The sequence below is a fragment of the Algibacter amylolyticus genome (genome assembly GCF_014202225.1).
GTDB classification, from domain to species: domain Bacteria; phylum Bacteroidota; class Bacteroidia; order Flavobacteriales; family Flavobacteriaceae; genus Algibacter_B; species Algibacter_B amylolyticus.
On the sequence record NZ_JACHGE010000005.1, the window covers coordinates 1 to 115,343 of the forward strand.

The 115,343-nt window shown below is 34.7% G+C and carries 62 protein-coding genes (1 of these 62 running past the window's edge); all 62 read right to left on the reverse strand.

The genetic code is table 11. From position 1 onward, the window contains the following. The coding region (locus HNQ90_RS11045) for an FGGY family carbohydrate kinase (protein ID WP_244962221.1) at window positions 1-673 on the reverse strand (673 nt) is incomplete at its 3' end. A 142-nt stretch (window positions 674-815) separates the two neighbouring features. Further along, window positions 816-1,679 carry an AraC family transcriptional regulator gene (locus HNQ90_RS11050; protein WP_144116254.1) on the reverse strand — a complete coding sequence of 288 codons (864 nt, stop codon included), beginning with the start codon at window positions 1,677-1,679 and terminating at the stop codon, window positions 816-818. A 39-nt stretch (window positions 1,680-1,718) separates the two neighbouring features. Further along, the gene (locus HNQ90_RS11055) at window positions 1,719-4,145 is read right to left on the reverse strand and encodes a glycoside hydrolase family 3 N-terminal domain-containing protein (RefSeq protein ID WP_144116253.1); all 2,427 of its coding nucleotides are present in this window, start codon (window positions 4,143-4,145) and stop codon (window positions 1,719-1,721) included. A gap of 32 nt (window positions 4,146-4,177) precedes the next feature. Further along, window positions 4,178-4,924, reverse strand: coding sequence for a DUF6250 domain-containing protein (locus HNQ90_RS11060; RefSeq protein WP_144116252.1), 747 nt, complete (start codon window positions 4,922-4,924; stop codon window positions 4,178-4,180). Window positions 4,925-4,935: 11 nt separating this feature from the next. Next, window positions 4,936-6,570 carry a GH39 family glycosyl hydrolase gene (locus HNQ90_RS11065; RefSeq protein ID WP_144116251.1) on the reverse strand — a complete coding sequence of 545 codons (1,635 nt, stop codon included), beginning with the start codon at window positions 6,568-6,570 and terminating at the stop codon, window positions 4,936-4,938. Between the two features lie 31 nt (window positions 6,571-6,601). Further along, on the reverse strand, window positions 6,602-8,206 hold the full coding sequence (locus tag HNQ90_RS11070; protein WP_144116250.1) for a sialate O-acetylesterase: 1,605 nt from the start codon (window positions 8,204-8,206) through the stop codon (window positions 6,602-6,604). Window positions 8,207-8,558: 352 nt separating this feature from the next. Next, window positions 8,559-9,389, reverse strand: a complete 831-nt coding sequence (locus HNQ90_RS11075; protein WP_172625858.1) for a 3-keto-disaccharide hydrolase — start codon at window positions 9,387-9,389, stop codon at window positions 8,559-8,561. A 106-nt stretch (window positions 9,390-9,495) separates the two neighbouring features. Beyond that, the gene (locus HNQ90_RS11080; protein WP_144116248.1) at window positions 9,496-10,620 is read right to left on the reverse strand and encodes a T9SS type A sorting domain-containing protein; all 1,125 of its coding nucleotides are present in this window, start codon (window positions 10,618-10,620) and stop codon (window positions 9,496-9,498) included. 311 nt (window positions 10,621-10,931) lie between these two features. Continuing rightward, a complete protein-coding gene (locus tag HNQ90_RS11085) occupies window positions 10,932-12,017 on the reverse strand; it encodes a leucine-rich repeat protein (RefSeq protein WP_144116247.1) in 1,086 nt (361 codons plus the stop codon). 304 nt (window positions 12,018-12,321) lie between these two features. Then, a complete protein-coding gene (locus HNQ90_RS11090; RefSeq protein WP_144116246.1) occupies window positions 12,322-14,757 on the reverse strand; it encodes a leucine-rich repeat domain-containing protein in 2,436 nt (811 codons plus the stop codon). A 283-nt stretch (window positions 14,758-15,040) separates the two neighbouring features. Further along, complete coding sequence (locus HNQ90_RS11095; RefSeq protein ID WP_144116245.1) at window positions 15,041-15,778, reverse strand: carbohydrate-binding protein; 738 nt, start codon at window positions 15,776-15,778, stop codon at window positions 15,041-15,043. A 254-nt stretch (window positions 15,779-16,032) separates the two neighbouring features. After that, window positions 16,033-18,336, reverse strand: coding sequence for a carbohydrate-binding protein (locus HNQ90_RS11100; protein WP_144116244.1), 2,304 nt, complete (start codon window positions 18,334-18,336; stop codon window positions 16,033-16,035). Between the two features lie 22 nt (window positions 18,337-18,358). Then, window positions 18,359-21,079, reverse strand: a complete 2,721-nt coding sequence (locus HNQ90_RS11105; protein ID WP_144116243.1) for a carbohydrate-binding protein — start codon at window positions 21,077-21,079, stop codon at window positions 18,359-18,361. Next, entirely contained in the window at window positions 21,079-22,851 is a 1,773-nt protein-coding gene (locus tag HNQ90_RS11110) for a T9SS type A sorting domain-containing protein (RefSeq protein WP_144116242.1), read from the reverse strand. The genes HNQ90_RS11105 and HNQ90_RS11110 overlap by 1 nt, the downstream gene beginning before the upstream one ends. 179 nt (window positions 22,852-23,030) lie before the next feature. Beyond that, window positions 23,031-24,527, reverse strand: a complete 1,497-nt coding sequence (locus HNQ90_RS11115) for a sulfatase family protein (protein WP_144116241.1) — start codon at window positions 24,525-24,527, stop codon at window positions 23,031-23,033. A gap of 23 nt (window positions 24,528-24,550) precedes the next feature. Beyond that, window positions 24,551-26,404, reverse strand: coding sequence for an arylsulfatase (locus HNQ90_RS11120; RefSeq protein WP_206669646.1), 1,854 nt, complete (start codon window positions 26,402-26,404; stop codon window positions 24,551-24,553). Between the two features lie 125 nt (window positions 26,405-26,529). Beyond that, complete coding sequence (locus HNQ90_RS11125) at window positions 26,530-29,487, reverse strand: CBM96 family carbohydrate-binding protein (protein WP_144116239.1); 2,958 nt, start codon at window positions 29,485-29,487, stop codon at window positions 26,530-26,532. A 261-nt stretch (window positions 29,488-29,748) separates the two neighbouring features. Further along, on the reverse strand, window positions 29,749-31,797 hold the full coding sequence (locus tag HNQ90_RS11130; RefSeq protein ID WP_144116238.1) for a carbohydrate-binding protein: 2,049 nt from the start codon (window positions 31,795-31,797) through the stop codon (window positions 29,749-29,751). A 199-nt stretch (window positions 31,798-31,996) separates the two neighbouring features. Continuing rightward, a complete protein-coding gene (locus HNQ90_RS11135; RefSeq protein WP_144116237.1) occupies window positions 31,997-33,349 on the reverse strand; it encodes a sulfatase family protein in 1,353 nt (450 codons plus the stop codon). 29 nt (window positions 33,350-33,378) lie between these two features. Beyond that, window positions 33,379-34,833, reverse strand: coding sequence for a protein-transmembrane prediction (locus HNQ90_RS11140; RefSeq protein ID WP_183822340.1), 1,455 nt, complete (start codon window positions 34,831-34,833; stop codon window positions 33,379-33,381). 19 nt (window positions 34,834-34,852) lie between these two features. Next, on the reverse strand, window positions 34,853-35,767 hold the full coding sequence (locus HNQ90_RS11145) for a hypothetical protein (protein ID WP_144116236.1): 915 nt from the start codon (window positions 35,765-35,767) through the stop codon (window positions 34,853-34,855). Window positions 35,768-35,769: 2 nt separating this feature from the next. After that, window positions 35,770-37,203 (reverse strand): hypothetical protein, encoded by a 1,434-nt coding sequence (locus tag HNQ90_RS11150; protein ID WP_144116235.1) that lies wholly within the window; start codon window positions 37,201-37,203, stop codon window positions 35,770-35,772. A 31-nt stretch (window positions 37,204-37,234) separates the two neighbouring features. Beyond that, on the reverse strand, window positions 37,235-38,608 hold the full coding sequence (locus tag HNQ90_RS11155; RefSeq protein ID WP_144116234.1) for a 3-keto-disaccharide hydrolase: 1,374 nt from the start codon (window positions 38,606-38,608) through the stop codon (window positions 37,235-37,237). Window positions 38,609-38,610: 2 nt separating this feature from the next. Beyond that, window positions 38,611-40,140: a sulfatase-like hydrolase/transferase gene (locus tag HNQ90_RS11160; RefSeq protein WP_206669645.1), complete on the reverse strand. Its 1,530-nt coding sequence runs from the start codon at window positions 40,138-40,140 to the stop codon at window positions 38,611-38,613. Window positions 40,141-40,143: 3 nt separating this feature from the next. Continuing rightward, window positions 40,144-42,783 carry a glycoside hydrolase family 31 protein gene (locus HNQ90_RS11165; RefSeq protein ID WP_144116233.1) on the reverse strand — a complete coding sequence of 880 codons (2,640 nt, stop codon included), beginning with the start codon at window positions 42,781-42,783 and terminating at the stop codon, window positions 40,144-40,146. 32 nt (window positions 42,784-42,815) lie between these two features. Further along, window positions 42,816-44,471, reverse strand: coding sequence for a glycoside hydrolase family 172 protein (locus tag HNQ90_RS11170; RefSeq protein WP_206669644.1), 1,656 nt, complete (start codon window positions 44,469-44,471; stop codon window positions 42,816-42,818). A 130-nt stretch (window positions 44,472-44,601) separates the two neighbouring features. Then, complete coding sequence (locus tag HNQ90_RS11175) at window positions 44,602-47,145, reverse strand: glycoside hydrolase family 95 protein (protein WP_144116232.1); 2,544 nt, start codon at window positions 47,143-47,145, stop codon at window positions 44,602-44,604. A 203-nt stretch (window positions 47,146-47,348) separates the two neighbouring features. Continuing rightward, a complete protein-coding gene (locus tag HNQ90_RS11180; RefSeq protein WP_144116231.1) occupies window positions 47,349-48,275 on the reverse strand; it encodes a prolyl oligopeptidase family serine peptidase in 927 nt (308 codons plus the stop codon). A gap of 60 nt (window positions 48,276-48,335) precedes the next feature. Continuing rightward, window positions 48,336-51,080, reverse strand: coding sequence for an endo-acting ulvan lysase-like protein (locus tag HNQ90_RS11185; RefSeq protein ID WP_144116230.1), 2,745 nt, complete (start codon window positions 51,078-51,080; stop codon window positions 48,336-48,338). Window positions 51,081-51,128: 48 nt separating this feature from the next. Continuing rightward, window positions 51,129-53,480: a GH92 family glycosyl hydrolase gene (locus HNQ90_RS11190; protein WP_144116229.1), complete on the reverse strand. Its 2,352-nt coding sequence runs from the start codon at window positions 53,478-53,480 to the stop codon at window positions 51,129-51,131. 52 nt (window positions 53,481-53,532) lie between these two features. Continuing rightward, window positions 53,533-54,930, reverse strand: a complete 1,398-nt coding sequence (locus HNQ90_RS11195; protein ID WP_206669643.1) for a sulfatase — start codon at window positions 54,928-54,930, stop codon at window positions 53,533-53,535. Between the two features lie 297 nt (window positions 54,931-55,227). After that, window positions 55,228-57,321: a T9SS type A sorting domain-containing protein gene (locus HNQ90_RS11200; protein ID WP_144116228.1), complete on the reverse strand. Its 2,094-nt coding sequence runs from the start codon at window positions 57,319-57,321 to the stop codon at window positions 55,228-55,230. A 129-nt stretch (window positions 57,322-57,450) separates the two neighbouring features. Next, a complete protein-coding gene (locus tag HNQ90_RS11205; RefSeq protein WP_144116227.1) occupies window positions 57,451-59,394 on the reverse strand; it encodes a heparinase II/III family protein in 1,944 nt (647 codons plus the stop codon). Window positions 59,395-59,497: 103 nt separating this feature from the next. Further along, window positions 59,498-60,910 carry a hypothetical protein gene (locus tag HNQ90_RS11210; protein ID WP_144116226.1) on the reverse strand — a complete coding sequence of 471 codons (1,413 nt, stop codon included), beginning with the start codon at window positions 60,908-60,910 and terminating at the stop codon, window positions 59,498-59,500. Window positions 60,911-61,108: 198 nt separating this feature from the next. Further along, window positions 61,109-63,115, reverse strand: coding sequence for an SGNH/GDSL hydrolase family protein (locus tag HNQ90_RS11215; RefSeq protein ID WP_144116225.1), 2,007 nt, complete (start codon window positions 63,113-63,115; stop codon window positions 61,109-61,111). A gap of 19 nt (window positions 63,116-63,134) precedes the next feature. Further along, entirely contained in the window at window positions 63,135-65,630 is a 2,496-nt protein-coding gene (locus HNQ90_RS11220; protein ID WP_144116224.1) for a hypothetical protein, read from the reverse strand. A 30-nt stretch (window positions 65,631-65,660) separates the two neighbouring features. Beyond that, the gene (locus tag HNQ90_RS11225; protein WP_144116223.1) at window positions 65,661-67,043 is read right to left on the reverse strand and encodes an FAD-dependent oxidoreductase; all 1,383 of its coding nucleotides are present in this window, start codon (window positions 67,041-67,043) and stop codon (window positions 65,661-65,663) included. A 22-nt stretch (window positions 67,044-67,065) separates the two neighbouring features. Further along, on the reverse strand, window positions 67,066-68,613 hold the full coding sequence (locus HNQ90_RS11230; RefSeq protein WP_144116222.1) for a sodium:solute symporter family transporter: 1,548 nt from the start codon (window positions 68,611-68,613) through the stop codon (window positions 67,066-67,068). A 42-nt stretch (window positions 68,614-68,655) separates the two neighbouring features. Further along, window positions 68,656-69,846, reverse strand: coding sequence for a glycoside hydrolase family 88 protein (locus tag HNQ90_RS11235; RefSeq protein ID WP_144116221.1), 1,191 nt, complete (start codon window positions 69,844-69,846; stop codon window positions 68,656-68,658). A gap of 93 nt (window positions 69,847-69,939) precedes the next feature. Then, window positions 69,940-71,379 (reverse strand): sulfatase, encoded by a 1,440-nt coding sequence (locus HNQ90_RS11240; RefSeq protein ID WP_144116220.1) that lies wholly within the window; start codon window positions 71,377-71,379, stop codon window positions 69,940-69,942. Between the two features lie 30 nt (window positions 71,380-71,409). Next, window positions 71,410-72,441, reverse strand: a complete 1,032-nt coding sequence (locus HNQ90_RS18000; RefSeq protein ID WP_241678350.1) for an SGNH/GDSL hydrolase family protein — start codon at window positions 72,439-72,441, stop codon at window positions 71,410-71,412. Window positions 72,442-72,556: 115 nt separating this feature from the next. Continuing rightward, a complete protein-coding gene (locus tag HNQ90_RS11250; RefSeq protein WP_144116219.1) occupies window positions 72,557-73,921 on the reverse strand; it encodes an alpha-L-fucosidase in 1,365 nt (454 codons plus the stop codon). 248 nt (window positions 73,922-74,169) lie between these two features. Beyond that, entirely contained in the window at window positions 74,170-76,530 is a 2,361-nt protein-coding gene (locus HNQ90_RS11255; RefSeq protein WP_144116218.1) for a PDZ domain-containing protein, read from the reverse strand. Window positions 76,531-76,551: 21 nt separating this feature from the next. Continuing rightward, window positions 76,552-77,418, reverse strand: coding sequence for an alpha/beta hydrolase (locus HNQ90_RS11260; protein WP_144116217.1), 867 nt, complete (start codon window positions 77,416-77,418; stop codon window positions 76,552-76,554). 13 nt (window positions 77,419-77,431) lie between these two features. Continuing rightward, window positions 77,432-80,182: a heparinase II/III domain-containing protein gene (locus HNQ90_RS11265; RefSeq protein WP_144116216.1), complete on the reverse strand. Its 2,751-nt coding sequence runs from the start codon at window positions 80,180-80,182 to the stop codon at window positions 77,432-77,434. Window positions 80,183-80,230: 48 nt separating this feature from the next. Beyond that, the gene (locus tag HNQ90_RS11270; protein ID WP_144116215.1) at window positions 80,231-82,903 is read right to left on the reverse strand and encodes an endo-acting ulvan lysase-like protein; all 2,673 of its coding nucleotides are present in this window, start codon (window positions 82,901-82,903) and stop codon (window positions 80,231-80,233) included. Between the two features lie 17 nt (window positions 82,904-82,920). Further along, entirely contained in the window at window positions 82,921-84,597 is a 1,677-nt protein-coding gene (locus tag HNQ90_RS11275) for a sulfatase family protein (RefSeq protein WP_206669642.1), read from the reverse strand. An 11-nt stretch (window positions 84,598-84,608) separates the two neighbouring features. Next, complete coding sequence (locus HNQ90_RS11280; protein WP_144116214.1) at window positions 84,609-86,594, reverse strand: glycoside hydrolase family 97 protein; 1,986 nt, start codon at window positions 86,592-86,594, stop codon at window positions 84,609-84,611. Window positions 86,595-86,609: 15 nt separating this feature from the next. Further along, window positions 86,610-88,100 carry a sulfatase-like hydrolase/transferase gene (locus HNQ90_RS11285; RefSeq protein ID WP_144116213.1) on the reverse strand — a complete coding sequence of 497 codons (1,491 nt, stop codon included), beginning with the start codon at window positions 88,098-88,100 and terminating at the stop codon, window positions 86,610-86,612. A 14-nt stretch (window positions 88,101-88,114) separates the two neighbouring features. Further along, the gene (locus tag HNQ90_RS11290; RefSeq protein ID WP_241678349.1) at window positions 88,115-88,930 is read right to left on the reverse strand and encodes an alpha/beta hydrolase; all 816 of its coding nucleotides are present in this window, start codon (window positions 88,928-88,930) and stop codon (window positions 88,115-88,117) included. Window positions 88,931-88,943: 13 nt separating this feature from the next. Continuing rightward, window positions 88,944-90,263, reverse strand: a complete 1,320-nt coding sequence (locus HNQ90_RS11295; protein ID WP_144116212.1) for a sugar porter family MFS transporter — start codon at window positions 90,261-90,263, stop codon at window positions 88,944-88,946. A 44-nt stretch (window positions 90,264-90,307) separates the two neighbouring features. Beyond that, window positions 90,308-91,393 carry a glycoside hydrolase family protein gene (locus HNQ90_RS11300; RefSeq protein ID WP_144116211.1) on the reverse strand — a complete coding sequence of 362 codons (1,086 nt, stop codon included), beginning with the start codon at window positions 91,391-91,393 and terminating at the stop codon, window positions 90,308-90,310. Between the two features lie 14 nt (window positions 91,394-91,407). Continuing rightward, window positions 91,408-93,180 (reverse strand): alpha-L-fucosidase, encoded by a 1,773-nt coding sequence (locus tag HNQ90_RS11305; RefSeq protein WP_206669641.1) that lies wholly within the window; start codon window positions 93,178-93,180, stop codon window positions 91,408-91,410. A gap of 445 nt (window positions 93,181-93,625) precedes the next feature. Further along, window positions 93,626-94,852 (reverse strand): glycoside hydrolase family 88 protein, encoded by a 1,227-nt coding sequence (locus HNQ90_RS11310; RefSeq protein WP_144116210.1) that lies wholly within the window; start codon window positions 94,850-94,852, stop codon window positions 93,626-93,628. A gap of 866 nt (window positions 94,853-95,718) precedes the next feature. Next, window positions 95,719-97,335: a RagB/SusD family nutrient uptake outer membrane protein gene (locus HNQ90_RS11315; RefSeq protein ID WP_144116209.1), complete on the reverse strand. Its 1,617-nt coding sequence runs from the start codon at window positions 97,333-97,335 to the stop codon at window positions 95,719-95,721. Window positions 97,336-97,362: 27 nt separating this feature from the next. Further along, complete coding sequence (locus HNQ90_RS11320; protein ID WP_172625857.1) at window positions 97,363-100,473, reverse strand: SusC/RagA family TonB-linked outer membrane protein; 3,111 nt, start codon at window positions 100,471-100,473, stop codon at window positions 97,363-97,365. A 37-nt stretch (window positions 100,474-100,510) separates the two neighbouring features. Beyond that, window positions 100,511-102,052, reverse strand: a complete 1,542-nt coding sequence (locus tag HNQ90_RS11325) for a fasciclin domain-containing protein (RefSeq protein WP_172625856.1) — start codon at window positions 102,050-102,052, stop codon at window positions 100,511-100,513. 31 nt (window positions 102,053-102,083) lie between these two features. Continuing rightward, window positions 102,084-103,760, reverse strand: coding sequence for a fasciclin domain-containing protein (locus HNQ90_RS11330; protein WP_144116206.1), 1,677 nt, complete (start codon window positions 103,758-103,760; stop codon window positions 102,084-102,086). Between the two features lie 12 nt (window positions 103,761-103,772). Further along, window positions 103,773-105,233, reverse strand: coding sequence for a RagB/SusD family nutrient uptake outer membrane protein (locus HNQ90_RS11335; RefSeq protein ID WP_144116205.1), 1,461 nt, complete (start codon window positions 105,231-105,233; stop codon window positions 103,773-103,775). Between the two features lie 22 nt (window positions 105,234-105,255). After that, entirely contained in the window at window positions 105,256-108,507 is a 3,252-nt protein-coding gene (locus HNQ90_RS11340; RefSeq protein ID WP_144116204.1) for a SusC/RagA family TonB-linked outer membrane protein, read from the reverse strand. Window positions 108,508-108,529: 22 nt separating this feature from the next. Then, window positions 108,530-110,854: a fasciclin domain-containing protein gene (locus HNQ90_RS11345; protein WP_144116203.1), complete on the reverse strand. Its 2,325-nt coding sequence runs from the start codon at window positions 110,852-110,854 to the stop codon at window positions 108,530-108,532. A gap of 494 nt (window positions 110,855-111,348) precedes the next feature. After that, window positions 111,349-115,343, reverse strand: partial view of a hybrid sensor histidine kinase/response regulator transcription factor gene (locus tag HNQ90_RS11350; protein WP_144116202.1) — the 3' portion only. Its footprint extends 214 nt past the window's final position; only the last 3,995 of its 4,209 coding nucleotides appear in the window; its start codon lies off the right edge, out of view — the gene reads right to left on this strand; its stop codon occupies window positions 111,349-111,351.

The following is a 115,343-nucleotide window of genomic DNA, read 5'->3' on the forward strand; positions in this document are numbered from 1 at the left end:
CTTTTTTATCGACTATAGATTGGATACCAAAAGTTGGCACAATATCTGGCACTAAGGCCTCATTAATACCGTAATGCTCTAACAAAAAATTAGCGGCAGTATCGTTTTTGAAATCCCAAAACATCCCTTCGGATAATCCTGAAATGGTAGTATTTATGGTATCTGAAAATTTATAGGCGATATAATCGCCTGGGAGCATGAATTTATGAATCTTGCTATAAACATCGGGCTCATTATCCTTTACCCATTTTAATTTTGATGCTGTAAAATTTGCTGGAGAATTTAGAAGGTGGGCAGCACATTTATCTTCGCCAATAGCCTTAAAGGCATCGTTACCAATATTAACCGCTCTACTGTCGCACCAAATGATGCTATTACGTAATGGATTTCCGCCTTTATCGACCACTACCAATCCGTGCATTTGATACGAAATACCAATACCATCTATTTGAGTACTAGTTATATTAAATTGCTTTTTTAATGCCTGAATAGCATTGCATATATGCAGCCACCAATCGTTTGGATCTTGTTCTGCCCATCCGTTTTTTACGGCTTGCATACTCATTTCCGTTTTAGGCTCTTGTACAACTCCTAAACTTTTTCCTGTTTCCGAATCGACTAAAGCCGCTTTAATGGAAGAACTTCCTATATCTATTCCTAAATGATAACTCATTTTTTAGTCTCTATAATTAGTTTGGTTGTTTGTTTTTTTTAATTTGTATACAATAATAAAAAAAATAATAGCACTTTTACACCTAAACAAAGCTTAAATTGATATTAATTTAATTATAAATGTAAAAAAAACATTTATTAAATTAATTCTTGTACTCCTTTAAATATGCCGATGGCGTTTTTTTCATGATTAACTTAAACTGTCTATTAAAGTTAGAAATATTATGAAACCCAGATTCGTAGCACACGGCCGCTATATTATACTTATTTTCTAGTAATAGCTTGCAGGCATAGCCTATTCTAATTTCGGCCAAATATCTTGAAAATGTTTTTCGGTTTACGCGTTTAAAAAAACGACTAAAAGCCGAGGTATTCATGTTGGCTACTTTAGCAACATCCTCTAAAGAAATAGACTTATTAAAATTATTAAAAATATAAGCGTGAATAGTATCTAAGGTTTTGTTTTCGCCATTTCGAAGCGTATTAACATAGCCTTGACTTGCCAATAGCTTATACTTTTTATGTTTAGCTAGCTTATTTAAAATATTTAGGAACGCCATGGTTTTATCGAACCCAAAACTTTCTGCCATAGCCTGAATATCTTGAATAAGTTTTTTATCGACGTTTAAAAACTTAATACCAAACCTTGCTCTATCAAAAAGTTCTGAAAGATGAATCATTTCTGGTGTTTCAAAAAAGGTAGCCCCTAAACATTTTCTATCAAAGTGAATTGCAATTGCTTTAGCTACTAGGTTGGCATTTTCTTGAAAATAAGCATCGTCATTTAACCACATATGTGGCAAATTTTTACCTATCAAAACAATTTCGTTTTCTTCAAATTTTTCGACACCATCGCCAACAAAACACGTTCCTTGACTTTTTAGTACTACAACAAGCTCTATTTCTGGATGGTAATGCCAAACCTTTAAAAAGTTAGGATACTCGTTAACTTTAGTACTAAAAGAACTATTATTTAAATTACTTCTATCTAAAAAATGCAGTTTCATAAAAAGGTATCCAAAGCCCGTTTACAGTCTGCAAAAGCTTTAGTTGTAAACGTTTTCTATTTTAAATTGATCGCTAAGTTTAATATCTACTGAAGAACTGCCAACCAAAACTTTAAAATCGCCTGGTTCGACCGTCCAATTCATATTTTTGTCTAAAATAGCTAAATCATCTGGATGTAAGGTAAAATTAACAGTTTTGGTTTCGTTAGGTTTTAAGTGAACACGCTCGAACCCACGTAAAACCGACTCGTATGTGGTTACACTACTCACCATATCTTTTAAATACATTTGCACCACCTCATCGCCAGCTCTTTTACCAGTATTTTTAATTTTAAAAGACACATGAATATCGGCTTGTGGTTTTAAACTTTTTGGAGTTACAACCAAATCACTATACTCAAAAGTTGTATAACTTAACCCATAACCAAATGGATATAAAGGCCCTAAAACCCTTGTATTGCCATAACCATTTGGTCCTGCCCCTGGTTGTCCTGCTTGCGATCCTGGTTTAAACGGAAAGTTTAATGGTATCTGCCCCACTGTTTTAGGAAATGTCACTGATAATTTCCCTCCAGGGTTATAGTCGCCAAATAACGTTTCAGCAATAACCTCGCCTGCTGCCGTACTAGGAAACCAAGCCTCTAGAATTGCAGGTAAAAATTTATTTTCCCAATTTATGGTTAAAGGCTGACCGTTAATAAGTACTAAAACTACAGGTTTCCCTGTTTTATATAAAGCTTGAACCAATTGAAATTGACGTCCCGGAAGCCCTAAACTCGTTCTTGATTTTGTTTCACCAACACGTTTTTCATCTTCGCCTACAACGGCAATAATAATATCGGATTGTTTAGCTTTTTCGACTGCTGCATCAATATCTGCTTGCTCTTTTGCTGATAAATCTGTTGGAATAATTTCGCTCCCTGGCCAATCTGGATCTACAATATCACATCCTTTTACAAAACTAACATTAGCGTTATTACCTGCGTATTTTTTAACACCTTCGAATACAGAAACCGAAGGATTAAAAGCAGGACCATATCGACTATAAGTAAAACTAACCTCGTTAGCCAACGGACCTGTAACCAAGATATTATCTAGGTCTTTAAGATCTAGTGGTAAAAGGTTATTTTCATTTTTAAGAAGCACTAAAGACTCTCTATTTATTTGTTTTGAAAATGCTTCATCTTCTGGAGTATGTACTAATTTATCGGCTTCTTCTGGATGTTCTACATAAGGATTATCAAATAAACCCAACCTGAATTTAACGCGTAACACATCGGCAACTCTAGAATCGATTGTTTTCATTGAAATTTCACCATCACGTATTAATTCTCGTAACGGCTCGATAAAAGATTCTGGTGTTCTAAAGGTTGTACGCACATTCAATCCTGCTTCAATTACTTGCCTTACAGCTTCTTTATAATCTTTAGCAACATGGTGTTTTTCTGAAACATATTCTACAGCCTCACTATCTGATACTACATAGCCATTGAAACCAAATTTTTCGCGAAGTAAATCGGTTAAAAAATAACGACTTGCGGTAATAGGAACCCCATCATAATCATTATAACTACTCATAATTCCCATTGGAGCAGCCTCTTGTATAACCCGCTTAAAAGGGTATAAATGCAGTTGAAACATTTCGCGTGGTGCCACATGGGAATCTGTTCTGGCATCGCCATCGCGTGCGCCTTTAGGAATACTGTATACCGCAAAATGTTTTAAAGTTGAAGCCACACCTTGCGATTGAATACCTAAGGTCATTTGCTTTCCCATTTCGGCAATATGAAATGGTTCTTCGCCATAACACTCTAAAACACGTCCCCAACGTTGGTCGCGTGCTACATCTAAAATTGGCGCATACACGTTGGTGTAGCCTAATGCTTTGGCTTCTCGCCCTACAATTTCTCCAGCTTTTCTAACCAAATCTTTATTCCATGTACTACCAATACCAATGGGCGCTGGTAATGGTGTTGCTTTTTCGTGGCACAAACCATGAACGCCTTCGTTAGTAAAATCTACCGGAATACCTAGTCTTGTTTCTTCAACAAACCATTTTTGAACTATATTAATGGTTTCGGCATGTGTGCTATACGGATAAGCATATTTAGTATGCGTTTTCTCTTGATTCCAAATGGTATTTAAATGCTCGTCGATATTAGCAATACCATCTTTCCAGACTTTATCTTTCCATGCTTTAGTGGGTAACTCATCGGCTAAAACCCTAGAATAACCATACAAAGTAGTAAGCTGGCAGGTTTTTTCATTAACATTCATTAATGACACTAAGTTTTTAACGCGGTCTTCTAGAAGCGCCGTTGGATCTTCAAAAACATCCTTAACATCGTTTTTATTAAAATCAATCCAATCTTTCTTATAAATATCTTTTTTATTTGAATTAAACCCTAACATTAATAGCGGTAAAATACCTAAAACAGATATTCGAATTATTTTATGAAATTTCATTTTCATTAATTTAAGTATGTAAATTGGTTGATTTATTTTTCAATACTATAAACTTTAAAATTATCGACCGTCATATGATTTTTAACCGTTCTTAAACCAAAATACCCAGACGTATAAGGGTCTTTATCTACAAAATCTGCAAACAACACATTGTCTCTGTAATACTGAATTACGCCATTATTAGCTACAATTTTAATTTTATAGGTTTTATTGGCTTCAAGCATAAATTTAGGATCGCTTAAATCGTGATGCGGTAGCAACGGACGTTCTCCATTACCCACGTAACGACGAAAACGTGTTGTTTTATTAAAATTACCACCCACACCCATATAGTATAATTGTAAATCGTCGTAGTTTGAAAATTTACCACCTCGTTTTTCTGAATTAGCAAATAAATTATCTGGATTTTTAGGATCGGTAGCCATCCAAAAGCAGTTTAAATCGGATACTCTATCATTTGCACCACCATCTTGAATAATAAAAACATCGTATTTTATAACAATAGGGCCTTCAAATTTTTCTTTTAACCACACAGTACAGCCTTTTACATCGTCAATTTCAAGTTTACCTTTATTTATTTCGACAGTGCCACCTTCCATTTGCTCGACCTGCCAATTATCTAATCCGTTATCAAAATTCTCTTCAAAAATTAATTTACAATTAACAGATTGTCCTTTAATTTCGATAGCTCGAGCTTTATTGCATGACGTGCATACGAAAAGTGAAAAACAGGTAAATAAAACAAGAGATAAACTGAGGTAATGGTTACGATTTTTCATAGTTATATGTTTTAATTTACTTGTTTGATTAAGACTAAACTCCATGGTGTAATTTCATGCTTAATGGTTAAACTTCCATTTACATCAGCTTTAACATGTTCCGTTTTCATGGTGTTTGCATAGGTTTTCATCACTTTTATTTCTTCTCTTGTTGGTGGTTCTGGTTTCCCCATAGATTCCCAAAAATTATGAATGTTTCCGTGATCTTTATCTAATATTTCTATTTCAAATAAAGTTCCTGCTTTTAATCCTGTGACGGTAAAATCTAAATTCTTAGAAGTACCATTTTCACGCTTATCACTACCAAATGGCACTGCATTTTCGTATTCTTCAGGGTAATTATAAGCTAAAGCCGAAATTTTTCCGGTAGTTTCTTCTTTACTAACAAAAAGGTAATCGTCTTTATATAATTTTTGATTTCCTAATTCATGTAACATTCTATAGGCGTGATATGAAGGCTTTACCAAACCTTGATAATTTATCATACCAAAACCACCATGAAATATGCTTGAAGCACCACCTTTTTCTTCAAAAATATCTGTAAATGTCCAAAAGGCTAAAGAGTTTGTTAAACCAATACAATCTAAATTTGACTTAACTATATAAGCCGCTGCGGGTAAACGATCATGCATAGCATCTCTACTACTTGGGCTTGTATTCCACTCGGTTAAATGGATTTCTACATCTGGAAATGCACTTTTTGCAATGGTTTTATTTAGCCATTCTAAATCTAATTTTAAAGATTTAGCAAAACGTGTTAACCCCTTGCCTTTTCCCGTTTCTGGGTTAAAAGCATAATCTGTAGGATATGGGTGCGTGCTAATAAAATCTACCGGTAATTTTTCTTTTTTACAGTATTTTAGAAAATCTTCAATCCATACGCCATGCCATTCCAATGCATTGATATCCTCGGTATTAAAAACAGCATCAGACGCTTTATCGTTTGTAGTTTCTCCATCAAAACGGGTATCTGGCACAAAGTTACTTGTTGAAGGACCTCCAATTTTTAAACGGCTATCCACAGACTTAACTGCTAAGGCTGATTGTTTATACAGCTCGAAATATTGAGATTTTGTACCATCCCAAAATAAAGGATACAGATTAGGTTCGTTCCAAACCTCAAAATACCAGGTTAGCACTTCTTCCATTCCGTAACGATCAACACAATGTTGTGTAAACGCTTTCACTAAATCGTGCCATTTTTCAAAAGTATCATCGGCTGGAGTAATATTGGCTTTCCACCAAAACACGGTTTTAGAATTTTCGGCAGCCATACTTGTTGGTAAAAAGGCTAATTCTATAAACGGCTTAACATTTAAGTCTAATAATCTATCAAAAACATCGTCGATATATTGCCAATTATAAACGGTTTTTCCGCGTTCTATAATAACCGGAAACATATCATCATGAAACAAACCATGGAACCGCACATACTCAAACCCACAATTTTCTTGTACTTGTTGCATTTGTTCTAACCATCCGGCACGTAAAGCCTCGTTAGCACGACCAGCTCCTACCATTTTACTCCAATAATGATCAAAATTTTCTCCTTTTTGAGTGGCATCAATTTTAATGTTTTTTTGCGCTGAAAGGCCTAATGCACTTCCAAAAATGATTAAGACTATTATTTTTTTTATGATTTTCATTAATTGAAGAATTACTTATATTAAGAATTAATTAATTTTCTGTTGTAAAAACGGCTGCAGGCAATCCTGCCTTATTATAAAGATTTGCATTTACCGGTGTCCCTGTCCAAGCGTAACGTACGTTAACAGGCTTACTAACAGTATCGCTCCAAACCTCTATAGAATTTCCGTTGGTAATTTTAGCTGTTGCAGGTTTCCAGTCTCCGTTTATATCTTGAATTTCGAAAGCACCTATAGGTTGGTTAACCATTACCGCATCGTCTAACAAGTGTTTATTTGCTACCATTAATCCTGACTCTGCTTCAGAAAACGTTACTATTATTTTATTTCCGTTTATGGAATACGCTTTATATAATGGACCGCTAACAGCATCGATATTAATATTATAATCGTTTTTTAATGCCCAAAATGCTAAACGTTTTCCGGCATCCATTTTATTATGCGGATGAATGTCTTTAGCCTCACCAATATCATGTAGTACCGCCATTCCCGTATTTGGTACTTTTAATGTACGACGTAGGTGATCGTTAACCACTGCCCAACCTGCATCAGCCTCCTCGTTAGCTCTCTTGCAAGACGCTAATTGTGCATAATAAAAAGGGAAATTACCTTGTTGCCAATCGGCTCTCCAATTATTTATCATGGCCGTTAAATAGTATTCGTATTCTTCTGGATTAAAAACGGCATTACTTTCGCCTTGATACCAAATAGCACCTTTAATTCTATAAGGCAAAATACTTGAAATCATTCCGTTATGAAGCGTTGCTGGTAACTGCATATCTTGAGTTGGGTGTTTTTCCGGTTTTGGTTTTTTCCCCTTTTGTCCTTTTTTGTTCCATTTAGCTAAGGCTTTTTCATAAGCTTTATCTACATAGCCTTCGGCATCCATTATATCTATTTTAGCCTTGGTTTCTGAACGACTAGCCTCAAAATAATCCTTTAAGTTCTTATCAACTAAATAAGCCTCTTCCGAAATCCATGGCTGCACGCGCGTTCCTCCCCAAGAACACTCCAACAAACCAATTGGCACATTTACATGTTTACGCAATTCTTTAGCAAAAAAGTAACCTGTTGCTGTTATTTTTCCAATATCTTCTGGATTAACGGAACGCCAAGTGTCTTCAAAATTTAGTTGTTTTTTAAAAAGCGATGTAGTTTGTGGTACTTCTATATGGCGAATCCAATCATCTTTTGCTGTAGCTACTTCATTTCGAATATATTCTACTAATGGCTGATATTGTGCTTCTCTGGCATTATTTACAAACTTAGACATGGCAAAATCCATATTAGACTGTCCTGTACATAACCAAACATCGCCAGATAACACATTATTTATTACAATTTTGTTTTTTGAACGCACCGTGATTTGATGCGGACCACCAGCTTCCGGTGTTTTAATATCGGCGCGCCAATTCCCTTCTAGGTTAGTAATTACTTTTGCCGATGCACCCCAACTTGTTTCTATAGTAATTATCTCGTTAGAATCTGCCCAACCCCAAATAGGTACTACAGCATCTCGCTGAATAACCATACCATCTGTAAATAATGCATTTACTGATACGTTAGCAAAAATTAGTAATGGTAAAATAGCTGTTATTAAAAACGCTAAAATTGTTTTTACTTTGATTGATTTCATAAATACCTGAAATATGTTATGTTTAAATTTAAAAAGGAATTATTTACTTAATGCAAGTTGATAAAAATTATAGTTTTTACTTATAACTAATTATCCATTGTGTATAAATAATGGTTCATTTAAGTGAATTTTGGGCTTATAAGCTGTTGTTTTTACAATTTATGTACAACCATACTACGGAAGACTATTTTAAATTAGAACCTTTTTTAAAATATCCTGAAGCTATATTAAGTTTCATTTTATAACGCCCCAATAAAATCTTTTTAATGCATTTATTCTATTCGAATTAAATATTTTTTAAAGATTGTATTTGCATTTACCGAAAACTAGAAGCACTAATTATAAGCTCCTTTTAGTTTTTTAAAAACTCCTCTATTGGTAAACTCTCACTAAACTCTTTAATTTTAATATTCTTATAATATATTTCGGCTGTTTCAGATTGAAAACCAATAATACCTTCGCTTGGATTTAAATTAAAGGCCACATTAACCACCTCGCCATTTAGCTTATGAATGGTGTATTTATCGCCCATTACTATAATTTCGCATTGGTTCCATTTATTATTTAAAGCATTATAATTTTTAGTAGGTGATGCAAAATGCAACCAATTTTTACTTTCATCTAGCTTTCCGCCTTCGTTTGGATGTAAATACGTATCCCCTTCTGGAACGGCATACCAATCGTATTCCACATCTTTAGGGCGAATTAAATCGCCGGTATGGTTACGGTTTTTAGTATGGTCGTAACGCACTTGATATTCAATACCTGTAGGCCATATTTTATCGTCCACTATATGATAATAAACGCCTGCATCATATTGCCACCGTTTAAAGTTATTGGCTATTTTCTTGCCCCATTTATACTGAAATTTTAAAATATACTTACTGTATTTTTTATTGGTATAGAAAAGGCCGTGAGTCCCATTTTCACCTGTTTCTAAATCTAGACTATCGGGAAAATTTTTATAGACATGCACTTTTTTATTGTGAATAGCATATACTTTTTTGGCCATAGCCTCATCGCCATTTCGTAACTTAAGATGCCATCCATCCCAATTTTTTCCATTAAAAATTTTTACAAAGCCCTTATTGCCTGTCTTCTTATTTTGCGATTGCGCAATACTTGACAGTAAACTAAACACAACAACAAAAACTGTTAATAGATTGAATTTAAGATATTTCATTTTGTACATTATGAATTTAAAATTACTACGATTTATTATTTAAAAAAAAACAGCACCAAAATAATATTGGCACTGTTTCTTCTAATTTTATAAAGTCTTAAAGCGATTATTGCTTAACTATACGCTGTGTAAACTGACCTGCATCTGTTTTTACTTTAAACAAATACATACCTGCACTTAAGTTAGAAATATTAATTTCTGATAAATTAGTATTTACATTTCTGTTTAAAAGCGATCTACCGTTTAAATCGAAAACAGAAACCTCAGCATTCACAGCTTGTACATTTTTAATAGACACTACTCCACTTGTTGGGTTTGGGTAAACAGAAAAACCTAAAGCTTTAGCATCAACTGTTTTTACGCTTAATGCTGGCATTGTACCTTCAATAATGTTAGCAGAAGGAAATTTACCCCATGAAGGATGTGTTTCGTAAGCAGATTTTGAACCTACTGGCACATATATTTTAACTGTAGTATCATTAAAATCATCACCTTCCACACCATTTGGAAGCCATTCCATTCTAAAAAATTTAGAATCGTTAGCAAAAGTAACATTTGCAAGTTGTGTAGCATCCCAATTAAGTTGTACTTGCTCTAAAATATTTGCACCGCCAGTATCCCCTAAAAATAATGTACCTACACTCACAACTGAACTAGGAACATTAAATTCCTTAACACCATCCATATTATAAAGCCCACCGTTTCCAATAGTTTCAACAACAGGAATATTTAAACCTGTAATACCAGGACAATCAAAAAACGCATAATTATCAAGATCGGTACAAGCAGATAAATCGATAACACCCGTTAAACCTTTACATAACACAAAAGCATTACTTCCCATATCTACAATGTTCTCCAAATTAATTGTAGTTAAATTAGGGTTATCTCTAAAGACGTGTGCATCTAATTTTGTCACTGAAGCTGGTAAACTTACCGTTTCTACGGCGGCATTATCTTCATTTCCCGCTCCTTTATTATTAGCTGTATTTACACTAAAAGCACCTACTCCAATACCTGTAACAGTATAAGGAATAAAACCATCCATAGTAGATCCTGGTATTACTACATTTGTTTCTGGAACTATCATTGAATGCAGATCTACATAACCATTAGTTGCATCTGTAATGGTATAATTAAAGGTTCCATCATTAAAATCAATTGCCGGTTTTTGTGCGCTAATGGTTGCTGTTACCATTAAGGCGAATAAAAATTGTAATGTTTTTTTCATAATAAAAAATATTTTAGTTATTTATATTTAGTTACTGCTAAATTGTTAAAATATTCACAATTAACTTTTAAATTAATACCCAATTGATATAACAATATGCCCAATTCCACCTAAATTAATGACTTACAATACATGAACCACATGATTATGAGAGCTTTAACTTACTTATTTAGACTTAAATAATTCTCTCTAGAATAATAGATTAAGCAATTATTAGACGTGTAAACCTTCAGTAATTTAAATTTTAAAGCAAAAAAAAAAAGCCGTTTCAATTTAAATTGAAACGGCTTTTAATAGCGATTAAAATCTCATTAATTTTTTAACACCCGTTTTACTAATTGCCCATTACTAGTTTCAACTTTAAAAACATATACACCTGCAGCGTAGTTTGAAATATCTATGCGTGAATTAGCCGTTTTTAATAAAGACCTACCGTTAATATCGTAAACTGTAACTTTTAGGTTTGTATTATTATTTTTAATATTAACTATTCCGCTAGTTGGATTTGGATATAGTTTTAAACTTAAGGCTTGCTCTAGCTTGTTTGTGCTTAAAGTTACTGTTCCATCAGTTATTGTACCAAAATCTTCCCATATGGCTGCTGCTGCATAGTCCCCTGTTTTCCCAGCTGGAACGATTAATGTTGCATCCCCTAAAACAACTCCAGTAAAAGCATTTGCACCTACAGTAGCTGGGACTGGATTATTAACTTGAACACTATTTAACGCTCCACAGTTTATAAATGCACTAGCACCGATTGAAGTTACACTACTCTGTATAACTACAGAATTAAGTAAAGAACAATCTCTAAAAGTTTGAGATGGTAATTCTGTTATTGATGTAGATGCAGATAAATCTGCTGTTAATATACCTGAGTTTCTAAATACACTTGTTCCTAAAGTAGTTAATGTACTGGGCGTAGTTACTGCTGTAATATTTGCACTACCGTTAAACCCACCATTCCCTATTGATTCTGCAGAACTTATAATGCTAGTTATATCTCCTGAAATATTACTTAAAATAAAACCTCTATTGTCAATAGTTATAATACCATTAGTGGTTGTAAAGGTAACGGTTTCCACTACACTATTCCTAAATGGTGAGTTACCAATAGATGTAACAGTACTAGGTAATTCAAGAGATGTTAAGGTAGTATTAGGATTAAAAGCTTCATCTCCAACTCTTGTAACTGAACATGGAGTACTTCCTATTGGTTCATTTACAGAACTAGGTACAATTGCAGTTACTAAAGAACTTCCTATAACCTCCACCTCAAAAGGGGAATCATTTGTTATTTTATAATCAATGTCTGAGTCTGTAAACGTGTCCCCAATTCCTTGCGCACCTGCTAAAGTTACAGTTAAAAATGTAATAAATAATAGTAATGATTTTTTCATAATAAAGAATATTTTAGTTATTAATATTTAGTTAGCTCTAAGTTGTTAAAATTTTAACAATTAACCTTTAAATTATAGCCCAAATGCTATAAATTTAAGCACACCATGCTTTAATAAGCTGTAAATCACAGTGCTTTGTAGGTGTTAATTTACGGATTACACCTTAAAAAACTTAATTGCCGTGGTTAGACATGAAAGCTATAATCTTAAATTATTAGCATGAATTAGAACTTTAAAAAGCCGTTTCATTTAAAAATGAAACGGCTTTTTTTTTAAGTATAAGAAACTTATATTTTATAATAAACTATTGCTTGACAATACGTTTTACAAATTGGCTATTTTCAACTTGGATTTTAAATAGATAGACGCCCGAAGCTAGGTTAGACAAATTAATTTCAGACAAGGTATTGTTTAAAGACTTACTTAATAATGCTCTACCATTTAAATCGTAAACGGTAACAGCAGCCTCCATAACTTGGCTATTATTAATTGAAACCGTACTACTTGTTGGATTAGGAAAAACACTAAAGCCTAATTCTTTTTCTAGGCTATTCACACTTAAAGTACCTTCTTGTATATTAAAATCGGTCCAAACAGCGGCTGCTTCGTAATAATTGGCAGTACCTGTTGGCACTAATAAGTTTATATCGCTTAACGTTAAACCACTAAACAAATTACCTACGGTAGCATCTGCAATATCTCCCGGTGTTCCCCAGTTTACCTGCATATCTGTTATGCCTGTGCACCCTCTAAAAGCGGCAACGCCCATAGTGGTTATGGTACTAGGAATATTAATAGTGGTTATTGATTTACAATCTCTTAGCATTTGGCCTGGTATTACTGTCCATTCAATAGGAATAGTAAATTCTGTTAACCCTGTACCTCTAAGCGATCCAAGACCTAAAGTTAAACTTCCTGGAACAATTACCGACGTAATTGAACTACAGTTAATAAACGTATAACTACCTGTACTAACCGTATTTGTAAAATCTAATGGTGCTAATGCTAATGAAGAACAACTATTAAAACTATGGTCTCCGTAAGTTATTATATTATCAAGATTTATAGTTGTTAACCCCGTACAGCTATGAAAAGCATTGTTTCCTATAGCTACTACTGTACTAGGAAGCGTTACATTTGTAATTCCGGTTTCATCTTGAAAAGCACCAGCACCAACAGCCACAACACTAAATGACATTGAACCATTATCAGCTTGCTCTGGAATTACAGCATTTGCTGTTTCTTGCCCTGAAACAAATCCTGTAACTTCACATTCATTAGGGCTAGTACCTAATACGCTATATGTATACGTACCATCATCAAAAGTTAAATCTTCTACACCTACACACGAATCAGTGATAACCGTATTTCCTGAACCATTATCCGTAACTGGCCCTGTGGTATTAATAATACTTGAACTTGTTAACGAATTTATTTCAATTGGCATTTCTGTACAATTATTTAAAGTAATACCAGATGTAGACGTTGTTCCTAACGGAGAGAAAGGATTAGCTCCAGACGGTCTAGTAGTACCAACTAAAATAGAATGAACTTGCGGTCTAACAACATCATCAAATTTTGTGAGTGTCACATTATGGTTATTTCCTCCAATAGTAGCAATGGCATGTAATGTTGTTGTAGCCACGTTAGGTATTAAAGCTAACTCTACGTTAGATGCTCCACCATTAAGATACAGTAATGGACCGTTAACAGCATCACCTCTACTGTTCTCAATAGTTACTTCTTCAACTTGATAACCAGCTTCACAGCCTGTAGCCTCACAATTTTGCATCAATACATCGCCGCCATATCTTGTAAAAGCAAAGCCGGAACGGGTATTTTTAGCAACGCAATTTATTAAGGTAATTGCACCAGTGGTATGACCATCAACACCACCAGCACCGTATGAACGATAACCAACTTCACTTAACGATTTGGTATACCCAGGAGTAATTACCTTATCTCCATTATAATTAGCATAAACTGCAGCAAAATCTCTATCAAAAGCAGGACCTGAAGTTTCTGCTAGCATATCATTGGTTGTTCTTGTTACAGCTTCTGCATGACAATCTTGAAAAAGTACATTTCTTCCGCCTTGAATAAAAAATAAATGCCCAAATGCTTGAGAATATATCGAACAACGAATAATATTAATATTTAGCCCTTCAACTAACAACCCACTATGCTTACGTAGGTTCACTAAATTACCATCGCCTTTACCAAGAAGATCGCCATAGCCATAAGGATAAGATCCGTTTACATTTAAAGTAACATCCTCCATGGTATTATTTTCTCCAGCAATTGTTACAGATTGCATTCCTGGACTAGAAGGTGCAGAGTTTCCAATATCGGTAACTGTTAAACCTTTTATATTAACAAAGTTTCCTGTTACATAAAACTCGATAATACGAGTACCATAATCATTTAATAACTCTGAATTTATTTCAATAGTTACTCCTGTTAAATCGAAAGTGTTATTACTTCCACTAAATTCAATCATCGCATGCCTATTATTTGCATCGGGTGTGGTAGCTGCAATCACAGCTGGTGTTAAGTAATCTTCCATTTGATAAACACCAGGTGTCATAACTACCGATTGATTTGATAGAGCTGCAAAACTTGCTAACTCCGCTACACTTGAAATTGTTACTTGTGCCGACACCCTAAAAAGAAATAAAAGTGAAAATGCACAAAATAAAAAACAGTGTTTCCTTTTTAAAAATTGTTGTTTTACTACCATATACTTAGAGTTTAATTTTTTTTGATTTTTTTTATTAGTTATAGTTCTATTTCGATATTATTTAGCAGAATAAATCTTGATGTCATTTTATGTAAAATTAATACACTAAACCAACAAACCTTATAAATTATAGGCCTATGTTTTTAAATTATAGACCTTTTGATTATTGAAAGTACACCGGCCCTTTTCGTTAAACAAAAAAAACAGCACCAAGAATTTTCTTGATACTGTTAATTTAATTACTGTATTTTTAGCTTGTAAAGCTATAATAATAAGGCTTTTATTATTCTTTAATAAACTTAAAAGTTGAGTTTTTAGTTCCTTCTAAATTCATTAAGTACACCCCTTTAGATAAATCACTTACATTAAGCTCTACTTTTCTTACGCCAGATTGTATAACTTCTTTTTTAATTACTTTTCCAGTAACATCTAAAATGGTGTATTGCCTGTAATCTGCAGTAGGCATTGCAATGGTAAGTGCTTCATTTACCGGATTAGGATAATAACCAATTTTACCTTCTTTAATTTTATCAGCAACAGATAAGGATGCTGCGTCTTTTAAAGTAAACAGGTCTATGTTAAATTGGCCTCCGAACGTAAATACAAAATACACGGTTTGACTTCCTGTTACCGATTGACTTAACATTCCATTTTCAGTTTCAACATAATTCTGCCATCCTGTTTTTCCATTAGCCGTAACACTAGCTATTGCTGTTCCTGGCACCCCTGTACCGTTTACGCCATCATCTAAGTGCATTGTAACTGTTTGATCACCTGTTTTGTTACTAGCTAAATGAGCAGAAAAAGCAACAATATTTGTTAAATCTACATTATCATACCTAGCCCAATCCCCACTTGCTATAAAGCCTATATTTTTTGCTTCATTATCTTCTATTGTTATATTAGCTCCATGAAGCTCACTATTGTCTTCTGATTGAAGAATAATTGATTGTGCGAATGCACCAGAGAATAATGCTGTTGTTGAAAGAACAGCTGTAAAAAGTAAAGTTTTAATTTTCATTTTTATTGGATTTTAGTTAATAATTAATATTTATAATAAAACACTAAGTCTATTACATGTTGTTATTTTGTGTAGTTTTATGCTAATAGTTTTTAAAAAGCATTCGTTTCTTTATTAAAGCTTAACAAATTGATATTGTGAACTAACTATAAATTAATTCTTATTAAAATCAATTATATTAAAGACCTTTGCAAATTAGTTTATACAAAGAATACATTTTATAAATTATAGTTCTTTTCTTATAAAATATAATCCTATTCCTTTACCAACTTAAACGTTTTAGTTATTTGATTACCTTTTAATGTAATTAGATAAAGACCTTTTGAAAAATGGCTTAAATCAATATTCAGTTTTTGCATATCATTTGTAATAATGCCTTGCTTATTAACCCGTCCACTAATATCAAAAATGGTATATTGACTGAATTTCGAAATTGGCATAAGCACCGTTAAATTATTTGATACAGGATTTGGGTAAAGTTGTATCTCATTATTTTTATTAAACGATTCTTGAGAAAGTGACTCAACCTCTTTTAATACTAATTGGATCCAGTTAATATTCCACCCGCCAGAAAGCGCATTTAAACGAATAGTATGACTTCCTGATGACAAGGACAACGTGGTACTTAATGTAGTATACGCTTGCCATCCTCCAGTTGGAGAAATACCAGTTGTACCTTGAGTTTCACCATCAACTAGAACCTCTACAGAACCGCCTCCATTTTTGCTTGCCACACGATAATTTAAAGTAAAGATGCCAGAATTAGCAATATCAACTTGATATTCCATCCAATCTCCTGGATCGATATACCCAACATTTAAACCGCCATCTACATCACCTGTGGTTTCAGTTCTTATTCCATTCATTGCAGTATAATCTTCAGCCTGAATTAAATTAGTCTCTTCGGGGTCTGCTTTTACTAGTGAAACTGTAAAATTGTTTAGTTTGAAAGCATCGTCTTCACCATTAAATAGAACCTTTAAAACTTGTACTCCTTTAGATAGTCTAACACCGCTTATAACATTAAAATCTTGCCAATCTGTTAGTCCTGTAGAATTTGGAGCACCAAAAGGAACTGATACATTTGATGTAAGATCTTCACCATCTAAATTAAACTTTATAGCTCCATTACTATTATCAGCAGCATAATTTATATCTATACTATATATACCATTTGTTGATACATTAACCGTATATAATAACCATTCTCCATTTTTTATACTTGTAATGTTATAGTCGCCTCCGGTTAAGGATTCAATATCTACGTTTTCATCAGTACGATATTGACCACCTTCATTAAAATTTGTATGGTCATTGTATGTTTTATCTTGACCATTTAAAACCAAATAATCGAAATTCTCTGCTTCTATAGTCATAGGTAATTCATTCATATTATACGTAGGTAAACCATTGGAATCAAATCCACTTATAGGATCGCCTGGGTTTTCATCTATAACAAAGGCCATTGTTCCCATACCAGGGTGCGAAGTGTTTGTGAATTCTGGCGCATAACCAGATGATGCCACTACTTCTGCTGTATAAGGGTGATCTTTTCCTGTTAATTTAAAAAGCTTAGCAGCCATATAATAAATGGGTGAAAAATCGCCTCTACCATCATCACTAATACCGTTAGTCCATGCATTATTGTTACACGGATTTGGTATATTTGATGTCCAAGAAACATCATAATCAAGGTTATATTTAGCGGTATACTCCATTCCCGCAACAATTCTGTCATTTGAATAACTGACCAAATCTACACCTTGATTCCAAGCAATTAGAGCTGGTTCTACCAAATGAGCAATACCTCCTTGAGTATGAACCTGATCTCTTCCACTTTCATAACATTGCCCATCTTCATTTATAATATATTGTGTAACTCCTGCACATCCATCGTTGGTATCTGTAAAACCAAACTTATAGGCATCAATGGCATCATTAAACATGGTGGTATTATCACAAAAAATTGCTAATGACATATTCCCCGAAACACACGAAGTACCCCAATTTAATGAACGATTTGGCCCTGTACTAGTAATTGGATAGACTATATTTTGGAACCAATCTTGTGCGTTTTTAATATTTATTGCCGACCAATTTGCTTCTCCATTAAATCCCCATGCAAGAATTTCTGCTGCATTTGCCATATGACCAGAAGCCACACTAAGCGTTAAGGTTTCGCTCTCCACGTTAAAATTTTGAACAGTATTTACCCAATCATCAATAATAGCTTTTGCTGTATTTGCATACGCTATATCACCGGATGCCACCCATTTCATAGTCAATACATACGCTGCATGTCCTTGTTTAGATAAAGCTGTTTTATCAGTTATGGTAGGAGATACAGTTGCTGTATAATCTACACCAGCATGAATATCCTTAATTGCATTCCAACCAGATATCCATGGTTCTTCACCCGCAGCGACTTTAGTTCTAATAAGCTTTAAATCTTCATCTAAAAACCAACCTCCTGGATGCGTTAATTGCGCAAAAGAATTAGTTACATTAAGAAGTAAGACAAGTATAAAAACAAGTCTGATTTTAATAATTTTTGTCATTATTTATATTCTTTTTTAATTGTTAATTTTTAACCAACTTTAAAGTTCTACTGTCTAGTCCTTTTAAATAAATTAAGTACATTCCTTTAGATAAATCACGTAAATCTATATTGAGTTTTTGTATATCATTTGTAATAACACCTTGTTTATTTACTCGTCCACTAATATCAAAAATGGTGTATTGACTGAATTTCGAATTTGGCATAAGCACCGTTAAATTGTTAGATACAGGGTTTGGGTAAACTTCAACATTTAATTTTTCAAAGTTTGTGTTTGAAAGTGAAGCATCTTCGCCATAAACCTCAACTTCGGCCAAGGTAATGCCATTATCGGAGGTTTTTGAAATTTTTACCACACGTCCAATGACTCCCCCAGTTTCTATTGTTAATAATGGGTTTGGGTAATCTGTGTATAATCGACTAAATTTTACGTCTCCATTAGCATCCTTCACTTCAACGGTGAAATTATTTAGTCTTTCACCATAATTGCTTCCTGTTCTATTATAGATATTAATAGTTTCTATGTTATAATTAGCCTGCAAATCTACTTGCCACCATTTAAGTGTATTTGAGCCAGCAGTTCCATTTTCGGTATGTGAAACAGATCCGTTTCCAAAAGTTCCATCTGTGTTACCATCTATTGCCAATTCTGGAGGTCCGTTATAGGCCGTCGATGACTGTGTAGCAATACTTCCGTTTGAAGCCAACGCTAGATTGGGAATTGAGGGTTTAGCTTCAACTGTATTAGATTTTATTAGGTTTGAAGACGCATCGATTAATTCAATCCAGTAAAAATAGGTTTCTCCATTATTTACCGAAGTATCCGAATACGTTGTACCTGTAACATTTTCGGCTATTAGGGTTTTTCCTGTCTCACTAAAATAAGCGTTTCTGTAAATATTTTGAGTTACAGGCTCCATGTTTTGTGCAGTCCAAGTTAAATCTACCGTTTTGTTGGATGTTTCAGCATGAAGCGCTACTGATGGCGTTGCAGCTTGAAGCTGAAACCAATTGACATTAAATAAAGTGCCAGATGCTCCAGAAAAAACGACATATAAATCTTGGGTACCCGAAAGTTCTGAAATATTTGCAGTTACGGTTTCCCAATTTTGTAAACCGCCAGTATTTGTAATTGCTAAGGTTCCTATTAAAGTTCCTGTTTCACTTCCTGTTCTAAGTTCTATATTGCCACCAACTGTATTTGTAGATACTCGCGCACTAAACTGAGTTACGGCTTCACTTAAATCTACAGATTCAAATTTAAGCCAATCGCCATTTTCAATACTCGTTACATTATCTGTACCTTCTGTACTTGTCTCGGTTGTTACACCTTCCATAGCGCTATAGCATTCTGCTTCAATTATTGATGTTTGAGGTAAGTTACAAACATCGACAGCATCTTCAGTTACATTAAAAATGAAACAACTCATACTTTCTTCACCTATGGTAGATATAAAGGTATTTCCTGATGCCGTGTATGATGTCGTTAACCCTTCAATTGGCGTATTGTTTGTCCAATAATGCGAACTTACTTCACTTGTTATAGTGGATTGATCTAATTTTATAGGCAAGGTGTATTCGGTATTGCTTTCATTAATTACCCACAACACCATTTTATCATCTTTTCTAAAAGTAATAGTATATAATTTAGAAGCATCATTTACCGACGATGTTACATAAGTATGGTTTAAGATATTATTAGAAAATTGTTTCATCATATAATACCCTCTAAGTCTTCTACCTTCTCCTGAAGACGGAAAATAAATAGACCTAGTTTCCTTATTGATTCCGCGAGACCAAATCTCAAAATAAACCTCTCCGCTTAACCCCGCCTTGTATCTTTCCGCTTTTTTAATGTACTCATCAATTTGCTTAAACATAGCTCTTTCTTCTCCATATGTTGGCGAGCCACTTCCTGTACTGGTTTCATCATCATACATAGGCTTCCCCAATGCTACTGCTTTTTCAGTAATTTCCACCCACTTTTCTGGCCCTAGATTAGAATAGTTGTGACTACAAAAACCAGTGTACATATCTTTTGTTCCTAGCGATTCCACATCTTTTAGGTACGTTAACCCTGCGGTTATGCTCCAGAATCCTTGATCGATAATTACAGGTTTTTCAATTCCTCGTTCATCTAACTCCGCGTATAGTGTATTAATAATATCTTTGGCTTCGGCTGCTCTTACATGCCACATCCATTCTTTTGCTGTAGATAAAATTGAAATTGCCACACCTTGCTGGCTCATATACTCGCAGTAATCTGCTAAAAACACCCCATACTTTTCAACATTTGTTGCTTTAGAACTATAAGTGTGAATCCAATCTGGCATATTATTATCGTCGCCATAACCATCATAATCAGATCGCATGGTAGCAAAAAACTTAATATCAGGATTAATGGCCTTAATAGCCTGCATAGTGCCAACTTGCTTATTGTAAAACGACCAGTTTTTATTGCCTTCTGTTAATTCTTGATTTTTGTCGTATTGAACTCTACAAACATTAAAATTAATATCCCCAAAACTCCACTGAAGAATATCGTCTTTATTCTGAGCACTTTGAATGGCCGAAGCGCTACGTTCCATATCGCCTCCAATCATATCGATAGTTTGCTTATAATTGGTAGAATTAACTTCAATAGATTGGCCATAAGCCGTTACGCTTACCATAAACAGGGCTAGGGAACAAACCAATGAATTAATGAAGTGAATTGAATCTTTACCTTTAAATATATGTTTCATTATTTCTTAATTAGTTTTTTTGTAATAGCACGACCTTCTTTTAAGATTTTTATGAAATAAACCCCATTATTTAAATGACTAATATTTAGTAATTGGCTATTTTGATTCACAGCTGCAGTTAAAACTTCTGTGCCTATAACATTGTAAATGGTCACTTTTGATCCAACAGCGTTAACCAAATTAACCTCATTATTTGCAGGGTTAGGAAAAACTTTTACCTGTTGCGTATTTCTAGTTCTACTTTCAATTGATAAACTTCCATCAGGCGAAGCTTCTGCTGCATTTGAATTATAATTGGTTGAATTTTCGTCTGTTACCTTTATCCAATACCAATATGTAGTTCCATTAAGTGCGGTATTATCGGTATATGTTGATCCCGTTACACGGTTGGCAAGCAACTGCCTGCCTCCAGGGTCCGAATCGGTATCTCTAAAAACGCCTTGAATCCCAGAACTCCCAAGAGTTATTCCCTCTACCAACCAATTTAATGTAACTTTATTACTTCCTGCTACCGCAGTTAAAGTTACTTTTGGGTCTGGGTCTGGTGCTACCATTGCGGCATCCGAATTTACAGTAATGGTTTGACCTTGTACTTTAATCCAATACCAATACGTGGTTTCAGGTGACACCGAAGTATCGGTAAAACTTGTACCACTTACATTACTTGCTATTAACTGTCTGCCACTAGGGTCTGAGTCTGTATCTCTAAATACATCTTGTTTTACTGGTGTTATATTGTTATTACCCCAATCTAGTACTACTGTATCATTTTGAAATCTAGCAGTTAGACTAACACTTGGAGCATCACTATACGTACAAACAACCGAATTGTCTGAAATATTTAATGCCGATTCTACACCTGATGGCAGATCGTAATCTGCACCACTTACGGAACCATTTCCGTAAGAATTATTATCAATAACAGACCCCGTAGCATTGTTCAATGCTCTAATTCCGTCCTTTCCGTTATTCGAAACACAATTACGTCTAATATCTATATTAGTTGTAACCACACCTACCTCAGCATTAGCAAAAATGCCTACATCTCCATTATCTTTAACTACGCAATCGTGAACCAAATACCCATCGGTAACAGCAGCTCTTATACCTCTAAAGTAATTTCCTGACATTTCACAATTGTATACTTTAATATCCGAACTGTAAGAGATATTCATTCCATTAGCCGAAGTGGAATTCAAAAATTTACTATCTCTAACCTCGGCGCCATATACTCTTCGCAAATACATGTTATGCGCAAAACCTTCTTGTCCTGCCGTACCATTTTCTTCGAACAGACAATCTTTAACTAGTAAATTGGTTGTTCCCTTAATATGAACACCCCAACCCGTTTTATAACAATGAACATTTAAAATTTGAACATTATCATGCTCAACATTATCATTGGCCGTAATTTCTATTCCTCCACCATTTGATGCATTTGTGCCTTCTATAGCAAGGTTCTGAATTACTAGATTTACTAACCCTTCAGAATTATGAATAATCATTTTCATGTTAACTGTAGTTTTAAGCAAACTTGACCAATTACCTTCGCCTTGAAGGGTTATGTTACTTTTCATTCTTACAGGGGTAGAAATATTGTGAGTACCTGCTGCAAGAGTTACCGTTCCACCTCCACTTGCGGCAACGTTGTTAATAGCTGTTTGGATGTTTTCTCCTGGCTGAACTGTTTCATCTAGCGCCCATATTGATGCTGATAAAAAACAAAGTAGCCACGTTAACCTAAAAGGTTTTAAGTAATAATTTTGTTTCATATTTATAGTTTGTTTAGTTGTAGCTAAAACTATCAATCTATTAAAGATTTGTCTGTAAATTATGATGCTTTGTTTTAAAATTATCACTCATATTTACTTTAAACTATAAAAATCATAGAAATAAAAAGTGCTGTATCCCGAAGAACACAGCACTTTTCACTTTTAAAAATAGTACGTATTTAATTAATCTGCGGTTGATTCCATAAACGATATGGATCATTATAAGTTTGCATTTGCTCTAACAATAACGCTTCCATTTCAGCTAGCTTATCGGCATATTTTGGATTGGTAGCTAAATTGGTTTCCATCTCATTAGTTTTACCATGCTCTGGTAAATACTCATTAGGATTTTTAGCTAAATTAAATAACTGCGTTTCTCTTACAGCGCCATCAAGCACATCGTATTTTATAAGTTTCCAATCGCCTTTTTTAACCGTACGCATCCCTGGTTTAGTTCCTCCGGCATATACACCATACATAACATCTCTCATGGTTTCTTTTTCTCCTTTTAAAACAGGAACAAAGCTTTTACCTTCTACTGTTTTTGGTGCTTCAATACCAGCTAAATCGCATAATGTTGGTAATACATCTAATAAATAAACATTACCATCAACACGTTTACCAGCAGGTAAATTAGGTCCTTTTACTATAAAAGGCACGCGCCATGTATGTTCGTAAAGATTTTGTTTTCCTTGTAATCCATGACGACCAATTGCCATTCCATGATCGGCAGTATAAATAATGTATGTATTATCTAATTCGCCCATAGCTTCGAGTTTAGCTAACACCTTTTCTAATTGAATATCGATATTTTCTGAACATGCAAATTCCCTTCCTAATTCATTTCTAATCGTATTTTCATCCCTATTTTTCCACACACCACTAACTCTTTCTTCATCCCTTAATTCTGGATGACCATGATGAAAAGGATGTTTCTCCAAATAATTTGGTGGTAATTGTGGCTGTTTTTCATTTAATGGAGGTAATGCGTTTTTATCCTTATGGTTTATAGCTCCATATTTATCTAAAAGTTCCGGAGTACCATTACGTGTATCGTGCGGATGAGAAAAACCGAAATATATAAAGAAAGGATCTTCTTCTTTTCCTTCAACCCTATCATCTAAATAACTTAATACTTGTTTAGCATGCCACGCGCTACCCGTTTCTTCGGTTCCGCCACGCTTTGTTGCATCCTTAACTACTGTAAATTGTCTGTTAGCTCCTGGATAAGAATTTCCTTTTTTACACGTACGCATCGTTTTATAACCCGCTCTATTAAATACAGCTCCTATAGTCTGCTCATCGATTTCATGCGGATCTGTTTGCTTTTGAAACTCTGCACTTGGTGGCAAATGCCATAAGGTGCGGCCACTCATAATCATGTGGCGAGATGGCGTACATACTGCACCATTCATAGACCCCATATGTCTTGCTTGTTCAATAACAACACCTTGACTTGCTAGCTTACTTATTGTTGGTGTTTCTAGAATTGAATTGGGATCGTAGGTTTGTAAATCGAATGGTGATTGATCGTCCACAAGCACAAACAAAAAATTTGGTCGCTTAGTTTCTTTTTGCGATTCCGCTTTGGCATCTGCTTTTTCCTTACAACTTGTAATTACAAGTAATAGTAAACCAACTGCAAAAAATAGTTTTGAATTTTTATAGTATTTCATTTATTTAAATTTATAAATTAAGGTTAGTTAAGTTTTTCGATTGTAGCATAATAAGCGCCAATTTCCACACCATCGTCTAAGGTAAACCATGTTTTAAAATGCGTTTCACCTTGTTCTAACTCTACCGTATACTTTACATATTCAGATTGAAGATCGACCGGTTTAGACATTTTTATATCTTGAATTTCAATTCTTGAATTTTTAATATTTAAAGCCTTGCTTTTTTTGCTGGACGTAACACTTGTACCTTCCAATGCCGGACGTACAGGAGCTTTTGCTCCTAATGCCAAATGCGTTTCTACTGGCCAGCGACGTAATTTTAAAGTATATGTTCCTGTTTCTTCAACTTTTACACGCCAAAACCCGTTGTTTACTTGCCCTTGTCTTATATGATCTTGTTTCCAAGGTGTAAAGGTTTCGCTATGCCAATCATGACAAAATAAGGTTGTTGGGTTTTCTGCTTCATTACCAACAATAAAATATGGCTTTTCTACAAAAGTTGGCGATATTTCGGCCCACCACTTATCATAAGCTGCTTTATAAGTTTCTACTTTTTCAGGATATTGATCTGCTATATTTGTACGTTGTTCTGGGTCGGTATCTAAATTATATAATTCGGTTCCTTCAACCAATCTCCAGTTTTTATGCATTAATGCTGTTCTTTTCCATGGCACAGGATCTGTTGAAAACTGTGTGTTTACATATACTATTCTATCTTCAAATTTAGAATCATCACCCGCCATTAAAGGAACTAAACTAGAACCATCGAACTTTAAATCTTCTTTAAGCTCTAGCTTACATAAATCTACTAAAGTTGGAAGGATATCATAATGAGCTGTTAATGCGTTAATATCTTTACCTACATTTATGCCTCCATTTTTCCAATGAATATAGAATGGCACACGATGCCCACCTTCGTACATACTTGCTTTAACACCTCGCATACCGGCATTATTACCTTTAGCAATAAAACCATCTAATCTATCTTGTCCTTCGCCCATTTTATTTCCTGCTGCCGAACCATTATCTACAGTAAAAATAAGAATGGTATTATCCATTAAATCTATGGCCTTTAAATAATCGACTAGTTTACCAAGGTTTTCATCAATATTCGCAATCATACCATAAAAGGCAGCATTAGGAATATTTTCATTGTCTTTATAAGGATCTGAATATTTATCGTCTACCCAATATGGCGAGTGTGCTGCATTAGTGGATAGGTAACAAAAGAAAGGCTTATCTTTCTGTTTCCCTATATATTGTTTGGCCTCTTCGAACCATACATCTGTACAGTAACCTTCAAATTTTTCTAGTTTACCATTATGCATGTAGGTATCATCAAAATAATCATTATTCCAATAATCCATGGTTTGCCCTATGCCACCGCCATTATTCATAAGAACCTCATCAAACCCTTTATCTTGAGGACGAAATGGATAATTATCACCTAAATGCCATTTCCCAAACATAGCTGTATTGTATCCGTTTTCCTTAAATATCTGAGCCATTGTTTTTTCTTTTTCAAGAATAAGCGACCTTCCTTTAATAGTGAAAAACACCCCTGTTCTGTAATTATGGTGCCCAGTCATGAACGCTGCACGAGTAGGTGCACAAGTTGGACTTACATGATAATCTGTTAAACGTGTACTTTCGTTATATAATTTATCGATGTTTGGCGTTTTAATCCACTCATTTCCATGAGCTGCAATGTCTCCATAACCAACATCGTCCACCATTATTAAAACAACATTTGGTTTTTGATTTGTAGTTTCATTAGCGGCTACCTCTTCCTTTTTATCGCCTTTACAACTTGATAATAGCAGTAGACATACACAAGTAAGATATAGATTAATCGTGTTTTTTAAATTGAATTTCATGTGTTTATTTTTATTTTTTTTCAATGGGCACATGTAGCTTCCTTATAATCATTCACTTGGGTATCGAATTCTTGTTACGGAAGTTTCATGAAGTTAAATTGAGTTTATAATCTTTTCTATTTAAATTAAAGTTTTACTATTTTTTTTGAAGTGACATTTGAGCCATTTTTAACCATTAAAACATAAATGCCTGTATTCAGTTTTGAAACATCTAGGTTTACTTCTCCACTTTTAGGATTTACTTCCATTAATTTTTGACCTTGTAAACTATAAAGCGACACCTGTGTTTTAGTGTCATTAAAGTTAATTGATTTTAATAAAGAAACCTTTAACTGATTTGTAACTGGGTTTGGGTATAGTTCTATGCCTTGCGACATATCATTTACACTTAAAGACTCGCTAGAATATTCAACTACCAACACCGGTGCGACACTACCTGAATCAAATTCTTTAGAGCGGAAATCAATTCCTTTTGCACTAGCTTCAGGATCTATCGGATCTTTAACAACTACAGTTATTAACTTATCATTACTATATTCTTGAGCTACGTATGAAGAAATATCCCATTCATTCCAAGCTGAATTGGTTGTTATACGAGCGCGTTCATTTTCAAATGATGGCCTATTATTAAATGTGATTACATCTTCTTCCCAACTATCATCTGCTACATCATAAATACTTCTAGAAAACTTAAACGTTGTTCTTTGGTATATTCTAAGTTTAGCAGATATTATCGTTCCAGGAACAGCGCTTAAATCGAACTTTAAATACCCATAACGACCAGATGCCACTGTTACTATATTGTCATCGGATCCATAATTATTATTAGCATTTCCTGCATCTCTTACATAGGTATCGGCCAAAACATCCAAAGTTATTGTGCCTTCAATGGCAGCAACCACTCGTAAGTCTTGCGATGCACTAGGTGCTGCATTAAATAAAGCATCTCCAGATTGATTAGCTGTTATAGTAGCTGTACCAACACCAACAACATGCACTTTCCCGTCTACAATAGTGGCAACCGCAGGATTTGAACTGCTATAACTTACTGGTAATCCTGAGCTTGCAGTTGCTCCTGGATCGAAATCTGCAGTACCTAAAACTTTATCTGATAGTGTAAAAAACTGAATTGTTTGATCGCTTTTAGCAATACCTGTTTTGGCAATTGAAAAACTATCCAAATTAAAAGCTTCGGAAGTTCCATTAAACATAATTTTAAAACTTTGAACACCTGCTTCCAAAAGAATATCTTCAGCAATAGTATATATTTTCCAGTCTGTATCACTTGTTGAATTTGGTGCTCCAAAAGGTACTTCTAAATCTCCCGTTTTTTCTTCGCCACCAAAACTAAATTTCATGGTTCCTCCGGCTTGTGACGCTGCATAATTAACATCGATACTATACATTGCTCTTTCTGCCACCGAAATAGTATATGTAAGCCATTCGCCCGATTCTATTGTGGTAATATGGTAACCTCCTCCAGCAGTATTTTCAATATCTACAGCATCAAAAGTTCTATAAGCTCCGCCAGTATTGGATGCACTTAAATCATGATACACACGACCTTCACCATTTTGAATAGGATCATAATCAAAATTTTCAGCTTCAATGGTCGTTTCAGAAAAATTCATATCATAAACGGGTAAAGCATTGGCATCGAACCCAGAAATAGGATCGCCATAACAGTACACAGGACGACGTGCAGTAAGTGCGCCCCATCCAATAGCATCGTTAGTCCAACCTGCTGCTTCATATCCTGAAGTCTGAATAGCTTTATCGCGAGCACGTTTGGTCCAAAGTAAATCTGCTTCAGCCTTTAAACCTCTACCAACATAATGTGCTACTGGCATTTCAAACACTGGTCTAATGCCAGGAAAATCCCCTCTACCGTCAGGACTTATGGCTTTAGAAAACCATCGACCTGTTCTATCCATGCGTTCTATAAACTCTCCCGATTCAACGGTTGGAACCCACGGTGCTGGTTGATCGTTATAAGTTTCAATAGCCGAAACGTTGTATTTCATGTTATACTCCAAACCTAGTAATAGCCTATCATTGGTATGACCATACAAATCCTCACCTTGATTCCATGCCATTTCTGCCATAGACGTTAATAAACCTATACCAAAAGCAGTATGCTGCTGGTCCCTAGAGCTTTCTTGACATTGGCCATTTTCCCAGATATAATTGGTCATAACCTCATTATAGCCATAATCTTCTTGCGAATAACCTCTTGTAATACTAAAAGTATCAGCAAACTCGGTAGACTCTGTCATACTATCACTAGTATTTGGTCCTGCAGGATAAGGTAAATCATCTGCTCTATGTGGAAGGCCTTTAATGTAACGTAAAGCGCGATCGTACATTATTTCGTTATCCAGAAATATGCCCATAGCCATTACCGTTCTCCATCCAGATAACCCTTGATTTCCATGACGAATAGGATCGCCTAAATAAGATTGCCAATAAAAAGACCCATAAGTTCTAGACACACCCGATGGCACTTCGGTGTTTGAATAATATGGAAAAACCAACATGTCTTCAAACTTGTTTCTATCGGCTTCCGTCCAGCCTGTATAGGTGTGTTTTATAATTTCGGCAGCTTCAATCATAATATATGCTACACCTCCACTTAAAGCGGTAGTTCCATTACTTGTTACCGCTTCAAGGTTTACCCAAGCATTAAAAATTTCAATGGCTTTATCGGCATGACGCGAATCGCCTTCAACATACCATCGTATAGCATTGTAATAGGCGGCTCTAATATCACTATTCCAAGCACCATAATTGACTTTATTATCTCGACCTAATTCTGTAAATGAAGGATCGCCTTGAACCACATAACTATAGTTTGACTTAGAATCGGAAACCATTTCTTGATATGATGAATACCAAGGATCCATTTGCGCTTCGACCATTGCTTTAACACGATCTAAATCTGATTTTTTATGAGTGATTCCTGGATGAACGAATTGTGCATTTACAAACGTGATTGTTGCAAAAAACAAAAACACACTTAGAGTCAATTTTTGTTTTACTAGTTGCGAAATCTTAGGTAAACGATAGGTAATTTCTAGTTTCATATTAGCTTAATTAGTTAGTCCTATATTTTCAAATAAAAATACATCGAAGCTAAAAAATGACATATAAATTATGATTCGTTTTCTATCAATTATAGCCTATAATTAAATCTAACAGGCATAAGCTGTAACTGAAACCATATCATTAAAGCAAATTACTCCTAAAAGTAATAAAAAAGCATTATTACAATTAAGAGTATATTTTAGCTCTACTTCTTTGTTGAAACACTATTAGAAGTTTAAAAAAGTTGGTTTAAATTACCGCTAAAGCTTGACTACTTTTTTGGTAATAACACTAAAATTATCACTCACTTGTAGAAAATAAACACCACTTTTAATATGAGATACATCTAGCGTTATTTTTTTACTATTTTGAGGTTTTACAGCCAACACTTCCTGACCTGTTATATTGTATAAAATGATTTTAGCCTGACTAATTTCTAACCCCGTATTATTTAGTGAAACCGTAATTTCTTTATCTGATGGATTAGGAAATATACTAAGATTATTCAATAGAGCATTCGAACTAACGGATAACGATTCTTCAGAAAAACTAAACCAATTTATGTTAAAAATAGAGCCCGATCTTGCACTTTTAAATACGAAATAAACATCGTAAACACCTTCTGTAAAACTCGGAATATCTACAGAATCTGTTCCCCAAGATTGCCATCCACCTCTATTACTCACCGGTATTGTCGCAATTAACGTTCCTGCAACATCACCTAAGCGCACCTCAATAGTTCCGCCGTCATATTTACCTGCTGTTCTTGCATGTACTGATTTAGCACCATTTAAATCGATGCCTTCAAACCTCACCCAATTATCATTATTAATATAACCTATATTTAAACCGCCTTCAGCACATGTTTCTGTTTGAACTCCAGACATACTATCGTAACATTCAGCTTCCATTAATGCAGCTGTTTTAGGGCAGACATTATCGATATCCTCGCAATTATCGAAGGTAGTTACCGTATTATTGGTTCCATTATCCGTTACCATGCCGCCTCCACAACTGTATATAACATTTCCGCTTGTACCCGCTTCAAGAACAATATTGTATTCTGTTTCGTTTATAATGATTGAATTATTACCGGTTATTACAATGGCGCGTTCTTCTGCATCAATAGGACCGTCTGTACGATGAAAAACTATGTTGTGGCCACTTCCTTGAACATCTGCCAAATTATGAGGTCCCGTAGCATGAGGCGAAGGAATTATGGTCCATTCTATATCCATATTATTTCTTCCTAGCCTAAAATCGGACAATGGTGCATACGCGAAATTCCCGCTAGAACTAGTAATTGTACCGCCAGAAGGCATATTAAAGTTGGTGCTCCCACAATCGATAGCCGTTGAGTTTGTTACAGAACAATTATTACCTAAATACAAACGTATACCACCACGCATTTTCTTTACTGTACAATTCTCTACAGTAACACTTCCTGTTCCTGTGTACGATCTAATACCATCTTCACTTAGCGAAAATACTTGATCAGTAGGAATTGGCTCCACATCTTCACTAAAAGGCATATCATATTCTGTATTTGATGTTCCTGGTAATTTATAGTCTGATCTAAACGGAAAAGAATTTGGATCGGTCTCGCTATACAAGTCTGCGTAAGCGCGCACTCGACCTTCTACTAGGCTGTTTTTTATTACTGTTTCATCTGCTTCACCTTGCATAAAAATACCATGACCAAAAGCTCTCATTTGCACTTCAACATGGTCTAAGGTATTTCTTGGACCATTAATCAATAATCCACAACGTTTATTCATGCCAAATGTATTGTATTGATTAATACCATACATGCTTCCATAACCATAAAGATGAGAACCGCGTACCGTTAATTTAAGACCATCTACTAAATTATCTGTTCCAGAAACCGTCATAACTGCTGCTCCTTTAAGACCGTATGCCAAATTAGCGGAATCTTGGTGGTATGCTACGAAATCGGTTATTTCGGTTAAACCATTTCTATAGGTATCTTCAATCTCGCCACCATTAATTATGTTATTATTACCAGTTACTAGAATATAAGATTCACGAATGCTTCCAACAGGAACTTCTATGTGAACATTGGTTAAAGTAATAGTATTGTTTGAGCCAGAGAATGTAATAACTCGTGATCCACTTGCTAAATCTTCAAGGTTATAATTTCCAGCTTGTAAAGTAATATCTTGATTGCTATTAGCTATAGCTGTTTTAAATGCGTCCAAAGAGCTAACCACCGTTTGCGCATTACTATTTTGATACATGGATAATAAAAAGACTACCATTACTATATTAAGTAATTTTATTTTTTTCATAATTCTAGTTTAGTTAATTAAGGGTTATTTAGTTTAAATAAATTAAAATAATGAGGAGTCATGTAATACTCGTAATTATTCAACTTCCACAAATATAAATTTTGAAGAAAGCCGTTTATATAAACTAATGCTCTTTAACTATAACTTATGTCTTATAACACTTGTAGTTCAGCTATATACACAAACACGATGAAGATTATTAATTCAATTTAAGCCTAACACTTTCTAAGCTATCAATTAATTCTTGTGCTTTATCAGGATATTGTTCCATTAAGTTTTTAGATTCTTCTTTATCTGTTGAAAGATTGAAAAGTTGTTCAGAATCTTTGTCTTTCACATATTTCCAATCTCCAATTCGAATACCATCGCCGCGATATAAAAAATAAGGTCTATCCAATTTTGTATAAGTATTTCCTTTAAAAACCTCAGTGATATTTAACCCATCTATAGTTCGATCTTTGGGAACCGATGCTCCTGCAATATTTGCAATTGTAGGTAATATATCGAGTGTTGATGTTTGCTCATTTGAAACCGCTCCACTAGGCACCGTACCCGGTTGCCAAACTATACATGGCACGCGACTTCCGCCTTCGTAAGACGAAAATTTACCATCCCTAAACACACCTGCAGAACCTGCATTAGGCCGTTTTTTAACCCAAGGTCCATTATCTGACGTGAAAATGACCATGGTATTTTTATCTAAACCTTGAGCTTTTAAGGTTTTTAAAATTTCGCCAACAGACCAATCTATTTCTTGAATAACATCGCCAAATAAGCCACGTTTTGTTTTTCCGGCAAAGTCTTTTGAAGCATAAAGCGGTATATGCGGCATACTATGCGCCATGTACAAAAAGAATGGTTCCTCCTTATTTTCAAGTATAAATTGCTTCGCTTTATCTGTGTATTTACGGGTAAGCACAGATTGATCTACAGGCCACTTAACAACCTTATTTCCTAACATTAAAGGTACTTTGCTTTTTAATTTGTTTTTTTGAATTGAACTCTTATAATCCTTAACCGTAAAACCTTCGTTAAAAACTACATCTTCTGCTAAGGGCATTTCAGGGTCCCGCCACATATCGTTACTATAAGGAATACCATAATACATGTTGAAGCCTTGAGCTGTTGGCAAGAATTCTGGTTGGTGACCTAAATGCCACTTACCTACCATTCCTGTTTTATAACCTTTTTCTTTTAGCATTTCGGCAATAGTAATTTCTGATGCTGGCATACCATCTTTACTATGGGGCCAAAACACACCGTTATCATGATTCCAGCGCTGTGCATAGCGTCCTGTTAATAGTCCTGCTCTTGATGGTGTGCAAATTGAACTTGAAACTGAAAAATCGGTAAATCGCATGCCGTCGTTTGCCATGGCATCTAAATATGGGGTTTCATATCCTTCTGCACCATAAACACCTACATCTCCATACCCCAAATCATCGGTAAAAATCACAATGAAATTAGTTACTTCTGATGGTTCTGTGTTAGCAGATTTACAACCAACTAAAACTCCAAACACCGCTAAACATACTAATACTAATTTCTTCATGCTCATTTTTCAGCTCCTGTTATTTGTTTTTAATTCTTTCTTAATATTTTTTCAATAGTATTATTTTCTCCAAGATTGGTAATGTTCCCAAAGCTTTCAATGCTATTATTTTTCGACATATCTCCAATAATAACAGGATATTCGGTTTCATTTCTAATAGAAATATTTGAGGCTTGATATGTTTTGTCTCCAAAATACTCATTGAAATTTCCCCCATAACCTTCTGGAACTCCCGGATAACTAGTGGTTAGAAACTCAAAACGCGCCTTATAACCAACTACTATTGGCCTTAGTGTATTATCAATTTGACCTTTATAATTTGCTCGCTTTAGCGTTATATTATGACCACGCCCTTTTATTGCAGCAAATACATGATTACCAACCGCATGTGGCGCTGGCAACACTGTAAGATCTATTTTTTGATTTGACACTTTATCGAAATGCATATAAAGCAATGGACCATATGCCGCATTACCTTTACAGTTAATTAACTCGCCGCCATTATTTAAGGAATACCCTTCTACAACACAATCTAAAACAGTACTGTTACTCACTTTAACATCTCCTTTTGCCATATAAAGTTTTATACCGCCTCGGCATTTAACAACTTTACAATTTTCTACCGTTACCGAACCAGGAATATTATAGGCACGTATGCCATCTTCCGTGAGGTTAAACATAACATCTCGCGGAATAGGAAGCCCTTTCATTTGCCCTAAAGGCATTTTGTAATCGAATCGTTTTGGTAAATCGCCATCATTAGTTTCTTTGTAGGTATCGTTACTTGGGCGCACCGCACCTTCAATATATGAGTTTTTAATTAGGGTTTTATCGGCATTTTTCTGCATATAAATAACATGACCAAATGCGCGATGTTGAAACTCGCAGTTATCCACTGTGTTGCCAACACCTGTAATTAATAAAGCACAGCGTTTATCTAAACCTGTAGCATTACCTCTACCAATACCATACATATTGCCATAACCATAGGGAAAGGAGCCTCTTACGGTTAACTTCACACCTTCAATGGTGTTTCCGTTACCCGAAACTCTAATATTAGCACCACCTTTAAGACCTTTTGCTAAGGTTTTTCTGTTTTGATTGTAGCTACCAAAATCGGTAACTTTGGTCATACCATTTTGATAAGTATCTTCAAAAACGCCTCCTGAAAGTTTATTGTTAGATCCAGTAAAATTAAAGTGAGCATCTTTACAAGTGCCCACAGGAAAATTAATATATACATCTTTAAGATTAATAGTATTATTAGAACCCGAACACACAATACTTCTTTCATCCTCTGGCAATTCGGTAATGATATAATTGCCAGGTTTCATTAAAATATTTTGATTACCACTTTTAACAGCATCTTTAAGTTCTGCAAGATTAGACACCTGTATCTCTACCCGCTTCATTTGATAGATATCTTGAAACGAAACAAACAGTAACGCGGGCAAAACTATTATAAAAAGTATTGTAGACTTCATTATTTGTGTATACCTTAATTTATTTAAAAACCGGATTTTCCATAATTTCTTTAGCTAACTCGGGGTTTGTTTTTTCAATACCGGTGAATAAATACACCACCATTCCTGCATCAGAAGGATCGAAATCACCTTTTTTAACACAAGTTTCTAATCTCGTATAAAGCCATTCCCAAGCGCCCTTTTTGTATGCTTTATTGTTTTGCGCCTCTGACGTTTTTATCCAATCGAATTTTTCTTTTGGAGCTCTTAATCCTTCATAATCATCACGTCCATTTTGATCTGTAATATGAATACATTTTAAACGCCCGCCTTCTTCACCCGAAAAAGCAGCCTTAATTTCTTTAAACGTCCAACCCGAATGGGTATCCCAATACTGTTTATGTGGTTTATCACTATGATTATCGTTCCAACCAGAATGCGAAATAAGGCTTACATATTGTCGTTTAGACACATCAGCACGATTAATAGCTTCGCCAACCACCTGCATTGGTCCTGCAGCAATAATAACTAAAGGGTTTTCTTCTGAAGATTTATTGATTTCATCTCGCAAAGCGTTGTAAGCAACCTCGGCATTATCGACAGCACAAATAAAGTTTGTATTATTAAAACCAAACCACTCGCCACATTTCAAAGCGCTTTCACGCATATGTTGATATGAATTTAAACCAGATTTTGAAGTTGGATGATCTTGATTACTTCCCCAAACGTGATCGCTATACGTATAAAGCACCAAATTATCTTGAAGACCTTTTGCTGCTACTAAAGCCAAACTTAAGGGCGTTGCAGCCCAATCGTCATGGTCATGCTCATTCCCATCAGAACTGATGGCAATTCTTCCTTTTCCTTGCCAAATAGGTGTTTGTGCAAAAACATTCCCCATATTAAACATGGAAATAATTAATCCGCAAGTAATAACAAACCGTCTATTTTTCATGCCTATTTAATTTGTTTAATTTTATTATTAGTTCCTAAATCTGAAACCTCACCCATAGATTTACCCTTGACATTACTACTCTTTGCTGATAAAAATATTGGATAATTAGTTAGATTATTTATCTTAAAGCTTCCGCCTTTAAAATCGTTTTGATGCGGAAAATTTCCATTTTTTAAACGAATATTTCCTTTATCGCCACCAACTTTAATACGCAATCCTTCTTGCACTGCTTCATCTGAACCACGCAATGTAATTTCATGACCACTTCCGCCTATATAAGCTACACTACCTGAACCATTGTAATACGGGTCTGTTGCCGGAATAATTGTAATATCGGCATTGTAATTTTTATCGTTCTCATAGGTAGAGGAATACACTGGTCCGAAAGCACAATCTGCCTTACAATCTACCACTGTTCCAGATCCTAATGAATAACCATTTTCGCAACCAATAATGGTACAACCTTTAACATATTTCTTTCCTATGGCATGCGACAATGTAACGCCTGTACGCATATATTTTATAGTACAATTTAATACCGTTGGGTTGGATGTGCCTCTTTTATAAACCTTACCATCAATTATAGTTTCGCCAGCATTATACGCTCTAATTCCTGCTTCACCGGTGCTTAACATATAGCCTTTTGGTAATTTATAGCCCCACACGGTCATAAAATTAACATCGAATGCTGGACCAGAAGTTTCTGCCAACATATCGTCGGTTTTACGAACTTCTCCTTCAACAACACAACCTTCAATAATAGGATTGCTAGCTGCTTGTGTAAAAATACAATGCCCGTAACTTCTGTGAATAAATGTAGAATTCTTAAGTTGATTAGATTCGCCACGAATTAAGCACGCACTGTGTTTTCTATGTTTTATTACCACTTTACCACCTTTACCAAAAGCATCGCCATAACCATAAGGAAAAGATCCTTTTGTGGTTACATGAAAGCCTTCAATTCTGTTGTGAGAACCATCCATTACAATGTTAGTGGCACGCCTTGTTGGAGCATCATGAACCGAACCATTATCTACCATGGTTAAGTTTTTAAGCACGTTATTATTACCAATAATTTGAAGTTCATTAACCTGATTCTTACCAAAGGACTGAAGTACTTTAGTATCAATACTTATTGTTACATCGGTAAAATCATAAGTACTATTATTACCTTCAAAAAGGAGTAATACGCTACTGGTGTTTTTCAACTTCATTTCCTTTTTATACAATCCTTTCTTTACATCGGCTGCTGTTATGGTATAATCGCCTGGTGCTAACGTAACCTCGACATTATCCTTTTCTAAATAAGGCATTAATTCACTTAATGAATTTACTATGGTTTGGGCATTTACATTAGTTAAACCTAACACCAAAATCAGCAGTAAAAATATCTTAGCCACTTTATAATTATAGTTAAACACGCTTTTAATCTTCATATCTACTCTTTTTTATTATTTATTTTTAAACCTAAAGTTCCTTAATTTTTATTTTTCTATAAATTACTTCTGCATATTCAGCTTGCAAAGCAATAAATCCAGATGTAAGAGATAAACCGCCATAGGTAGCATTTTTAATTTCATTTATTAAAACGCCATTTAAATAATACTTAGCCGAATTTCCTCGAACTTTAAGCAAAACCTTATTCCAGCCTGGTTTTTCTTCATCGCTCCATTTTTTTGAGCTACTATAATCTCTTCTTTTTATTTTTATAATTTCTCCATTTTTTAAAACATCGCAATGCGCCCCCATAATATTCCATAAATCGCCACAATCTCCTTCCTGTATTTGATATTCTAAACTTGGTGGCCACGCATAAGTCCCTATTGGACAATGGTACAAAAGACCTGCATCGCGGATTTTTTCTAAACGAGGTTCAAAGCGGCGTTCGCCCCATTTAAATTCGAATTTTAAATCGTAGTCTTTATAAGCCTTTTTTGTAACAGCTATTCCATAAGGCGCTGCTGTTTTCGGCCACTTGTACATGGCCTTAAGCTTTTTTCCGGTAAACTCGAACATGGCGTTTGCTTCCTCTTTTGTAGCATTACCATGCACTATAAAATCGTAATTAGGACCTGCTTCATTGGTGTTTTCAAAAAGATCAATCCATTTATTTGGTTTAGATGATCTTATATGATTCAAGTCTCTTACTCTAATATTTTTAAAAGCCACTGGCCCGTGTCCACCTTGTAAACGAAACGGTGCACTTGCAATTTCGGTTTCGGATAGGGCGCCTTTTGTTGGTCCGGACAATTCAATATTTTCATGAATAACGACTCCGTTAAGAATGACTTTATCGAATCTTGCATTTTTTACCTTTTCGCCTAAATCATTAAATTTTGCAGCCTTAAAAATCACATCCAATTCCTGCCATTCACCAGGTGCTTTACTAGCATTTGTTCTTGGAGCAAAACCACCATAACCTCTTTCTGCCTCTGGCTTAGTTTGATCCCAACGTTGTTGAATGCCTCCACAATCGTAAAAGGTAAGTCCTGTGACTCCCCAACTATCAAACAATTGAATTTCATATCTGCTTTGTATATAAATACCCGAATTAGAACCTTTAGGTAGCATAAATTCTAAATGAATTTCGACATCTTGATATTCCTTTTTTGAAACCAAGTACTTTGCCTTACCGTTTTCGCCATTTACAAAAATCCCCTCGCCAGAAGAAAAACTGAATTTTTGAGTATTTAATGAATCTAGCTGAATCGTTTCTGCTTCAACCCACTCGCCATTAGATGGTTTAAATTCATTTAAAGACTTCAGGCTAATTTGCGAAAAAACGAAATTATTAAAACTAATTACTAAAATTAACAGGCATATTTTCAGATAAAACTTCATTTTTATTTGATTGCTTTTTGATACAAATATTCGGTTTGTTTTCGGAATTTTTTAAGTTCCTTCTTATATTCTGGGTTTGTAGCCAGATTATTTTGCTCCAACGGATCGTTTTCTACATCGTATAGCTCTTCAATTTTTGGATTATGCTCATAATACACGAAATATTTCCATTTTTTAGTACGAACACCACGAGCTCTGTATGACTTGTTTTCGCTTACTAACTTCTCATTAATGGCATCGGCATTAGGATTTGCTCTAGCTTTAAACATGTCGACTAAAAACAAATCTTCCATAAATACAGTATCCCGCCATTGACTCATGTCCTGAGTTTGATTTAAAACGCCTGTAATATCCTTTCCTTGCATACTTTCAGTAGGCTTTAAACCTGCTAAGGACACTATAGTTGATGCCATATCAACTGAAGATATAAGTGCATTTTCTCTGCGTTTTTGCTTTGTCGCATCCATACGACCATCATAAATAATGAGTGGTGCTTTTACAGCTTCATCATAAAGCAAGCATTTATCGAATAAGCCGTGGGTTCCTTGAAAGCGTCCGTTATCACTAGTATAAATTATAATTGTATTTTCTAGTAAGCCTTTTGTTTTTAATTTTTCTATTAAAAGCCCAACTTGATCATCGACCGAGTAACCCTGAGTTGCAAACCGTCGCACCAAACGTTGGTATTGTTCTTGCTTTGCAGTGCGCTGGCGGTGTAAATACACACCTCTGGCATTTTCTTTTACAACTTTTGGTAATTTTTCATTTTCGCCTTCTACATAGTTATTTGGCACCGAGAAATCGACATCTTTAAATTGCTCAAAATCTGGCATATACATATCTTTATTAGCATCATGTTTTACCGCATAAAAGCTTACCGATAAACAAAACGGCTTATCTTTAGGTTGTGTATCTATAAAACGCTGCATAGCCTCGCCTGTTCGCAATGTTCTACCTGAGTTTTCGCGCCCGGGTTTATAAATATCTTGTAATTGTGTATCGTTTTCTGGCCAAAAAACAAAGCCTTTATCATCGCGAGTTTCACTACCCGCAAAAAAATCGAAAGTAGTCCCCATGTTTTCCTTGTAAAAATGTTTTTTGGGTGTACTTGGTCGGGTAGTTTCTTGGGTAACAGTAAAACCAACTTTACCAATAAACCCTGTTCTATAACCTGCTTTTTTTAGCATAGCGGGATAACTTTTAGAAAAATCCGCTTGCGATAAAGTGTAATCATCTGGAGCTACGAACCCAACACGGTGGTTGGAGTTATAACGGCCCGTCATCATGGTAACACGACTTGGCATACAAATAGCAACAGCGTAATAAGCATTATCGAATACTACGCCTTCGCTAGCTAGCTTATCTATATTTGGTGTATAAAACTCTGGTCGGCCATAACACCCCATATTATCCCAACGCTGATCGTCGGTCATTAAAAAAATAATATTAGGCTGTTTATTTTGGGCTAAACTTTTAAACAGCATTCCAAAATTGGATAACAAACAGACTAATACAAATAAACTTTTATTCATTTTTTAAAATTGAATGGTTAATTCTTCACCCGTGAAAAACTGTTGGTCTCCACTTCGTTTACCTATCATTTGAAAAGTGAATTCTAAAGGCGTCTCTTCAAAATCATAATAGACACCATCTCCTTGTTTAACGGTTAAGGTTTTATTTTCTTCTGAATACATAAATTCAATTTCAGAATACGTGCCTTGTTCATAATTATAAGATTCACCATCATCTAAATACAAAGTATATTCGGCATCTTCTCCTGGATAAATTAAAATGCTAGTGGGTTTCTTTGTTCTTTCATTTGCATATTGCACCTTTGGTCCTATAGGTAAAATACTTCCTGCTTTTACAAGCAAAGGCATTTCATCAAATGGTGTATTTACCGTTATTGCCGCATTACCTTCTACTTTTTCATTATTCCAATAATTATACCAAGTGCCTTTTGGTAAATACATCTGTTTAGTGCGTTGTTGGTATTCTGTAACGACACCAACCATTATAGACTCACCAAACATGAATTGGTCTTTGATACCCCAAGTGCTTTTATCATTTGGATATTGATAGACTAAAGGGGCCATTAGCAGCTTGCCTTCTATTGTAACTTTCCAAGCTTCAGAATAGATGTAAGGCATTAATTGATATCGAATATCTATAAATTTGCGAGCCATATCTTCAAATTCTTGTCCGTATCTCCAAATTTCAGTTTCAGATTTATACCCGTGAATTCTAAAAACAGGACTAAACGCACCAAACTGAAACCAACGTGTAAGCAACTCGATAAACTCTGGGTTGGTATACTGATTATCGTATTGCGGATTTATAGATTTTGAATCTCTAAAAAAGCCACCAATATCGTGTGTCCAGTAAGGAACACCTGCCATTGTAAAGTTAAGACCCGCCGAAATTTGTTCTTCTAATTGCTCCCAAGACGCTTCCACATCACCAGACCAAGACGTCGCACCGTAACGTTGTTGTCCTGCATAAGCGGATCGTGTTAAGTTAAAGACACGTTGATTAGGAAACTCTTTTCTCCGGCCTTCGTACATAGCTCGTGTAACCTCTAATGAATATGGGTTTTGTACCTCTTCAAAACGACCAACCGCCGTCATTTGTGTAGCATCTGTAACTCCTTCTGGTTCAGTGCCATCTAACCAAATAGAACTTACACCGTTGTGAAACATGGAGTCGCTAATCATGCGGTAAAAGCGCTCGCTTACACCAGCATCATAAACATCGATATAATTACTACTTTTAATTTTTTTAAGCTCGTATTTTTCCTCTAGTGCTGCGTTTTTAACTTCGGGCCAAACAGAAACCATAAGTTTTAAATTCATTTTGGTAATTTCATCTACCATAGCTTTTGGATCTGGGTATTTTGCACGATCCCACTCTGGACCTTTTGTGCCTTTTGGCCAATAAAACCAATCTTGCACTATATTATCGAATGGAATTTCGCGAGCTCTCATTTCGTTTGCATTTTCTAACAGCTCCTCTTGGTTGTGGTAACGCTCTCTACATTGCCAAAATCCGTAGGCACTTTTTGCAAACATAGGCGCCTTACCAGTTAAATTTTGATATTCTGAAATTATAGCTTCTGGATTTTCACCTTGTACCAAGTAGTAATCAATAGCATTACCTTGTGTACTGCTAAAAACGGTTTTATTAAAATCGGGTTCGTTATAAAATAGTTTACCAGGTATTTTTGCTCCAGTATTTTGAAACACCACTTTGTAAGTTTTACCAGCTTTTAAATGTTTTTTACCTGAATATCGACGTGGCATCCAAATGGTAGAATAGTTTATTACGGGATCGCCATCAATACTAACCTTAATTTCCCCGCGCATTCTGCCATGGTTATCGCTTAATGCTAAAAAGGTATATTCTCCTGTTTTTGTTGGCGTAAATGTGGTTTCGCGAATGTTTTTCTCTACATTTTCTTTTGAAATATGAGCAGCGACATCTTCTTTTTCGCCTTCAACTTCAACTTTTTTAGTATTATTTTCTTGAGAAACACTTCCCGCTGAAGCAAATTCAATTTCATTTTCAGGTTTATTAAAATCAGTTAGACTGTAGTTATGCCAATAAATCCCGTATCCCTTAGTAGATACTAAAAACGGAACCGCAATTTCTTGATTGTATTGTTGCAAACGAATAGGTACATTTTTCCAGTTCATTATTCCACTCTGAAACTGTCCTAAGCCATATAAAGCTTCGTCTCCTGCAACAAAAGCTTGCGAGACTTTATTTTCTGCTTTTGGGGTTGCGGTAATGTATGTTAACTCGTTAGTTTCAGTAACCAAATTTTGATTATCCTTGTTTTGATATTCAATAACACCGTTAGCATGTACAAATACATTTAGCGCGCTAGTACTAATGGTTAAAGCATCTTCTGCATCTACTAATTCCCAATCTACATTTTGAGGTTCTAAAACGGTTACATAATCTGGTAGACTTGTATGCTCGCTACCTACTTTTATTTTATTAACATGAATTATAGCCGCATTAACCACTTCTATTGAAATAACAATGCTATCCTGATTAATAGTTACACCATTTTCTGTTTTTTCAAACTTGTGCTTAAACTTTGGTTGGCAACTTGCCAGTAATACCACTAAAACTATGAGATTAATGACATTGAATTTCTTTATGCTTTTCATGTAATATAAAGTTAGTTTGGTTGTTTGTTGTTTTATTTTTTATTGTTTGGAAAGTCTTTAGGCAGCGGCGGCACATTTAAAACCTCTTTTTCTTTATTTACTCTGTTTGACGTTGTTTCTCTATCTCCATACCAATATACACCAACACCATAGCCCATTTCGCAATCTGTCCAACTCCATACTTCCATATCCAATTGCAAAGCACTACTAAATGGCATAACATCTAAAGCACGAGTTCTTGTTTCTGTGCTGTAGCCAGAAGTATTTTTCCCTTTGGTTCCTTGCGGTTTTCTATTTAACTTATTGTACACATTGCATTTTGGTTGTGCGTGAAATGGATGCTCGTAAAAATCAGTACTTTTCCCGCCCCATGAATATGCGTAATAATCTTCGGTGCCTGTGCCGAATATTGATGGAAAGTCTTCACCGTCCACCCAAATCTTTTCGTCGCCTTCTCCCCACCATCTTTTTACAGGATTCATAACCGTTAAAGCATCACCAACATAAACACCACGACCTTTTAGGGTTACATAATTCCAATCTGAAAATGGACGCGTAGCAACGGGATATTGCCCATTCCAAGCCGCATTAAAATACATGCTATCGTCATCCCATTCCCAAGCGCCTACTGTTGCTTTCAAATCTACTTTTATAGATTTCTTTCCTAAATTAATTACCGAAATTTTTCCTGATTTTTGATAAGGCATTACCCATCTAGACGTCATGGTTCCATCTCCGGAAACCGAAGTGTACCATCCATTAACGGGGTTTAAACCAATTCCTGAACCAAAAAAATCGCCTATAGGACACCATACTGTTTGCTGACCATCGAACTCTATTTTTAAAACTACAGTTCGTGTTATTTCCGGATTTTTATAATCATCTAACTTTAGGGTAAGTTCCTTTATAGCCGCATGACCTTCTGGTAATATTATCGATTTTTCTTTTTTAGTAGCCACTTTTCCTGATAGTGAAATGGTTTCTCCAATAGTTGTGCTTCTAGGATTTAACAATAAGTCCCCAACCTCTTTAGTTAAAGGCAAAGCTTTATCGAAATCTGCTTTAGTAAATGTTTTTATTGGTGTTAAATCATCATACGCTCTATAAGTGAATTGATAGAAGAATGGTTTTTTACTGGTTGTAATTTTGCAACCTTTAGCATAAGGAATTGGAAAAAACGATACAGCAGAGCGCAAAGATTGATGTGCTAAGGGATAAGGAATTAATCCTGTTCCATCTAACAATCCCAACATATTGCCCTCCAAAACAGGCTTGTCACTTCCATCTAAATACACTTTAATTATAATATCTGTATTTGGTTCCTGAGCACTTAAAAAAGGCATCCATGTACGCACAATGGCTCCAGGACCTACATGATCCATTAGCACCCATTCTTTTTGTCCATTTTTTTCTTCGGTTCTAATAAAATTATGGTCTTCGGGTTTTTCTTCTTTATTATAATCATGGTTATTAAACCAGCCTTCTGGTTCCGAAGGTGTTTTTGAAGCTCTGTTATAACTACTTTCTTGTTTTAGCTTAAAGTTGGCTTCCGGAAAACGGGCTACAGCATCTCTATCTACCATATCTGTTAGAAGCGATTCAATAGAAATTTGTTGCTTGTTTTGGGCTGAAAAAGTTAGCGTAATCATTAAAAAAGCAATACCTAATACAATTTTTGACGCTCTCATTTTTAATATTTATTTATACTGTTTTTAAGTTTTCCATTACATGATGAAGATGGTTTTAAAAACTAATTTTTAGATGCTAACTCACTTAGAAAAAAACCTCTTAATAGCTATAAAAAACATTTCTCGTTACTTATTTTTGAACTAAAATTATACGTTGTCCTGGTTCAGTTAACACATCATACTCAAATACAGATGGAACATTAAACTCACTTAAATTAGCCTTATTAGAAATTAATGGTTGTTTAATTTGAGGTATTTCATAGAATGCATTCTCGTTTTTTCCCTGGGCTATTTTCATGGCGTGATTGCTTTCAACTTTCAATTCCGAGTAGCTTCTAATTCTACAATTTCCACCAAGTTTCGATTTTATAATCGCTTTAACTACCGCTCCGTTTTTCCATTCTAACGAAACGATTTCAAAACCTCCTCTTGCTCTTAATCCTTTGGTATGGCCATTTTTCCAAACATCTGGTAAGGCTGGTATTAAATGAATAGCACCATCGTGACTCTGAACCAACATTTCGGTTAAACCCGAAGTAAACCCAAAATTTCCGTCAATTTGAAATGGCGGATGCGCATCTAGCATGTTTGCATAAGTTCCACCTCCTTTTGGAGAATCTGGTCGCCCAACTAATTTAATCTGTTCGCCCATTAATTTGTAGGCATGATTACCATCTAACAAACGCGCCCATAAATTAATTTTCCAGTTCATGGACCATCCTGTTGATGGGTCGCCTCTTTGAATTAAGGTGTTTTCTGCGCCTTGAAACAACTCTGGGTTTCGGTATGGTGAAATTAAATTTGAAGGATACAAGCCATATAAATGCGACACATGGCGGTGTTTATCCTCTGGATCGTCTAAATCCTGCATCCACTCTTGTAGCTGGTTGTGCTGTCCCACTTGCATTGGTGGTAATTTTAAAAGTGCCGCTTGCATGTTTTTAACTAAATCGGCATCAACATCCAACAATTTAGCTGCTGCAATAGTTTTGGTTAACATATCGAAAACCAATTGATTATCCATAGTGGTTCCTGCTTCAATATGCACATTTTTAGAGCGGATACTAGGACCGTGTTCTGGCGAAATGGTTGGCGAAATTATTAACCATCCATTTTCAGGCTCTTCAATTAAAAAGCTTAAACAGAATTGTGATGCTCCTTTCATGGCAGGATACACCGATTTTAAATACTCCAAATCGCCATTAAACATAAATTTATCCCATAAATGCTGACTTAACCATGTGCCTCCCGTTGGCCACATGCCCCAAGTAGCTCCATCTACAGGACCTGCAATTCGCCATAAATCGGTATTATGGTGGGTTACCCAACCATCGGCGCCATACATAACTTCTGCTGTTTCTTGTCCTGCAACCGATAAATCTTTTACTAACTCAATTAAAGGATCGTGCATTTCTGTAAGGTTGGTAACCTCTGCTGGCCAATAATTCATTTGAGTATTAATATTAACCGTATATGCACTTTTCCAAGGTGGTGTTAAATCTTTGTTCCAAATACCTTGTAAATTTGCGGCTTGCCCTCCTGGTTGCGATGAGGAAATTAATAAATACCTTCCAAATTGAAAATATAAGGCTGCCAACGAAGGGTCGAAACTGGAACTAAACTCTTTTATTCTTACATCTGTTAGTTTTTTAGATGCTTCAGAAGTTCCTAAATCTAGCGACACTCTATTAAAATAATGTTGATAATAATTTGTATGATCTTTTACTAACTGCTCGTAGTTTTTCTTTTCAGCTTCAGCTATAAATTTAGCAGCTTTTTTATGCGGATCTGCACTAATATCCTGATAGTTTATAAAGTTTGTAGCTATTGAAATGTAAAGCGTTACGCTATTAGCATTCCATACTTCTAATTGGTTATTGCTTGCCCTTACTTTTCCTCCAACAGGTACTATTTTTACTCTAGAATCAAATTCTACCTGCCCTTTAATGGCCGGCGAACTTTTTGGTAAACGTTTATTTTTATTATCGCTACAATAGCCCGTCATTACTAAAACATTATTATTTTCGGTAAAACATGAAACTTTTGCAGGCTCAGGGCGATCCATACTAGCAGCAAAACTGATTTTTCCGTTTTCGCTAGCTGTTAATTTCATTACGATTACTTGATCTGAAAAAGAGGTGAAAATTTCTCGTTTGTAAGTAACCCCATCAATAGTATAAAACGTATTATTAACTGCGTTTTCAATATCTAAAGTTCTCTTGTAATTGGTAACGTTTTTATGTCCTGAAAAATTTAAACGTAAGTTACCTACAGTTTCATAGGGCATTCCTGCCGAAGTTTCAGAAATAAATTTATTGTTCGCTAATTTATGAGCTTCATCATACTTACCGGCAAACAATAGTGCTCTAATTTCAGATAGTGCGGCCTTAGCATTCGGGTTATCGTTTCTATGTGGTCCTCCAGCCCAAAGCGTGCTTTCGTTTAATTGAATGTTTTCGTGTTCTGGATTGCCATAAACCATTGCACCTAACCGTCCATTTCCTAAAGGAAGTGCTTCATTCCAATTGGCTGCAGGGGCATCGTACCAAAGTACTAAACCGTCAGTTTTAGTTTGCTTTTCTTGTTCTAGGGTTTTACAGCTTAATAAAAGAGCTAAAACAGATAGTCCTAATACTATTTTGAATGGGTTCTTTTTTCCTGATTTAAATGCCATGTATGTATCCTTATTATCAATATTTTAATATTGATATCAAAATTAACATATAGTAGAATTTTAAATATAAATTATAGTCCATTTCATATAAACTATTACTTATAAAGGTTATGAATAGCCTATTTAGCATAAACGAGAAGTGTTGCTAACTCGTTTTATATTTTCAGGTTGAAATAATTTAAATTCATTAAAAAAAGCGATCATTATTTAATATGCGAAAGAATAAATTTAGTAGCGTAATCATTAAGTTCCTCTATTGAAGGTGAAATGTTTTTCCCATTAAAACTATGGCCTGCATTTTTAATGGTTAGCAACTCGACATCGGCTTTTTTCTGTTTTGCAACCTCCATCATATAGGTGGAATTGACTATTGGTAAGGTTGTGTCTTTATCGCCGTGTATTAATAGTATTGGAAGACTATTTTTTTTTAATAGTTCTGTTGGACTAAGCAATCTTGCCAATTCTGGTTTCTCGCTTAAAGGTGCACCTAAAAGCCTAACAAAAAGTTCTCCATCTTCAAAAATAGAATTGGGTCTAATATCTGGATAAACACACGATGTAAATGGAAAATAAGACACTATACATTTAAACTTAGGATTACAACGCGATAAATCTGAATCGCCTTTAAAATCGGAGTTTTTACCCAAAGCCGTAACTAAACTAAGGTGCCCACCGGCTGAACCTCCCCAAATACCATAGTTTTTTTTATCTAACTTATATTGTTTTGCATTTTCTAGAAGAAACCTAGCGGCATCTTTAGCATCTACCGCAGAATCGTAGGCGTTAGAGTTACCACGAGCCAATCGGTACTGTATGGTAGCACAAACAACACCATTTTCTAGAAGAGATTTTAAAGTTCCTAAAAAAGCTTTTTTTAGCACTTTATACTTACTTCCACCAGCCCATCCACCGCCATGAACATGCATCATCCATGGGTTTTTCGCCTTCATTTTAGCTGCATCTGGATAGAAAATAATCATGTCCAACTCTTGTCCATCTACTGTTTTATAAACTACCGTTTTTTGGTTAGAAAACGTTTTTAAAATTTCTTTTTCTTCAGGTGTTTGTGCATACATTAAAGATTGCAACCCCAAAGAAGCTATGATAACTATTAAGCTTTGTCTTAACATGTTTCTTTATATATTTTAATTACGGTTTAAAAATTTTTAAATTCAAAAAAGCTATTTCTTCTAAAAATTAATTATTCTGAAATCGCCTACCTTAAACTCTCTTTCTTTTTTATTGTGTTTTATTATAACGGGAACCTCGTTATTTAACCACAGTTTGCCATTTTTCACTTCTAAAACCACATTTCCCATTTGTTTCGTGGTTATTTTAAAGTCACTATTTTCTAATAAATTGCCATTAGCCATAAACAAAATAGTATTTCCTTTATTTTCTTTACCAACTAAAGCATAATGGGCATTTGTTGATATCCCTTTATATTTAGCCATTTTTTGATTTTTTGAAGAGAACACTAAATCTTCTCTACCCGATTTATTTGTAATTTTTAAGCCAACAAACTCTTTTCCGTTGTTTTCATCTTCAAAACAATGTATTGCTGTTATACTTTTACCTTCGGTTGAAGTAAAGGGCTCGAAAACCGAAACAAATGGACGTTCCCAAGCTTCGCCATATTGACGGGCAGCAAAAGTTAAATACGGTTTTTTATCGACCTCGTAAGGTATAACATGATTTCCTTTAAAAGCTTTGTTTGGTGGTGATTTTAAAGAAAATATTTCTCTATTTTCTGATCCCATCATCCATAGATTCATAAACACATCTTCTTCGCCATCTGGTCTATCAATTTTCCATTGCACTTGATAATCCTTATTGGTTTTAATTGATTTTTTATCCCATTGATAATCGAAAGCATACAAGTAACCACCTGCAAAAGCCATTTCATCTGTAGGCTCTAAGTTTAAAGGTTTTCCTGAAGCATCTAAAACGTCCATGGTTTGCCCTAAATTATGATAAAAATAATCATGAAATTTATCGCCTTTACGTTGTTTTCTAGAACGGAAAATATCAATATAATACCCTGTAGTTTCACCCGTTTTTATGGTACTAACAATTCTGCTTTGATCGCTACGTGTTTCTGGTTCTAGAAAATAAACATCGGAATAGGTTATGTTTGAATAATAGCCCGTTTTCTTTTCGGCCTTTGGATATTCACCCATTAAATCGAATGCATGATTGCTAAACATTTCGGTATATGATGAAACACCATCTACCATTACCGTATTATGTGCCGGAAACTGCGAGTAGAACTCTAAATAAATAGGTTGTAAATAGCCAGCGCCTTTTCCTGGATCGGCTCCTTGTACAAAGCCTTTTCCGTACAGTTCTAAATTAATACCATTAGCATGCATGTGGTTACCAAGAGAGGCATTTAAAGAGGCCATTAAACCATGTTTTCCTGTTCCCATACGTTGAACATGCCAGCTAACATTAGGTGCGTAAAAGGTTTGAGTGATATAATCTTTAATATCTCCGGCTTTGTAATTTACATTAAACTCTAAAGGTTTACTTGCAAAGAATGATGATATACTAGCTTTGGGTTTTCTAGATTTTTTACTGGAATTTTCATCTATTTCGGTGAATAAACGGTACATGCCCGTAAATTCCTTTTCTAGAGCCGTATTACCATTACTTTGCGCCACTCGAATTAGGTTTGTCATAGCCTCTGTACCAATACCTGTATAGTTAGAATCGCCAAAAGCCACTGCTTGTCCATTAGGAAAAAGGTACTGCGGCAACATTTTAACTGCCTTTTCCATAACAGGCATATATGGCAAAATATTATGATTAAAGGTATTATCGAAATCTTTAATAAAGGCTGTTAAATCTTTAGTTACACCTTGCGAATACCCTGGACATTCTGCCCAAACCCCATTAGTTTTATCGTAACCAAAATCTAAAAATTTATTTAAGGACCATTGGCGCGTAGAGGTTTTGTTTAAGATATAATCGATATAGTATTCGCGACCTTTTTTATCTTCATAATTTTCATTATTCTGAAGTACCATAGCTGCTTTTAAGATAATTTTAGCTTGGTGTAAATTCCAGTTATTTTGTGGTACGCCGTTTTTTATAATTTGGTCGGTCCAGCGTTTAATAGTCGTTTCATACATTGCCATATTTCCGGAATGCTTGTCTTCAACATAGCCATGTAAAAAATCGTAAAGTTCGGCAACATCAATAAGTACGTGTTCGTGTATAACTTGAAAGTTTGTAAAACCCACTAAGGTTTGTATATGGCCATTAAGCAAATCGATTGGTTCGCTTCTATACGACATGCCTTCTAAATACGTGTGAACAATATCGTAAGCAAATTTAGCATAGCGTTCATCCTTTTCTAGCCAATAAATAAAAGCAGCATCTCTAGCTAAACCTAAAATATTAGCATTAATAGAATAAATAATTCTTCCGGTTTTAGACGGATGCACCCACTCGAAAGGATGACCTTCTTTACTTTTATTAGGATAATACAAACCACGAGGATCGTCCATGTATGGCAACACATCTTCCAACTTAGGTGTTCCGTAAGGTGTTGTATAATCTCTAGACCCTACAAAACGAACCGTTGGCACGGGCGCTTCACCATCGGCATGTGAGTAATTTATGCCATTAACATAAATATTAGTCGCCTTGGTTTTCCAATGCATTTGCAAACGAGACACCATCCATTCTGGATCATTAACATGTTGTTCCACATAAGCATCAATACGATTATGAATGCCTTTTAAAACATCTTGAGCCCAAGATTCATTTTTAATTGTTTTTTCTAAATCTTTTTTACCACTTTCTGTAATATACAAACGCGGGTAACCTTCCTCTAGATTAGTTGGAAGTGGAATAGTTGAATTGACCTGAGCATTTGCCAAAGGCATTGCACAAATAAGAATTGTTAGGGTGATAAATTGCTTTAACATTTTTTAAATTTTACTATTTAGAATTTAAAATGGTTTAAACTCTAGTTATTAGTTATTGTTTTGACTGAATGATGGCGGTGGCACTTTTACACCCCAATTTTTACTAGGTTGCTGCCCCAATTCTACTTCTAAAACGCCTCCTTTTGCGAAGTCGTCGTGATAAAACCAACAATTATTTAACGTATTGTTATTTAATGCTGCGCCTTGAATATAGATGTTTTCTGGTGTGTTATTGGTGGTTTTAATTACAAATTTATCGCCTTGATAATAATCATTATTAAGATGAATGGTTACCTCATCAAAAATCGGGCTTGTAATCTCATAATATGGCTTTACAGATGCACCACCATCCAATTGAAAAAGCCCCATAGCCATTAAAGTTCCTAAAGCGCCCATTTGACCTTGATCTTCATCTCCTTTATAACCACCGTAAGGTGTGATATCTCCATAGACTTCTTTTACTTTTCGCACCCATTTTTGGGTTAACCACGGTGCACCCGAATAATTAAAAATATGAGCCATTCCGGTTCCTGGTTGGTTTCCATAATCGACCCAGCTGGCCGCGTGGTTTTTATTGGCACCAACAAAATCTAGCTTTTCACCTTTATGAAAGGATTCGTCTAAAAACTTAGTATAGGTTTCTGCACCACCAAATAAATTTATTAAACCCTCCATATCTTGAGGTACATAGTGTGTATAAATAGCCGAATTACTTTCGCAAAACCCTCGAGAATTAAAACTTTTTGAAACCGGCTGAAAATCTTTTATCCAACTACCATCCATTTCTTTTGGATGAATCATTTTTGTTTCAGGATTCCAAAGGTTCTTATAATTTTGAGACCGTTTCATAAAAACATTATAATCGTCTTCTTTATGTAAAGCTTTTGATAGTTGCGCCAAACACCAATCTTGATACGCATACTCCAGCGTCATAGACGCACCATCTTTATGGCCGCCTTTAGCTTCAATACCTTCTGGCACCCAACCTTGATCGATATAATATTGCATACCACCTCCAAAAGCAGGAGATTCCTGCTCGTAACCCGCATGATCTCTAGAACCACCTACAAAGGCATTTTTACGTAAGCCTTGGTAGGCCTTTTCTATATCGTAATTTCTAATACCCTTATTATAGGCTGTGGCGAAAAATGAAACCGATGGATCTCCAATCATTACAAACGTGTAATTTCCTCCCGAAGGTCCACGAGGAATAAGTCCGCCATTATCATACATATCGACCATAGTATTACAAAAACCATCCATAAGTTCTGGATACACCATGGACCATAAAATATTTAAAGACCAATGGCTGCCCCACCAAGCATCAAAATTATAATGCGGAAATAAAGGTTTTCCGTTATCATCTAACCTTACCGCTCTTGTAACTGGCTTATCACCTGTCATATCGGTATACTTACCATCCACATCGCTAATAATTCGGCGTCCTAATAAGGCATGCCATAAATCTGTATAAAACTTAACTTGTTGTTTATGCGTGCCGCCTTTTATTTCAATTCTACTTAGCCAATCGTTCCAAGTTTCTAAAGATTCATTATGTACTTTATCAAAATCCCAATGGTTAATTTCGATTTCTAAATTTTTTCGAGCTTGTTCTACGCTTACATAAGAAATCCCTACTTTCATGAGTACTTCAGCAGCCTTCTTTTTATTAAAAACTAGCCCAACGCCAGCGTTTTCACCTTGAATGGTGTCTGTCTCTTTTTCAAGTAATTCATTATTCACCCAACCTTTAAAACTTGTAAAAGGCGTATTTAATTTTGCTACAAAATATACAGGAGTATCTTTAGGGCGACGACCTGTGCCTTTAAGAACCTGAACGCCCGCTATTTCGGTATTGCTTACTTTCCAAACTTTAGAAAACGTTGTTGGCCCATGTGCTAATCGAGCTCCTGTATCAAAAATGATAGTCTTTTCCTTGTGTTTAGGGAATTTGTATTTATGAAATCCAACTCGAGTGGTTGATGTTAATTCGACTTCAATATCATAATCCTTTAAAAAGACTTTATGATACCCTGGTTTTGCAATTTCGTTATCGTGACTAAAAGCCGATTGATAATTATCCATACCCAAATGCCCTTTAAAAGCTCCTGTTGTAGGCATAACAGCAATTCCTGCCAATTGCCATGCATGTATATGGCTAAACGAGCGAATGTACTTACTATCGTATAAATAGCCAGAACTCCACGTTTTAGCGGTATCGGTATCTGGACTTAGGTTTACCATACCAAACGGGCGACTTGCCGAATTAAAATAGAACCATCGAGAATTTACGGTATCCACGAATGGGTTTACTAAATCGACAGGTTTTTGTTGGGCAAATACTTGTGAAAACAAGATTAAAGAACTTACGCAAATTAGTTGTTTTATGATATCTTTCATTTGCCTCTCTATTTTTACAGATTAAAAGAATTATTTAAGAATTAAAATGTACTTATTTTGCCACTGAAACCACACCTTTTCTAACCTCACTTTCCCAATTTTCTAGTTGCGACAGCATGTTTTTAACACGTTCTGGCTCGTTGGCCGAAAGATCTTGTTTTTCAGATAAATCATTTTTTAAATTGAAAAGCTCGATAGATTGTTTACCTTCATTTTCTATGGTTACAAGCTTCCAATCTCCATTTCTTACAGCTTTTTTGCTTCCAAAAACCCAATACAGATTTCTATCTTCAAGCTCCGTTTCATTAATCAAATGTGATTTAAAGTTAATGCCATCTATATTTTTAACCGAAGGCTTACCTCCAGCAAAATCGACTAAGGTTGGTAAAAAATCCATAGTCATAACCGTGGCATTACTAACAGAATTCGCCTTAATTTGATTAGGGTAACTAATTATAAGTGGCACACGATGTCCGCCCTCATAAACCGATGCTTTTGAGTCTCTAAGTCCGCCGTTATCGCCTCGTTTTCCTGCCGCACCATTATCTGAACAAAAGATAATCATGGTGTTTTCATTTAAATCTTCAGCATTTACGGTTTTCATGATTTCACCAATACCTTCGTCCATAGTTTCAATCATTTCAGTGTAAATTAATTGAACACTATCCTTGGCAACCTTTCTTATATATTTTTTATTCCCTTCTTCTCTAACGGGTTTATCGTGTCGACCTTGAATTGGATAATGTGGAGATTCTTGAGACAAGTATAAGAAAAATGGTTTTCCTGTTTTTTTAGGGTTATTATTCTTGATATAATTAATGCCGTAACGTGTTATCAAATCTGTAGTATATCCTTTTTCATTATCAATAACATTACCTTTCCACCAATCTAAATAGCCTTCTTGATCTATGTGTGAATGGTAATCAATATTCCCGCCAACAAACCCCGTAAATGTTTCGAAACCTTGATATGTAGGATTAAATTCTTCGGCATAACCTAAATGCCACTTACCAAACATAGCCGTAGCATATCCCAAATTTTGCAATTCTTCTGCCAAGGTTAACTCTTTTAAATTCAAGCCTACTTCTCTATGATTTGCGGCCGTAATTACGCCTTCTACACCTGTACGTTGTTGGTATTTCCCGGTCATTAAAGCTGCTCGTGTTGGACTGCATACTGGTCCGTTTGAATGGAAATCTAAAAACTTTACACCTTGAGCGGCTAGCTTATCAATATTTGGTGTGTTTATTTTTGTACTACCGTAACTTGATAATTCACCATAACCCAAATCGTCTGCCATAATTAAAATAATATTAGGCTGAATAGATTTATTACTTGCTTCTTGTGGTTGCTTTTCTTGTTTTTTACAAGACAATATTACCACAGTAATACCTAAAATTAATTTAACGGCATGCTTGAAATACATAGACTTTTTCTTTTTTGTTTTCATTTTTAAGAAATAATTTTCATGCAACTGAGGTACGTTTATTTATGGCTTTTAAACTGTTTAACAAAAACCAAAAACTACCCCTGATACAATAGGTATGCAATCTAATTTTTTAACGAAAACTTTTATATAAATTATAACCCACAGATTATAAATTATAGTTGTTTTTATATTGTAGCGCATTAGACTTTGCTTTTTTCTTGTTAAATGAGGCAAAATCGATTTTAAAAACAAAAAAGCTAGAAGTTTTAAACTCCTAGCTTTTGTATGTTGTACGTAATTAATATTTTTAAAAGCACCTTATAATTTTACTACCTTTTTTGTTACTTTATTGTTATTATCGCTAACCGTTAAAAGATATAATCCACTTTTAAGATTTGACAAATCTAAATTAACTTCTTTTAAATTTTCTGGTTGAGTTTCTAAAACTATTTGTCCATTAATACTATATAAAGCAATTTTAGTTTGAGCTCTATTTAGGTTTGTATTAGCCAATGAAAGTTTAAGATTATTTGAAACTGGATTAGGATATAAGCTGATTGAATTGGCAAAATCATTAACTGATAATGAGGACTCAAACACTTGTACCTCTGCTAAAGATAATGCTACCGAATCATCTAATTGCACAATTTTAATCGTCTCCCCAATAGCACCACCAGCATCGATAGTTGCTAAAGGGTTTGGAGCATCGTTGGTGAAGGTTTTCGCGAACGTTTCAATTCCATCTGCATTATAAACGTAGACTGCAAAATTAGCTAGCCTATCGATATAGCTTTGTTTACCTGTTCTGTTATACACAATGATATCTCCTATGGCATACTCTGATGCCAAACGTACTTTCCACCATGCGCCAACATCAGAAGGATCCGTATGTGTTACCGAATTATTATTAAAATTACCATCAGTATTACCATCATTAGCTCTACTAGGAGCACCTCCGTATGCCGTTGATGACTGGCTTGCCGTACCTACCAATGCTAAATTATCTGAATCGCAATTTAAAGCGGTTACCGTATTATTTGTTCCGTTATCTGTAATGTTATCTGTATCGCAGGCTATAACCGTTACATTATCGCTATCCGTATGCATTATTACCGGGAAATTCGTGAAATTTTTAACTACTATATCATCAGACGAAAAATTATTCTGGGAAGCATTACTACCATTTAGTACTCTAAGACCTTGTAAATCGCCAGATACCATAATTTTAAGATTACTTGGTATTTCATCTGCTGGAATATCACTTCTAAACGTTAAATCATGATTTTCACCTCCTATATAGGCCATAGCATCATGCCCATTGTAATAAGCGTCACTTGGTGGTAATACAGTAATATCTGCGATGTAACCATTATCACTACCATAGGTATTTTTAAAAACTGGGCCGTAAATAGCATCTGCTCCACTATCTACAACGGTACCACTTCCTATTGAATAGCCATTTTCGCATCCAATTACCGTACAACCTTCAACATATTTTGTACCCGTAGCATGAGCTAGTGTAACTCCTGTTCGAGTGTTTTTTATGGTACAATTTAATACGGTAGGGTTATCTGTTCCTCTTTGAATCTCAACACCATCAATATACGTCGTTCCTCCATTGTAAGCACGAATTCCTGCTTCTTGTAAACTCATCATATAACCAGCTGGTAACTTATAGCCCCAAGTTGTCATGAAATCTACATCGAAGGCTGGTCCCGAAGTTTCTGCTAACATATCATCTGTAGTACGCACTTCGCCTTCAACATAACACCCTTCAATAACCGGGTAACTTGCAGCCTGCATAAAAATACAGTGTCCGTAGGTACGTGAAATGATATCGCAATCTTTAACATGGTTACGTAAACCTCTTACTAATAAAACACTATGCTTATAGTGCTTTATTACGGTATTTGTACCGCCTTTACCAAAGGCATCGCCGTAACCATAAGGATAAGAACCTCTAGATGAAATATGAAAACCTTCAATTCTATTATCTCTTCCATCCATAACAATGTTTTGTGCCGATTTAGAAGGTCTTGTATTACCAACATCGACCATTGTTAGATTTTTAAGCACATTATTATTACCTAATATTTGTAATTCATTTACAGATACATTGCCAAATTTAGTAAAGACAAAAGTGGCTATATTTAAAGTTACTCCTGTAAAATCGTAAGTACTATCAGACCCTTCAAAAAGTAATAAAGGATTTGAAAATGTTCCGTTTGTAATATCAGAACCATTAATTGAATAATCGCCGGGTGCTAGTTTTACATCTACATTATCTTGTTTTAGATAAGGCAGTAATTCTTGAAGCGAATTTACAGTAACTGTTTGTGCTTTTATTTGCAACACAAACAATAATAAAAGTAAGGTAAAACCAGATTTTAGTAATGTGTAGTTTTTTGTCATAGCTATTGTAGTTTAGTATTTCCAAAATTAAACTATATCAACCCTAGACCTTATAAACTATGTTGCAGACTTAATAAATTAAAGCTCAATTTCAAGTAAATAGCTATCTACAATTAATTTTTCTTACAGCTACTGGAATATAGGTGTATAGACCACGGTTATACTTCCTTTTTTAACAGGATTTAAAAAATCTACTCCAATTCTTATAGCGTCCTTACCATTACGAAGGGCTTTAACAGGAACAGGTTCTGGAGTAATTTTAATAGAACCACCTTCACTTATAACATCCACCTTTAGCTTCTGATTTTTATTTGTTAAGATTAATGTGTTACTATCTAGAATTTCGTACTTGGAAAACGTCATGATTGCTGTACCAAATGTTACATTTTCTGAAGCTTCAAAATCATCTGTAATACGCATGGTGCCCGCTCCATTTTTATCATTTACCATGGTACGTTTCAATACTTTTAAAGCAGGAATTTCATAGGCTGGTTTTAGGTCCATGACCACCTCATCTCTATTCTTTTTAAAATTAGTTTTTAAAACTTCGCCTATAAACTGCTTACCATTTGATTGTAATGTATTGTTAATTCTAGGAACCGGATGCCCCCAAGAACTGCGTGCTTTATTGGTTTTAGAAAAAGCGCCTGCGGTATAAGATGGCGCTCCAATATCGCCGGTTATGTAGTCTTTTCCAAAAAGCACAGTATATGTACCCACATCACTATGGTTATGGTTTTCTGCGTTGTGCCCCGCTTTTATAGCTATAGAAAAAGGAACTTGCTGTTTACCGCGAGATATAACCATACCCGATGTATCGAAATAGGTAACATCTGGCAACACTTTATTGTTGCTTGTATCTGGGTTTGAAAAAATCTCTTCATGATTCCAAGCTGTTAACTGCTCGGTAGCTTCCTCAAACTTAAAATGGTCGGGTTTAAGCGCATTATAATAATAAGCAGATAGTGCATATGGAAAGTTTCCTTTTTGATTTGCGGCTACAATATTTCCATCGGCAAATGGTGCATAGTTTAAGTTTTGAATTTCAAAATTCTCGGGAAAGTTACCTACGTTTTTTAATTGTTCTGGATTATTAAACTTAAACAAATCTATTTTACCATGAGTATAATCAAATAAAGTTTGCGCAATGTACAAATAATGACCAAAACCGTAACTCCAATACCCTATACCTTCAGAGCAATACCCATCGTTACCAAAACCACTTAAATAATATTTACTGCTATTTATTGCCGATCCTATGGCAACCAAGCGCTCTTGAGGATTACTAGAATTTGCTATGGTAGAAAATATGGTACCGCTATTACAAACCGAATTCCAATTGCTTGTACTTCTAATCCACCTGTTTAATTTGTTTTCGCCTTTGCAACTTGCTAGATAAGAATCGGTAATTCGCTTTTGAACTAAAGCTGAAGCTTCGTTTTTAAGATTAGTATCTAGTTTATCGTCTAAAAGAACTACTGCCAAAGTTAAATCGGTTCCGAATTTACGAGCCCCCAAATCGATAGTGATGCTTTTTCCTTCTAGATTACTGTTTTCATTATCGTCATGATTAGGATGTAACCAAGACTTCATATCCATAATAGCCCGCATATACACTTCAATTTGTGGTAAAAACTGTCCTTTATTTTCTATGCACTCCGCTAAAATAAAACGTTCTAAATTATCCATGGTGCGGTAATAACGTGGTTTATAAATACCACGATTACCTTCTTTGTTGGCTCTTTTATATATTTCATCTGAAATAGGAACCTCTGGTGCTTTATATAACACTGAATGAGCTGTAAGCAAATACTCTTTACCCGACTTAGATGCCGCAATTTTATCCCAAAATGCTCTATTAGATATATTTGGTGCTGGCTGATACGCTTCGTTAGGAATAAAATCTTTAAGCATTTCTATTTGCTTATCCGAAGGGTAAATTTTATTAGTATCGGCTAATGCTAAATACGAATTTATATCTAAAGTTGATTCTTGTGCCTTGTTTTTACAACTGAAAACTATGGTTATAAGAGCACATAAGAAATAGGGTTTAACAATTTTTATAAGTTTCATATGTGATACTTGATTTATATTTTTTTGAAAAAGCATGAACTTAATAAACGCCAAACATAATATGATTACATATGGTATTTATAAATACTTTACATGAAGGCTTTTAAGACTTAACTTCTATAACTTGACCTTTACTTTCTACCTCTAAATTTTGGGTGCCTGAATGTTTTAAAACTTGTGTTTGTGTTTTATTTTCAAGCTTAATATTGGTAGCATGCATGGTCGCTTTTGAATTGTAATTACCGTAGCCTTCCCAAACTGAAAGTTTAATAGCCATGTCTTTAGGTATAAAATCGTCGTTACCAGTTTTTATAACAATATGATGCCCTGTTCCATTAATTTTAGCTAACATATTATTAGCCATTCCATTGCGACTGTCTAAAATATTAATATTTACGGCAGCATTTTTGGCATTAGTATAAGGCACTCCAAAGGCTTCTCCATATTTTGCATCGGCACTACAATTAATCACAACATCTTCGTTACCTACATTAAACCCTGTTGTAACGCAGTCGCGCACTACACAATTAATAACTTTATCGCCAAATTTATTTAAACCTACACAAATCCCTCTTCGCATTTGAAAAACAGAGCAATCTTTTACGGTTGTATTTTTAGTAGGGTGTCCCTGATATTCAGGGTATAAACGAATGCCATCTTCGCTAAGCGATACTATTTCTCCTGGTAAAATCTTTCCATCAAGTCCAATTACAGTACCTTCTACATAGCCGTTTTTATGAGCATGTTTTGGTTTTAAAGCATAAAAATCCCTATCGAATCCATAGCCCGAAGTTTCAGCTAAAATAGCATCTGTAGTACGTAATAAGCCATCGACATGGCAATCTTCAATCAATGTGTTTTCTGCGCCTTGTAAAAATATAGCATGCCCCATGGCGCGCATATGCACTTTACAACCTATAAGGGAAACATTTTTTGCAGGATAGCCTACACGAATGCCATTCATTTTTCTAACATCGCCACCGCCTAAACCGTATAAATAGCCATAACCCCAAGGGTTTGATCCAGAAGTACGCACCTCAACGTTTTTAAGTACTATACCTTCTCCAACAACATTAAATATTTTGTTTTTACTCTGTAGGCCAGATGCATCGCCGTAGGTTTCAATATATAAACCCTCAAAAACAGTATTGTTTCCTGAAATCTCAATAGCACAATACATGCTATTACCATCGTCGCTTTTAGCCAAATCTTTACGACTAAAGAGCTTGGTATCTACCATAAACCGCACACCAGTTAAATCGTAATGTGAATTGTTTCCTGTAACTGCTATAAATCGGATACTTTTAGCTTGGTCTATTTGGTAATTTCCAGGGGCAAGTTTTATTTTAACATCATCTTTATCGATATACTTTTTAAAATCGGAAAGTGAATTTACTGTTATAATTTCTTTTTGAATACTTACAACTTCATCTTTAGCTTTAGCTCTAGCATCTTGACAAGACACAAACAAAATTAGAAATGACAAGCTTAAAAAACACAATTTAGTTAATCTCATAGGTTTAAATTTTGATACACATAAAATTAAGTCCGATTTAGTTTTTCTTGCATAAATCAACGTTCATTTTGTATAAACTATGAACTTTTTTAGGGGATTTCATTAAACAATAGTCTTACTGGTGTAAAAAAATGATTAAAAACTATAATTTCTAGAGGAATTAAAACTAACCACATTATTCCTTTAAAAGCACTCCGATTACTGCTGGATTAATGTATTGAGATAAGTAGGATAATTGGCTCCTTGCCCTCCTCCTCTAGTAATAGAATCGCCAAAACAAATTATGTTTTGATTGGGTTTTAAAAGTTTATTATGGGTTAAAAAATCATATACATGATGCGCTATAAATCGATAGCCCAAAGCTGTCGGGTGCACACCATCTTCCTTTCCACTATTTTTCATATTTCTAATAAGAATATCTTGATTGTGCACTGGTAAGTTTAATGCTTTAAACTCGGCGTTTAAATCGTAAAAATACACCTGATTTTCTCGGGCTAAGTTTTTTATAATTTCGCCAACGTTATCTATTTTTTGGTTTGGGGTTTCTTTAAACAAAGCTCTGTTATGTCTAGTAAAGAGAAAAGTACTATCTACAGGAATAGGACTCATTAATACCAACTCACTGCCACTAGACTTAATTTTTTTAATTAAAGTTTCTAGGTTAGTGGTGTATGTTTTATAATCCATCATTTTCTTGGAATTCAACATATCGTTTGTACCAACCATCATGATTACTAAATCTGGTTGCTTTGCAACAACATCTTTATCTACTCGTGCTAATAAATTATTTGTAGAATTACCACCAACCCCTGCATTAATAACATGTTTCTTTTCTTCAAGGTTGGTTACGGTGCAATTAATAGACAAATCATTCAGCTTTACAGGCATGCCTGTATAATTAAATAACTGGATGTTTTTAGCTCCGGCAAAAGCACCGTGTTTAGCATCTGGTTTTCTGTAACGGTGCACATCATCCCAAAAAGATTCACCAAAAACAATAGGAGATTCAATGCTTCGCTTTTTATTTTGGTAATTACGAATGGTAATATGATGACCCGAACCATTAATTTCTGCTAAGCGCGATACGTTATACGCACTTACGGCATCGGTTAACTCTAAATCGACTTTACAGTTTTTTACATTGTTTCCCACAAACGTGATTAACGGACCGTATAAGGCATCACCTTTAGAGTTTTCAATAACACCATCTGTACCAATAGAAAACCCTTTTTCTTGACAACCAACAGCGGTAGAGCCCACGATTTTAGTTGGTGGTAAATTAGAGCTTAAATCGAACCCAGAACGCATATTTTTAACCGTACAATTAATTACGGTAACACCTTGTGTTCGTCTTCCGCTTAAACCTCCAGAAGGGTAGGTTCTAATACCATCTTCAGATAATGATTTGATTTCGTTAGGTTGAATTTTACCTGGCGGATAATCACTTTTAAATCCAACATTAAAAGCTAATCCAGAAGTTTCGGCCAGCATATCGTTAGTTGGTCTCATTTTACCTTCTACATAACAATCTTTAAAAAGTGTGTTTACAGCGCCTTGCATAAAAATGCCATGACCAAAGGCATGCGTTACCACCTTACATCCAAAAAATTTAGTATTGGTGCCTTCTACCAACAAAACCGAATGCTTATGCAAAGGAACAAGCGCTCCTCCGCCTTTACCTAACAAATGTCCGTAACCGTATGGTGTAGAGCCATGAACAAATAAATCGGCATTTTTTATGGTGTTATCATCTCCCATAACGCGCAACATTTGCACGCGATGCGCAGGAACGTGACTACCAATATCTTTTCCTTTTAATCCTTCTATATAATTATTGTTGCCGCTTACCAAAAACTCACTAAACTCACTTTTAGGATAGTTTTTATGTAGTTTTCCATCAATATTTAAAGTTACTCCCGTTAAAAAATACTGACTATTATTACCAGAAAAATGAATAAGAGAACCTATACGAAAATCGCCTTCCTTCTTATTATTTTCACCATATTTAAAAATACTTAAGGCTCCAATTTTAATAGAATTTACATGGTATTCACCAGGTTTCATTTTAACCAAAACATTGCTCTTTTTAGCGTATTTGGCTAACTTTTCTACAGAATTTATAAAAATAGTATCGCGTGAAGTATTTGTGGCTTTTACCGAAAACACTACTGTTAATAGTAAAATTGAGCTTATTATATTTTTCATTTGAAATATTGAAAGTTTATTAATTCTGAATCGTAGTTTCGGTATGTAGTAGCTTACCGTTTACATAGTCTTCTATCTTGATTTTAATATCATTTTGTTTGAAATTGGTAACTGTAATAACTTGTTTTCTGCCACCGCTTAAATAAACTACTACTTCATTTGCATTATTTGATTCTATTTTTTCGATTGAAGACTTTCCTTTGTAAGGTTCTAGCACCGTTAAAAACTGTGTTTCTTCACTTTTAACCCGAACACCATAAGTCGCTCTATCCGGATTATTTCTTATCCCTCTTGGTGCACCGCCATTAGGATAAGTTGCAGTAAACACTTCTGCTTTTTTTGGCCAGAGTGTGTGAACATCTAACTTCATATCTTTTTCTTGAAACATCACTTTGGTTCCTTTTTTTGTTTGGTACCATTGTGCGTTTGTAAAGTATTTGTATTGAGAATTTAAATCTTCACTTAGTTTTGGCATTAGAGTTCCTTTGGCTTTTACGCCATTGATAGACTGCAATCCTATTGGGTGTAACATCCAATCGTAAGTATGTTTTTGTGGCGCTTTCATATAATCGGCTATCACGACGTAATCATTTGTGACTACCGATAATCGGCGTTGTAAAACAGGTTTAAAATCTGGATCGAAATCAAAATCATTCCATGGCGGAAATAATTCTTTGTTAAATATTGGAATTCTGCGCCATCTAGCTTCCGTTTGTACAACAGTCGCTTGCATGATATCGCCCTTAAAAAACAATGTTTGGATTGATGGTAAGGCTTCTTGTTGCAACGCATCGACCACAACCATATTATGTGTTGCAGATGCTTGTACACTTTCCTTATACCCCGGATCACCATAGCCAAACCACACCATTTCGGTTCCAAAATATTTATGACCATATCGGTTTAAAGCGGTCATTCCGGTTCTATCCAAATGCCCGTGCCAACCTCCATGTGTACCAAACTTAAAATAGGCCTGAATTTGGTCTTTAGGATTTTGATCTTTTGGCTGAGAGCGTAAGGCTACCAAACCAACATTAGACACGTAATCTGATTCTGTTCTAGGATCTTTAACTTCTGGCAATTCGGCTACGCCATACAGCAAAGATTCCCAGCTATCTCTTTTAGACTTACTAACTACCCATGCTAAATCGTTACCATTAAAATGCCTATAAGCCAATTCGTAAAACTCATGGGGTTTAGCCACTGTTCCGTCGTTATTAGGAATTAAATTGGCATCTTCATCCATCATAGGAATATAGGCGCTCACCATGTCCTTAAGTCCACGGGTGCTACTTCCTGTAGGTCCCCAAATATCAAATTTCATTCCTGTAAATCCTTCTTTGGCATTTTCAAAATCTTTACTTTTAAATCGAGTAGGAAAACGTCTGTCGTATAAATTCCATCCGTAATTTTCAAAAGCTTGGGCCGTAAGACAGAGCCTTTCTGTTACCAAATAGCAATATCCTGGTGTTCCTTCAAACCACCAACCATCTGCCATAATACCTTTAGTCATTTGATCTATTAGTCCGCCATCGCTTTCAACAAAATGATTAACGGCTGCCATATCTTGCAAGAAAAGGGATGTTATAACAGCTCCAACATTAGCACTTGCTTGATGATTCATTATACCAATAGGATCCATATGTGCCTTATCCTGTTTTAAATAAAGACGCATTGATTTTTCAATGTTTGTTCGCTCTTTTTCAGATAAAACATCTTCACCATATAAAATATCGCAGGTTAATGCCAAATACATAAAAAAGAAGCCTTCGTGCACTTGCACCCCTGTTGTAGCAGCACCAAGAGATAAATAGCCCTCTTCTGGGTCGCAAACATCATTAACGAGCTTAACCGCTTTGTTTAAATAGACTTTATTCCCTGTAAACTTATAGGCTAATACCACTTTAAAAAGAGCTTCACCATCTGCTGCTTTATACGCTAAACTTTTCCAGCGTTTAACCGGTCTTGGTTTATCGACCACCTTTCTTTCTGGAACTTTATAAGCATTTGCAAATTCGATAAGACCATCTAGATTTTGTTTTGCCCAATCTACATTTTCGGCCTTTGCTTTAGCTTCTTTTAAAATCTCGCCTGTTACCAAAAGAAATGGATGAGGTTTATAGCGAACGGTAATAAACTCTAACGTTTCTTTACGCTTACTGTCTTTGTTTTGTATTTCCAAAAAACTAGATTCTTGACCTCCAACAGGAATTCTGTTACTTACTTTTACATAAAACTCACCATGATACACTTGATTACCTTTCACTGAAATAAGTGTATCCTTAATGGTAACCTGACAAGCTAAGGTTCTTGGGTTTTTAATTTGAATAGCATAAACTTGCTCGGTATCATGGTTATTCTTAATTTGGAATGCATACCTGATAGTTTCGTTTACTTTTGCTGCTTTAGACTGCTGAACATTACTTAAAATGATATTATTATTATTATTATTATTAGCAAAAGCGCTGATGCTGAAAAATAAAATAACTAGAACAATTAGATTTTTGGTTGGCATTGTATAAAAATTTGTTTTAATATTTGGTTACTATCCTAAATAAGCATCATGATCCTTAAGTTCCTTTTCTAATTTGGCATATTCTAGGTCGTTAGGCCATACTTTATTAATAGCAGATAAACCTGCCATAGCTCCGGCACCTTGCCCTATGGCCATAGCAATTGGCGTTACTCGTAACCCTGCACTTGCGTGATGATCTGCCCCAATGGCTCTTCCAGAGAGCACTAAGTTATCGACCTCATTAGTTAACAATGAATCTTTTGGAATGTAATAAGCGCCTTCATCCTTTAAGTGTACGGTATCGGTATCGCCACCATCTGGAGAATGAATATCCAATGGATAACCTCCAACAGCAATAGGTTCTTTAAAACGTACTTCGTTAATTAAATCTTCGGCAGATAACACATACTTTGCATGTGGATGACGCGACTCACGAATACCAATATGCGGTGCGGTACTTACAAAAGTAGCGTTTTCAAAACCTGGTGCATATTTTCTAAGGAAATTAAAAATCTCAACACACTGTTTACGTCCTAAAGTTTCCGCTTTACTTAAATCGAATGGGTTTAATGGATTAAAACCTAGCACACGCGATGTATTAAAAATAAACTCCCCTTCGGTATTGGTTTCAAAAAATAGCACGTTGTCCCTTGGCACAGTTACTTCGCCTTTAGCTTTCGCCTTATTCCATAAATCGTAAAACCCCCAAGTTGAAATACGCTTGGTCTTTTTCAAAATTTCGGCTTTATCATCAGATCGCTCTTCGGCATCAAACTGATCCCAATTATTAATCATGTATTCTCGAAGCTTTTCAGTATTCACATTCCCCACTTTAATATTGGTGGTCATGGGTTGCGATTTATTGTCTTCCGGACGACCTTCGGTAAAAGGTACTCCAGATAGTTTTACAATTTCGCTGTCTCCACTAGCATCAACAAAAACTTTTGCCGGTATTTCTTGTATGCCTCCTCTGTTATGAATAAATACTGATTTAATTTCTCTTCCTTCTTTTGAAATATCAATTAATCGGGTGTGATATAATATTTCTGCTCCTGCCTCAATAACCATATCCTCTAGGGTTACCTTCAACATTTCAGCATCAAAAGGTGTTACTGTAGAACAATAGCCTGTACCATCTAAGATGTGCCCAGGACTAGCCCCTTTTGCCACCAACCTAGTTACCATTTCGTTTGGCGAACCAAAAACCAATTGTCTTCCTGCTCTGTTATGAAACGTCATCATTGGACCAACACCCATAGCTGTTAACGACCCACCTAAAAAACCAAACTGCTCGATAAGTAATGTTTTAGCTCCGGTTTTTGCCGATGCAATGGCTGCATGACTTCCTGAAACTCCGCCGCCTACAACTATTACATCGTATCCTTCTATTAATGTTGTCTTAAATGTTTTCATTTATCTTTTTTCAATTTTTATTTTAAACTACAGCTGTTTTATTATTTAATTTTGAATGTAGCAATGCTACAATTATAACTACTAAGGCACCTACCGGAAACCACCAAAAGAAGCTAATACCCTCGTAATGCATAAGGCCTATAACCAAAATGGCTAAAATGGCTCCTATTAAAATGCCTGTAAAGGATCCTTTTCTCATTAATGCTAAAAATGCTATCCCAATTAAAGTACCATAAGCATAGCCCGGTACTTTAAAGCCTAATGCCAACAACCCACCATCTTGGAAGAAACTGAACCCATAGGCTAAAAGCGCCAAAATAACACCCCAAACAATAATTGCTATTTTAGATATTTTAACCACTTTATTTTCGTCCATGGTTTTTAGTTTTGGAACAATTAAGGTTCCTACGCCCATAACACTGGTTTGAGAAAGTGCGGTTAACGCAGAGTCTAAAGTTGAAATACCTGCGGCAAACATAGCGGCAATGATTAATCCAGAAATTCCGTTTGGTAATTCGTTAACTACGTAATACGGAAAAATTCTATCGGGTTCTGCACTTATTGAAGCACTTACCAAATAGGACAATGGGTTAATATCGTAATAGGCCACTAAGCCGATTCCAACAAAGGCCATAATCCAGGTTGTGGCAACACCTATAACAGAAAAAGCTACAGCTTTTCGTGCTTCTTTAAGATTTTTACAGCATAAGGCACGTTGCGTTACCACTTGGTCGACGGCATTAGAGCCAAATTCGAAAAATGTGCAACCTAAAATCCCTACCCAAAGCGTATAGGTTTTATGCGGATCTAAGGATAAATCCCATAATACTAACTTTGCTTTTTTATCTGCAATAGCCATCATTTCACCAAAGCCACCCGGAATATCGCCAACGGCATAAAACAAGGCAAAAAAGGCTCCAAAAATAAAGATTACAAACTGAATAGCATCAGTCCATACCACAGTAGTTATACCGCCAATATACGACCAAACAACCGCGAACAAAGCTATAATAGCAATACATACTACGGTACTTTGGCCCGTTATAACACTTAGCACTAACGCTGTACCTAATAAGCGTACACCTTGACTCATGGTTGCTCCTATCATAAAAAAGGTTCGAGACAACTGACTAGTTTTTACCCCTAACCTGTTTTGAATAAAATCGTATGGACTAAAAACACCTTCTTCGTAATATTCCTTTAATAGCACATAAACGAATAAGACATTTCCTAAGGCAAAACCTATTGTCATTTGCAAATAGGTTAGATTCCCTTGCATTGAAAAAATAAAAGCCGGAACCGCAATAAACGTAGCAACACTGGTTTTAGTAGCTATAAGCGATAACGAAACTGCCCACCATGGTAAATTGTTTCCGCCTTTAAAAAAAGCATCTAAACCTTTGTCCTTGTTTTTAACTAACTCACCTATTAGTGTCGTACCCAACAAAAACACGATTAAAACCACCCAATTTAAAATAGAAAAACTACTGGAAGCAATATCGTTTCCATCTTGTGCAAATAGTGTTAACCCGAAAAACAATGTTATTATTAGAATTAAAGATTTCTTCATCTGTCTATTGTCTTTATTTTCAGCTTTTATAAGTATTAGTTATTAAGACTTCCAATTCTTTAATCTTAACAATGCTTCCATATAGTAATAATCGGCATAAATGATTGGCTCATCAATTTCAGAGTTTTTTGGGTGATGCCCGGTAGAATGCAATAACAACCCCTGATTTTTATTACCACTCAAGTACTTATCGGTAGACAATAGATCTATAAACCCTTTAGCAGCGTTATAATATTTATTTTTTAATGCATCTTCCTTAACAAAATTTGCTAACTCTAGCATTCCACATGCAGCAATTGCTGCAGCCGATGCGTCTTTTGGTGCATTAGGAATTTTAGGATCATCAAAATCCCAAAAAGGAATACCATCTTGGGGTAAGCGTTCCAAAAACTTATCGGCAAGTTTTATTGAAGTATCAAGAAAATCGTCCCTTCCCGTTTCTCTATATGAAAAGGCAAGTCCATAAATACCCCATGTTTGTCCGCGTGCCCACATAGAATTATCGGCGTAACCTTGATGCGCCACACCCCTTAAAAAAGCACCTGTTTTATTATCAAAAGCCCCTAAATGATAGGTAGAATAATCTGGTCGCACTAAGTTCTTCATGGTTACTTCGGCATGACTTTCGGCTATATCATACAACCTTTTTGAACCACCATTTTTAGCTGCCCAAAACAAAAGTTCTAGGTTCATCATATTATCAATAATGGTGTTATGAGGGTATTGTGGTTTCATTGGCCAAGAATGAATTGAGCCTACAATAGGATTATAAAGCGTTGCTAAAGTATCTGCAGCTGCTAACATAACCTCTTTATATTCCGTGTTTCCAGTAAGTCTGTAACCATTACCGAAACTGCAATATACTTGAAAACCAATATCATGATCTGATGCTGATGAATAAGCTATTTGTTTTATTGGTAACGTAAATTTCTCAGCTTCCTTTTTTATATATTCATCTCCTGAAGCTTCGTAAGCATACCAAAGAACACCAGGCCAAAAACCACTACACCAATCTTTTACACCAACAAGCTTCCAATTTCTAGAGCCTTTCTCTACATTTCTGGGAAAGCTATCTGCTGAAACTAATGTTTTTAAAGTTTCTTTAGTTTTTAAAACATTTGATTCAAGAATTTTGTCAAGATTTAAACTTGCTGCTTCTTTTTTTTCTGAAAAACAACTGGTTACTAAAATCACTATCAGTAAACCACCCCCTACTTTTTTTGAAAACTTCATATTATACTTTTGTTTTTTATTAAGCTCATAGATTTAAAAAATAAAATCATGAACATTTCATTTAAATTATCTAAAATAATTCGACAACCTTTTTTAAAAACTCCAATACAATACACCACCAATTTTATCATTAAGTAATTTTTTTAACTCCTTTACAACTGCTGGATTTTCTTTAGCTATGTTTTTGGTTTCATCAGGATTATTAACATGATCGTAAAGTTCCATACTACCACTTGCAGCCTCTATAAACCGGTATTTTGAAGTACGAATAGTGGTTGCTTTAGCTGTATAGGCAATGGCAGCTCTTGAAGTTTCTTCTTTATTCTCTATTACCGGTACTAACGATTTACCTTGTACAAAATCTGGATTTGGCAATTTGCATAATTCTGCTAACGTTGGAAAAACATCTAAGGTTTCTACAATGGCATCAATACCTTGCCCGTTTTCTTTCATTTCGGGATTATAAATAATTAATGGGGAATGTAATGACTCTTCAAACAAACTATGTTTACCCCAAATAGCGTGTTCTCCTAAATGCCATCCATGATCTCCCCAAAGCACAACTATAGTATTTTTATCTGCTCCGGTTTCCTTTAGCTTTTTTAAAATATCGCCTACATGTTTATCGGCATAACTCACACAAGCCGCATAATATCGTTTTAACTCCATGGCAAATTCATTATCAGTTCTTGGGTCTTTGTTATTCCGATTGTACTTCATAAACTCGCCTGATGGATGCCAAGTTGTTTTCCCTTGCGGTTTTTCTGGGTGTTGAATTTCAGGAATCTCTGCACCTTCATACATATCTAAATACTTCTTTGGTACGCCGAAAGGTAAGTGTGGTTTTATTAAACCTATAGCTAAAAAGAAAGGCGTTTTGGCAGCTGCTAATTTTTCTATTTGGTTTAATCCTTCTTCTGCAATTAATCCGTCTGGGTAACTGGTATCTAAACCGTCTACAGATTCCATAACAGCGCGATGATCTGGAGTTCTTGCTTGTCCGTTTGCCAAACCATGCATAGCACCTCTAGGCGTTTTCCAACTTCCAACAGGCATTAAATGCTTATCCCAGGCTCCTGGCATTTCAATAATCGAATCAGTATCCCAATTAGTGCCACCTCGACCTCCAGGATGGTGCGACACTTTACCAACAGAAACCGTTGTATAACCGTTTAGTTTAAACCACTCTGGCATACTAGGTGAAACCTTTTTCGCATTTGTTAATTCATCTTCGGCTCTAGCAAATAGTGCACCGTTACTTTGTTTTCTGTACTGTAAGCCATATTGCCCTGTTAATAAGGTATATCGCGATGGGCCGCAACTAGGGGCATTTACAAAATGATTGGTAAACTTTACACCTTTGTTTGCCAAGGCATCTATATTTGGCGATTTAATATAATTGGCACCAAAGGATTTTAATTCTGGTCGTAAATCATCGATACAAATAATTAATACATTTTTAGGTGGGTCTTGGTCTTGCTTATTACAAGAAAAAAGAAAGAACACAAAAATTATTAAAACTTGATATCTCATAGTAAATAGCACTTATAATTTACTAAACTTCTATTTTAAAGCCTTTTTAATGGCTGCTTGAACCAGCGGCTCCATTACATCGTACCCTGCAGCATTTGGGTGTACTGTATCGCGACCTAAATCTTTTTTCAACCCTTTATTTTCGTTAACCATTGCCGCATAATAATCTAAATACACAACCTTGTTATCTTTAGCATACGCCTTGAGCAACGTGTTTAATTCAATAATTTTATCTGCTGGTTCAATAGATGGACTCCAGGAGTAACTAGATGCTGGCAACACGGAGGCTAAAACCACTTTAATGTTATTTGCTTGGGCCAATTCGACCATCGAAAAAATATTTCCTGCAATACGTGCTATACTAATTTCGCCTCTGTTTCCTGCTATATCGTTTGTACCTGCCGAAATAACTACAGCTTTTGGTTTTAACTCAATAACATCGGGCCTAAACCTTACTAACATTTGGCTACTCGTTTGCCCACTAATACCACGGTTTACATATGATGGATTTGCCTCAAAAAATTGCCCGTGGTCTCTAGTCCAGTTATCAGTTATTGAATTCCCAATAAACACTATGCGTTGTTCTTTTTTAGCTGGTGCTTTTAATTGCTCATTGGCTTGTCTGTAACGGTTTAAATTCGCCCAATCTTCAGTTGGTGTTAATTGAATTTTAACAACTGTAGCCATACTATTTGGAGCTTCTTTAGGTAAAAACACTGTTAAATCGCCATCGACTAATTCTGTTTTTAATTTTTTATCTCCATATTCTAAATAAGCCTTCCTAACTTTCATATATCTATCTATTATTAGTTTTCCATCTGCTGGCCAATCATAAACATGTGCATAAACAACATCATCTTTTTTGGTGTAGCTTCCCCAACTCGGTTTTTCAAAAGGACTTTCGGTAGTACCATTAAAAGCTTCATCATTTGCTTTTTTCCACTCGGAAAGCTGTTCGCCATCTGAAAGTTTTAGAACACCTACCTGCCCTTGAGCAAAAACAGAACTAATACTAACTATAGTAAATAATGCAAATAGTATGGATGGATTGATTTTTTTCATTATCATATTTTTAAATCGTTCATCTTTTAAAAAAAAACATTGTAGTTCGCATAAAGCGCCCTACAATGTTATTTTTAAAATTATTAAGTTGCTTTAAAAGCTTTTTAAAAAAACATTATTTAGCTAACTCTATTTTTACAACAGAAACAGGATAGCCTGGAGCCATCATTGGGACCTCAACTATAACTTCTCTAGAAGTTCCTAATGCTTTTAATTCCGTATCAGGATCTGTTAACATAGTTACCTTTTTAAACTTAACGTCTTTATTTAGTTTTAATAATCCATCTTTTGGCCAATCGAAAACATGCGCATATAACACACCATCTTTTTCTGTGTAACGTCCCCATTTTGGTTTTTCGTAAGGACTAGCAGAAGCGCCATAAACAGATTCTCCATTTTTCTTTGTCCATTGTCCCATAGCCTCCAAACGACGAATACTTTCCGCTGGAAACCTTCCAAAGCCATCAGGTCCAATGTTTAATAAAAAGTTACCTCCTTTAGATACGATATCTACTAATTTCTGAATTAAATCCTCACTGCTTTTCCACTTATTATCAGCTGGTTTGTAACCCCAAGTACCATTCATAGTCATACAAGCTTCCCAATCGGTATCGATACCTGTATCTGGAATTTCTTGCTCAGGTGTTCCAAAATCTCCCGCAAACTGACCTGGTTTATTGTTCATTCCATCCATTCCTGTCCTACCTTTATCAACTCTATTATTTACAATAGTGTTAGGTTGAATGTCACGAATAAAACTGTAAAGTTCTTTACCCATTTCGGTAGTATAGTCTGAAATCCAATCGCCATCAAACCAAACTACACCAATATCACCATAATTAGTTAAAAGTTCTTTTACCTGAGGTTTCATGTAATTTTTAAAATACTGAGGAAACTCCGGATTAACAACTGATGGATCATCATGTTGTGCTATATTATAATTAGGATATAGGTTTCCTTGAGCTTGTGGATGATGCCAATCTACAATAGAATAGTATAAACAAAACTTAATACCTTGCTTTTTACAAGCTTCTGATAATTCTTTTACGATATCGCGTTTAAAAGGCGATGTATCCATTACATCATAATCCGATACTTTTGAGTCCCATAACCCAAAACCTTCATGATGTTTTGATGTAAGTACAATATACTTCATTCCCGCATCTTTAGCCATACTTACCCAAGCATCGGCATCAAACAAAACAGGATTAAACATTTCTGGAAATTTTTCGTAATCTTCTACGGTATAATCTAATTTATCCATGGCCCATTCTGCGCCACCACCGGCTATTTTTGTACCGCGTTCCCCTCCAATTATAGAATATGCACCCCAGTGGATAAACATTCCGAATTTAGAATCGCGCCACCATTCCATACGTTCATCGTCAGAAAGTTTTTTTACTTTCGATTTTTTTTGAGCATTTACGTTTCCTAAACAGAAAACCGATAACAATACTACCAAGAGTGTTTTTTTCAACATATTTATTTAATTTAATTTTTTAGGTTATCCTATAATTTTATTTAAAACGGAGGTACCAAATCTCATTCCAATGAGGTATTCCATTATTTAACTATAAGAAAGAACAATATTTTTTTTAGCTACTCTAAAGCTATTACAATTTTATTATTTTTAAATGGCGTTTAATATAAATGATGGTTCAAATTCTTTAAACTATGTCTTAATATGGCCAATTACGGCACTATAATTAGTATTTAAAGCTCTTTTTTTTACTTTACATTAATTGTTATTTGCTTTTCGGACTGGTTTCTCATAATTAACAATTCCATTTTGTCAGATTTATTTTCTGAATTAATTCTGAAAAAATCTTTAACCGTAATAACTTTTTGTCCTGACGCTTTAAGAATAACATCGCCCTTTTTAATACCATCGTTTTTTACAGCAGGACTTCCATTCCATGTTCGTAATATGATAACACCTTCGGCAGTATTTAAACCGTAAGCTGATTGTTCCTGCTCTGACTCTATACTTTTCAGCTGGTTTCTTAACCAAGCTACAACCGGATTATTTTCATTTTCTGAAGGATCTTTAATTTTAGGAACTTCTGGTGTTTTCGCTATTTTTTTTAATGATTCTTTTTGAACTCCAAATTGATCCATTGGAAAATTCTTGAATCCTAATTTTAAAGCTGGCGAATTTTTAGAGACTGAAAAATCTAACTGCTCAGGATTTACAAACATAGGATCGCCGAAGGCACTATGTTTATCTCGATTGTAAATTTGTGGTTTCATCATAGCTGCCTCATTAGGAAATAGGTTATAATCTAAATCTTTACCCCAACCTAATAAACCAACATCTTGATAAGTATCGCCAACGATATTGTGTTTAAATACATCTTCGCTATTGGCAAACCAAACATGCGGATGTAGCGAATTGTTTACCATAATATTATTTTCCGCCACACGATTAAAACCTTCGCGTAATTTTAGACCGCTATTTAACATTAAATTATTATAAATATGATAATTTGAAGATCCATCGTCCAAATCTATATCCCATCCATGATCGCAACGAAAACGGTTGTTTCTAATAATAGTTGTTTTTATAGCATCCCACTTATACATATCTGGAATAGCAGTTGTAAGGCTGTCCATTTTACCACGCTTAGGGTGCCAAAAACGATCGCGACCCCATGAATTAAATGATCCATGATCGCTAGTTTCTAAAACGGTATTAAACACATCGTTAAATTCTAAAACATGTCCGCCCCAAGTACCATCGCCAATATTAATACCAGCTCTTGGCACGTTGTAAATACTGTTATGGCGCACAGTAATATCCATAGCCATTGAAATTTGTACACCTGCGGTTTGCTTTTCAACACGACCTATTCTGTAAATAAGATTGTTATCTACTAAACATTCGCGTGGAAATAATTCGTTTTTTGGTCCATGTACAGTATCCATATCTATAAAATGAACAAATTGTCCATAATTAAAGGATGGTGACCGCACTGCCGAAGGATCACCAATAAAAGATACGGCGCTACCACCACAATTGTAAATATGGTTTCCTTCTACTACCAAATCTTTATTGTATTTGCTAGCCATAATTACGTTTCCTCCTAAATTGGTGAATACACTATTTTCAACTTTACAGTTCTCGGTGCCTTCAAAAAACACAACTGCACCTCTGTAAATGGTCCAATCGCTTCGCAGTAAAGGTTCGAAATCTTCCATGAAAGTACGTTGGGTATTTTCGAAAGTGATATTGCTAATTGTAACATTTTTAACAGGATTATCTAAACTTCCAACTACTTGAATTAAATCTTTTAAAACGGCTACTTCAATATGGTCTTCATTTACATTTACACCTTCTGAAGGCCAGTAGTATAGCTTATTAGTGTCTTTATTTAAGAACCATTCACCAGGACTATCCAATTCTTCAAACACATTTTCAACCATACGGTATTCTTTGTGTGGTTTAGACCCTCTGTTGTTTTGATGACCTCCTTTTAAAATTGGTGTTCCATCAGCATTTACACCTGTAATTTCAAAATGAAATCCGCCCCATCTTCCGCCGTGTAAGGCATGAAAAAGTGCGCCTTTAGGGTTTTCCCAAGAAGCAACACGTTCTTTTGAAATAGCATCGGCCGCATACCCTTGCCAATAATGGCCGTTTTCATCATAATTAGGGTAACGTGCTAAAAGTTGAGCCTTTCCGTTAATAATTAATTGATCGAAATCTAATGAGTTATCAACTAGCGTTACATAAACATTCTCATTAAATTTTGTCCATTTAGAATCTAAAACAACAGACCCTTTTACATGCACTTCCGAAGCATCGGTACCAATAATTGAAACACCACTTAAAACCGCAGGAATTTCGATAGCTTGAGTTAAATAATAATCTCCGGGCAACACATTAATAATTATTTCAGCATCTAAATTATTCGATTTTAGCGCTTTTGCTTTATTGATAGCCTGATTAATACTAGAAAACGGTTTTGCTTTTGAACCATCGTTTGCCGATGTTCCATTAACAGAAACATAAATTTCAATGGGTTTTGTGTTTGTAGCACATGCTAATACAAACGTGAACAGAAACAGAAGTAAAATGTTGTTTTTCATAATTTAATTTAGTGTTGCTTTTTATTTTAGTGTTGCTTTTCCTTTTAAATACCCTAAAGATTGTAAAAACTTATCGGCAGCTGTATTAGTTTCTTTATAGTATTTTGGACCTTCTTTTTTCCATTGATTGAAAAACCCATGTTCTTGACCTTCATAGATTATAAGCTCGCAACGGCTACCTACGGCGTCCATTCTAGCTTTATAATCTTGAGCTGTGGCCACAGGAATATGTTTGTCTTTAGTTCCTAATAAAAACAATGTTGGCGGCGCTCCTTTTGTAATGTTATGCATTGGTGAAATTTCCAAATATCTATCGCCAACACGCTCGTAACCATAGCCATTTTCACTGTTATCAATTACTGGATTATATAGCACTAGTGCATTTGCTTTTGGACTAACAGACAAATCATCGGTAGCTTCGTTTAACCCCGGAAGCAATGTGGTTGCCGCTGCTAAATGTCCTCCTGCAGACCCACCAGAAGCCACTATTTTATTGGTATCTATCCCAAGTTCTTTTGCATGAACTTTTAAATACCGCATTGCCGATTTAGCATCTTTAACCGCATCAAAAGGTGTAGTGCCTTGACGATTTTTTACACGATAATCCACTATTGCAGCTACCATACCTCGCGAGGCAAAATATTTTGATTGATCTTCAAACTGCGAAATGCTTCCACCATTCCAACCGCCTCCAAAAAAGAATACAATTGTAGGATACTGTTTTTTCTTCTTGAACTTTTCAGGAAAATAAACGCGTAACATTAACGAGTCGTTATTTACAACTTTATAAATAACATCTTTTGATACTGGAGCACCTTTTTCTTGAGCATTACACGATGCTAAAAACAATAAGGCCAAAAGGGTAAATACTATCTTTTTAAATATCATTTCTTAAGCTGTTTTATTTTTTAGTGTAAACGATTTCTACTTTACTATAGGCTTTTGCCAATTTAAACACCAACAAATCACTATTATTTCTATTAACAGTACCTTTTCTACTTGCTACTAAAACATCGTTATCATACAATCTTAATTCGGCTGGTTCTCTTCCTTTTTCGAAAGGCATATTTATGGTAATAGGCGCATCGTTTTGCAACACATATCCTTGTTCTGTTTTTTCAATAGACACTGAAAAAGGATTCCCCGAAGACACAATATCCCAACCGTTATGTTCGTATTTAATCATACCTGAAAGAAATATAAATTCAAGGTTTTCTTTTGAATACCGTTCTATAGACAACAATCCGCGTTGGAAGAAATCTGCCTTTTCAACCACATCGCCTTCAGAAGCATTTAAAACAATTTTATCTGTTATTTTATCTGATTGTTCAACAGTAATAATTTGTGTGTTTGGATACGCTTCCATTGCCGAATATGATACATTTTTAATCGTATTTTTTTGCCCTTCCATAAACGGATTAAACACTACAGCAAATGGATTAATCCAAGCTGCCTCTTCACGTTTTAAAATTAAAGTTGGAAGTGGTTTATCTAAAACTTCAGTTGGTGCAGTTCCTTTTGACAAAGCATTCGACTTTGGCGACTCCACAGTATAAATGCTTTGGTTGTCACTTCCTTTTACCCAAAGTTTCATATAATTATTTGGCTGATTTTCACTTTTTAAGGTGAATAAGGCCGTAACATCATCTGATGTTTGGGTTTTAACTTTGTTGTTAAAAAAATCGTAGGCTTTTAAATCGCCATTATCTGAGCTTAAATCTTTGGTTGCACTTAACTTTAAATCGCGTCCTTGTTTATTGAATAACTCTAAGGATTGACCAAGATTATGATAAATGTATTCGTGTTTTTGTTTTCCAGGTTTTTGCTTTTTAGATCTAAATACATCTACTATATATTTTTGGTTTGTATTAGATTTTATAATAGCAGTAAAGCGCTGTTGATCGGATCTCGTTTTTGGCTCTACAAAAGTTACTTTGGAGAACGTTATTTTATCGAAATCAGCTTTTTTACCCGATTCTGGATAGGCATTATCCAGAACAAACGGATTGTAGGAACGCATGTTGGCATAGTCAGACTTACCATCTACAACAACGGTGTTATGAGCAGGCATGCGAGCATAATAATTTCTAAATGTAGGATGCCAATAACTTGGTCCTTTACCCGAATCTGGTCCTAAAACATAGTTGTTTGCAAACAATTCCATAGAAATACCATTTGCATGTGTGTGGTTTCCATAAGATGCCGCTGTAGATACCATTACGGCATCATTTCCTTCACCCATTCTTTGGTTAAACATGCTCACATTAGAAGCATAAAATGTTGGTGACGTTAAGTCCTTTATACTCACATTTTGAACATCACCTTGAGCCAAATCATCCACATAGAAAAACAATTCGAAATAATCATTAGCATGACGTTTGTATAGCTTATCGTCTATAATTTGATTCAACAAACCAGAAATTAAAGCTTCTTTTTCTTTTAAATCGTACTTTCTGTAGTTAGCTATTAAAAGTTCGAAGTTTTCAGGTGGTAATATTTTATGATTAGCATCGCCAAAACCAACTGTATATCCCGAAGGAAATAAATATTGAAAGGATGCTAATGCTGCTTTTTCAACTATAGGATAATTTAAAAACTCGTTGTTATTTGTTGCATGGTCTAAAAGTGTAAAAATGCGTAAAAGTGTTGTAATAACATGCACCGAATACGATGATGATTCCGGCCACATACCATTTTCATGATCGTAAACTAAAAGCGATTCTCTAATAGCCAATTGTCTATCTGTAGAGGTATTAAAGGTATGATCTAAAAAGTACTCCTGTCCTTTACCATTACTATAATTTGAGTTACTTTCTAGAACCAAAGCGATATACGTTAGAAAACGTGCCTGAAATAAATTCCAGTTATTATCAGGAATTCCTTTTTCTATAATTTGATCGCCCCATTTTTGAAACACCGCCACAGCATGATCTAAATTGGTATTATTTTCTTGAAAGTAATTATATAAAAAATCGTAAGCCGTTACTAAAGACACCACCATAGCTTCATGAATGACCTCGAAAGTTGCTAAACCAGAAATATTTTGTTGGTTCGACATTTTTAAATCGATTGGTGCATCGCGATAAAACATACCATCGGTATAGGTTAAAAACACTGGTGCTGCAAAATCTGCATATTTTTTATCGTTGGTAAGCCAATATAAAAAAGCCGCGTCTTGAGCTAATCCCATAATTTGCTCGTTAATTTTTTCGATAGCAAAACCAGCTTTTGATGGATGAATCCATTCCATTTTACCAGTTTCTTTATGCTCTAAATACAAACCTTTAGGATCGTCAAAATAAGGCTGTACATCTTCTAATTTTGGACGTTTATAATCGGTTGCCCAATCGCGTGTTCCGGAAAAGCGCACCGTTGCTACTGGAGCAGATCCATCAGAATGCGAAAAATTACCTCCTTTTAAATAGACCTTATCATGCTTAGTATTCCAGTTCATTTGTAATCGAGATACCAACCAGGTTGGGTCGTTCTCTACAAACTCCAAATACTTTTCTAAATTTTGTTTCTTCTTTTCAACTAAGTCTTTTTTCCAACTTACAGTTTCAAGCGTATTTAAAAAATCGGATTTTGTTTCATTATTTACATAAATTCTTGGGTGGTTGCCACCTTGACCAATTACGGTAAGTGTCACCATTAAAAAACAAATCGATATATATATTTTAAGGACGTATTTAATCATGTTCTATTTAATTTCAATGTAATATCCTGCCGGAAATTGTTTCTTCTTCATGTTATCTGTCTGAATAAATACCGGTTTATCAGAAGAATAAAAGTAGCTTCCGTTTTCAAATTTTAAAGCTGCTGAAACGGCTTCGTTTACTGCTTCAATAATAAAATTGCCGTTTTGTATTAGATTACCTTTTCCTAAATACAAATATTCAAACCTTCCATTTTTTTCTGAAGCAACTCCAAAAGTGCCCTGAAATTTTAATGCTTTTGAAGGTTTAAAAACCGTATTTTCAGTAGCACTTAAAATAAACTGCGTACTGTTTTTAGAATCTACTTTTAAACTTACTAAATCTGTAGACTGACTAATTTTTGAAATGGAATTAATATTTTTTTCTCCCGTTTCATAAGATTCAAAAACCGATACAAACGGATATTTTTTTCCGTTAATACCGTTTTGACGTACAATTAAAGTTGGTGTTGTTTCCGGACTTTTATTTACTTGCCCTGGCGTAATATCGCTTCTTAAGGTTGTTGGCGGTGCATCAACCGTGTAAAGAGCTCTGTTTTCTTGCCCCATCATCCACATATTCACATGTAATGCTGGTGACACGCTGTTAATGTCCCAAGTAGCATTAAAATCTTCAGAAAAACTTACCTTTTTTTGATTCTTGAAAAAACTATAATTCTTGTCATATTTAGTACCTAAATCGTTAACAGCTTCCAATTGTAATGGTGCATTTGAAGCATTTTTAAGCGAAACGCTATGGCCTAAATTATGATGAATATAATCGTTGTTTTTTTGATCTGAACGAAAAACATCTACATAATAACCTGATGTTTCAGAAGTACGAATCATGGCTACTAAACGTCTTTTCTCTTTAGCTGAAACATCGGCAAAAGAAACATGCTCGGAGGTTTCAAACGTATTATAAAATCCTTTAGTAACATCTACCGAAGGGTCCATAGCATTTATTGTAATGTCACCTTCGTTGTAACCCGGTACAATGGTATTAGAACCTGTAATTCCTCTGTGATAACCAGCATCTTTAGACCAATACGATTCGTAAGCCGAAGCATCTGGTGCTAAAGCCCAACCTTTACCGTAAAACTGCATGGCTAATCCGTTTTTAGCCAAATGAGATTGATAACGACCACCATATAAGGTAAACATAAGTCCGTTATTTTCGTCGTTTCCATTTCTCATAATAATATGTCTATGAAATGGAGAATAGGCTGCTTTATGAAATGGCAATTCATTTCCAGAACCTTGTAATGGCTGATTAAAAACAATGCCTTTCCAACTAGAAGCGCTTCTATCGTATTGTCCTGAAGCTATGTTTTTACGAATTACGGTTGCCATTTCTTTGGCTGTTTCGGTATCGCCTTCCCATGTAGCATAAGTTAATAACGACTCGAAAGCCGACATATTTGCTGGACCGCCACGCATATCGCCAAAAACAACCAAATTACCACGGGCATCTAGCCAGCCTAAATTAGCTAAAGACGCTTTACTAATAATTGGGTTTTCGCCTAAGGTATTAACACCTGCTTTGTAAAGTTTAATCCCCATATCTAGAACATAAGGAATCATGCCTGATGCATAACCAGGAGATTCTGGCCATAAACCTGTTGTTGAGTTATAATTGGCCATTATTTCTGGTAAGCCGGCATAATGGTCTCCAGACTTTTCGGTGTAAAAGGGTATGTAATATTCGCGCCCTTTGCCATCTTCATAAAAGCTATTAGGCTCCAAAACAAGCATGCTTCCTAATATGTTTTTATAACGATTTACATTCCAGTTTCCTTTTTTTCCTCCTCGTATTAAACCAATTTCTATAAAACGTTTAAAAACAGTTCCTGCAACATCGACTGGTTTTTTATTGATGGTTTTTAAATGCTCATGCGGATGTTCATTTAAATAATCGTAAAGAAAATCGTAGGTAATGGCCATGGGCATTTGTCTATCATCATGAATAACTTCATAATCATAATACCCCATTATGCCTCCCGGCTCGTAACCACCAGGACCTTTAGTAGATTTTTTAGGATCTAAAGGCGGCTCCATATAATAGGTTCCTAGTAACCATGTCCATAAAATATCTGATGAAAACTTAGCGTATTTTTCATCCTGAGTAATAAAATAGGCAAAAGCCGATTTTTCTACCAGTTTTAAAATCTCCATATTATTTTGACGAATCATGTGTCCTGATTCTTTATACGGAATTAAAACCGGGGTTTTATCGCCACTAGAACGACTAACACCCAACATATCGCCAGAAGCATTATATGGCATTCTATCTTCCAAAGGCACATTTACATAGTCATTCCATTTACGCATACCGGGTAATCTTACGGTTGGTAATGGTGCATTACCTTCGCCATAATCCCAATCTTGTCCTTTAATATAGCATTGCGTATAGCGTTCGCCATCTTTCCAATACATAGCTAAACGAGACACCATCCATTCTGGATTGGTAACATGACGATTTACATGAACATCAATTTCACCTAAAAGATTTTCCCAAGACGCTTTTGCCCAAGGTTCGTTTTTAATTTTTTGTACTAATTGAGCACGTTCTATTGGTTCTGCATATAATCTTGGATGCTTTTCTGCATTTTGGGCAAGCAAAAACTGGGTTGCTAACAGCAACGTAAATGTAAAAATTATGTGTTTTTTAAAACTCATTTTAGCTTGTACTAATTTTAATGAAGTGGTACGGTTTCTATGTCTGGGTTGTTTTTAGCTTCAAGATATTTTTTTAATATCTCTTGATCTAACTGTGAGCTATCGCCATATAGTTTACGCATATCTTTAAGCTCTTGTTTTAATTTTATAACCACATCGGCATAAGCGGGATCGCTAATAACATTTTTCATCTCTTGAGGATCTTTTTTACGATCGTATAACTCCCATTCATCAACATCATAATAAAAATGCGCCAATTTGTAATCTTGAGTAATGATAGCGTAATGTCTTTTTACCATGTGAATTCCTGGGTATTCGTAATAATGGTAATACACAGCGTCTCTAGTCCATTCGTCATCATTACCTAATAGTAATGGAATTAAGCTTTCTCCTTGCATATCTGAAGGCGGAACAATATGAGCAGCTTCTAAAATAGTTTGAGCAAAATCTAAATTTTGAACCATTTCGGTATTTGTAGTTCCTGGAGTAATTACATTTGGCCATTTAATTAATAACGGTGTTTTAAACGATTCATCATAAACAAAACGCTTATCGAACCAACCGTGTTCTCCTAAGTAAAATCCTTGATCTGAGGTGTAAATAATAATGGTATTATCATCCAATCCTGTTTCATCTAAATAATCTAACAAACGACCAACATTTTCATCAACCGACGCAATACAACCTAAATAATCTTGCATGTAACGTTGGTAACGCCATTTCATTAACTCGGTGTCGTTCATGGTTGGGTATTTCGTTTTAAAATCTTCCATCATAGGTCTGTAAACAGAATCCCAAACGGCTCTTTGTTCAACATTCATTGCACCAACTTCACGTTCAAAAGCTTCTAAATCCCATCCAGATTTATCTTTAATACCCAGCTCTTTCATGATTTCTGGATACATTTTAGAATCTCCAGCCCAATTCATATGGGTTAATAAATTCATTTCTGCTGTTTTAGCAGCTGTTCCTCTACCTTCGTAATCATCAAATAAGGTTTCTGGTTCTACAAAGGTTTTTTTAGTGTATTCTTTAAAATGGCGAGGTGCTGGCAACCACTCTCTGTGTGGGGCTTTTTGCATTGAGAATAGCATGAATGGCTTATCATCGTTCTTATTTTTTTCTAACCACTCTAGGGTCATGTCCATGATAATGTCGGTAACATAACCTTCAACGGTAATTTGTCCATCATTTGTATCAAAAATAGGATTGTAATACCTGCCTTGTCCTGGTAAAATTTTAAACTCATCGACACCTTTTGGATTATTACCAAAATGTAATTTCCCAAACATAGCCGTTTTATATCCTGCTTTCTGCATTAACTGCGGAAAGGTAGTTTGCGATTCATCAAACGGAAACACATTATCCACTTTACCGTGAATATGGCAATGCTTACCCGTTAAAATGGTTGCTCTTGAAGGCGCGCAAATAGAGTTTGATACACAAGCGTTGGTAAACTTTATACCTTCATTTGCTATACGGTCTATATTTGGTGTTTCAATTAAATGATTGCTATACGCGCTAATGGCTTGGTACGCATGATCATCGGACATCATAAATATAATGTTTGGTCGCTTTGCTGGTAATTCTTTTTTAACCACCTTCGTTTCCTTGCTTTCGTTGGATTTACAAGAAACCATTCCTAGTAGAAAGCAAATAGATAACAATCTTAAAATAGATTTTTTACTCATCATTATTGTGTTAATTAGTTAAGTTTAGTGATCTGCATAACAAAACCGTTATTGCTTTTCACATTTAGATTTAATTTTGATTTATTTGAAATTTTAATGTCTTCAATATTAACTTTTGTTCTTGTGTTGATAGATTCATCATCGGTATATAATTTTGCAATATACTCTTGATTAGCATCTAAAAACGCAAAATTAAGCGCTACTTCTCGCCCTTTAATTCCGTTAATGCCACCAATAAACCAATCGGTGCCACTTCTGCGAGCAATAACTCCTAATTCTCCTATTTCGGCATGCAATACTTTAGTTTCATCCCAGGTGGTTGGTACGTTATTAAAAAACTCTAACTCCGGCTCGTTACCAATGGTTTTGGTATCGCCCCAAAGGCCATCGTCTTTAATAGGTGCCGCTGGTGCTTTATCGTACCAGTATAAAAATTGCAACGGACTAAATATGCAAACTGTTTTTGCCATTTGAGATGCATGAGAGCCCATTTTATCTACGCGTTTGTTATAATAACAAACCGTATTATCGGCAGCACCAGCTAACATTCTTGTAAACATGGTTATTAATGTATGCTCGTTTGGAACCGTTTCTTCATCGCCACGAATACCTTCTTGGGTTAATAAATTTGGATAGGTTCTAGAAAACCCTGTTGGTCTATACTCATCGTGAATATCTATAACCAATTTGTATTTTGCTGCTTTTTTAACGGCTTCGTGCATCCAAGTGGTGGCATTCTCGTCGCCAACACGAACAAAACCATATTTCACACCAGAAACACCCCATTTTTTAAGTACCGGAAACACCTCGTCAACTTTTCCCTCTAAAGCTCTACGGTTTATGTATAGCATGACTTTAACACCTTTTTCTTTGGCATATTTACAAATGGCTTCAATATCAAAAGGCCCTTTAGAACGTTTTGGATCTAGTGTAACCGTTGTAGCATCCGATTCGTTATCCATTTCATTTCCATACCATCCGGCATCAAAATGTACGTATTGCATATTATGGCTAGCTACAAAATCTATAGCTGCAAAGCCACCCTGCGTTGTTAGGGTTGTTTCACGTAAAACTTTACCTGGCTCTACCCAAGAATCATCAATTGTAGATGGGGGATTTAAATTTTGAATGATGTAATTTTTCTCCAATAAATCGGCATAGCTATTACCCATCATAACAACACGCCATGGCGATTGAAACGGTAATTTTTTATGCACTTTAGCACCTTCAATTTTTCGTTCGGAAATAACAGCACCAGTAATGGTATCTTGTTTTTGCTCGCCCATTTTTCCGTCTAGAGATGACACAATACTATATTTTGAAGTATTGCCTCTACTAAAACTTAAACGTGCATAATCTACTAATTGTGCCTCGGCTAAAGCTATTTTTATGCTATCGTTAATTTCTATTAATAGCGGACGTTCGGCACCTTCTTGCAATGCTGTAATAGGAATTTTTCTGTATTCACCTTGGGCAGTTAACACACCCTTTTCACGTTTTGGAGTTGACCAAACTGGATAATCTTCAGGAAAATTAAAGTGAATATTTTCACTTAAACCAATGTCTTTAATATTGTTTTGTTCGGGAACTTCATAGGCAAAAGCAACACCTTCATTATAAGCTCGTGCAATAATATTAAGTTTAGCCTCGCCTTGCTTAAGATATATTTTGGTTTGATTATAATGGTCTGGAATGGTACTTAACTCGTTAAATCGAGACGTCCATGTTGTGTTTTCGGAAGAATTTTCAATTTTTTCAACTGAAACTTTTCCTGAAAAATTTAAATCATCAGAAAGTAATTCTAAAACAGATGTTTGAATAACTTCCTTGTCTCTATAAAACACAGAAAAGGTTAAATCGTTTTGATTTTCACCTTGTAAGAATATCATTTTCTTTGAAGCATCTGGAGATGAAACTGTTATAGCATCGTTGTTTTTACAGCTAAAACAGACCGCTACTAAACAGAGAAAAGTGATTTTTTTAATGATGCCGTATTTCATTTTTGTACGTTTAAATTATTCTTCTCTAACCCAAATGTGGCTTTCGTCTAACAAGTTTTTATATTCTACCGCCAAAGCTTTTTTCATGTTTTGAAAAATTTCTGGATTGCTTCCTGATAATTCTTCAGATTCGCTAATGTCTTTCTTTAAATTGAACAACACATGGTTTACTAATTTGGCGTTTTTAACTAAAGCCTCATTGCCATCAGAAAGATTATGGATGTTTGGTAAAGGTTTTCCATCGGCTTCAATACTTGCCATAATTTTCCAGTCTCCTTTTCGCATGGCTACTTTTCTTTCGTTTAAAGCATCATAAAAGGCCCAAATTAATGGCTTTTCTCTATTAAAATCTCCATTTTCAAGAAGTGCTGTAAACGATTCGCCATCAAGGTTTCTATTTGGTAATTTAGCTCCCGAAAGTTCTGCGAAAGTGGGTAGGTAATCTAAAGCAGAAACGACTTTATTCGTGGTTCCTGTAAAGGTCTTTTTACCAATCCAATTAATAATTCCTGGTACTCTAAAACCAGCTTCGTTAGTCCAAAGTTTCATCCCTTTTAATGCTCCTGGCGAACCATAAGAATGTTTAGCTCTACTGTAACGCATAAAAGTTTCAGGACCATTATCTGAACTGAATACGATTAACGTATTATCCATATTCTTAGATTCGAAATATTCCACTAAACGACCAACAGCGATATCTACATTTTCAACATTAGCAAAATATTCAGCTTGTTCTCTATTTTCAGAAAGCGGTAAATATTTTTCAACTAAATTTTCAGGAGATGCAATAGGCTCATGAGGTTCGTGGAAAGTTACTTCTAAGAAAAATGGATTATCATCTTTTTTATTATCTAACCAATTGATAGCCTCGGTAACAATAATCTGGCTACTAAAACCTTCAATTTCGCCAACTTTTTCTCTATTTCTAATAAAGTTTTTAGGGTTTTTATGGCTTGGAGCTGCATTGTTATGCGTTGCAAACCAGTGGTCGAAACCAAAATCGTCTGGTTGTGGTTGTTCATCAGAATTAAAACGTGAGCTGCAGTGCCATTTCCCCACTAAACAAGTAGCGTAACCAACAGATTTAAGCATTGCAGGAATGGTTTGCTCGTGGGCTTGAAGGTGCACTAAATCTCGATTATCTGGACTCTTTTTAAGTCCTGGAATAAAATCGTAAATCCCTGCTTTATTTGGGCTTCTTCCTGTTAATAGTCCCGCACGCGAAGGCGAACACACCGGTGCTGTTGAATAGAAATCGGTTAGCTTAATTCCTGTTTCCGCTAGCTTATCTAAATTAGGTGTTTTAATAATTGGGTGACCAAAAGAAGATAAATCGCCGTAGCCTAAATCGTCGCACAGTAAAACAACAATATTAGGTTTACTATTTACTAAGGATGAAGTACTTGTTATAACCTCCTGTGTTTCCTTATTTTCGCTCGTATTGTTTTTACAAGACAAACAAAACACCGCTATTAAAGAAAAAAGATAAACTGATTTAAAATTCATTGGTTCGAATTATTTTATTTTTTAAAAAAATCGTTAAAAAACACCATGTGGTATTTTATAGAATTAGCCCAATATTGATTAGTATGACCTCCAGGGCGCTCAATATAATCATGTGGAATATTACGTTCTACAAGTTTTTTATGAAGTCTTACATTGGCATCATAAAAAAAATCGTCTACACCACAATCGAATAGAAATTTCAGATTCTTCCCGTTTAGCAAATGCACTAAATTAATTACGGTGTTTTCCTCCCAATTATCTGGGTTGTCGGCATACACACCTAAACGATCTGCCATATCCCAACGCAATGGAAATGGTCTAATATCAACTCCTCCACTCATACTTGCAGCTACTCCAAAAATATCAGGATGCTTAAATGCTAAATATAAAGCACCATGTCCGCCCATACTAAAACCAGAAATGGCTCTATTGTTTTTATTGGCAATGGTATTGTACTTGCTATCTACCTCTGCAATAAGCTCGTTTGAAATGTATGTTTCATAACGCATACTCTCATCAACAGGGCTATCAAAATACCAACTGGTTTTATTGCCATCTGGACAAATGATGATTACATTATAAATATCGGCGTATTTTTTAATTTGAGGTGCTTTACCTAACCACGCTTTATGATTACCGCCCGCACCATGCAGCAAATACACCACAGCAAAAGGGGCTCCCTTTTTGGTGTAGGCATCTGGTGTTATTACCACATTTTTTATAGTCTTATTCATGGATTTACTATATACCGAAAGACTATCAACCTTAGAGGCATATAACTGAATAGACCAACAAAAAACAAGAATTACACCTACTACTTTCTTCATCATTCTAAAAACCTTATTATTTTTTTATCATAATATCTTCTAACTCTTCCAAAGTTTTCCCTTTAGTTTCTGGCATCATAAAAGCTACAAATAACAATTGTAAAACCATCATTCCTGCAAATACTAAAAACACCAAACCACCACCTACTAATTTTAATAGTAAAGGAAATACCGATGGAATAATGGCTGCTAACACCCAGTGTGTAGAACTACCAAAAGCTTGCCCTGAAGCCCTTAAGTGATTCGGGAAAATTTCTGAAATAAACACCCAAATTACAGCTCCTTGCCCCACAGCATGCGCCGCTATAAATAAAAACAAGAAAAATGGCACTGCCATACCTGTCCATTCTAATAAGAATGCCGCAGATAAAAGCCCTAGTGACACAATGTATGCCACCGAACCAATGTACATCAAAGTTTTTCGTCCTAATTTATCAATTAAAAAGACGCCTAATAATGTAAAAACAAGATTGGTAACCCCTAAGCCTATACTATTTAATAATGCTGTACTTTCTCCTAAACCTGCAGCTTCAAAAATTCGTGGTGCATAATACAATACGGCATTAATTCCTGAAAACTGGTTGAAAAAAGCAATTAAAAAAGCTAATATTAACGGGAATCTATATTTTTTTATGAATATGGTTTCAGACTTATCACTTTTTTCTGAATGCGAATTAAATTCTCTTACTTGCTCATCAACATCGGCTTCTGGATCTATAATTTGCAAGACCTCTCTAGCTTCAGCTTCTCTAGATTGTGATAATAACCAACGCGGACTTTTAGGTAATTTTAAAGCAAACAACACATATAAAACTGCTGGAATAGCTTCTACACCAAGCATCCATCGCCATGCATTCTCACCAATATCACTTAATAGGTAATTAGATAAATAAGCAATCATAATACCAAAAACAATATTAAATTGGTACATAGCCACTAAACGCCCTCTGTCTTTTGCTGGTGCGATTTCCGAAATATAAGCAGGTGCAGCAATTGTAGATGCTCCAACTCCTAAACCACCAATAAAACGTGCAAAAGCAAATACGTAAGGATCGTTTGCAAAAGCAGAACCAATTGCAGAAACAGCAAATAAAAGACCTATAACAATTAAAGTATTTTTACGACCAAATTTATTAGTTGGAATACCACCAAAAATAGCACCAACAACAGTTCCCCAAAGTGCCATACCCATAACTACTGCGCCATGAAAAGCTTCAGATGAACCCCAAAGTGCTTGTAATTTTTTATCGGCACCTGAAATTACTACAACATCAAACCCAAACAAAAAACCAGCTAAGGCAGCAGTAATGGACCATAATAATATTTTTTTATTCATTTTAAAAAGTGTTAGTTAGATTATTTAATTGGTTTAATTTCTAATTATTTTAATGGAATAACCATATTCCATGTTTTTGTTCCGTTTCTAAAACCACCAGGACCATCCATAGTAGCAAAGAAAATATGTGTAGGTTTTCCGTTTTCCACAAATACAAACGGACGTTCTAATTGCCCTTGTTTTATTGTTTTACCGTTATTCCATTTTACTAATTTTGTATACGCTCTAGGGTTCTTATCAACTACCCAATGGATGCCATCTTTGGAATGCGCTAAAAGTCCGTCGCCTTTTCCTCCGGTAATTAATCCGCGTTGATCTTTAGCTACCAAGTGAAATCCCTTATCATCGCTCCATAAATGCGGATCTTCCACTTCGCCTAAATGTTCCATAGAAAATAAAGGTTTTGTTCCTACTACAGTATATTCACTATCGAACGAAGGCGCTGTAGCTACACCAATACTCATATCGCTGTGTTTTATACCATCTTCTTGATAACTTCTTCCTTTAAAAAGCAATACTACCGAACCATCTTCTTTAATTAATGGTGAAGGGTTTGAGGTTAAAAAGCTGTAATAGGTATCTGGTTTAATATCTAAAACTGGAGTGTCTAATCGTTTCCATGGCCCATTAGGACTTTTAGAAGTTGCAACACCTACACGTTTTTGCCAACGTGCGGCTATACACCATTTGCTACTTAAATTAAAATCTTCAATATTATTTTGGGTGACTTCCTCAAACGGATGCGTAGACCCCATGTAATATAAAATATAAGTATCCTTATGTTTTACAATTTTAGGATTATGGCATGAGCGTCCATCCCAAAATTGTGCACCACGACTTCCTAAAGCGACATCTTGAAATTTATATGGTCCTTCGGGTGTGTTTGATGTGGCATGAACAATTTCTGAGGCTACCATCCAACCTGGATGAAAAGGTAAAAACTTTGGCCAACGCGATGCATACATATGATACTGCCCATCGTCGCCCTTAATTACCGAACTCCCCCAAACCCAATAATCGTCCATTTGTAAACCACCATTTATTGGCGCTTCTTCCAAATTATCGAAAATTGAATTCTGTGCCGTTGCACAAGAAAACGCAGTAAAAAAGAATAAAATTAGGTATCTCATGTTTTACGCAACCCTTAGTTTTTAATTGGTATTAACTTTACATCTTTCAAGTTAATGGCCTGCCATTTTCCGGCTACTGGCATTAAAGAAAACTCATAACTACCAGCTTTATCAACTTTAACCTCACCTAAATTAGTGGTTTTAAATCGCTTTGGATTATTACCCGTTACTGGAATTTTAACTGCCTTTTTTTCTCCGTTGAAATTAATTTCAATTTCGGTCTCTTTTGCTCCTGAATATCCAAGTTCTACATTAAAAGTCCCTGGTTTATCTAAAACGAAAGACCAATAAACTCTAGCGGTTTCGCTATCCCAACTTCCAACACAATCTAAATGATCGTTATACAGCGCTCCTGGGCCTTGTAAATTTTCATATTGCGCTCTAAAGGCAGGTAATACAGCTACACCATCTTCATTTTGTCCTAAAGGTTGAATTGGCAAGGCATTAGGCATTTCTTTTAATTTTAATACAATTACCGAAGCCACACTATCTGGCGCTTTTCCTGTTAAGTGTACTTGAATACCTTCATCTAAAGTTTTAGTATTAAACGTTCTGTTGTTATCTGTTAGTAAATAACAAGATTCTACATTGTTTTTAAGGCGGATAGGTAAAGTAGCGCCATCTTCCCAATTGTAAACATGTAAATATAAAAGCCCTTTATTATCAACCGTTTTCATGGTAATTCTCCCCCAATCTGGCTCTGTACTTGTAGGACTTGCTTGTGTTCCGTAGATAGCTTCGCTATTTTTATCCATCCATTTTCCAATAGCTCGCATACGCTCTACGGCTTCTGGTTTTAAAACCCCTTCGTTGGTTGGACTCACATTAAGTAAATAATTTCCGCCTTTACTACTTTGATCTATTAAATTGCGAATTAAATTAGGAATAGATTTAAATTTATTATCGTCTCTACGGTAGCCCCAACTCCCACTTACAGGTTGACATAACTCCCAATATCTTGCTTCTGGTTGATGCCTTGGTCCGTTTCTTTCGAAGGTTTTATGGTCTCCGGGATAATCATCACCCAAACGATCGTTTGTAATTATTCGAGGTTGTAATGCCGTTGTTATGTGATGTAAACTATCTACCACAGATTTGGTCATGGCTCTTGGTGTATCCCACCAAAAAATAGCAATTGGTCCATATTCAGTAAGCAATTGTTTTACTTCGGGAAGTGCTTTTTCGTAAACATACTCATCGCTACTTACTCGTTTTAATGTTTTATCCCAACTATTTCCCATGCCTCCTGGGTGATGCCAGTCTTGTGCTTGCGAATAGTAGAACCCGAATTTAAGACCTTGTTTTTGACACTCTTTAGCCAATTCTTTTAAAACATCGCGCTTAAAAGGTGTGGCATCAACAATATTATAATCGGTTGCCTTTGAGTCGAACATAGAAAACCCATCATGATGTTTGGCTGTAATAACCATATATTTCATTCCGGCTTGTTTTGCTAGAGCCACAAATTCTTTAGCATCAAATTTTTCTGGATTGAATTGATCGGCATATTTTTCGTATTCGGCAATTGGAATTTTGCCCTTGTTCATAATCCACTCTGCACTATTAGAAACCGGCTTACCTTGATAAAATCCTGCTGGAACGGTGTAAATACCCCAATGAATAAACATGCCAAAACGAGCTTCTTCCCACCATTGCATACGTTCTGCATCAGTAATTTGTTGTGCATTAGAATCTGTTTCTGCCTTGGCTAATTTATCTTCTTTTTGTCCGCATGCAAAATTCAGCATCAAAACCATAAGTAAGCTCCAAATCCCGAATTTTTTCATTTTTAAATTTTTTTGTTCTTTTAACACCATCTTTTTAAGACCATTTTTCAGATTTAAAACCTACTGTTTTCAGTTAGTTACATCGAAAAAATTATATAGACACAATAATAAAAATTATAGATTTTGTAGTATATAAATCATTGACCATAAATTATAAACTATTGCTCATTTGTTATATCTGCCCAACAATTCTGCATTTTAAGGGCGTTAAAGCTTTTATTGCGGGCTAATAAAGCACTTTATAAATGAAAATTTAATGCTTTAATTACATCACTTATTAATAGCATTTTCCGATTGAACTAATCCTTAAATTCTAGACACTTTTTAAAACAGAAACTATAATTCAAAAAAAATACCGACTTTAGAATTTCTCTAAAACCGGTATTAATCTTTATTTTTAATGATCGCTCTAACACTTAACTGAGCAATACTATTTACCATTGTATTACTTCATTACAACAGCACTATTAGTCTTATTAAGCTTATTTAAACGTACTAATGCTTCCATGTAGTAGTAATCAGCATATACGATAGGCACATCAATTTCTGAGTTTTTAGGGTAATGCCCTGTTGAATGCAATAACAAAGCTTGATTAACATCGCCACTTAAATACTCCTTAGATGATAATGCCTCAACATAACTTGTAGCGGCATCAATGTATTTTTTCTTTAAGGCCTCATCTTTAACTAAACCAGCCAATTCATACATACCACATGCTACTACAGCTGCTGCAGATGCATCTCTTGGTGCGTTAGGAATTTTAGGATCATCAAAATCCCAAAATGGAATTTTATCTTCTGGTAAACGATCCATATAATGGTCTGCTAAACGAATTGCAGTGTCTAAAAATGCTTTATCTCCAGTTTCTCTATATGCCACGGCAAATCCGTAAACCCCCCATCCTTGACCTCTAGCCCACATAGACTCGGTTGCATAACCTTGATGCGTATAACCTCTTAAAAACTCACCAGTTTCCTCATCGAAAGAACCTACGTGATATACCGCATCATCCTTACGAACAATATGCTGCATTGTTTTTTCGGCATGACTTTTAGCAAGATCATATAGTTTTTGATCACCTCCATTTTTAGCTGCCCAAAATAGCAACTCTAAATTCATCATATTATCTATGATGGTGTTATACTTAAACTTATGTTTTTGACTAGGCCATGATAAAATAGTTCCTACAGTTGGATTATATAACGTAGCTAATGTATCGGCTGCAGCTAATAAAATTTCTTTGTATTCCTCATTACCAGTTAATCTATACCCATTACCATAGCTACAATAAACCATAAACCCAATATCATGATTATCGGCAGGTGTATAAGCTATTGTTTTAAGCGGTGCCGTAAATTTCTCTGCTTGCACCTTAATTTGCTCATCTCCAGAAGCCTCGTATGCATACCATAATGCCCCAGGCCAGAACCCACTACACCAATCGGTAACGCCAACAAAATCCCAATCTGTTTTATTATTTTTTACATTTCTAGGAAAACTATCGAAATTAGTTAAACTAGCAGCAACTTCTTTCATTTTAGTAGCATTCTGTTGTAATACTTTATCTGAATTAAACACTGCACTATCAGTCGTTGACACTTCCTTTTTTGTAGAATTACAAGCAAGCATTAAAAATAACACTAAAACTAAAACTGGTTTGGTTATACTCATTACATTTTCTTTTTAAACTTAATAAACTATGGGATAAATATTATTTAATATCAATTAAATATAAAATTTAACAGCACTACAACCATTGTAATACTTGAAGTACAATTTTAGGAATTAAAGATTATACTGTTATTAAATTATCATCCAAAAGCTATAAACTATCGCTCATTTACGGCTAAAAAAGGCTGTCACGAGGCTTTTAGAATAAAAGCAGATTAAAAATTAAAAAATATTGTAACTAAAAACAGTAAATTTTTATTCTCAATTATTTTTAATTAAACACATGGCAGCAGCGAAATACACCCCTGTAAATTAATAAACTAACATAAAAACTGTATCTAGAATAACGTCATGAATAAAATCTGTGAAAACCAACATTTTTTTTGAAGCAAATAAGTAAAAAACCTCATTTTAGCCCTCAAACACCCATTTTATAGCCAAAAAGGCTTATAATTTATACTGATTGCACTTTGAATTATATTATGATACCTATAGTCTAAATATATTTACAGTATAATTAATTGTTGATGTAATGCTAGAGATTACATCATTATCTAAAGCAATTAAATATTAAAATTTGAGTTAGTTAGTTTTAGTTTTTCTATTATAAGCAGTTATAGTTTCTATAACTGCTTATTTTTTTTGTAGCACCATACACTCTTCTTTAACGAAACAGACTAAACACAGCTGCTTTAAGCCCTTCTAGGAGCCATTAACTCCTTATTCTATAATCTAACAACACCTTTTATTATAACAATACTAACAAATAGCCTAATGGCGTTATAGTATAATTCAAAAAAAACTCCAAGTAGAACTTGGAGTTTAATTATTACCACCTTAATTGGTAACTTATCTACGAAAAAAAACTACTCTTCTATAAAATTATCTGGAATAGCTAATGGTAAAAACCAATTAGATGGATCCATTAATTTTGCTCTTACTTCATTCGCTTGACCTGTATTTCCAGATGTGTCAAACTTATTAAAAACAGCATCAGCTATAATTGCTGGGTTATTATCACGTTTAGCAAAGCGAAGTAAATCTTCCCATCTATTACCTTCAAAAGCTAACTCTAATGCAGCCTCTTCAAGGATAAGCGCTCCAACTTCTTGGATAGCCTCATTTAATGCTAAATCTTCTGCAATACTAACTGGAGCCATACCAACACGCCCTCTTATACCACGATTACCAGAAATTGGTTGGTCGCTATTATTAACCGTATAATACTGATCGATATCAAAATTTAGAAAACCTTCTACATTATTAAATACTAAAGCATCCACTGGCTCTACATCTGGGTTATTAAAAATACCATTAACAATAGTTAAAGCATGTTGTGGGTAGCCTGCATAGTTTATAGCCTCAGCATATCTTAAATAAATTTTAGCTGCTCTATTCCATATAAAACGCTCATATTGGTATTTATATATTACTGATGCATCACCTTCACCATCATACGATCCTATAATTCGAGTATCGCCTATGTAATTAAGTATTTCAACAGGTTCTCCTTCATAACCAGCTTTACCATTTCCAAATTTTAATATAGCCCATTCAGATGGTCTCATTTGGGTAGTAAGTGCTTCAAAACTTTCGTTTGGTTGGCGGTATTGGTCATCGAATGCTGTATAATCTATATGCTCGTTACCTGCTATGTAATCTTGAGAAATACTAATCCATGACGTAGTAAATACATAATCACTTCCACTTGGCTCAACATTTACGGCATAAGAGTTTAAATTATATACATTTCCAATTACATTATCGTCTAAAAACTGCTTGTAATGTATGGCTGCTTCTGTATAATTTCCATTCCATAAATATAAATCTCCTAAAAGAATATCATTGTTAGGAATCATACTAGAAATATTATATCCTAATGAATTTGCATATTTAGTAACGTTTTCTACGTCTGCAATTTCTTGAAGATTAGAAATTAATTTATTAATAGCTTGATTAAAATCTAATAAAGGGTACTCCGTTTCTAAATCTTTATTGGTTCTAATTGGCTTAGTAATATATGGTAATTCGCCATAATTAATAAGGATTTGCATTTGTGCCCAAGTTCTAATTCTTAGAATTGAAGCATAGTCATCTAGCAATACATTATCGTAAGCATCAGTATCAATACCTTCTAAAGCAAAGTTACAGTTGTTTATAATAGAGAATAATGTTGTTGGATCTGCAATACTGTTATCCTCACTAACATTGTGGTCGTTAATTTGACGTAAATCATCGGCTGTATTAGCATTTACATTCACTAAATCGGCACGCATTTCGCCAAGCATAACATATTGCCCTGCGACATCTTGCATTTGAGATAGTACACCAAATAAAGCTGATCGTGCATCTATGGCATCATCTCCTAAGTAATCATCCTCAAGTAATACTTCTTCTGGCGAAACTTCTAAAATAGATTCACAAGACGTAAACAGAGTTAAACTTAAAAGTACTCCAAAGGTTATATTTATATATTGTTTCATTATATGTGTTTTTATATTTAGAATAATTTATAGTCCTAATCTAACTCCAATTAATACAGAGCTATATTGCGGTGTATATCCTGCATCAATGCCTTGTAAATAACTTGACTGAGATGAACTTACTTCTGGATCATAACCTAAATAATCTGTAATTGTAAATATATTATTTGCTGTTACATAAAACGTAGCATTAAAAATTTCTGGACTGTAAGATAGCGTAATGGTTTTAAGACGAATGTACGATCCATCTTCTATCCATCTATCTGAAAATCTTGAATTCCCTACGGCATCACCATAAACAGCACGTGGCACAGAAGTATTTTGATTTGCAACCGTCCAGCTATTTGCTACAGCCTGACTTTGGTTAGAGAAATCGCTCATAGCTTCGTTTTTCCAACGTAATGCATTATAAATGTCGTTACCTTGACTAAATGAGAACACTGTAGAAAGAGATATTTTATTGTATGTAAACGTGTTAAACAATGTTCCTGTAAAATCTGGATTTGGATCTCCAATTACAACTCTATCATCTTCATTTATTACATTATCGGAAGCATCAGTATTAACAAATCTTACATCTCCAGCAACAAACGCTTGTTCGAAACCTTTAAAATCGGTCCAGTTTAAACCATCGGCACTAGCCTCTGCACTATTATTATAAATACCATTAGTTTTATATCCATAAAATAAACCTATTGCTCCGCCTTCTTGGTTTAAAATAGTAGCATTTATACCATCGACAGTTGTAATTTGAGTTTGTCCAGGAAGCGAAATAATTTGGTTTTTATATTGTGAAATATTACCACCAATATCCCAAGTAAATTTACTAGTATTAAAAATACGTGCATTAAGGCCTAACTCGAAACCACGGTTTCTAACTTTTCCATCGTTATTTAAAAAACCTTCACTACCGTATATTGGACTAGATTCATTTAAATTTAATAACCCATCTGATACATTATTAAAGTAATCAAAATTTAAAGCCAAACGCTCATTAAACAACCCAACATCTAACCCTAGGTTGGCTTTGGTAGTTTCTTCCCATCTTATAGAACTATTAGCAATGTTTCCATTTACTAAACCTGAACCTTCTAAAAATCTAGTTGAAACAAAGTAAGATTCAGCATTGTAATTACCAATACCATCGTTACCTGTTAAACCATAACTAGCACGAAGTTTTAACTGATCGATAGCAGGCATATTTGCCATAAAGTTTTCTGATGAAACTAACCAAGCAGCTCCTATAGCAGGAAAGAAACCTCCTGATTTATCATCTCCAAATCGAGATGAAGCATCAATAGATAAATTATAGCTTACAAAATATTTATTTAAAAACGCATAGTCTCCACCTGCATACAGTGATGCATATTTCCAGTTACCAATACTACCAGATGTAACAAATGTTAACCTATCTCCACTATCTAAAGAGGTGAACTGATCGTCTCCAGAGTTTCCACTAATAGAATACGAGTTATCATAGCTATTTTGGTTATAACGGAACCCTAAGTTAAATGAGAAATCGTGTATATGATCGACATTTACTTTATAGTTTAATTTGGTATCGTTATACACTGCAAATAAACTCTCGGCACTTACTTTTGATGTACGTACTAACTCATCGCCATATTGGTTAAACTCTGTAGCCAAACCTAAATCTGGCAAGAACACGTTTTGTCTGTTTTTAATATAGTTAGCACCAACTAATGAACTTACACTAAGCTTATTAGTTATTTGATAAATAAATTTTAATTGGCCATATAAGTTATAATCCTTAGCTTTAAAAATAGCATTATCTGTAATAGCTACAGGGTTACTAGCTCCTAACTCATCAATATCTTCATAAATACCAGTTACAACACCATCTGCATTTGGCGTAAACGGTGCTAAAAATGGTGCTTTTTGAAGTGACGTAAATATTGGCGAGGTACTTAGTAATCCATCATCAAACACATCACGCTCGGTATATGCAACACTTAAATTAGTATTTAACGTTAGTCTTTCTGTAACGCTTGTTTCTGCATTAAAACGTGTAGTAAACCTATTGAAACCAGAATTTTCAACAACACCTTCATTGGTTGTATACCCTATAGATAAACCATATTTAGAAATTTCATCACCACCAGTAACTCTTAAGTAATAATCATTTACGTAGTTATTAGTAAAAATTTCATCTTGCCAATTGGTTGTATTATGATATTTTGAATAATCCTCGAAAGCGGTGTTTTCATTAAAAAAAGGAAGTCCTGCAATAGCACTATTTGAATACAGACCAGAGTTGTTCATTTGATTGCTCAAATAACTTCTAAACTGGTTGCTATCCATCATAGGGATATTTTTAGGCGCAAAATTTAAACCACCTTGAATGTAAAAATCAATTTTAGTAGCAACGTCTTCCGCTTTATTGGTTTCTATAAGAATCACACCGTTGGCTCCTCTAGAGCCATACGTTGAAACCGCATCTTTAATTACTGTAATACTTGCAATATCCTTTGGATTAATATCCGATAAAGGATCGTAGCTATATCCATTAATTAAATTATTGTTAGAGAACGTATTAGTCTCTATCATCATACCATCTACAACTACCAATGGTTGTGTAGAACCGTTTATGGTATTGTAACCTCTAATAAATATATTAGCGCCAATTCCAGGAACGCCAGAACGCATAATGGATCTTACACCACTTACTTCGCCATTTAAAATATTAGCAACAGACTCTCTAGGTGTTGAAATATCGCCTTCCTTTACAGAAACGGCATTGGTAATTGAACTATTTGTTTGTTTTTCAAAAGGCATATCAACATCTTTATAATAAGAGTTGAATGCTTTTTCATGTAATTTAATTTCAACATTTGAACGTCCTTTTAAAGCTACCTCCTTAACATGGAAATTAGAACTAGAAACCGTAAGCGTTGCTCTGCTATCTGGCACTCTTAGTCTAAAATTTCCGGATTTGTCTGTTAAAACAGAAGCAAATTTACCAACACGCACGTTAATACCTGCAAGTGGTTCACTATTAGTAGCATTTAAAACCGTTCCTGTTACGGTAAGTTTAGATTTTTCCTGTCCTTGCAAAGCAAAAGTAATTCCGAAAAATAAAATGAAAAGCAGGGAATATGTATTTTTTATTTTCATCATAGTCAGATAATTCATATTTAATTTTTAGTAATAATAATTATTCTATTGGAGCTAATTCTGCATAATCAATACCAAACGTACGATCATATAATAGTAGCTCCGGTTCAGAAACATCAACTATAACTTTTAGTTTAGCGTAAAAGAAGTTCTCTTCTGAATTATCTATATAAACAGGGATATCGATAACATCTCCAATAGTTATTACACCATCTTCAAGATTACTAACTATAATTGGCGGTATCTCTACTACAACAGGTCTAAAATCGGCGCCTATATAACTAAACTCAAATTTTAATTTTGTGTCTTGCGCAGCTCCTATAGGAGAAAACTTTAAGTTTATATTGTAACTAGCAGACAATACATTATTAAAAGAAATTTCAAAATAATTATTAGAGTTATTGCTAGTAGGGTTAGCAGATAACCTTACCACATTAGTAAATTGTCTTGAAGCAAAAACATCATATTTCTTTTGTACAGAAAAATCTGTTATTGAACCTATTGTTCTTTTATCAGTATTTTCAATTTCGTATCGTATAGGCTTATAAACAATACCTTTTGGATCGTAATTAAGCTCGTTTAATTCAAAAATATTACCGTTACTTAAATCAATATTTTCAACAATAGCATTTGGATCAATTACCAGTTGATTTCCTCTTGTTGTGGTAACAGGATCGCTAGTTAGCTCATCAATTTCAACCTGCGGAAATATAGTTAGATTATCAAATATTGTGCGATCTGTAGCATTTTGAGTTGAATCTGCCACTGGATGATAGAAATAATCATCTAATTGATCGAAAGCACTAGTATACAAATCATCTGTTAATCCAATAAAAGTAAATCGTTGCTCTTCTGAACTTAAATTTCCAATTATTTTGAAATATGAATTAGTAGTACTAAAAACAGAATCATATACCGTTTGTCCTAAAGTATTAGTACCTATTTTAACACTATTAGCTTCATCAAATCCAGTTTCATTAAATGCACTTAAATAGTCCACGATTTTTGGATACTTATCGGCATTTTCATTTAAGTAGCCCCAAATATTTTGGTTTACTTCCAACACTTCGTCTATAGTATGTAAAATTCCGTTTGCAGTTAAAATATCTGCTTTAACAACATTTACATCGCCAAAACTAGAACCTTCATTATTATTAACAAATTCAACATACTTATCGTTGAACATTTTAACAAGTGTTTCTTCTTTGGTTTCCGCATTATAAGCAAACAAAGTATTATAAGAAAACAAACTTATGTGGTTACCTATAAGTTCTTTTAACAAATCTGGATTGTTAATAATATCTGCAGAAACTTGAGCAAAAGCGGCATTGTTTGGCGCCCATACCGTATAGGCTTGAGACGTTGCTAACTGATTGCTATAGCCCGTTTGTTTAAGATATTTTACAAATGTTGAATAGTCGGCATCTTCCGAAAGAACGGATAAAATGTTAGACTCCAACCTAGAATCGGCTTGTTCGTAATGCTCATCCCATGCATCGTCTTTACAACCAATGGTTGCAAGTAAGCATAGTATGGCTACAAAACGGCCAAATGTAAGCATTGCTTTATTTTTATTTTTCATTCTTAGTTCTTTAGTTATTAGTTTAGTTTTATTAGTTAACTGGCACAAACTCAACATAATCGATTGGTATACCTCCAGATCTTATTGTTTCAAATCTAATGACGTGTGATCTTTGTTCAGGACAAAGCAAATCAGAAGTTACAATAAATCGTCCCCAGCCTGATGAATCGTATGCTGTTACACCTTGGTTAGTTTGAACCGTTTTTAGCCCTCTAACATAACCAGCTTGTCTCATAGTAAGCGAATCAACATCTTTCCAATTAGAGCCGAATACATCCTGAAGATTATCCCTCATATCCCATTGAGATCCAATAGGTTGACCGTCCCAATACACTTGAAACACTGGTCTTCCATTATTTCCTGTATTACCACAAACTCTAACTTCATATTTACCCTTTGGAAGTACTGGTGTATCCCATTCAACCCAAGTAACACCACCCATATTGAAAACAGTGTTACCACCGTCTTGAGGTGTTCCATATGATGGGTTTTTACTTTGTCTAAGAATTCTAATTCTCTCTCCTGTAGGAAAAACACGAGGGTTGGTATAACCATGGCTGTAAGGCTCATTAGGTTCATTAGGACCGTACCATTTACCAAACGCCAACTTACCTACAGCTGGAGTAAGTGGGAAATCGAAAATTTGATATTTAGGCTTAGGCGTAAACACTGTAAGTAATTTATTTACCGTATGGTAAACCCCGTTTTTAGCAGGTAAATTACTTTGTTCGGCAAGTAATGATGTCCAAGTATCATTAGTACCAGTCTCTGTTTCATTAATTTTAAGCTCTTTGTCTGTTTTTAATGATTTTATAGCATTTTTAGGTAAAACCGTACTAACAAAACCATCTTCCGGAAAATCTGCTGAATAATAGAAATCACTAGCAGCGTGATAAGCAATAAAACGATTTAATTCGTTGTTAACATCCAAATAATCTGAATTATCAGGCGAAATAACAGCTGCCAAATCAGCAAAGGAATTAATCCCGTTCTCAGCATATATCGCATCAGATTCTGCTAAAATGGTAAAATTAACTCTAATTCCATCTTCATTATAAATCTCAGAAAAGACATCATAGTAACCCGTTTGTTTTAAAGCTTCAACAAATATTGTATGTGTACCTGCGTCCTCTATAACTTTTGGCACAGCATCTACAAAAGGTGACAATACGCGATCTATAGCGTGTATTAACCCATTATTGGTAACAATATCATATTGATCTAATTTTGCCTCTCTGTTTATTTCCACATTGGCAATACCACCACCACCAACAAAGGAAGTTGTTAAGTAATCGCCAGTATATGTTAATTCGTCAATACGACCTTCAAGAAATGCGCTTGCCGCACGTTTTGTTGGAAGCGTATGAAATTTTACAATAATTTTCAAGAATTCTATTTGGTCTTCAGAAGTTAATTCATCTACCGAACTAACATTCCATTTTTCCTGTAAAAATTCTTGTACAGCAATGTTTGTAGGTGCAAAACATGTATAAGAGCCATAACTTTGAAAAGCCGTATAGAATTCTGTTTTTTGCAAAATATCAACATACATAGAAAATTTCTCTGGATTAGACTCTAGAGTTCCTGCAATAGTCATTTCGTCCGTAGTAAAGAACGTACTTCCGTCAAGATTGTCGTTACAACTGTTTAATATAAACATGAACGCGAACAAACCTCCAATCCAAGTAATTAATTTAGTAGTTTTCATAATATTAGATTTTTAATTGTTTTCGTAGTAAGGGTTTTGAAGTAAATTTTTATTTAAATCAATTTCGTTTTGAGAAATTGGTAAGAAATAAGATTCTGCATCAGAATAAAAACTTAATATCTGTTCATAATCATCAGGTCCTGCTTTTAGATCTACTAAATCTGTAATAAGAAATTGATCTTCAAAATTGTTTCGACGCGCAAAACGTAATAAATCATACCATCGCTTACTTTCGAAGGCAAATTCTTTTTGGCGCTCTAGTAATAAGGCATTTGATAATGATGTTTTATCAATAGTAACATTAAAAGGCGCACCAGTTGCACGTTCGTGAACTTGCCCTATTAACTCTGCTGCTTTATTTAAGTTTTGGTTTTCAGTTGAAAATATATAAGCCTCTGCTTGCATTAATAAAACCTCGGCATATCTATAAAATATAAACGTGTTATAAAACTCGTCATTTCCACGATATAACCCAGTTTCGTCAATACCTGCAAACTTAAATACTGTATTTAAATCCTCATCATAAGTAGCCTTATCTGCTCTTACATCATCTAAAAACTCCACATAAAGTTCTTTTGTGCCACCAAAAGGAGCGTAAGTAGGACTACCAAAATAGAATGCGTTTTGATATGTTTTATTTATATCGTCGAACTGAAGTTCAAAAATTCCTTCAGAAGAGTTTCCTTCAAAAAAGATACTGTTAAACCATTCTGAACCATCAACTAAACTGTATCTACCCGAGTCAATAATATCTTGAGTGGCGTTAATACACTCGTTATATTGTTCGCTCCATAAATACACATCTGCTAAAATAGAAAGTGCCCCACCTTTAGTCATTCTTCCTTTATCATAACCTATTGCCTCGTATCCGATATTAAGATCTTCAACAGCCTTTTTTAAATCCGCCACTATTTGCTCAATAATTTCACTTTCGCTGCTTTTAGCAGGATAAAAATTAACCTGATTACTTGCAGTAGCTGTTAAAACCAAAGGCACTTCCTTAAAGTTTTTTACTAGTATAAAATATACTAACGAACGTATGGCTAAAGCTTCTGCCTTAAAGGTAGCTGCCTCAGCTTCGGTAAACGATAAATCTTTTGCTTGAGCTTGATCTGTAAACTCTAACACTAAGTTACAATAGTTAACAGTGGCATAAAAATTATTCCAATTAACAAGAGAGTTGGTAGGTGTAATGAAATTTTTCATCATGTTTCGCTCATTATTCCCTGCTCTTACTGAAACTAACATTTCAGCTCTTAACTCACCCCATTTTAACACTCTATCGGTAAACCCAGACTGGTTCATTGATGCATAACACCCTGCAACGGCAGATGCTACTTGTTCTTTATTCTGCCAAAACTCATCTTGAATAAGATTATCTTGCGGCTCAAGTTCCAAATAACTACTACACGACGCTAATGAAGCGATTAGTAAAGGAACAATTGCGAATATTTTAATTATATTTAGTTTCATATGTCTTAAAATTATTTCAGTTTTAAAATGTAAGGTTTAATCCTACAGTTACTTCTTGAGATCTAGGTGTTTGATTAGTATCATAACCTAACTGTTGCCAGTTATTACTACTACCTGTTTCTGGATCGGAACCCGAATACTTTGTAAACGTTAATAGGTTAGTTCCTGTTACATAAACCGAAGCCTTCGTAAAATTCAATTTTTGAATGAATGTTTGCGGTAGATTGTATTTTAAAGTTACATATTTTAATCTCATAAACGACCCATCTTCTAGAAAACGATCTGAACCTAAAGTATTTACTGGACTATTTAATACTGCTCTTGGTATATCTGTTACATCACCTTCAGCTCTCCAACGGCGTAATACAGAAGTACTTTGGTTATCGAAACTATCCATACTTTCTGCATTCATTCGTGCTATATTTATAATTTTCTGATTATACCTGAAATTAAAAAACGCATTTAAACTGAAGTTTTTATAACGAATATTTGGTCCGAAACCACCGTATAAAAGTGGATTAGCATTACCTAAATACACGACATCTAATCGGTTAATGTTACCATCTTTATTAACATCCTCGTATCTCGCATCACCAGCTCTAAACTCATAACCGCCATTAAAAACTAGAGTTTTAGGTGTACCATCTAAATCATAAATAATCTCATTATTTTCATCACGAGCTATTAAATCATCACTTGTACTAAATACTCCTAAAGATCTGTACCCGTAAAAAGACCCAATAGGGTTACCTTCTTGTATTCTTTTTAAGTAACCGCCTTCTCCTGTTGTTAAAGGATTACCATCTTCGGAATCCTGAGCATCAGTAATTTTAGTAATTAAGTTATTGTTACGTGCAATATTGAAGTTTACTTCTAAACCAAAGTCTTTATTTTCTATAACCTTTGTTCTTACACTTAACTCAAACCCTTTGTTACTAATATTACCTAAGTTAAGAAAAGGCACATTAGAAAAACCTGAAGTAGAAGGAATAGATGTATTTTTAGACAATAAATCTCTAGTGTCTTTTTGATAAAACTCTAAATCTCCACTTACTCTGCGGTTAAAGAAAGAATAAGTAAGTCCTATATTTTTTTGAATAACAGTTTCCCATCTTAAATCGGTTAATTCCATATTGTTTGGAATTACTGGACGCTCATCAAGATAATTATAATTATATGTTGAATACGTGTTGTATTGACCATAGTTAAAGCTTGGTGAGTTACCATTTACACCATAACTTGCTCTAATACCAAGCTCGTCAATAAACTCCGCAGATTCCATAAAAGGCTCATCTGAAAGAATCCATTTACCCGCTATACTAGGGAAAGTACCATACCTGTAACTACTACCAAATTTAGAGTTACCTTCTGAACGAATACCACCACTTAATATATAACGATCTAAAAACTGATAGTTAAACATAAAGTTATAAGACAACGATCTGTTTTGTGTAAAACTAGACGATAGTGAATTTCCACTTCCTTCTATTCTTGTATTTGCAATTGGCGTTTGGATGTAACTACTTGGCGAGTTACTCGCTACAGCTGCATAGCCTTGACTCGTTTTCTCGAAAGTTTGAATAGAAGCACTAGTAAATAACGAATGGTTATCCCCTAAACCTGGACTCCAAATAAGTCTATTATCTGTACGCATTACAAAAAACTCTGCATCGGAGAAGGTTGCTCTATTAGCTGCTGAGTTTGTCCATGATGTCCCTAAGGCTTCTTCTGGAACAAAAAGCGCTCTTTTGTCTACATTAATATCAAACGAAATAATAGAACGGAAATCTAAAGTCTTCATAGGTTTATAGTTAAACCTGAAAATAGGCGTTATCCTGTTATTTTCATTATTATTTGTTGATAACCTAGCCATAGCAACTGGGTTGTAATACTGCACTCCGTTACCTTGAAAAGCATCAATTGGTGTAAAGTATTGATCTGTTAAATTACCCTCTTCATCTAATTGATATATAGATTGGTTTGGCATTTTTACAAGCGCTAATGCTCTTAGCGATTGCTGCCCTAAACTATTATCTTTGGCATAAGAACGATCTAAAGAACCATGTGTATAAGACAATTCTGATGATATAGTGATTTTATCAGATATGTTATAATCAAGTATTGCTCTAGTTGTAAATAATTTAAACGCACTACCTAGTGTAGTACCTAATTGATCTTTATAACTCGCAGATACACGGTATGATGATTTTTCACCACCACCAGAAACACCTAAAAAGTGTTCTTGTGTTGTTCCTGTTTGCGTAATCTCGTCTACCCAATCAATATTTTTGTTATACAAGTTATACAACTCGTACTCCGGATTGTATTCTATTTGAGGATATACCGTTTGATTGTTTGTTGCTATATTTTCATCTTTAATTAATGTTGAATATTGATCACCATTTAACAACGGAATCCCATCTGGTTGCCATCCAACACTACCTTTATAACTGTATGAAAATCTTGCAGGACCTTTTGCTCCACGCTTTGTTTTAATAAGTAAAACTCCATTTGCAGCTCGCGAACCATATTGTGCAGTTGCGGCAGCATCTTTAAGTACCGATATTTCTTCGATATCATCTGGCGACACACCAATCATGGCAGCATATTGCTCCTCATCGGCAGATCCAAAATCAAAAAGCTCATCTACTTCCGTTTCAAAAGGAACACCATTAATAACAATTAAAGGTTCTGAAGATGCATTTAAAGACGATGTACCACGAATACGAATAGACATTCCAGCACCAGGCTCACCCGAATTTGCTACAATATCCACACCACTTAATCGACCTTGCAATTGATCTACAATACCAGATGATACTGTTTCACTAAGTTCCTTAAGCGAGATACTTTCAATAGCCGTAGCTATTCTACGTTTATCCATTTCGAACTCTCCAGTAAATACCTTTTTTCTTGCACGTAGTACAATAGCATCTAACTCTGAGATATCCTCGGCTAACGCCACATCGATTGTTGTTTCACTACCAGGAACAACCTCCTTAGTTATAAAACCAACATACGAGAACGTTAGGGTGTTTGTAGGGTCTGTAATGTTAATAGAGAAATTTCCATTAAAATCTGCAACAACCCCGTTAATAATTCGATTATTTTTATCTTTTTCGGCTATGGTAGCCCCTGTTAATGGTATGCCATCACTTTCTCCAACAACGGTTCCTGTAACATTTATTTTTGACTGTGCTGATACGTTGAATACCGAAAACAGCATACAAAATACCACTAAGACATAAGAATATGACCTATATTTATCCTTCATATTTTATAAACTTTAAGTTTTACTATTTAATATAATTAGAGGTTTCGTGAATTACCACTCTTTTAGAAAATAAGTTTGTTATACCACTTGTAGTAACAGACTCTCCGCTTTCTACATTCGTAATAGAAATTGAAGATGTTGTATTAACAACTGAAAACTCATCATAAATTTCGGCAAAGTCAACTATTTTACTGAAATACATTGAAGCAAAAGTTCCTGTAGTTTTACCATCTGTAGGTAATGCTTGTTGTATAAAATGTTTTCTAGCAAAGTTTAGAAGATCTCTTTTTGCAATAGCTTTATCTAAATCGTCTAGCCCATCTACTGTAGAAGGATCTACAATTACACCATCGCTTATAGCTTGTGCAACTGCACTGTTATTAGGTGCAAATAATGTAAAAGTTCTACTTAGGTTTAGAAAATTTAATAATTTATCATCCGACCCTACAATAGTAATAAACGCATCGGCACTTTCTAAAACTTCTAAAAAAGAAGAGAAGGTAGTAGCATTATCTACAAGCAAACTGTATGTAAAGCCTAATGGTCTTTCTATGATACTACTCATTTCATAAAAATTACCGTTAGCCGTTTCTTTGGTTTCTACTATTTGAGCAGATCTTCCTAATTGAATATCGCCTCCTCCAGCGGCAGAATTACCATCAAACGCATATACATACTCACCACTTCTTGTTTGATAATAATTATTAGAACCAAAATCAATATCCTCATCAACAATTTGATTAAGTACAATATCATTTATTGTTTTTGTAACATAAGCAACATCTGCAGAACTAGGACTTGAAGCTTCTGGATCTGGGTAAATACGATTACCGTTTCCAGGATCGCCAGTTACCTCCATATATACTACACCAGACACATTAATATCATATCCTGGTGGCAATCTTGGATCGTCTACTAACACCGTAATTTTACGAGTCGCACTATTTGGATCTGCAACATCAACAAATTGGTCATTTTTAACACCTAAAATAGTGAAACGTGATGATTTACTCTGTAATGCAGTATCAATTCCTAAATCTTGAATTGCCCCAAGCATAATAGAATAATTTTCATCTAATAAAAGTGGTCCCATAATGGTTCCGAAACTATTGTTAGTATAAACAGTATTTACACCCACGAAAAAACCATTACTACAAAACCTTTTATCTACAACATCTTCTAGTTTATAATCTACCAGACCTAGACTAGTATCGTAACTTTGACCTAACCTACTTGGGCAAATATCCCAATAATCATTAAAAAAATAAGGTGATAAAAACTTACCTACAACATCTAAAGGCATATCATCATAAGAGTCGTAAAACTGACCCAAAATGCTATTACCGTCTAGATAGCTTATTAACGCATCATTGGTTGGAGCCAAAAACCCCCAAGCCTGCGCTAACGTTCCGTCTATATTTGTCGCGTAATTTTCATCAAATGGATTAAAAGGAAGCGCATCGTTTTCAACTCCTGTATAAAATCTAAACTGAAAAACCTCTTCTAGCTCACCTGTTTCTTCATTTATTTGATCGCCCAATGATCTAATTTCAGCGAAACGTTCAATCATTTTTTTAAACATAGAATATTTACCTCCATACTCTGCAGCTGAAAGATTTTCGTATAAGTTTGGCTGTGGTTCAATTACTTTATCTAGAGCATAGATAATTCCATTTTCTGCTATTACATTCTTTTGAGAAACATTAGCATCAAAAACTTTCATATCTCCTTCATTAAAAGTCTCACCAGGAAACATAAAATCGTAATCTGAATATTCGACACCCCAAGTACTCATATACGAATCAAGAAAATAGTCGACAGTTTTTTGCCTACCATTACTATAGTTCATTAAGTATTTTTGTTGGTCTAACTTATCCCATTCAAAAATATGTTGTAAAGTATCTTTATCAAATTCTCTATTAGCTGCTTGATATTGTGTTCTACGTCTAAAACTTTGACCTAAATAAAATCTACTTTTAAAATACGTTAAGGTTGTTGTATTCCAACCATCTGTAATAATTGTATTCTCAACTAAATGTTGAATTCTTTCTTGAGGAATAGCATCAAAAGTAGCGAAACCTTCATCGCTCATAAACTTCTCAAAAGCTTCATCTGTAGGAGCAAAAACAGTCCATGAGCCTCCCTTTTTTAAAGGTTCTGGATATAAGGTTTGGTCCAACGACTTTAAATAATAATCAAATGTACCCATCGACTCCAGTTGGGTATAAATTGTTCCCGCCAAATCATCGGGACGGGCATACTCCAGCGGATCAGGCTTGCAACCAAATACAGCCATAATCATACAGAGTATAATTAAACTTTTTCTATGCATAATTTTTTTTGCCATAATTAATAGTAAATTAGTTTAATAGTTATTGTTTAGTTAATTAGTTATTCGTTTAAAAATTTTAATCATCTCTAGATTTTAATATTAAATTATTAAGAATAGTTAAAATTTGAACATTGTTAATTTCCGTTAACAATTTGTTAATACAAACTTAAAAAAGCAGGTGGTTATAGTTTATAAATTATTACTCTAAAGAGATAAATTATTGCTCTTTTTAGGCGTATAAAGGGCTTAAATGGTTTTTTAATAAAATTTAATCGATACTTTTCCTACTTACATAAGAAATAAAAATTAACATATTTAAGAATTACAATTGCTAAAAAATTATTGTAAGCGGTTAAAAATGAACAGTAATTAAGCGCCATTATCAATCCTAATTTCAGACTCAACTAATTAAGGAATTATATAAAATGAAAAAACAGCTTAATAAACTAATAAGCTGTTTTTTTGTTTTAATACCATTCACAATAAGATTTAACAATTAAATTTCAACGTCATTCTTGTTGTTCAGATTCTGTATTACTTTGTTCGATAAATTGACTTGGTGTTACATTAAATAACTCCTTAAAGGTTTTACTAAAGTATGCTGTAGAGTTAAACCCCGTCATGTGTGTAACTTCCTTAATAGAGTAATCATTCTTTAATAATAGCTCTGAAGCATAACGCAAACGTATGGTACGTATAAAGTTACTTGGGTTGCTCCCGGTTAAGTTATTTATTTTTCTGTAGAACTGAGAACGCCCAATATTCATTTCCTTTAACAAGTGCTCCTGTTTAAAATCAATATCACTTATGTTTTCTATTATTATTCTTGTTGCCTTATCTAAAAAAGCTTCGTCTAAATTATTGGTAGTAACTTCGCTAGATGGGAAAACACCTCCAATTTCAGAAAAGCGCTTTCTAAGTCTTTTTTTAGATTCTAATAAATTAACAATTCTAGCTCTTAAAACTTTCGTTACAAAAGGCTTTGCTAAATACCCATCGGCCCCATGCTCGTAACCATGTATTCTATCTTCAACTAAGGTTTTTGCTGTAAGTAAAATAACTGGAATATGGCACGTTTCGATATCTGACTTTATTAATTTACACATTTCAAAACCATCCATTTTAGGCATCATAACATCACTAATTATAATATCTGGCATGTGTTTTTTTACAGCTATTAAACCCTCGGCTCCATTAACGGCTTCTTTAACTATATATTCGCCATTTAAATCGTTACTTAAATGCACCCTAAGCTCTTTATTATCTTCAACTATTAAAACGATTGGCAATTTACCTCCTTCTTCGTCTGTACTAGCAGAACTCTTTTGGTTAACTCTTGGTAAATCGTCATTAGAAATTAACATATCATATTCAACAGCTTTCATAGAGTTTATTAAAAATTCATTTTTAACATTCTCGACTGTTTCTGCTTTACCGTCTAGATTTAAAGGTAATTTCACTATAAACATAGTGCCTTTTTTATGCTTACTCTCAACCAGTATTTCGCCCCCGTGCAGCTCAACTAATCCTTTGGTAAAATTAAGACCAATACCAGTTCCCGCCTTATTTTCGTCTAAATTATAAAATCTAGAAAAAATACGCCTTATCTGTTCTTTATCAAGTCCAACTCCTGTATCTTTTACGATTATTTCTATGTAATCACTTAATCCATCATTTTTCAAAAACGGCAGTTTTGCACTATTTCCGGAATCCTCTACTCTATTTACACTAATGGTAATATCGCCTCCACTATTTGTAAATTTAATAGCATTAGAAATTAAGTTTGTAATAATTTTTTCTACTTTATCATAATCGAAAAGCGATATAATTTTTGATGAATCACTTTCAAAAGTATAATTAATCTCTTTTTTAAAAGCTAAATCTTTAAATAGCGAAAATATATCTTGACTAAACTTAACAATATCCCCTTTTTCTAACTGAAGTGGCGACATGCCAACATCCATCTTTCTGTAATCTAATAATTGATTTACTAAATGCAACAAACGTCTGGCACTACGCTGAATTGATAATGCTGATGTTTTTACCGATTCTGGATCGCTATTATAGTTGGAAAGTATTTTATCGACTGGATTTAAAATTAGAGTTAACGGTGTTCTAAATTCGTGAGATACATTAACAAAAAACTGAAGTTTCATTTGGTCTAACTCATGTTTCTGCTCTTCTTGAACTTTAGATGTATAATACTTAGCTACAATCCAAAACAGAAAAACACCTATTAAAAAATAGATTAAATACGCCCACCAGGTTCTCCATAATGGTGGCAATATTTCAATATTAACAAAAGCTGTTTGATTTTTTTCCCACTCGGTATTTGCTGATGCTTTAACCTCAAAAGTATAATCACCAGGCTCTAAATTAGAAAGGTTAACCACTCTATTTGATCCTAAATTAATAAAATCATCATCTAAGCCTTTCATTCTATAGGCATATTGTACCTGCTCTGGGTTAACAAAATAAAGTGCTAAAAACTCAAAGGAAATGTAGTTTTCATTATGCTTTAAAACTAAATCCTTAACCTCATCAATATCTTTGTGTAAAAGCACCCTTCCGTTTACAACATCTTCGGCAACTACTGTTTTATTATTTAATTTAAAATTGGTTATTCTAGGTTTAAGATTAACCGAGGCAGGAATAATGACATCGTTTGGATGAAATATATTAAACCCATTAATACCACCTATTAGAATACGTCCATTTTGGGTTTTAAAAATAGATTTACTTTGAAACTCTGGTCCCTGTAAACCATCATGCGTATTAAAATTTTTAAATTGATGTGTTCTTGTATCCAATAGAGACAAACCTCCTTTGGTTGTTATCCAGATATTATAATTATCATCTTCTACAATTCCAACAACCAAGTTATTAGGTAAACCATCTAATGATGAGTAAGATTTTAATATATTTAGGTTTGAGTCTAACTTATAAACGCCCTTATCAGAGCCTACCCAGATATTTCCAAGATGATCTTCGGTAACATAATTTACACCAACACCTTCAAGGGCCTTAGCCTTAACTTGGTTAAAATTTATGGTTTTAGGAATAAACTCTTTTAGATTATTTAAATTAACATAGTTCAACCCTAACGAGGTTCCAATAAACAATCTTTCATTGGAATCTGTAAACATACATAACACAGAGTTGCTAAGCAGTCGCTTTTCTTTCCCAAAATGACTTTTATAATTGGAAAAATGATTTGTTTTTGGGTTATACAAACTCACTCCTTCTGTTCGAAGCCCAAACCAAATGCGGTTTTTAGAATCTTCGACACCTGTCCATACTGAACTTTGACCTATAGATAAACTATCTGAATCATTATGCAGATAAGCTTGAAAGGTTTTAGTTTCTGGATTAAATTTATTAACGCCACCATCTACGGTACATACCCAAATAGCGCCATCATGACTTTCAAAAGTATATAAGATTTGTGTGGAATTTAAAGTTTTTTTAGGATCGGGATCGTTTCCGTAGTGCTTAAAGGATTCTGTTTTTTCATCAAACAAATTAAGACCACCATTATATGTGCTAATCCAAATTCTTCCTTTTGAGTCTTGCATAACAGATTGTACCGTTTTCTCGCTCAACCCATTTGCATTATTAGCCTTGTAATAGTAATGTCCAAAGGAGTTGTTAGACAAATCTAATTTACTAACTCCCTTATCGTAACTGCCAATCCAATAGATACCATTTCTATCTTCAATAATTTTAGTAGGTTTATTGTTTGGAAGTGAAAATGGATCTGCATAATCATTTAAAATATGCTTAAGCAGTACAGCATTATTGTTCTCCTTTTTGAAGATATACAATCCAAAAACATCTGTAGAAACCCAAAACAAACCATTTTTATCTTGGTAAATATCAAAAATTGGCACACTCCTATCCGATAAAGAAACATGTTTAAAATAATTTTGGTCCTTATCCCAAAATATAAGGTTAGAAAGATCGTTTCCTATCCAGAAATCGCCATCAGTATCAATTACAACCTTTTTAGGTATATGGTCTAACTCATAAGATTCTTTATTTTCAATATAAACTCTATCAAAATTATCTTTTTTAGCGTTATACCTGTTTAAATGTGCGCCTTTTGTACCAATCCATATAATGTTATTTTCATCCTTTAAAATTACATTAACACCATTATTATCTATAGATGTTACGTTGGATTGATCATTAATATAATACGAGTAGGTAAAATTATTTTGATTACCAGAATAATCACTTAAAATGATTTTAATGGCACCAATATTAGTAGCCACCCAAAGGGTATTATTAGCAGAGTCAAACAACAAATCATTAATAATCTTTTCAGAACTATTAGACATTGCAATTTGCCCATATAAATTTACCCTAGTAAACTTATTGGTTTTTTTATTGAATAAATTTAGGCCATTGGTGGTTCCCACCCAGAGGTTTCCTTCATTATCCTCGGCAATTGCATTTACTCTATTATTACTTATGGAAGTAGAATCGTTTAAAACAGACCGGA

Bases quoted from the DNA above. Each gene is read 5' to 3' on its own strand.
- HNQ90_RS11050 (WP_144116254.1), bottom strand. From the start codon at position 1,679: ATGAAACTGCATTTTTTAGATAGAAGTAATTTAAATAATAGTTCTTTT.
- HNQ90_RS11055 (WP_144116253.1), bottom strand. From the start codon at position 4,145: ATGAAATTTCATAAAATAATTCGAATATCTGTTTTAGGTATTTTACCG.
- HNQ90_RS11060 (WP_144116252.1), bottom strand. From the start codon at position 4,924: ATGAAAAATCGTAACCATTACCTCAGTTTATCTCTTGTTTTATTTACC.
- HNQ90_RS11065 (WP_144116251.1), bottom strand. From the start codon at position 6,570: ATGAAAATCATAAAAAAAATAATAGTCTTAATCATTTTTGGAAGTGCA.
- HNQ90_RS11070 (WP_144116250.1), bottom strand. From the start codon at position 8,206: ATGAAATCAATCAAAGTAAAAACAATTTTAGCGTTTTTAATAACAGCT.
- HNQ90_RS11075 (WP_172625858.1), bottom strand. From the start codon at position 9,389: ATGAAATATCTTAAATTCAATCTATTAACAGTTTTTGTTGTTGTGTTT.
- HNQ90_RS11080 (WP_144116248.1), bottom strand. From the start codon at position 10,620: ATGAAAAAAACATTACAATTTTTATTCGCCTTAATGGTAACAGCAACC.
- HNQ90_RS11085 (WP_144116247.1), bottom strand. From the start codon at position 12,017: ATGAAAAAATCATTACTATTATTTATTACATTTTTAACTGTAACTTTA.
- HNQ90_RS11090 (WP_144116246.1), bottom strand. From the start codon at position 14,757: ATGGTAGTAAAACAACAATTTTTAAAAAGGAAACACTGTTTTTTATTT.
- HNQ90_RS11095 (WP_144116245.1), bottom strand. From the start codon at position 15,778: ATGAAAATTAAAACTTTACTTTTTACAGCTGTTCTTTCAACAACAGCA.
- HNQ90_RS11100 (WP_144116244.1), bottom strand. From the start codon at position 18,336: ATGACAAAAATTATTAAAATCAGACTTGTTTTTATACTTGTCTTACTT.
- HNQ90_RS11105 (WP_144116243.1), bottom strand. From the start codon at position 21,079: ATGAAACATATATTTAAAGGTAAAGATTCAATTCACTTCATTAATTCA.
- HNQ90_RS11110 (WP_144116242.1), bottom strand. From the start codon at position 22,851: ATGAAACAAAATTATTACTTAAAACCTTTTAGGTTAACGTGGCTACTT.
- HNQ90_RS11115 (WP_144116241.1), bottom strand. From the start codon at position 24,527: ATGAAATACTATAAAAATTCAAAACTATTTTTTGCAGTTGGTTTACTA.
- HNQ90_RS11120 (WP_206669646.1), bottom strand. From the start codon at position 26,404: ATGAAATTCAATTTAAAAAACACGATTAATCTATATCTTACTTGTGTA.
- HNQ90_RS11125 (WP_144116239.1), bottom strand. From the start codon at position 29,487: ATGAAACTAGAAATTACCTATCGTTTACCTAAGATTTCGCAACTAGTA.
- HNQ90_RS11130 (WP_144116238.1), bottom strand. From the start codon at position 31,797: ATGAAAAAAATAAAATTACTTAATATAGTAATGGTAGTCTTTTTATTA.
- HNQ90_RS11135 (WP_144116237.1), bottom strand. From the start codon at position 33,349: ATGAAGAAATTAGTATTAGTATGTTTAGCGGTGTTTGGAGTTTTAGTT.
- HNQ90_RS11140 (WP_183822340.1), bottom strand. From the start codon at position 34,833: ATGAAGTCTACAATACTTTTTATAATAGTTTTGCCCGCGTTACTGTTT.
- HNQ90_RS11145 (WP_144116236.1), bottom strand. From the start codon at position 35,767: ATGAAAAATAGACGGTTTGTTATTACTTGCGGATTAATTATTTCCATG.
- HNQ90_RS11150 (WP_144116235.1), bottom strand. From the start codon at position 37,203: ATGAAGATTAAAAGCGTGTTTAACTATAATTATAAAGTGGCTAAGATA.
- HNQ90_RS11155 (WP_144116234.1), bottom strand. From the start codon at position 38,608: ATGAAGTTTTATCTGAAAATATGCCTGTTAATTTTAGTAATTAGTTTT.
- HNQ90_RS11160 (WP_206669645.1), bottom strand. From the start codon at position 40,140: ATGAATAAAAGTTTATTTGTATTAGTCTGTTTGTTATCCAATTTTGGA.
- HNQ90_RS11165 (WP_144116233.1), bottom strand. From the start codon at position 42,783: ATGAAAAGCATAAAGAAATTCAATGTCATTAATCTCATAGTTTTAGTG.
- HNQ90_RS11170 (WP_206669644.1), bottom strand. From the start codon at position 44,471: ATGAGAGCGTCAAAAATTGTATTAGGTATTGCTTTTTTAATGATTACG.
- HNQ90_RS11175 (WP_144116232.1), bottom strand. From the start codon at position 47,145: ATGGCATTTAAATCAGGAAAAAAGAACCCATTCAAAATAGTATTAGGA.
- HNQ90_RS11180 (WP_144116231.1), bottom strand. From the start codon at position 48,275: ATGTTAAGACAAAGCTTAATAGTTATCATAGCTTCTTTGGGGTTGCAA.
- HNQ90_RS11185 (WP_144116230.1), bottom strand. From the start codon at position 51,080: ATGTTAAAGCAATTTATCACCCTAACAATTCTTATTTGTGCAATGCCT.
- HNQ90_RS11190 (WP_144116229.1), bottom strand. From the start codon at position 53,480: ATGAAAGATATCATAAAACAACTAATTTGCGTAAGTTCTTTAATCTTG.
- HNQ90_RS11195 (WP_206669643.1), bottom strand. From the start codon at position 54,930: ATGAAAACAAAAAAGAAAAAGTCTATGTATTTCAAGCATGCCGTTAAA.
- HNQ90_RS11200 (WP_144116228.1), bottom strand. From the start codon at position 57,321: ATGACAAAAAACTACACATTACTAAAATCTGGTTTTACCTTACTTTTA.
- HNQ90_RS11205 (WP_144116227.1), bottom strand. From the start codon at position 59,394: ATGAAACTTATAAAAATTGTTAAACCCTATTTCTTATGTGCTCTTATA.
- HNQ90_RS11210 (WP_144116226.1), bottom strand. From the start codon at position 60,910: ATGAGATTAACTAAATTGTGTTTTTTAAGCTTGTCATTTCTAATTTTG.
- HNQ90_RS11215 (WP_144116225.1), bottom strand. From the start codon at position 63,115: ATGAAAAATATAATAAGCTCAATTTTACTATTAACAGTAGTGTTTTCG.
- HNQ90_RS11220 (WP_144116224.1), bottom strand. From the start codon at position 65,630: ATGCCAACCAAAAATCTAATTGTTCTAGTTATTTTATTTTTCAGCATC.
- HNQ90_RS11225 (WP_144116223.1), bottom strand. From the start codon at position 67,043: ATGAAAACATTTAAGACAACATTAATAGAAGGATACGATGTAATAGTT.
- HNQ90_RS11230 (WP_144116222.1), bottom strand. From the start codon at position 68,613: ATGAAGAAATCTTTAATTCTAATAATAACATTGTTTTTCGGGTTAACA.
- HNQ90_RS11235 (WP_144116221.1), bottom strand. From the start codon at position 69,846: ATGAAGTTTTCAAAAAAAGTAGGGGGTGGTTTACTGATAGTGATTTTA.
- HNQ90_RS11240 (WP_144116220.1), bottom strand. From the start codon at position 71,379: ATGAGATATCAAGTTTTAATAATTTTTGTGTTCTTTCTTTTTTCTTGT.
- HNQ90_RS18000 (WP_241678350.1), bottom strand. From the start codon at position 72,441: ATGAAAAAAATCAATCCATCCATACTATTTGCATTATTTACTATAGTT.
- HNQ90_RS11250 (WP_144116219.1), bottom strand. From the start codon at position 73,921: ATGTTGAAAAAAACACTCTTGGTAGTATTGTTATCGGTTTTCTGTTTA.
- HNQ90_RS11255 (WP_144116218.1), bottom strand. From the start codon at position 76,530: ATGAAAAACAACATTTTACTTCTGTTTCTGTTCACGTTTGTATTAGCA.
- HNQ90_RS11260 (WP_144116217.1), bottom strand. From the start codon at position 77,418: ATGATATTTAAAAAGATAGTATTTACCCTTTTGGCCTTATTGTTTTTA.
- HNQ90_RS11265 (WP_144116216.1), bottom strand. From the start codon at position 80,182: ATGGTGACACTTACCGTAATTGGTCAAGGTGGCAACCACCCAAGAATT.
- HNQ90_RS11270 (WP_144116215.1), bottom strand. From the start codon at position 82,903: ATGAGTTTTAAAAAACACATAATTTTTACATTTACGTTGCTGTTAGCA.
- HNQ90_RS11275 (WP_206669642.1), bottom strand. From the start codon at position 84,597: ATGATGAGTAAAAAATCTATTTTAAGATTGTTATCTATTTGCTTTCTA.
- HNQ90_RS11280 (WP_144116214.1), bottom strand. From the start codon at position 86,594: ATGAAATACGGCATCATTAAAAAAATCACTTTTCTCTGTTTAGTAGCG.
- HNQ90_RS11285 (WP_144116213.1), bottom strand. From the start codon at position 88,100: ATGAATTTTAAATCAGTTTATCTTTTTTCTTTAATAGCGGTGTTTTGT.
- HNQ90_RS11290 (WP_241678349.1), bottom strand. From the start codon at position 88,930: ATGATGAAGAAAGTAGTAGGTGTAATTCTTGTTTTTTGTTGGTCTATT.
- HNQ90_RS11295 (WP_144116212.1), bottom strand. From the start codon at position 90,263: ATGAATAAAAAAATATTATTATGGTCCATTACTGCTGCCTTAGCTGGT.
- HNQ90_RS11300 (WP_144116211.1), bottom strand. From the start codon at position 91,393: ATGAGATACCTAATTTTATTCTTTTTTACTGCGTTTTCTTGTGCAACG.
- HNQ90_RS11305 (WP_206669641.1), bottom strand. From the start codon at position 93,180: ATGAAAAAATTCGGGATTTGGAGCTTACTTATGGTTTTGATGCTGAAT.
- HNQ90_RS11310 (WP_144116210.1), bottom strand. From the start codon at position 94,852: ATGAGTATAACCAAACCAGTTTTAGTTTTAGTGTTATTTTTAATGCTT.
- HNQ90_RS11315 (WP_144116209.1), bottom strand. From the start codon at position 97,335: ATGAAACAATATATAAATATAACCTTTGGAGTACTTTTAAGTTTAACT.
- HNQ90_RS11320 (WP_172625857.1), bottom strand. From the start codon at position 100,473: ATGATGAAAATAAAAAATACATATTCCCTGCTTTTCATTTTATTTTTC.
- HNQ90_RS11325 (WP_172625856.1), bottom strand. From the start codon at position 102,052: ATGAAAAATAAAAATAAAGCAATGCTTACATTTGGCCGTTTTGTAGCC.
- HNQ90_RS11330 (WP_144116206.1), bottom strand. From the start codon at position 103,760: ATGAAAACTACTAAATTAATTACTTGGATTGGAGGTTTGTTCGCGTTC.
- HNQ90_RS11335 (WP_144116205.1), bottom strand. From the start codon at position 105,233: ATGAAACTAAATATAATTAAAATATTCGCAATTGTTCCTTTACTAATC.
- HNQ90_RS11340 (WP_144116204.1), bottom strand. From the start codon at position 108,507: ATGAAGGATAAATATAGGTCATATTCTTATGTCTTAGTGGTATTTTGT.
- HNQ90_RS11345 (WP_144116203.1), bottom strand. From the start codon at position 110,854: ATGGCAAAAAAAATTATGCATAGAAAAAGTTTAATTATACTCTGTATG.